General features: G+C 32.1%; 105 protein-coding genes, 10 pseudogenes, 2 riboswitches and 1 other annotated feature (1 of these 118 running past the window's edge). Of the genes and pseudogenes, 54 read left to right on the top strand and 61 right to left on the bottom strand.

What is annotated here, in order from left to right:
- The 5 genes and pseudogenes from COL05_RS07775 to COL05_RS07755 all read left to right on the top strand — a co-directional run.
- Positions 1 to 22, top strand: the 3' end of a protein-coding gene (locus COL05_RS07775) for a GNAT family N-acetyltransferase (RefSeq protein ID WP_048525822.1). It extends 476 nt beyond the left edge of the window; 22 of the gene's 498 nt are visible here — the last part of the coding sequence; its start codon lies beyond the left edge, outside the window; its stop codon occupies positions 20 to 22.
- Positions 23 to 220: 198 nt separating this feature from the next.
- Positions 221 to 666 (top strand): annotated as a pseudogene (locus COL05_RS07770) (GNAT family N-acetyltransferase).
- 107 nt (positions 667 to 773) lie between these two features.
- Positions 774 to 1310 carry a DUF1697 domain-containing protein gene (locus COL05_RS07765; protein ID WP_098668168.1) on the top strand — a complete coding sequence of 179 codons (537 nt, stop codon included), beginning with the start codon at positions 774 to 776 and terminating at the stop codon, positions 1308 to 1310.
- Between the two features lie 89 nt (positions 1311 to 1399).
- Positions 1400 to 1828, top strand: coding sequence for a hypothetical protein (locus COL05_RS07760; protein ID WP_001978116.1), 429 nt, complete (start codon positions 1400 to 1402; stop codon positions 1826 to 1828).
- A 90-nt stretch (positions 1829 to 1918) separates the two neighbouring features.
- Positions 1919 to 2500, top strand: a complete 582-nt coding sequence (locus COL05_RS07755; protein ID WP_098668167.1) for an SMI1/KNR4 family protein — start codon at positions 1919 to 1921, stop codon at positions 2498 to 2500.
- Between the two features lie 210 nt (positions 2501 to 2710).
- Here the strand turns inward: COL05_RS07755 and COL05_RS07750 are convergent, their stop codons facing one another.
- A complete protein-coding gene (locus COL05_RS07750) occupies positions 2711 to 3112 on the bottom strand; it encodes a hypothetical protein (protein ID WP_098668166.1) in 402 nt (133 codons plus the stop codon).
- A gap of 209 nt (positions 3113 to 3321) precedes the next feature.
- On the opposite strand from COL05_RS07750, the gene COL05_RS07745 reads away from it, so the two are divergent.
- Positions 3322 to 4491, top strand: coding sequence for a ParM/StbA family protein (locus tag COL05_RS07745; RefSeq protein ID WP_071759329.1), 1170 nt, complete (start codon positions 3322 to 3324; stop codon positions 4489 to 4491).
- Positions 4492 to 4502: 11 nt separating this feature from the next.
- The gene (locus COL05_RS07740) at positions 4503 to 4838 is read left to right on the top strand and encodes a hypothetical protein (RefSeq protein ID WP_001257753.1); all 336 of its coding nucleotides are present in this window, start codon (positions 4503 to 4505) and stop codon (positions 4836 to 4838) included.
- Between the two features lie 116 nt (positions 4839 to 4954).
- Here COL05_RS07740 and mleBCA read toward each other — a convergent pair whose 3' ends face one another.
- The gene (gene mleBCA, locus COL05_RS07735; RefSeq protein WP_098668165.1) at positions 4955 to 5809 is read right to left on the bottom strand and encodes a BCA family alpha/beta fold macrolide esterase; all 855 of its coding nucleotides are present in this window, start codon (positions 5807 to 5809) and stop codon (positions 4955 to 4957) included.
- Positions 5810 to 6091: 282 nt separating this feature from the next.
- On the opposite strand from mleBCA, the pseudogene COL05_RS07730 reads away from it, so the two are divergent.
- Positions 6092 to 6187: pseudogene (locus COL05_RS07730) on the top strand (NADP-dependent oxidoreductase); the annotation flags it as partial.
- Between the two features lie 97 nt (positions 6188 to 6284).
- Here the strand turns inward: COL05_RS07730 and pdxR are convergent.
- Entirely contained in the window at positions 6285 to 7718 is a 1434-nt protein-coding gene (gene pdxR / locus COL05_RS07725; RefSeq protein WP_098668164.1) for a MocR-like pyridoxine biosynthesis transcription factor PdxR, read from the bottom strand.
- 146 nt (positions 7719 to 7864) lie between these two features.
- Here pdxR and COL05_RS07720 point away from each other — a divergent pair, with 146 nt between their 5' ends.
- A complete protein-coding gene (locus COL05_RS07720) occupies positions 7865 to 8782 on the top strand; it encodes a DMT family transporter (RefSeq protein ID WP_098668163.1) in 918 nt (305 codons plus the stop codon).
- Between the two features lie 46 nt (positions 8783 to 8828).
- Here the strand turns inward: COL05_RS07720 and secY are convergent, their stop codons facing one another.
- A complete protein-coding gene (secY, locus tag COL05_RS07715; protein ID WP_098668162.1) occupies positions 8829 to 10133 on the bottom strand; it encodes a preprotein translocase subunit SecY in 1305 nt (434 codons plus the stop codon).
- Positions 10134 to 10581: 448 nt separating this feature from the next.
- Between secY and COL05_RS07710 the strand changes: the two genes are divergently transcribed.
- The 8 genes from COL05_RS07710 (at position 10582) to COL05_RS07675 (ending at position 28414) form a co-directional block, all read left to right on the top strand.
- Positions 10582 to 11061, top strand: a complete 480-nt coding sequence (locus COL05_RS07710; RefSeq protein WP_098668161.1) for an AraC family transcriptional regulator — start codon at positions 10582 to 10584, stop codon at positions 11059 to 11061.
- 251 nt (positions 11062 to 11312) lie between these two features.
- On the top strand, positions 11313 to 11843 hold the full coding sequence (locus COL05_RS07705) for an RNA polymerase sigma factor SigX (RefSeq protein ID WP_098668160.1): 531 nt from the start codon (positions 11313 to 11315) through the stop codon (positions 11841 to 11843).
- Positions 11844 to 12809: a DUF4179 domain-containing protein gene (locus tag COL05_RS07700; RefSeq protein ID WP_098668159.1), complete on the top strand. Its 966-nt coding sequence runs from the start codon at positions 11844 to 11846 to the stop codon at positions 12807 to 12809.
- Positions 12810 to 13266: 457 nt separating this feature from the next.
- Positions 13267 to 14970: a M4 family metallopeptidase gene (locus COL05_RS07695; protein WP_098668158.1), complete on the top strand. Its 1704-nt coding sequence runs from the start codon at positions 13267 to 13269 to the stop codon at positions 14968 to 14970.
- Positions 14971 to 15455: 485 nt separating this feature from the next.
- Positions 15456 to 18014 (top strand): type I pullulanase, encoded by a 2559-nt coding sequence (gene pulA, locus COL05_RS07690; protein WP_098668157.1) that lies wholly within the window; start codon positions 15456 to 15458, stop codon positions 18012 to 18014.
- 870 nt (positions 18015 to 18884) lie between these two features.
- Entirely contained in the window at positions 18885 to 19862 is a 978-nt protein-coding gene (locus COL05_RS07685) for a SagB/ThcOx family dehydrogenase (protein WP_142337391.1), read from the top strand.
- 31 nt (positions 19863 to 19893) lie between these two features.
- Positions 19894 to 26904: a non-ribosomal peptide synthetase gene (locus COL05_RS07680; protein WP_098668155.1), complete on the top strand. Its 7011-nt coding sequence runs from the start codon at positions 19894 to 19896 to the stop codon at positions 26902 to 26904.
- A 55-nt stretch (positions 26905 to 26959) separates the two neighbouring features.
- Complete coding sequence (locus tag COL05_RS07675; RefSeq protein ID WP_098668154.1) at positions 26960 to 28414, top strand: pyridoxal phosphate-dependent decarboxylase family protein; 1455 nt, start codon at positions 26960 to 26962, stop codon at positions 28412 to 28414.
- 116 nt (positions 28415 to 28530) lie between these two features.
- Here the strand turns inward: COL05_RS07675 and COL05_RS07670 are convergent, their stop codons facing one another.
- Positions 28531 to 29487: an alpha/beta hydrolase gene (locus COL05_RS07670; RefSeq protein ID WP_098668153.1), complete on the bottom strand. Its 957-nt coding sequence runs from the start codon at positions 29485 to 29487 to the stop codon at positions 28531 to 28533.
- A 263-nt stretch (positions 29488 to 29750) separates the two neighbouring features.
- On the opposite strand from COL05_RS07670, the pseudogene COL05_RS07665 reads away from it, so the two are divergent.
- The 8 genes and pseudogenes from COL05_RS07665 to COL05_RS07625 form a co-directional block, all read left to right on the top strand.
- Positions 29751 to 29897: pseudogene (locus tag COL05_RS07665) on the top strand (ABC transporter permease); the annotation flags it as partial.
- Between the two features lie 592 nt (positions 29898 to 30489).
- Entirely contained in the window at positions 30490 to 31089 is a 600-nt protein-coding gene (locus COL05_RS07655) for an undecaprenyl-diphosphatase (protein WP_098668152.1), read from the top strand.
- Between the two features lie 397 nt (positions 31090 to 31486).
- Positions 31487 to 32179 (top strand): HAD family hydrolase, encoded by a 693-nt coding sequence (locus tag COL05_RS07650; RefSeq protein ID WP_142337394.1) that lies wholly within the window; start codon positions 31487 to 31489, stop codon positions 32177 to 32179.
- A gap of 200 nt (positions 32180 to 32379) precedes the next feature.
- Positions 32380 to 32748 (top strand): DUF4180 domain-containing protein, encoded by a 369-nt coding sequence (locus COL05_RS07645; RefSeq protein WP_098668150.1) that lies wholly within the window; start codon positions 32380 to 32382, stop codon positions 32746 to 32748.
- 108 nt (positions 32749 to 32856) lie between these two features.
- Positions 32857 to 33360 carry a MepB family protein gene (locus tag COL05_RS07640; RefSeq protein ID WP_142337390.1) on the top strand — a complete coding sequence of 168 codons (504 nt, stop codon included), beginning with the start codon at positions 32857 to 32859 and terminating at the stop codon, positions 33358 to 33360.
- 138 nt (positions 33361 to 33498) lie between these two features.
- On the top strand, positions 33499 to 34266 hold the full coding sequence (locus COL05_RS07635) for an arylamine N-acetyltransferase family protein (RefSeq protein ID WP_098668148.1): 768 nt from the start codon (positions 33499 to 33501) through the stop codon (positions 34264 to 34266).
- Between the two features lie 147 nt (positions 34267 to 34413).
- Positions 34414 to 35067, top strand: a complete 654-nt coding sequence (locus tag COL05_RS07630; protein ID WP_098668147.1) for a YdeI/OmpD-associated family protein — start codon at positions 34414 to 34416, stop codon at positions 35065 to 35067.
- Positions 35068 to 35193: 126 nt separating this feature from the next.
- Positions 35194 to 36309 (top strand): NAD(P)/FAD-dependent oxidoreductase, encoded by a 1116-nt coding sequence (locus COL05_RS07625; protein ID WP_098668146.1) that lies wholly within the window; start codon positions 35194 to 35196, stop codon positions 36307 to 36309.
- Between the two features lie 66 nt (positions 36310 to 36375).
- On the opposite strand, the gene COL05_RS07620 is transcribed toward COL05_RS07625, so the two are convergent.
- The 3 genes from COL05_RS07620 to COL05_RS07610 form a co-directional block, all read right to left on the bottom strand.
- The gene (locus tag COL05_RS07620) at positions 36376 to 36555 is read right to left on the bottom strand and encodes a hypothetical protein (RefSeq protein WP_098668145.1); all 180 of its coding nucleotides are present in this window, start codon (positions 36553 to 36555) and stop codon (positions 36376 to 36378) included.
- A 76-nt stretch (positions 36556 to 36631) separates the two neighbouring features.
- Entirely contained in the window at positions 36632 to 37081 is a 450-nt protein-coding gene (locus COL05_RS07615; protein WP_098668144.1) for an NUDIX hydrolase, read from the bottom strand.
- 38 nt (positions 37082 to 37119) lie between these two features.
- A complete protein-coding gene (locus COL05_RS07610) occupies positions 37120 to 37377 on the bottom strand; it encodes a hypothetical protein (RefSeq protein ID WP_098668143.1) in 258 nt (85 codons plus the stop codon).
- 201 nt (positions 37378 to 37578) lie between these two features.
- Here COL05_RS07610 and COL05_RS07605 point away from each other — a divergent pair, with 201 nt between their 5' ends.
- The 4 genes from COL05_RS07605 (at position 37579) to COL05_RS07590 (ending at position 40717) form a co-directional block, all read left to right on the top strand.
- A complete protein-coding gene (locus COL05_RS07605) occupies positions 37579 to 39009 on the top strand; it encodes a PQQ-dependent sugar dehydrogenase (protein WP_098668142.1) in 1431 nt (476 codons plus the stop codon).
- A 74-nt stretch (positions 39010 to 39083) separates the two neighbouring features.
- Positions 39084 to 39656 (top strand): YybS family protein, encoded by a 573-nt coding sequence (locus tag COL05_RS07600; RefSeq protein ID WP_098668141.1) that lies wholly within the window; start codon positions 39084 to 39086, stop codon positions 39654 to 39656.
- 39 nt (positions 39657 to 39695) lie between these two features.
- On the top strand, positions 39696 to 40259 hold the full coding sequence (locus COL05_RS07595) for a GNAT family N-acetyltransferase (RefSeq protein WP_098668140.1): 564 nt from the start codon (positions 39696 to 39698) through the stop codon (positions 40257 to 40259).
- A 77-nt stretch (positions 40260 to 40336) separates the two neighbouring features.
- On the top strand, positions 40337 to 40717 hold the full coding sequence (locus COL05_RS07590; RefSeq protein WP_001048949.1) for a nucleotide excision repair endonuclease: 381 nt from the start codon (positions 40337 to 40339) through the stop codon (positions 40715 to 40717).
- 51 nt (positions 40718 to 40768) lie between these two features.
- Here COL05_RS07590 and COL05_RS07585 read toward each other — a convergent pair whose 3' ends face one another.
- On the bottom strand, positions 40769 to 40975 hold the full coding sequence (locus COL05_RS07585; RefSeq protein ID WP_098668139.1) for a hypothetical protein: 207 nt from the start codon (positions 40973 to 40975) through the stop codon (positions 40769 to 40771).
- A gap of 132 nt (positions 40976 to 41107) precedes the next feature.
- Between COL05_RS07585 and COL05_RS07580 the strand changes: the two genes are divergently transcribed.
- The 5 genes and pseudogenes from COL05_RS07580 to COL05_RS07560 form a co-directional block, all read left to right on the top strand.
- Complete coding sequence (locus tag COL05_RS07580) at positions 41108 to 41887, top strand: undecaprenyl-diphosphate phosphatase (RefSeq protein ID WP_098668138.1); 780 nt, start codon at positions 41108 to 41110, stop codon at positions 41885 to 41887.
- Between the two features lie 82 nt (positions 41888 to 41969).
- Complete coding sequence (locus COL05_RS07575) at positions 41970 to 43292, top strand: FAD-dependent oxidoreductase (protein ID WP_098668137.1); 1323 nt, start codon at positions 41970 to 41972, stop codon at positions 43290 to 43292.
- Between the two features lie 63 nt (positions 43293 to 43355).
- Positions 43356 to 43883 carry a GNAT family N-acetyltransferase gene (locus tag COL05_RS07570; RefSeq protein ID WP_098259335.1) on the top strand — a complete coding sequence of 176 codons (528 nt, stop codon included), beginning with the start codon at positions 43356 to 43358 and terminating at the stop codon, positions 43881 to 43883.
- 16 nt (positions 43884 to 43899) lie between these two features.
- On the top strand, positions 43900 to 44421 hold the full coding sequence (locus tag COL05_RS07565) for a YfiT family bacillithiol transferase (protein ID WP_098668136.1): 522 nt from the start codon (positions 43900 to 43902) through the stop codon (positions 44419 to 44421).
- A gap of 1 nt (position 44422) precedes the next feature.
- Positions 44423 to 44896, top strand: a pseudogene (locus COL05_RS07560) (GNAT family N-acetyltransferase); the annotation flags it as partial.
- Between the two features lie 121 nt (positions 44897 to 45017).
- Here the strand turns inward: COL05_RS07560 and COL05_RS07555 are convergent.
- A complete protein-coding gene (locus tag COL05_RS07555) occupies positions 45018 to 45395 on the bottom strand; it encodes a PH domain-containing protein (protein ID WP_048525747.1) in 378 nt (125 codons plus the stop codon).
- Between the two features lie 179 nt (positions 45396 to 45574).
- Here COL05_RS07555 and COL05_RS07550 point away from each other — a divergent pair, with 179 nt between their 5' ends.
- From COL05_RS07550 to COL05_RS07520, 6 genes and pseudogenes are all read left to right on the top strand, one after another.
- The gene (locus tag COL05_RS07550; protein ID WP_098259337.1) at positions 45575 to 46426 is read left to right on the top strand and encodes a patatin-like phospholipase family protein; all 852 of its coding nucleotides are present in this window, start codon (positions 45575 to 45577) and stop codon (positions 46424 to 46426) included.
- A gap of 12 nt (positions 46427 to 46438) precedes the next feature.
- A complete protein-coding gene (locus COL05_RS07545) occupies positions 46439 to 46810 on the top strand; it encodes a YxiJ-like family protein (protein ID WP_098668134.1) in 372 nt (123 codons plus the stop codon).
- Between the two features lie 224 nt (positions 46811 to 47034).
- Positions 47035 to 47400 carry a hypothetical protein gene (locus COL05_RS07535; RefSeq protein WP_098668133.1) on the top strand — a complete coding sequence of 122 codons (366 nt, stop codon included), beginning with the start codon at positions 47035 to 47037 and terminating at the stop codon, positions 47398 to 47400.
- Between the two features lie 79 nt (positions 47401 to 47479).
- A pseudogene (locus COL05_RS07530) lies at positions 47480 to 48677 on the top strand (alpha/beta hydrolase-fold protein).
- 21 nt (positions 48678 to 48698) lie between these two features.
- Positions 48699 to 49106 (top strand): DnaJ family domain-containing protein, encoded by a 408-nt coding sequence (locus tag COL05_RS07525; RefSeq protein ID WP_098668131.1) that lies wholly within the window; start codon positions 48699 to 48701, stop codon positions 49104 to 49106.
- Between the two features lie 78 nt (positions 49107 to 49184).
- The gene (locus tag COL05_RS07520) at positions 49185 to 50000 is read left to right on the top strand and encodes a YwqG family protein (protein WP_098668130.1); all 816 of its coding nucleotides are present in this window, start codon (positions 49185 to 49187) and stop codon (positions 49998 to 50000) included.
- 729 nt (positions 50001 to 50729) lie between these two features.
- On the opposite strand, the gene COL05_RS07515 is transcribed toward COL05_RS07520, so the two are convergent.
- Together COL05_RS07515 and COL05_RS07510 are read right to left on the bottom strand one after the other, a co-directional pair.
- Positions 50730 to 51125 (bottom strand): RidA family protein, encoded by a 396-nt coding sequence (locus COL05_RS07515; protein WP_098668129.1) that lies wholly within the window; start codon positions 51123 to 51125, stop codon positions 50730 to 50732.
- A gap of 224 nt (positions 51126 to 51349) precedes the next feature.
- A pseudogene (locus COL05_RS07510) lies at positions 51350 to 51917 on the bottom strand (LAGLIDADG family homing endonuclease); the annotation flags it as partial.
- Between the two features lie 282 nt (positions 51918 to 52199).
- Between COL05_RS07510 and COL05_RS07505 the strand changes: the two are divergent.
- Positions 52200 to 52977, top strand: a pseudogene (locus COL05_RS07505) (MBL fold metallo-hydrolase).
- 67 nt (positions 52978 to 53044) lie between these two features.
- Here COL05_RS07505 and COL05_RS07500 read toward each other — a convergent pair.
- The 16 genes from COL05_RS07500 to COL05_RS07425 form a co-directional block, all read right to left on the bottom strand.
- The gene (locus COL05_RS07500) at positions 53045 to 53878 is read right to left on the bottom strand and encodes an alpha/beta fold hydrolase (protein ID WP_098668128.1); all 834 of its coding nucleotides are present in this window, start codon (positions 53876 to 53878) and stop codon (positions 53045 to 53047) included.
- 61 nt (positions 53879 to 53939) lie between these two features.
- Complete coding sequence (locus COL05_RS07495) at positions 53940 to 54878, bottom strand: hypothetical protein (protein ID WP_098668127.1); 939 nt, start codon at positions 54876 to 54878, stop codon at positions 53940 to 53942.
- Between the two features lie 82 nt (positions 54879 to 54960).
- Entirely contained in the window at positions 54961 to 55473 is a 513-nt protein-coding gene (locus COL05_RS07490) for an NUDIX hydrolase (RefSeq protein WP_098668126.1), read from the bottom strand.
- A gap of 18 nt (positions 55474 to 55491) precedes the next feature.
- On the bottom strand, positions 55492 to 56625 hold the full coding sequence (dnaN, locus tag COL05_RS07485) for a DNA polymerase III subunit beta (protein WP_098668125.1): 1134 nt from the start codon (positions 56623 to 56625) through the stop codon (positions 55492 to 55494).
- Between the two features lie 30 nt (positions 56626 to 56655).
- Positions 56656 to 57099, bottom strand: a complete 444-nt coding sequence (locus COL05_RS07480) for an NUDIX hydrolase (RefSeq protein WP_098668124.1) — start codon at positions 57097 to 57099, stop codon at positions 56656 to 56658.
- Between the two features lie 215 nt (positions 57100 to 57314).
- Positions 57315 to 57740: a GNAT family N-acetyltransferase gene (locus COL05_RS07475; protein WP_098668123.1), complete on the bottom strand. Its 426-nt coding sequence runs from the start codon at positions 57738 to 57740 to the stop codon at positions 57315 to 57317.
- 151 nt (positions 57741 to 57891) lie between these two features.
- A complete protein-coding gene (locus COL05_RS07470) occupies positions 57892 to 58518 on the bottom strand; it encodes a cadmium resistance transporter (protein WP_098668122.1) in 627 nt (208 codons plus the stop codon).
- A gap of 238 nt (positions 58519 to 58756) precedes the next feature.
- A complete protein-coding gene (locus COL05_RS07465; protein WP_098668121.1) occupies positions 58757 to 59965 on the bottom strand; it encodes an L-lactate MFS transporter in 1209 nt (402 codons plus the stop codon).
- A gap of 285 nt (positions 59966 to 60250) precedes the next feature.
- A complete protein-coding gene (locus COL05_RS31200; protein WP_098668120.1) occupies positions 60251 to 60394 on the bottom strand; it encodes a hypothetical protein in 144 nt (47 codons plus the stop codon).
- 31 nt (positions 60395 to 60425) lie between these two features.
- Positions 60426 to 61442, bottom strand: a complete 1017-nt coding sequence (locus COL05_RS07455) for a serine hydrolase domain-containing protein (RefSeq protein WP_098668119.1) — start codon at positions 61440 to 61442, stop codon at positions 60426 to 60428.
- Positions 61443 to 61543: 101 nt separating this feature from the next.
- Positions 61544 to 61813, bottom strand: coding sequence for a heterocycloanthracin/sonorensin family bacteriocin (locus COL05_RS07450; protein WP_098668118.1), 270 nt, complete (start codon positions 61811 to 61813; stop codon positions 61544 to 61546).
- 199 nt (positions 61814 to 62012) lie between these two features.
- Positions 62013 to 62459, bottom strand: a complete 447-nt coding sequence (locus tag COL05_RS07445; RefSeq protein ID WP_048525719.1) for an NUDIX domain-containing protein — start codon at positions 62457 to 62459, stop codon at positions 62013 to 62015.
- Positions 62460 to 62484: 25 nt separating this feature from the next.
- Positions 62485 to 62823, bottom strand: a complete 339-nt coding sequence (gene cutA / locus COL05_RS07440) for a divalent cation tolerance protein CutA (protein WP_098668117.1) — start codon at positions 62821 to 62823, stop codon at positions 62485 to 62487.
- Between the two features lie 30 nt (positions 62824 to 62853).
- On the bottom strand, positions 62854 to 63312 hold the full coding sequence (locus COL05_RS07435; protein WP_098668116.1) for a GNAT family N-acetyltransferase: 459 nt from the start codon (positions 63310 to 63312) through the stop codon (positions 62854 to 62856).
- A gap of 193 nt (positions 63313 to 63505) precedes the next feature.
- Positions 63506 to 64867, bottom strand: a complete 1362-nt coding sequence (locus COL05_RS07430; RefSeq protein ID WP_098668115.1) for a family 8 glycosyl hydrolase — start codon at positions 64865 to 64867, stop codon at positions 63506 to 63508.
- A gap of 138 nt (positions 64868 to 65005) precedes the next feature.
- A complete protein-coding gene (locus COL05_RS07425; RefSeq protein WP_098668114.1) occupies positions 65006 to 65920 on the bottom strand; it encodes a DMT family transporter in 915 nt (304 codons plus the stop codon).
- 146 nt (positions 65921 to 66066) lie between these two features.
- On the opposite strand from COL05_RS07425, the gene norG reads away from it, so the two are divergent.
- Positions 66067 to 67500, top strand: coding sequence for an efflux pump transcription regulator NorG (norG, locus tag COL05_RS07420; RefSeq protein WP_098668113.1), 1434 nt, complete (start codon positions 66067 to 66069; stop codon positions 67498 to 67500).
- Between the two features lie 45 nt (positions 67501 to 67545).
- On the opposite strand, the gene COL05_RS07415 is transcribed toward norG, so the two are convergent.
- The gene (locus COL05_RS07415) at positions 67546 to 68076 is read right to left on the bottom strand and encodes a DUF4269 domain-containing protein (protein ID WP_098668112.1); all 531 of its coding nucleotides are present in this window, start codon (positions 68074 to 68076) and stop codon (positions 67546 to 67548) included.
- 174 nt (positions 68077 to 68250) lie between these two features.
- Between COL05_RS07415 and COL05_RS07410 the strand changes: the two genes are divergently transcribed.
- Positions 68251 to 68712, top strand: coding sequence for a DUF2306 domain-containing protein (locus COL05_RS07410; protein ID WP_098668111.1), 462 nt, complete (start codon positions 68251 to 68253; stop codon positions 68710 to 68712).
- 261 nt (positions 68713 to 68973) lie between these two features.
- On the opposite strand, the gene COL05_RS07405 is transcribed toward COL05_RS07410, so the two are convergent.
- Both COL05_RS07405 and COL05_RS07400 read right to left on the bottom strand, forming a co-directional pair.
- A complete protein-coding gene (locus tag COL05_RS07405; RefSeq protein WP_098668110.1) occupies positions 68974 to 69837 on the bottom strand; it encodes a glycerophosphodiester phosphodiesterase in 864 nt (287 codons plus the stop codon).
- A gap of 45 nt (positions 69838 to 69882) precedes the next feature.
- Entirely contained in the window at positions 69883 to 70683 is an 801-nt protein-coding gene (locus COL05_RS07400) for a GNAT family N-acetyltransferase (RefSeq protein WP_098668109.1), read from the bottom strand.
- A gap of 508 nt (positions 70684 to 71191) precedes the next feature.
- Here COL05_RS07400 and COL05_RS07390 point away from each other — a divergent pair.
- Positions 71192 to 71890 carry a hypothetical protein gene (locus tag COL05_RS07390; protein WP_097853067.1) on the top strand — a complete coding sequence of 233 codons (699 nt, stop codon included), beginning with the start codon at positions 71192 to 71194 and terminating at the stop codon, positions 71888 to 71890.
- A gap of 198 nt (positions 71891 to 72088) precedes the next feature.
- Here the strand turns inward: COL05_RS07390 and COL05_RS07385 are convergent, their stop codons facing one another.
- Together COL05_RS07385 and COL05_RS07380 are read right to left on the bottom strand one after the other, a co-directional pair.
- Positions 72089 to 72598 carry a DUF7018 domain-containing (lipo)protein gene (locus tag COL05_RS07385; RefSeq protein ID WP_098668108.1) on the bottom strand — a complete coding sequence of 170 codons (510 nt, stop codon included), beginning with the start codon at positions 72596 to 72598 and terminating at the stop codon, positions 72089 to 72091.
- A gap of 379 nt (positions 72599 to 72977) precedes the next feature.
- Complete coding sequence (locus COL05_RS07380) at positions 72978 to 74282, bottom strand: MFS transporter (protein ID WP_098668107.1); 1305 nt, start codon at positions 74280 to 74282, stop codon at positions 72978 to 72980.
- Between the two features lie 260 nt (positions 74283 to 74542).
- Positions 74543 to 74642, top strand: a riboswitch (purine riboswitch).
- Positions 74643 to 74700: 58 nt separating this feature from the next.
- Between COL05_RS07380 and COL05_RS07370 the strand changes: the two genes are divergently transcribed.
- Positions 74701 to 75891, top strand: a complete 1191-nt coding sequence (locus tag COL05_RS07370) for an MFS transporter (protein ID WP_098668197.1) — start codon at positions 74701 to 74703, stop codon at positions 75889 to 75891.
- Between the two features lie 87 nt (positions 75892 to 75978).
- On the opposite strand, the gene COL05_RS07365 is transcribed toward COL05_RS07370, so the two are convergent.
- On the bottom strand, positions 75979 to 77196 hold the full coding sequence (locus tag COL05_RS07365) for a methyltransferase domain-containing protein (RefSeq protein WP_098668196.1): 1218 nt from the start codon (positions 77194 to 77196) through the stop codon (positions 75979 to 75981).
- 260 nt (positions 77197 to 77456) lie between these two features.
- Here COL05_RS07365 and COL05_RS07360 point away from each other — a divergent pair, with 260 nt between their 5' ends.
- Positions 77457 to 78029 carry a DJ-1/PfpI family protein gene (locus tag COL05_RS07360; protein WP_098668105.1) on the top strand — a complete coding sequence of 191 codons (573 nt, stop codon included), beginning with the start codon at positions 77457 to 77459 and terminating at the stop codon, positions 78027 to 78029.
- A 123-nt stretch (positions 78030 to 78152) separates the two neighbouring features.
- On the opposite strand, the gene COL05_RS07355 is transcribed toward COL05_RS07360, so the two are convergent.
- The 9 genes and pseudogenes from COL05_RS07355 to COL05_RS07315 form a co-directional block, all read right to left on the bottom strand.
- On the bottom strand, positions 78153 to 78959 hold the full coding sequence (locus tag COL05_RS07355; protein WP_098668104.1) for a DegV family protein: 807 nt from the start codon (positions 78957 to 78959) through the stop codon (positions 78153 to 78155).
- Positions 78960 to 79157: 198 nt separating this feature from the next.
- Positions 79158 to 79664 (bottom strand): DUF3189 family protein, encoded by a 507-nt coding sequence (locus tag COL05_RS07350; RefSeq protein ID WP_098668103.1) that lies wholly within the window; start codon positions 79662 to 79664, stop codon positions 79158 to 79160.
- Positions 79665 to 79743: 79 nt separating this feature from the next.
- Positions 79744 to 80211: pseudogene (locus COL05_RS07345) on the bottom strand (CcdC protein domain-containing protein).
- Positions 80212 to 80416: 205 nt separating this feature from the next.
- The gene (locus COL05_RS07340) at positions 80417 to 81442 is read right to left on the bottom strand and encodes a serine hydrolase domain-containing protein (protein WP_098668195.1); all 1026 of its coding nucleotides are present in this window, start codon (positions 81440 to 81442) and stop codon (positions 80417 to 80419) included.
- Positions 81443 to 81603: 161 nt separating this feature from the next.
- Positions 81604 to 82772: pseudogene (locus COL05_RS07335) on the bottom strand (MFS transporter).
- Positions 82773 to 82837: 65 nt separating this feature from the next.
- Positions 82838 to 83091, bottom strand: a binding site (T-box leader).
- A gap of 176 nt (positions 83092 to 83267) precedes the next feature.
- Positions 83268 to 85406 carry a penicillin-binding protein gene (locus COL05_RS07330; protein WP_098668102.1) on the bottom strand — a complete coding sequence of 713 codons (2139 nt, stop codon included), beginning with the start codon at positions 85404 to 85406 and terminating at the stop codon, positions 83268 to 83270.
- A gap of 325 nt (positions 85407 to 85731) precedes the next feature.
- Positions 85732 to 86331, bottom strand: a complete 600-nt coding sequence (locus tag COL05_RS07325) for an undecaprenyl-diphosphatase (RefSeq protein ID WP_098668101.1) — start codon at positions 86329 to 86331, stop codon at positions 85732 to 85734.
- Between the two features lie 238 nt (positions 86332 to 86569).
- Positions 86570 to 87559: a zinc-binding dehydrogenase gene (locus COL05_RS07320; protein WP_098668100.1), complete on the bottom strand. Its 990-nt coding sequence runs from the start codon at positions 87557 to 87559 to the stop codon at positions 86570 to 86572.
- A 161-nt stretch (positions 87560 to 87720) separates the two neighbouring features.
- Positions 87721 to 88233, bottom strand: coding sequence for a GrpB family protein (locus tag COL05_RS07315; RefSeq protein ID WP_098668099.1), 513 nt, complete (start codon positions 88231 to 88233; stop codon positions 87721 to 87723).
- A gap of 127 nt (positions 88234 to 88360) precedes the next feature.
- Between COL05_RS07315 and COL05_RS07310 the strand changes: the two genes are divergently transcribed.
- Complete coding sequence (locus tag COL05_RS07310) at positions 88361 to 89242, top strand: protein kinase family protein (protein WP_098668098.1); 882 nt, start codon at positions 88361 to 88363, stop codon at positions 89240 to 89242.
- Positions 89243 to 89328: 86 nt separating this feature from the next.
- Positions 89329 to 90597 (top strand): sensor histidine kinase, encoded by a 1269-nt coding sequence (locus COL05_RS07305; protein ID WP_098668097.1) that lies wholly within the window; start codon positions 89329 to 89331, stop codon positions 90595 to 90597.
- 92 nt (positions 90598 to 90689) lie between these two features.
- On the opposite strand, the gene COL05_RS07300 is transcribed toward COL05_RS07305, so the two are convergent.
- The 4 genes from COL05_RS07300 to COL05_RS07285 form a co-directional block, all read right to left on the bottom strand.
- Positions 90690 to 90797 carry a YjcZ family sporulation protein gene (locus tag COL05_RS07300; protein ID WP_000120182.1) on the bottom strand — a complete coding sequence of 36 codons (108 nt, stop codon included), beginning with the start codon at positions 90795 to 90797 and terminating at the stop codon, positions 90690 to 90692.
- Positions 90798 to 90932: 135 nt separating this feature from the next.
- Complete coding sequence (locus COL05_RS07295; protein ID WP_098668096.1) at positions 90933 to 91733, bottom strand: energy-coupling factor transporter transmembrane component T family protein; 801 nt, start codon at positions 91731 to 91733, stop codon at positions 90933 to 90935.
- Complete coding sequence (locus COL05_RS07290) at positions 91726 to 93426, bottom strand: ABC transporter ATP-binding protein (RefSeq protein WP_098668095.1); 1701 nt, start codon at positions 93424 to 93426, stop codon at positions 91726 to 91728. Before COL05_RS07290 ends, COL05_RS07295 begins: the two co-directional genes overlap by 8 nt.
- Positions 93427 to 93436: 10 nt before the next feature.
- Entirely contained in the window at positions 93437 to 93985 is a 549-nt protein-coding gene (locus COL05_RS07285) for an ECF-type riboflavin transporter substrate-binding protein (protein ID WP_001038201.1), read from the bottom strand.
- Between the two features lie 140 nt (positions 93986 to 94125).
- Positions 94126 to 94242: riboswitch (SAM riboswitch) on the bottom strand.
- Positions 94243 to 94394: 152 nt separating this feature from the next.
- On the opposite strand from COL05_RS07285, the gene COL05_RS07280 reads away from it, so the two are divergent.
- Positions 94395 to 95075 carry an aspartate/glutamate racemase family protein gene (locus tag COL05_RS07280; protein ID WP_098668094.1) on the top strand — a complete coding sequence of 227 codons (681 nt, stop codon included), beginning with the start codon at positions 94395 to 94397 and terminating at the stop codon, positions 95073 to 95075.
- Between the two features lie 49 nt (positions 95076 to 95124).
- On the opposite strand, the gene COL05_RS07275 is transcribed toward COL05_RS07280, so the two are convergent.
- The 4 genes and pseudogenes from COL05_RS07275 to COL05_RS07255 all read right to left on the bottom strand — a co-directional run.
- Complete coding sequence (locus COL05_RS07275; protein ID WP_098668093.1) at positions 95125 to 96303, bottom strand: macrolide family glycosyltransferase; 1179 nt, start codon at positions 96301 to 96303, stop codon at positions 95125 to 95127.
- A gap of 336 nt (positions 96304 to 96639) precedes the next feature.
- Positions 96640 to 98766, bottom strand: a complete 2127-nt coding sequence (locus tag COL05_RS07270; RefSeq protein WP_098668092.1) for a peptidoglycan D,D-transpeptidase FtsI family protein — start codon at positions 98764 to 98766, stop codon at positions 96640 to 96642.
- Positions 98767 to 98987: 221 nt separating this feature from the next.
- The gene (locus tag COL05_RS07265) at positions 98988 to 100775 is read right to left on the bottom strand and encodes a PAS domain-containing sensor histidine kinase (protein ID WP_142337389.1); all 1788 of its coding nucleotides are present in this window, start codon (positions 100773 to 100775) and stop codon (positions 98988 to 98990) included.
- 454 nt (positions 100776 to 101229) lie between these two features.
- Positions 101230 to 101964: pseudogene (locus COL05_RS07255) on the bottom strand (cytochrome P450); the annotation flags it as partial.
- A gap of 141 nt (positions 101965 to 102105) precedes the next feature.
- On the opposite strand from COL05_RS07255, the gene COL05_RS07250 reads away from it, so the two are divergent.
- Complete coding sequence (locus tag COL05_RS07250; protein ID WP_098668091.1) at positions 102106 to 102603, top strand: PadR family transcriptional regulator; 498 nt, start codon at positions 102106 to 102108, stop codon at positions 102601 to 102603.
- Positions 102604 to 102705: 102 nt separating this feature from the next.
- Here the strand turns inward: COL05_RS07250 and COL05_RS07245 are convergent, their stop codons facing one another.
- From COL05_RS07245 to COL05_RS07215, 6 genes are all read right to left on the bottom strand, one after another.
- A complete protein-coding gene (locus tag COL05_RS07245; protein ID WP_000046091.1) occupies positions 102706 to 102861 on the bottom strand; it encodes a DUF1540 domain-containing protein in 156 nt (51 codons plus the stop codon).
- A gap of 70 nt (positions 102862 to 102931) precedes the next feature.
- Positions 102932 to 103564 carry a Vat family streptogramin A O-acetyltransferase gene (locus COL05_RS07240; RefSeq protein ID WP_098668090.1) on the bottom strand — a complete coding sequence of 211 codons (633 nt, stop codon included), beginning with the start codon at positions 103562 to 103564 and terminating at the stop codon, positions 102932 to 102934.
- On the bottom strand, positions 103554 to 104837 hold the full coding sequence (locus COL05_RS07235) for an MFS transporter (RefSeq protein WP_098668089.1): 1284 nt from the start codon (positions 104835 to 104837) through the stop codon (positions 103554 to 103556). Before COL05_RS07235 ends, COL05_RS07240 begins: the two co-directional genes overlap by 11 nt.
- 267 nt (positions 104838 to 105104) lie before the next feature.
- The gene (cypA, locus tag COL05_RS07225; protein ID WP_098668088.1) at positions 105105 to 106340 is read right to left on the bottom strand and encodes a cytochrome P450; all 1236 of its coding nucleotides are present in this window, start codon (positions 106338 to 106340) and stop codon (positions 105105 to 105107) included.
- 159 nt (positions 106341 to 106499) lie between these two features.
- Positions 106500 to 106904, bottom strand: coding sequence for a hypothetical protein (locus tag COL05_RS07220; protein WP_044792297.1), 405 nt, complete (start codon positions 106902 to 106904; stop codon positions 106500 to 106502).
- Between the two features lie 146 nt (positions 106905 to 107050).
- The gene (locus COL05_RS07215; RefSeq protein ID WP_098668087.1) at positions 107051 to 108055 is read right to left on the bottom strand and encodes a DUF1835 domain-containing protein; all 1005 of its coding nucleotides are present in this window, start codon (positions 108053 to 108055) and stop codon (positions 107051 to 107053) included.
- A gap of 177 nt (positions 108056 to 108232) precedes the next feature.
- On the opposite strand from COL05_RS07215, the gene COL05_RS07210 reads away from it, so the two are divergent.
- Positions 108233 to 108445, top strand: coding sequence for a hypothetical protein (locus COL05_RS07210; RefSeq protein WP_098668086.1), 213 nt, complete (start codon positions 108233 to 108235; stop codon positions 108443 to 108445).
- 288 nt (positions 108446 to 108733) lie between these two features.
- Here COL05_RS07210 and COL05_RS07205 read toward each other — a convergent pair whose 3' ends face one another.
- The 4 genes from COL05_RS07205 to COL05_RS07190 all read right to left on the bottom strand — a co-directional run bounded on the left by COL05_RS07205 (position 108734) and on the right by COL05_RS07190 (position 112999).
- On the bottom strand, positions 108734 to 108937 hold the full coding sequence (locus COL05_RS07205) for a hypothetical protein (RefSeq protein ID WP_098668085.1): 204 nt from the start codon (positions 108935 to 108937) through the stop codon (positions 108734 to 108736).
- Between the two features lie 138 nt (positions 108938 to 109075).
- A complete protein-coding gene (locus COL05_RS07200; protein ID WP_098668084.1) occupies positions 109076 to 109492 on the bottom strand; it encodes a DUF3995 domain-containing protein in 417 nt (138 codons plus the stop codon).
- A gap of 142 nt (positions 109493 to 109634) precedes the next feature.
- Complete coding sequence (locus COL05_RS07195) at positions 109635 to 110405, bottom strand: DUF3959 family protein (protein ID WP_098668083.1); 771 nt, start codon at positions 110403 to 110405, stop codon at positions 109635 to 109637.
- 206 nt (positions 110406 to 110611) lie between these two features.
- Positions 110612 to 112999, bottom strand: a complete 2388-nt coding sequence (locus tag COL05_RS07190; RefSeq protein ID WP_142337388.1) for an RNaseH domain-containing protein — start codon at positions 112997 to 112999, stop codon at positions 110612 to 110614.
- 272 nt (positions 113000 to 113271) lie between these two features.
- On the opposite strand from COL05_RS07190, the gene COL05_RS32160 reads away from it, so the two are divergent.
- The 3 genes from COL05_RS32160 to COL05_RS07170 all read left to right on the top strand — a co-directional run bounded on the left by COL05_RS32160 (position 113272) and on the right by COL05_RS07170 (position 114870).
- The gene (locus COL05_RS32160; protein WP_306475307.1) at positions 113272 to 113460 is read left to right on the top strand and encodes an HNH/endonuclease VII fold putative polymorphic toxin; all 189 of its coding nucleotides are present in this window, start codon (positions 113272 to 113274) and stop codon (positions 113458 to 113460) included.
- Positions 113461 to 113999: 539 nt separating this feature from the next.
- Positions 114000 to 114398, top strand: a complete 399-nt coding sequence (locus COL05_RS31755; protein WP_257152539.1) for a transposase — start codon at positions 114000 to 114002, stop codon at positions 114396 to 114398.
- Between the two features lie 271 nt (positions 114399 to 114669).
- Positions 114670 to 114870 carry a cold-shock protein gene (locus tag COL05_RS07170; RefSeq protein WP_000434816.1) on the top strand — a complete coding sequence of 67 codons (201 nt, stop codon included), beginning with the start codon at positions 114670 to 114672 and terminating at the stop codon, positions 114868 to 114870.
- Positions 114871 to 115343 lie beyond the last annotated feature (473 nt).

Here is a 115343-nt window from a genome sequence, read left to right as displayed (position 1 = left end):
GCATTTACCTATCATAAAATAATGAGAAGAAAAACTTACTCCTCGCGTAACAAAGTAGTAAGTTTTTTTATTTAGAACGATAAGAGAATAAATATTAAAAGGCTATATTTTACAGTGAAGAAATTATAGCTAGATACATAAAAAATTAAAGATACTTGAAAAGCATTAATTTTAGTTATTTGTACAATCATTAAAAAAATTTTTTAGGAGGCTTAGCTTTATGGAAATAATTCAATTACTAAAAAGGATGACTTATTTAATAAGGCAATAGATGTTTTTTGGAAAGAATGGGGCGAGGAAGGTGGGCGTGCTTTTTATGAAGATTGTATGACTAATGCTTTAACTAATTCAAATGGCATACCGAGTTTTTACATAGCAAAAGTAGACGATAAGATTATCGGAACGTATGCATTAATTCGCAATGATTTAAATAGTCGTCAGGATTTGAGTCCATGGCTAGCATGTTTGTTTGTAGATGAAAAATTTAGGGGCAAATCTATAGGCAAAAAATTATTGAATCATGGACTGCTAGAAGCAGCAAAAAGAGGGTACAAATTTTCAGATCTTAAGGGCTATTATGAAAAATATGAATGGGAAAAAATTGGAGTTGCTTATGGGCCTAGTGGAGGGCATATACCTTTGTTTAAAAGGTCAACGGATCTATAACGAAATTAAAAAACGATAAGAAACTTACTTCAATACAATGTAGCAAGATTCTTATCTTTTATATTATTACATCAATTGTGAAACACATTTGAATAAGGAGAAATGATATGACCATTTATATTGCGCTTCTAAGAGGAATTAATGTAGGCGGGCATAAGATAATCAAAATGGCTGATTTAAAACAAATGTTTGAATCAATAGAGTTAAAACAAGTAAAAACATATATTCAAAGCGGTAATATCGTGTTCGAATCTGAAAAAGATATTGATTTTTTAAATAAACAAATACAATCAGAAATTAAAAACGTTTTTGGGTTTGATGTTCCGGTCATGTTAAGAACACATGTTGAATTTATAAATATGATAAAAAGGTGTCCTTATGAAGTCGATTCATTGCTTGAAGGAGAAAGTATACATGTTGCCTTTTTAGCAAATGAACTTTCTGAAAAAGAAAAGGATCAGCTACTTATGCAAAAAAATGAGACTGAAGATTGTTATATAGATGAAAATGTAGTGTACGTGTTTTTCAAAAATAGCATTCGAAACTCTAAATTAATGAATCAATTTCAGAGGTTACATACACCAGCTACAGTTAGGAATTGGCGGACTGTGAGTAAATTAAAAAAGATAGTTGAAGGAATGTAAATATAAAAAGATGAGATTCACTTAGATCAGATAAATGTTTAAGAGACTATTGTTATAGTATAAATTAAACGAATTAAGGGGTAGGTAAGATGGGGAAATATGTGAAAGATCAAAAGGTAGTTGCCTATACACTATTAGGATTAGAACCTTGTACAGTTGTAAGAGTTGGTTGGATTTTTATTACGGTAAGAGAAGAAGAAACTGGTCATCTATATTCTGTTAGAAAAAGTAAAATGACACCTATAGAGGAAGAGGAATACTATCTTGTAGAAGAAAGTATTGATGATGAAGGGTTATTCGGTATAGGTAGATTGTTTGCTAAAATAGAAGCAGAAGACATGGACCTTGCAAAAAAATCATTTGAAGAAAATGAAGACTTCAAGAAATACGAAGATTTTCACAATCCATCAGAAGGAAAACTGTATGGTGGAGAGTACTATACTACAATCAAAACAGGTAAAGAGTTACTAGAACAATACTTTAATCGAGAAGAGCTAGAGCGTAATGGTACTAATTAAATTAGATGTGAAAACAGTTAAAGGCCAAATCTTATATATGTTATGTATATAGACAAAAAATTTATATTAGATTATTGGGAGGGTAAAATAATGGATTTGGTAAACAAATTTTTAAACGGTTTGAAAGCAGCATTATCAACAGATGATCTCGAAGCACTAAATAAAGCATACGGTGCTACAAAAGAGAATATTGATATATTAAGGTTGAAATATCCGAATTGTCCAGAATCATTAATCTGTTTACTTGAAAATATCGATGGTACATATTGGCGGAAATATGGAGAAACCGAAGTCACGGTATGTATTTTAGGTTCAGATGTTGAAGAGTATCCATACTATTTGCTTTCTACACAGGAGATGATCGAAAGTTCAAAAGAAGGGGAAGACGTCTCCTATCTTTTAGAATATCAAGATGAAGAGGATGTTGTTGACTCTAAAATAAATCCAGAAGGACTTCTCCCTGGCACGTATATTCACTTTTCAGATTGTATGAACAACGGTGGAACATCAAAGCTGTATATTGATTTTAATCCTTCTGACAAAGGGGTTTGTGGTCAAATCATTCGTTTTTTACACGACCCTGATGAATATGAAGTGATTGCAAACAGCTTTGATGAGTATTTACAGGATCTTATTGATGATGATTTTAATTTTCTAGAAGAATCTCAATAATTTTTGAAGAATTAAACTTCAACTAATGGGAGCTTTAGTTGAACAAGATTTAAACAAATTTATTATTTATATTTGTCTACAATCTCATTTGAAAGGTTAGAAATTAAACAACTTTAAAGAGCCTTACTACAATATAATTTGTAGCAAGGCTCTTATATTTTCAAATCAAAATTAAATAACATTATTATCACTTTACAAAATCTCATCTTTTTATTTATATTGTTTTGCGACTATTAGTTCGACAATAGGATAAATAAAGAATGAAGAGCAAAGAGCGATAAAAAGAGGAAGATTCTTTATTTCATCGAGTAATAGGAATGCAAATCCTTCTGATAATACTAAAATAAAAAACATAAGGCATATTAGTACAAAATAAGCAATTTTAAAACTTTTATATTGGATTTGCTGTCCCATTTCATCTTTGCTTTCTTCCGATACTCCGTTTGGATCTCCCCAAGTAATTTGATTAATTAAATTGCCAAGTATTAACGAAAAAGCGAATATTGTTCCGCCTAAAATTGAACCTTCCGTTATATATTTATATGCGCCATGTAAGAGGATTCCGATTAATGATATGACGATAATTATGAAAATGATTTTTTTATGATTCAATTTAGAAATGACACCTCCATATTTGTAAAAAACTCTTTACATACATAGTATAAAATTGGAAAAGTTTTATGTCAAATACTTTTTACATGATAAAGGAATAATATAATATTTTGTTTTTGTCTTTTATAAAAAATTACATTACATTTGAATGTAAAAGAATGGGCTCGCATATATTTGGAAGGGATGTCAGATTAATTTAGGGGGTAGTTATGTCTATTCTATTAAAAGCTGGTGCTGATGCAGGAAATAACGGTTTGAAGTTAATGGTGAAAGGGCAAGATCCTATTTTTATTCCGAGTATTTATGCTTTATATATAGGAGAGCCTACTGGATTGTTAGATGAGGGAGATGTTTCCTTATCTGAATTAGAAAATCACATTGACGTGACCATCAGTTCTCCATCGTTAATGTTAAATAACGTGCGGTATATCGTTGGAGAAAAAGTCATTCAAGATCAATTAAAAGGTACTGAGGTTGAGAAGAAATCAAATAAGTCAACTGATGAGTTAATGGTTATTACAATTTTATCTGGTTTAGCGGTAAGTGCTATGCGTCAAAGTCCAACTTCTAGTCATATTAATATTCGATATGATTTATCTGTTGCTCTTCCTATGCAGCTTATTACACAAGAAATAGCTGCGGAAAATGCGAAACGTTATATGGGCAATCATAAGGTTGTATTCCATTATCCTAACGGACGTGATGTGACAATTAATATTTCTATCGAATATTGTAAATGCCTACCTGAGGGCGCTTCTGGGACGTGGGGCATTGTATATGATGAAGAAGGAAATGTTGTAAAACATAAAATAGAATGTGAACAAAATCAAGTTTCAGAAATTGATTTTGTTGATAAAACATTATTATCTTTTGATATTGGCGCAGGGACGACAGAAGAAGTAGTTTCACTAGGTGTTAACTTTAGACCACAATTAAGTAAGGGCTTATCATATGGTGTGAAAGAAACGTTACTACAAATTATTACGAGATGGAACCGGAAGTATCCAACAAAGACGATTGATAGTATTACAGAGTTTAACCAAATTTATTTAAATGAAAAGCACCCAAGAAATGCGTTACTAGTTGAGGAGTCACAACCGGCATTATTAGGGTTAGCAGCGCGTGTCGCAACGGATATCATAAATAAAATTGATGATATGAAGGACGATCCATACGTATTTATTTATGGTGGGGGCGCAGTAATTATTAAAAATAGTTTAAAAATGATTTTAAAACAAAAAGGACGATTAACAAATGTAATCTTTGTGGATAATCCATTATTTACAAATGCACGTGGATTATTAGTCTACACTTGTTCACCAAAATATAGAGAACATAAACAAAAAGAGTTAGGGTTTACAAATTTAACGATAAGTTAGTTGGTGGAAGCATGCGATCTAGGCGATATAAACGTGGTGATCGAGTGAAAATCAATATTCATAAGTCAGTATCACCTGAAATGCTTGCATGGCTAAATAAACAATCAAACCCAACTAATTTCTTTTTCTTTGCAGCGCAGCAACTCTTTAAACAAGTAGGAGATATTGATGTATCAAAAGCAATTCCTAGTAGCCATGTTTTCTCATTATACGTGGAACCATCATCCTTATTAAAAGTTGAAGTAAATCCCTTTAAAAACGTGCCATTAGAAGCAAATAAATCTACCGATAATATAAAAAAAAAATCATGGGAAGCTGTTGATCAATTAGATTGTCCGTTTTTTTAAACATAGAAAAATATAAGTATTGCCCATCACTATACATATGGATACAGTGATGGGCTTTTTATATAACAAATAGAAGAGGCACACGACAATCTGCACTCCTTCTATTCGTAATTTATCTATATTTTAGCTGTATGTTCAGTAACAGCATGAATTATGTCTTCCCAGTCATCAGGGTGAATCTCATGCCCGGCACCTTCAAGAGTTAATAGAGCTGAGTTAGGAATCTCATCGATAAGTGCGAGACCATGTTCGAAAGGGAGAGCAGTATCGTCCGTCCCGTGAATGACTAATGTAGGTGCTTGTATGGAGTGTAGCACACCTTCATATGCATCATCTCCTTGAAGTAAAGCGTGATTAAACATACTTAATAAATTGTTAGCTCGTTCTATTTCTTGTTTTACTTGTTTATAGACTCTTTTTTCATCAAAAGTTCGTTTTGATCCACATAATAGGCGAGATCCGGAAACTAAATATTCAGCTACAACTTTATCATTTGTCCAATCTAAATGCGTGCCATTTGCGTGATGTGTTAAAATTCTTTCATCCATCGGAGGTAAATCGCGCGTGTTATCATCAGATCCTATTATACTTGTAGCTAATAATGTTAACGATAAAATTCTTTCAGGATGTTTTACAGCAGCAATTTGAGCGATCATACCACCTAAAGACATACCAAATAGATGTGCTTGATTAATATGATAAGCATCAAGTACCCCAATCGCATCTTCTGCCATATGTGTAACTGTATAATTGGAAGTACCAGGTTCGTATGCAACAGAGCGTCCCACATCACGGTTATCAAAACGAATAACAAATTTTCCCGTGTTAGCCAACTGTTCACAAAACTCTTCATCCCAATAAACCATTGAACACGTAGCACCCATAATTAATAAAACAGCTGGGTTTTTAGGGTTCCCAAAGCTTTCTGTACATATATCGATTCCGTTTATTTTAAATATCTTTTCAGCCATAGCGTTCTCCCCATTTCTTTTGAATTAAATTTAAAATATAGTTTTGAAAGATTCTAAGGTGTTTGTAAGTTTCGTTTTGGAACTTGCAACGCTTCTTACGCAATTTACCCCCAAAAATAAGTTTATGATAATTCAAGGGGAAAAATTTTGAGAAATATTTGTATGTTATTAAAATAAACAGCAAGGAGGAGAGAAAATGAAAGCAATTGTTATAGAACAATATGGTAGTATTGAAGAATTAAAAGAAAGACAAGTTTTAAAACAAATTGTTAAAAGTAGCGTAAAGTTGTACTGTTTAATGAAGCAAGGGTAAGAGAAGCTCATATTTTGAGTGAAGGCCAACATGTTAGAGGTAAGATTGTAATAAAAGTGGAATGAAAATGATTAAGTATCTTTCAAAATTTTTCATTATACCCCAAAACTAAAATATTTTGGGGTATTTACTTTTTAGCTTAAAGATATTGTGCATATGCTTTTATAGCTTATAGTTTCGTACTGTATCATGTAATTTCTCTAAACCAATCAACATATCTTTTTCATTTAACATAGAATAGCTAAGCCTTAATTGATTATTATTTGTATCGTTATTTAATAGACAAGCTGTCCCTGGTAAAAAAGAGACATCTACTTCATTTGCTTTTTGTAATAAGGTAAAGGGATCAATCGAATCAGGAAGTGTAATCCACAAATTAAATCCACCATTTGGTATTTCAAAGTGTATTTCTTTAAGTGTTGATAACATATTAATCATTATATCACGCCTAATTTGTAAAGCCGTACGTAATTTTTCTAAATGGTTTTTCATACGTTCTGCACGTAAAAAAGGTAGAAGTGCTTTTTGTGTTAATAAAGGACTACCGATATCCATTGAACCTTTTACAGCATATAACCATTCGAAAATAGGTCCATCAGCAATAAGAGATGCGATACGTAGCCCTGGTGCTAACGTTTTACTAAATCCTTTTATATATATTACATGGCCATTCGTATCAAAATTTTTGATCGGAGAGGGGACAGTAGCGCCCTCAAAATATATTTCTCCGAAAGAATCATCTTCAATTATAAAAAACTTATATAGCTCTGCTAGTTCTATAAGTTCCATTCTCCGTTCTTTACTCATTACTGTACCTGTTGGGTTCTGGAACGTTGGATTCGTATACAATAAAACGGGATTTTTACTTTGACAAATATCATCGATTAAGTCGGAGCGAACGCCATGATGATCAAGAGAAATAGGTATAATTTGAGCACCTTTATTGATGAAAATATCAAGTGCAGCACTATAACACGGACTTTCCACTAATACAATATCACCAGGTTTTAATAATGTTTGAGCAATTAAATCAATTCCTTGTTGAGCGCCGCTTGTAATTAATAATTGGGATGGATCTGTCACTAATTGCTGGTGTTCGTGTAAGTAATTTGCTATTTCAACTCGCAGTTCATAATCTCCTTGAATTGGCCCGTAAGTTGCTAGAATCATCTGGTCTTTATGAAGTATTTTATGCATTTCGTCTGCCAAGAATGGGTTTGGCAATAAACGAGGATATAAAATCGCTTGAGAGAAATCATAATATTTCCGGTGCTGATTCATTGCGTATTGAGAACGTATAACATTAATTGTTTTCGTTTGTTGCCACTGATACAGAATTGGTTTGAAATCTTTCTTTACATGTTTATGTATATAAGCACCTTTTCCTTGCTGGATACGTATATATTCTTTCTTTTCTAACTGCTTATATGCTTTACGAACAGTTAATAGGCTAATCTGTAAATCTTCAGCCATAGAGCGTAAAGATGGAAGTGAGTCACCATGTGAAAGCATGCCACTTTGCACTCTTTCAACGATTTGCATATATATTTGCCTGTAATACGGTATGTTGGATTCTTTACGAAGGACAATCTTCATGGTTTCACCTTTTTCGTTTTTATTTAATTAAAGCGAAAAATATAAATAGAATCAACTATGATTTTAGGTAACTGTTATATATATAGTTACACTGTTATACAGCATACCTTCTATACTCATGTTAAGAGTAAAAAGGAGGAAGAAAAATGATCATTTTCAATTATATTTTAGTATGTATTATTTTCGGAACAACATTTTTAACGATAAAAATTGGAATTGAAGCAGGAACGCCCCCGTTATTTTCAGCGGGAATTCGTTTCTTTTTAGCAGGAGTAATCTTGATGATTATATTTAAGTTAAAACGAAAAGAAATAATGCCACATGTATTTTCAAAACGTATTATATATGCTGGTTTTTGCTTAACGTTTATGACATTCGCAACTTTGTACTGGGCAGAACAATATATTTCTTCAGGGCTAGCTGCTGTGCTATCTGCTACGGGACCGATGATGATATTGTTATTGCAGGCAAAGAGAAATAAGGCAAAATTACAAAAGGAGCAACTGCTAGCTTTAATTATTGCACTAATAGGTGTTGTTTTTGTTTCTTTGCCAGGAATGCACCAAGAAATAAGTATCATATGGAGTATCGCTTGCTTTGTTTTAATAATAGGAGAGTTATTTTACGGAATAGGCTCTATTTACTCAAAAGAAATACTTTCGGATTTACAAAATGTATCACCATTTCTCATAAATGGTATTCAAATGTTTTATGGAGGAGTATTACTACTAATCGTCTCAGCCATAGTAGAACAACCGAATGTAACTACACTAGCTTCATGGAGTGTACAGTGGCCTATTTTATATCTTATCTTTATCGGATCAATCGGTGGGCACGGATTATATTATTGGCTCTTATCAAAAACAAATCCTGTATTCCCGTCAACGTGGTTATACGTATCACCGTTAATTGCTATTATAGTAGGATATATTATATTAGGAGAACCTTTAAACCCTACAATGGGAATAGGTGCATGTTTCATTTTGGTTGGTGTATTTTTAGCTAATCGATCCACACTCCGGTCTTATTTCAAACAAGGGAAATTATTTGAGAAAGAAATGTAGTAGAATTAAAAACACAGTTGGAAAAATAACCAACTGTGTTTTTTACTTAATTTACTTTCTTTATAAACCCTTTATAATGACGTTTCACAAGCTGACTTTCTAACGTCTTCATTGTTTCAAGTGCTACACCGACAATGATAAGTAAGCTTGTACCACCAATTTGTGCAGAAGGTGGTAATGTAGCAATTTTTGTGAATACGAGCGGTAAAATTGAAATGGCACCTAAGAAAATTGCACCGATAAATGTTAAACGGTATAAAATTTTCGTTACATATTGCTCTGTTGATTTACCAGGGCGAATACCAGGCACATATCCATTTTGCTTTTTCAAATTCTCAGCCATTTGTTCAGGGTTTACTTGAATAAATGCGTAGAAGTATGTAAAAGCAACGATAAGACCGACATAAAGTGTCATTCCAATTGGATGTGCGAAATCCAGATTAGCAACTAACCATTTTGATACGCTTGAATCAGGGAAAAGCTGCGCAATTGTACGCGGCGTCATTAAAAATGCAGAAGCAAAGATTACTGGAATTACACCAGCACTATTTACTTTAAGAGGTAAATGAGTGTTTTTTGCTCCTTGATATGGATTGTTGCCTGAAACAGCTTTCGCATATTGAATCGGTATTTTACGCACGGCTTGTTGTATGTAAATAACACCGACAACTATCGCTAAAATTACGAGACCAATTAAAACCATCTTTATGATGTGCATGAATAATTGATCACCTGCATTTTGAAATTGTTGTAAATAAATTTGGTTCGCAACATTTGGAATCGCTGCTACAAGTCCTGCGAAGATAATCATCGAAATACCATTACCTACGCCATTAGCAGTAATTTGTTCACCTAACCAAAGTAAAAATGCAGTACCTGCAGTTAAAACTGTCGCAATAAATAAGTATGTAGTCCAGCTTTGATCTGTTATTAATTGTCCACCTGCTATATTATTAAAGCCATAAGACATTCCAATGGCTTGTATGAATGCGAGAATGATTGTAAAGTATCGAGTGAATTGAGCTGATTTTTTACGGCCCATTTCTCCTTGCTTTGCCCATTCCGAAAATTTAGGTATAACGTCCATTTGTAGTAATTGTACTATGATGGAAGCTGTAATATAAGGTGTAATACCTACAGCAAAGATTGAGAAGTGTTGCAATGCTCCTCCGCCAAATACGTTTAGCATACCTAAAACATTAGCTTGATCTTGTACTTTTAATACCTCTGCGTTAGTATGAGGAACTGGAATAAACGTGCCAATTCGAAAAACGATTAACATCGCTAATGTAAAAAGGATTTTCCTTCTTATCTCAGCTACTCTCATGAAATTTGAAATTGTACGAAACATTATGTCGCCTCCTATATTTTTATCAGTTAAAAAACTGATTATTATATCCCGATGAAGTAACCACAAACCTCCTTCCGCATTAAATTCATTTGACAAATGGATTTACATACATTTTGTAGTTTTCACGGATATAAAAATATAAGGTGCTGTATAAGCGACCAATAAGCTTTTCGTAATCATTCAATACACATAATATATCGAATAAATTAACAAATGTACATACATACGCATGAAAAATGAATGAATAGGAGCATTTTTTTACATTTATTTAATGATAAATTGATAGGACATTATTAGTCGGGATTTTTATATATGTTATAAAATAAAGGTGATCCATTATATTTCAATTGAAATTTATGTGATTAGAGAATTCTTTTTATTTAAGAAGGAATAAATATTAAAGAAAGCTAAATAAACAGTGTACATATTTATAGGGGAGAAGATGTAAATGAAAGTTGTTATAAAAAAATTACCACCATTAGAAGTAGCATATATAAGACGAACTGGTAGTTACTTTGAACCACAAGATCATTGGGAAAAGTTACTACAATGGGCAAATGAAAATAATCTACATCCACCAGAGCAATCATTTATCGGAATTTCATTAGATAATCCTGAATTTGTTGCAAGTCATAAGTGCCGACATGATGCGTGCGTTACCGTACCTGAAAACTTTGAAAAAGAACCGAATCAGGATGTGCAATTTAAATGTGTAGATGGAGGTCAATACGCTCTATATCAGTTCTATGATGAACCTCATAAATTAAGTGAAGTGTATCAATATTTGTATGCAATGTGGTTGCCAAATAGTGAGTATAGTGCAGATTATGATAGGGATAATTTAGAGTTTTGTATGAACAATGTTGCAGAAGACCTAGAAGGAAAATTAAAGGTTGATTTATTTATGCCGATAAAAAAGAACAAATAATAAGTAGTATAAATTATAAGCGGTATTAAAATAATTGTTTTTTAATAGTATAAAACCCACTCTTAAAAATAGTTGAGAGTGGGTTTTATGTTGTTATTGAGAAAAAAGTTTCCTTTAATTAATATGAATATTTGTTTATATGATGAATGTACGTAATAGTACATAATAAAAATATTATTTTTTTGTCACAAAAACGAGCATTCTGGTTTCTCTATAATGCAGGCATCAAAAGAGAGAGAGGTTTTATTCACATGCAAACAATAAAAAGTGAAGAGAGGAATGTTTCACATATAACATTTGAAGCGTTGTTTAAACAAAACTATGCGTATGTTGTTAAACAAATAATATGGATCATTAAAGAACAGACTGTTGCTGAGGAATTAGCGCAAGAGGTGTTTTTGCAACTGTATCATTCAGATTGGAAAGCAATAGAAAATTTACGTGCTTGGCTTATAAAGTCTTCTACTTATGTCGCCTATAACTACATTCGTTCTGAAAAGAGACATCAGGCAAGAATCGATAAAGAAACCCAGTATCAAGAAGTTCAAATTGATTCGTCACTAGATGATGAATGGATTAGAAAAGAAGAAATTACAAAAGTACAAATGGTGTTGCGAAAAATGAAAGAACAAGATCGAACGATATTATTAATGAAATTTTCAGGGTTTCGATATAAAGAAATCGCGCAAGTACTTCAGGTTGATGATTCGTCTATTGGAACATTGTTGGCACGAGCTAAACTAAAGTTCCGGAAAATTTTTGAACAAATGGAGGGGAAATAAATGACTTGTTATGAAATGGGATCCATTCAATCATTTATTGATGGCGAGCTTTCCCGTGAGGAAAGAAAACAATTTATAAAGCATTTAGACAAATGTAAGGAGTGTCAAAATTTATTAATTGAGCTAACGGAATTAAGTCAGTGGGAAAATTCAACACTTGCTCATGAGACTCCAGAAATAAATATTGATGTTGAAAAAGCATGGCAAACATTTAAAAATTATAACGAGTCTAATAATGTACTTAGCGTAAATAAAACGACAGAAAGAAAGCATGGGGTATTTTCAAATGTGAATAAAAAATCAAAACGCTTAATGTATACAGTGGTTGCTGCGGTAGGTATTTTTACTATAGCTATGATTCCACAAGTTCAAGTTGCAGCAACTAATATTGCTTCTTACTTTGCTAATGAAGTTTCTAAAGATGAGGTAGTCAACGAAGGGATAAGAGATGAAAATAATAACGAGGTAGAAGGAATGTCAAATGGCAAGTTCATGCCTCTGGATGAGAAGATAACAGATCAGGGGATTACTGTACATTTTAAAGAATTATATGTGGCAGATGCACGTATATCTGTTCATTATAGAGTTGAAAAAGCCGATGGAACTCTAATACCATTTGAATTTGATACAAATGGATTAGATATAAAAAGCGATGGAAAAGTAAACGGACAACAAGAAGAAAATCCTGCATTTAACACAGGAAATGGTATGTTTTCACAATTATCATTTATTCAAGGTGAAGACAATTTACCATTCGAATTATTGTCAGAAGGAAAAAAGTTAGAGCATGTAGGCATTCGCGATAAAGACAGACCAGAAGGTGTCATTACATTTGTTGAAGGTCCTGAAGGAAAAGGTTCCTTTAAACAACCTTTAACATTAGATGTAGACATAAATAAAATAGGAAAAATAGTTGGATCTTGGAAAGGGCAATTTCAAATTAATCCCAAAAAAGTAAATAAGTAAAACAAATTTATATAAAAAAAAGAATTACACAATACATGTCGAGTGCTATCTTTATCTATTGGTTTGCTTTTATCATGTTTTTTTCTTACATTATTTTAACTCTCTCTTTCATTTACTAATCAAATAGTAACGAAGAATTTTAATGTATTAGATAACGGATTTTTAATGGTTAATGTGCAAAGAAATCACCAAGTAAACAATTAATGAGACGAGCATATACTAATAAATGACACAATGCATTTATGATTTATAATCGTATGTAAAGAGCGCCTTAGGGAGCTCTTTTTTTATTGAAATTAACCACTTATATGTGTTGTTCTTTATTTATATCATCGTCCTTAAATTATGTAATTTTGCATAATGTTACATAAATTGTGTATTTTCCCTTTTTTTCGACATAAACAGCAAGTATACTTTGTACAAGCTTTCTATTTTAAAAATTATACGAGGTGAAAAAATGAAAAACAAAAACACATTAACTAAGGTAGCATTAACAACAGGTTTAGCTTTAACAGCAGTAGCACCATACGGAGTAGGTCATGCGGAGGAAACAGATCAACTACAAGTTCAAATTCAGGAAGAATCGTTCCGTTCGGGTGAACTTACACAACCGTCACAAAAAGCACCAGAGAATGTAGTAAAAGATGCTCTGAAGGAGAAAACAGAACAAGCTCTTTCTCCAAAGCAAGTCAATGGAGAAACAGGAGTAGATTATAAAGTTCTTCAAAAACGTGGTTCATATGATGGGACTACACTTGTACGTATTCAGCAAACATACGAAGGGAAAGAAGTATATGGCCATCAATTAACTGCACACGTAGATAATAACGGTGTTATTAAAAGTGTTTCAGGCGATAGTGCGCAAAATTTAAAACAAGAAGAATTGAAAAAACCTATCAATCTATCAAAAGATGAAGCAACACAATATATTTATACGAAGTACGGGAACGATATCAATTTTATTTCTGAGCCAGAAGTTAAAGAAGTTATTTTTGTTGATGAAAATAATGGACAAGCTAGTAATGCATACCAGGTTACATTTGAAGCTGCAACACCAAACTATGTTTCCGGAACCTATTTAATAAATGCACAAAATGGTGATATGTTAAAAAATATGGTACAAGAATCTAACTTAAAAGCAAGTGAAAAACTAGTTGGAGCATTAAAGAAAAGTAAAAAAAGCAATCTTACATCATTAACTGGAACAGGAAAAGATGATTTAGGTATATCACGTACATTTGGTATCTCTAAACAAAGTAATGGCAAATATGCTCTTGCTGATTATACAAGAGGGCAAGGAATCGAAACATATGATGTGAATTATAGAGATATTACGAAAGAAGAAAGCTATTATCCTGGTACATTAGCAACTAGTACTTCGACAACATTTAACGATCCAAAAGCAGTAAGTGCTCATTACTTAGCAACAAAAGTATTTGATTTTTATAAAGATAAATATAAGCGTAATAGCTTTGATAATAAGGGACAAAAGGTAGTTTCAGTTGTACATGCTTGGGATTCCGGAGATACGAATGATCCGAAAAATTGGCAGAATGCTTTAAGTGCGAATAATGGAAGTATGCTTGTATATGGAGATCCTATCGTAAAGGCATATGACGTAGCTGGCCATGAATTTACACATGCTGTTACTTCTAGCGAATCTAATCTTGAATATTACGGCGAATCTGGTGCGATTAATGAGGCACTATCTGATATTATGGGAACATCTATTGAGAAATACGTAAATAATGGAAGTTTTAACTGGACGATGGGAGAACAAACTGGATCTGTTTTCCGTGATATGGAAGACCCGGCTTCTGTTCCATCTTCACTTGGTGTACCTTATCCAGATGATTACAGTGAATTTAATGATTTTAATGGATGGGATCAAGGTGGGGTTCATTTTAATTCAAGCATTATTAATAAAGTTGCGTATCTTATTGCAAAAGGTGGAACTCATAACGGAGTAACTGTTAAAGGGATTGGTGAAGATAAAATGTTTGATATCTTCTATTATGCAAATACAGATGAGTTAAATATGACTTCTAATTTTAAAGAATTAAGATCAGCATGTATTCGAGTGGCAACGAATAAATATGGAGCAAATACAGCTGAAGTTCAAGCAGTTCAAAAGGCATTTGATGCAGCAAAAATTAAGTAAGTTAGAAATATAGTTATCATTCATTTATTATTACATTATAAAAAACAGCTACTGTCGTTTTAAAGATAGTAGCTGTTTTTTATGTAGCAATGTATGAATGAAAATAGACTTACTAAGCAATAATTAGGTTGTCTATCTTTATGAAGTTACGACACATATATAAGGTTTAAAGCACATAAAAACAGAAGATTAATAATATATTGACCTTTTAATAGAAAGTGCTATAGAATGAAAGCGATAACAAACGATTGCTTTATAATGATTTCCCTGATCTTTTAGTATTTACAAATATATGAAGACATAAACAAACCTATTTTTTTAAACATTAATGCAAACGTTTTCGTATTAAAAGATCATTGAAATACATATGTGAAATCAGCCAATATGGGGGTGAAATAAAAGAGATTTTTAGATTCATTTAAGTAGCTGTAATGTAGTACGAGCAGAATATAACGTTCATACCATTTAAAGAAAGGGTGTATGTGGTGCAAATGATAAAAAGATTAATTAACAAATCAGTTTTATTACTTACTATAATCGTTATGTTATCATCTGTTTTCTCTTTTCAAAGTGTAAAGGCAGTTTCAAATTCGAAAACAACTGAAGTTATCATTCATTACAAAGAACAGTCTGGAAATACAAAAGACTGGAACCTTTGGATATGGGGAGAAAATGCGAATGGTACATCATATGAATTTACTGGTGAAGATGAATTTGGAAAGTACGCTAAAATGAATATAGATGGTGACTATAATCGTGTAGGATTTATCATTCGTACAAATGATTGGGAAAAAGATGGTGGCGATCGTTGGATTGAAAATATAAAGGACGGTCGTGCTGAAGTGTGGATTCTTTCTGGTGATGATAAAGTATATAATTCTAAGCCTTCTTCGGATCTATCCATTCAAAAAGCATCTATTGATAGTTTCAATGAAATTACTGTAACAACTAATGTCCCGTTTCATATTAAGGAACGGAAAATTGAAATTGAAAGCATTAAAATTAAGAATATTAGTCCTTATGATACAAGCAGTGGAAATATTACTAATAAGGTGAAAATAATTACGGAGCAGAAAATTGATTTAAAACAGACATACAAAGTTAAAATCGAAAACGTAGCTGATGCGAATACTGAAATCGGTAAAGTCATTCGTAGTGAGGGGTTTGATCATTCATTTTACTATGGTGGTAACGATTTAGGTAATATATATACACCACAACATACGAAGTTCCGTGTATGGGCTCCTACTGCGAGTGAAGCGAAGTTAGTTACATATAAAAAATGGAACGATAAAATAGGTACTGAAATAAACATGCAACAAGATGAAAAAGGAACTTGGAAAGCAGAACTTAGAGGGAACCAAAAAGGCCTCCTTTATACGTATAAGGTGAAAATTGGGGATAAGTGGACAGAAGCAGTTGATCCATATGCACGTGCTGCTTCTGTAAATGGAGATAAAGGGGCAGTTGTTGATTTAGAAGAAACAAATCCGGAAAAATGGAAAGTAAACAAAAAGCCAAAATTTAAAAATCCGGAAGATGCTATTATTTATGAATTACATGTACGTGATCTTTCTATTCAGCCCGAAAGTGGTATTATACAAAAAGGAAAGTATTTAGGGGTAACAGAAAAAGGAACAAGAGGGCCTGAAGGTGTGAAAACAGGACTTGATCATATGAAAGATCTTGGTATTACGCATGTTCAGTTGTTACCGATATTCGATTATGCATCAGTAAATGAAGAGAATTTAAACGAACCACAATATAACTGGGGATACGATCCGAAAAATTTCAACGTTCCAGAGGGATCCTATTCTACAAATCCATATGAGCCAGCTGTTCGAATAACTGAATTAAAGCAAATGATTCAAACGCTGCATGATAATAATCTTCGTGTTGTAATGGATGTAGTATATAACCATATGTATAATGCTGCTGAATCTAATTTTCATAAGTTAGTTCCAGGTTATTATTACCGTTACAATGAAGATGGAACATTTGCAAATGGAACTGGAGTAGGAAATGATACAGCTTCAGAACGAAAAATGATGAGAAAATTTATGGTGGATTCGGTCACATATTGGGCAAAAGAATATAACTTAGACGGATTCCGTTTTGATTTAATGGGCATTCATGATTATGAAACGATGAATGAAATACGTAAAGCTGTTAATCAAATTGATCCTTCTATTATATTGCATGGAGAAGGCTGGGATTTAAATACACCTCTTGCAGCGGAATTGAAAGCAAATCAAAAAAATGCTGAGAAAATGAAAGGGATTGCTCATTTTAACGATAATATACGTGATGGATTAAAAGGAAGTGTGTTTGAGGAGAAAGAAAATGGCTTTGTAAACGGAAAGGGAAACATGGAAGACCGTATTAAAAAAGGCATTATGGCAGGCATTAACTACGATAAAAATTCGTCTACTTATCAAGATCCGGAGCAGGTGCTAACTTATGTGGAAGCACATGATAATCATACATTATGGGACAAACTTGAGTTGACGAATCCAGATGACAGTGAAGAAGTGCGAAAACAAATGCATAAATTGTCTTCTTCGATTTTATTAACATCACAAGGTATTCCATTCTTACATGCAGGACAAGAGTTTATGCGCACGAAATATGGTGATCATAATAGTTACAAATCTCCTGATTCAATTAACCAAATGGACTGGTTGCGCCGTGCAGCATTTAATAATGAAGTAGATTATATGAAGGGCTTAATAGAATTACGCAAAAAGTACTCAGCTTTTCGAATGACATCTGCAGAGCAAATAAAAACACATGTATCATTTATTGATGCTCCAAAAAATACTGTTGCTTATACAATAGAGGGAAATAAACATGAATACTTTACAGTGGCTCACAATGCAAATAGAGAAGCTGTTGAAATAATACTTCCATCGAAAGGGCCTTGGAAAGTACTAGTAGATGGCAAGCAGGCGGGAAGTAAACCACTTTATGTTGTCTATGACAATAAAATTAAAGTTCCTGCATTAAGTTCCATTGTTTTAAAATCAGAAAAACCGATTAAATAAAAGCGAAGAGTGTGGAAATAAATACTGAATTGAGCAAAGTTAATAAGGATTGCAAATGAAAAAAGCGAAGTAAAGGTTATTCTCACTTCGTTTTTAAAGTTAATGTAATATAATTTCACATACTGTAATTATATTACAATTTAATAAAAAAAATAAGCAATAGATTATTGCTATTGTGACAGTAGGGGGAGAAGATATCTTTGAGTTTATTTGTAAAATTATATGAAATACATTCGTAATTCATATAATGTTTATTATATATTCGAACATATAACGAGCTAAATGTTCGAGTTGTATTAATTCCTACAAATCGTTTAAAAATAACAAAGGAGTAAAAAGTATATGGAATTAAAATAGAGAAAAGACACCTTTAATGGTGTCTTTTCTCTATTTTGAATTTGAAATGTAAGTAACTCAATTGTATGTAATAGTATGTGATATCTTCACACTAACTGATTAAGAAAAATTTAAAACTCTTTTCTTAATCTATTTGTAATAAATTACATCATAAAATTTTATCGATATAATAAATAAAACTTTCTCAACATTATTTGATTTAATAACTATATTCAACCGCTCTCCAATCCATTACAATAATTTCACATTGGAAATACATGAATATTCTCAATGTTATAAATGGTTTATACCTTATAGGATTACTATGGGAAAGGATGTGAAATATCCAAAGAAAAATCATTTTTTATGATGAAATAAAAAAATTTAATGAAGAAAAAGTTATTTCATTATTTTCAAGTTTCGTTAAAGTGCATGTATTTATAATCACTATGAGACAAGGAGCAGAATCTAAAAAAATTTTTGTAGATTAGAAAATTGCATTTCAAAATAAGTTAAACGTTTATGGAGGATTATATGAGCGAGAAAATTTACTACTGGTCTCCGATTAAGCATTGGGAGAAGTTGCATAATGAAGTTTTGATAGGGGAAATGAGATTTACAGGTATTCTGTCTGAGTGGTTTCCTGATTTTTATTTTATGGCTCAAAAAGGTGTGAAAATCAGTGAACTAGTAGAGCGCTTTTCGTTAGGAAATGTAGAAGAGACACAAAAAACCATAGAGCTCATGATAAAAAATCGTGTGTTAGTAAGTAACATATTACACCCAAGAGAAGTATTTTCTTCACAAGAAAAGATTTTTCCAAATCCATATAGCAACCAGATTCGCTTTTCTAAAGAAGAGTTAGATAAGTATATGAGTGAACAATTAAATCGCACGCACGTTGCTGCACGGTCAACCGAAATTCAACTTGAAACAACAGATGAGCTACCCACTATAATCAAGGAACGTAGGTCTTGTCGTCAATTTGATATGGAAAAACAAATTAGTTTTTCAGAATTTTCCCGATTCTTATCAACTCTAAAACAGGTTAGGGAAGAAAAAATATACTATCATTACGCAAGTGCAGGCGGGCTCTATCCCATTGATATCTTTGTTTATGTAAAACCAAAACGTATAGAGAGTATGAAAGCTGGATTTTATTATTATAACCCATCAAAAAATAGTCTTGTGATTGTAAACAACATTGATCAAGTAATCAAAAGTGATCATGAGTTAGTTAATCAGGATTTATTTACTCAATCGGCCTTCTCAGTTTATTTGGTTTATAATGCGAACGCTTCCATCCCGAAATACGGTTCAGATGGATATTTATATGCTTGTATTGAGTCAGGCATTATCACTGCTACCTTAAATATGGTTGCTGAGACATTAAATTTAGGGGTTTGTTCAGTTGGTCATATGAAATTTGAAGAGATTCAGCAATTTTTATGTTTGGATAACCACCAAGTGTTTCTCCATGGGCTTGAAGTTGGCTTGAAAATTAACGAGTAGAAGAAATGAATATTAGGGGGATAAAGATAAAATGCACATTAAAGATCGAAGTTCGATTCATGAAAATAAAGAAGTAGAAGCGTTTTGGAAGGAGCAATTATCTTCTGAGGTTCTCGATTTTTCTGTATTTAATAGCAATTACCAACTAAATAAAGAAACACCTTGTGAGTACGTTCGAGTCATAGTGAATGTAGAGTTTAGTAAAAATATACAAAAAATAAGTAGGTCTCAAGATTTATTATTATTTAGCTGGTTTCAAGCCGCTTTAAGGGTTTGTTTGGCACATTATACAGATCAAGAAAGAATTACTATTGGTATTCCTATCATTGAAAAGAATCTTGAACAAAGTGAGAATCTTAATAAGTTGATTCCTTTAGGAAGTGAAATCCATCCGCATCACACCTTTAAACAATTAGTAAATGAGATTGAACAAACGACTTTATTCGGGTATGAAAATCAGGAGTATCCGCTCTCTGAATTATTAGTTAAACACAATTTAACTCCTTTTCAAATTGTAATCGGGATGGAAGGATTACATAATGAAAATTCGCTAGAAGAATACGCAGAGAATAATTTAGCCCTATGGATACGAAGAAAATGGAATGAAATACATAATGAATTTGAATTTCAAATTGCTTGCAAGTCCCATTCATTCTCTTCTTTGCAACAGTTTGCCAATTCGTATTGTTATGTTTTAAAACAAGTTTCACAAAACCCGAATTTGGCATTGAAAGATATTTGTATTATTGCAGAAGAAGAAAAAGAGTTGCTAGAAGGATTGAATACTTTTCAAACGGGCATAGACTTGTTTCAATCATTTCAAGATTTGTTTGAAGCGCAAGTATTAAAAACTCCAGATCAAATTGCTGTTGTTTGTAATGATCAATCTTTGACATATAGAGAATTGAATAAGAAAGCGAATCAATTGGCTTCTATTCTTCAAAGTAAAGGTGTTTCAAAAGAAAGTATTATTGGCGTTATGGTAGATCGGTCATTAGAAATGATTATTGGTATGATGGGAATTTTAAAAGCAGGTGCAGCATATTTACCAATTGATCCTAACTATCCAAATGAACGAATTGAATATATGTTACAAGATAGTCAAGCAAAATATTTACTTAGTAAGCGAACAGAGGAAGTATTGCCACAATTTGCGGGTGAAGTACTGTATCTTGATAAAGAATATCTTTTCCAAGGTGAAGAAAGTAATTTAGTACGAGAACATAATCCTAATGATTTGGCTTATGTTATTTACACATCAGGATCGACAGGAAATCCAAAAGGGGTAATGATAGAACAAAAATCTCTAGTTCATTTTTTAAATGTAATGAGAGAAAAAGTAAAGGATAATCAATCATTCTTGTTTCTTGCTAGTGTATCTTTTGATATTTCCTTGTTAGAAATATGTCTTCCTTTAACGCAAGGTTCAAAAGTAGTAATTGCTACAGAGGAGCAGTTTGCAACAAAAGAATTGGCTCATTTAGTCAAAAAACATAAGGTGGATTTATGGGAATCAACGCCATCGCGAATGGAAGTGATTTTGAGTGATCCAGAAGGGGCAAATTTTCTAAAAGATTTAAAATCTATTTTATTAGCAGGAGAAGCATTTTCCATTGATTTGGTTGAAAAAATTCGTTGTATCAGTGAAGCAACAATTTTAAATATTTATGGTCCCACAGAAACAACCATTTGCGCAACAGTGAAAGACTTAAGCACTTCCAAAGAAGTTACGATTGGCAAACCTAATCCGAATTATCATTCCTATATATTGAATAAGTATGGCCAATTAAAACCATTTGGAATTCCCGGTGAACTCTGCATTGCTGGCGTAGCGGTAGCACGAGGGTATCTTGGTAAAAATAAACTAACAGATGAAAAATTTGTACCGAGTCCTTTTAAGGCAGGAGAAATGATGTATCATACAGGTGATCTCGTTCGTTGGTTGCCTAATGGAGAACTTGAATATTTAGGTCGAATGGACCATCAAGTGAAAATTCGGGGGTATCGGATTGAATTAAGAGAAATCGAAACTCAATTAAGGGAATATCCAGAAGTAAACCAAGTTATCGTTGTTGATCAAGTGTATGGAAATAGGAAATTATTAGCTGCTTACTATGTATCCGATAGCAAAGTGTCTTTTGATGAAATCAGAAAATATTTAAGTGATAAATTACCTGAGTTTATGATTCCTGAAAAAATGATTCAGGTAGAAGAGATTCCATTGAATCCAAATGGAAAAGTGGATAGAAAAAGGTTATTGGATATAACACAAACGGATTATGTATCAATTCCATACGTTGCCCCGCGCAATGAAATTGAACAAAAATTAGTGCGTGCGTGGGAAAAAGTTATGGAGATTGAGGGAATCGGTATTCATGATAATTTTTTTGCATTAAAAGGAGAATCCATTAAAGCACTTCAGGTAATTAATTTACTAAGAAAAGACTGCTTAAAAATAAGTACAACAGATTTTTTTAAGCACCCTACAATCGCTCAACTGAGTTCTTGTGTAAAGTTAGAGCATAAAGAGGAAAACTTTGAAAGTAGACCAACTCATGTTAAAGAATTGTCTAAGCCATTTTCCTTAACAGAAGTTCAGACAGCGTATATGTTAGGACGGAATTCACAGTTTGAATTAAGTGGTATTTCACCTCAAACATATTTTGAATATGAAACAGCATTGGATATCAATCGTCTTTCAAAAAGTTTTCGAAAGGTAATTCATCGTCATCCAATGTTGCGAGCTGTAATTTTACCAGAGGGAAAACAGCAAATATTACAAAGCGTTCCTGATTACGAGATTGAAATAGTGAGTCTCATAGATTTAGATGATAGGAATCAAAATGCTCGCTTACAAGAAGAGCGTTCTCGAATGACTAACCATGTATTCCCTTTGGGGCAATGGCCTTTGTTTGAATTAAAAGCCTTTCTTTTAAAAGAAGACACGTATTTATTATGTTTTCGATACGATGCTTTATTAATGGACGGAGCAAGCATGAACATTGTTGGACAGGATTTGTTGCATTATTATTATAAACCAAATCAAAAATTAGAATCTCTATCTTTTGATTTTCAAGATTATATGTTTATCTATGATGAAATGGAACAAAGTGAAGAATATAAAACAGCAAAAGATTATTGGACAAGTAAGCTTCCTGACTTTCCGTTTGCACCTTCTTTGCTGTTAAAAAAGGATCCAGCAGAGATTGCTACTCCTAAATTCCAATCACTTACAAAAATCATGGACAATGAAAAATGGACAAAGCTACGAAAGTTAGCACAAGAGAAAGAGGTAACACCTTCCGCTCTACTTTGTACAATATATGGTGATGTGTTGGCATATTGGAGTAATCAACGTCGATTAGCAATTAATTTGACTGTATTTAACCGTTATCCAGTTCATGATGAAGTAGAACAGATTGTTGGAGATTTCACATCGCTTATTTTATTGGATGTTGATGTAAAACCAGAGCAAACTTTCTTTACTAGAGTAAAAGAAACGCAATCTACTTTATTAGATGGCCTTGAACATCGTCATTACGATGGAGTTAACTTTATTCGAGATTTTACTCGTTATCATCAAATGACGCCAAAAGCAGTTATGCCAATCGTTTTCACCTCGATGTTAGCAGGTGCAGGTGCTTTCTCTTGGGAACAACTTGGTTCTCTTCGCTATATTCATGCTCGGACTCCACAAGTGTATTTGGATAATGTAGTAATTGAAAAAAATGGAGAGTTATTAATTAGCTGGAACTATGTTGAAGAGTTGTTTGATGTTGATGTAATAGAAGCAATGTTTTCCCAATTTGTTGACTTATTGGAACAATTGGTGAAACAAAGCGATATAACATCTTTGCAGATGAAAGAATCGGATCAAACTTTAATTAAGCAATACAATGAAACAACAGAAAAAATACCTTCAACTACTCTGTATCAATTATTTACAGACCAAGTAAAACGTACACCGGATGAAGTAGCAGTGGTATTTGAACAAGAATGGTTAACATACTCGGAACTTCATAAACGCTCCAATCAAATTGCCCACTTCTTAAAAGAGCAAGGCATTGGTCTAGGTGACAAAGTGGGTCTTTTAGCAAAAAGGCGAGTTGACACAATTGTTAATATGTTAGGTATTTTAAAAGCAGGTGCCGCTTATGTTCCGATTGATCCCGATCATCCTTTAGATCGCCAAACATTTATTTTTAAAAATAGCTCATGCAAACTTTTATTAGAACCTAGTCTTTATGAAGAAAATCATTTGTCATTTTATACAACAGAAGATATGCCCGCTATTGCTGGTCCAGAAGATATTGCCTATATTATATACACTTCAGGAAGTACAGGGAAACCAAAAGGAGTAATTATTACTCACCAAGCGGTTACAAATACTATTCAAGACATAAATCAAAAATATGAGGTAAATGAAGATGATCGTATTATTGGTATCTCTTCCATGTGTTTTGACCTATCTGTATACGATATTTTTGGAGCTTTAAGCACAGGTGCAATGTTGGTAATGATTCGTGATCCAAGAGACATGCAAGAATTAATCCGCACTGTCGAACGTAGAGGGATTACAATTTGGAATACAGTGCCTGCAATCATGGATTTGGCATTGGATCAAGTAGGTTCTCATTTTGAACATTCTTCTTTACGTTTAGTTTTACATAGTGGAGATTGGATTCCGCTTTCTTTACCAGAAAAAATAAAACGACATTTTCCGATTGCAGAAGTAGTTTCACTAGGAGGGGCAACAGAAGCATCGATTTGGTCAATTTATTATCCGGTCAAACAGGTGGAATCACATTGGAATAGTATTCCATACGGGATGCCCTTGGCAAACCAAACGTATTATGTGTTGAACTATGAAAAGAAAATGTGCCCTGTTGGTGTAATTGGAGATTTATATATCGGGGGAGTTGGCCTTGCTAAAGGATATTTAAATGATGAAAAGAAAACAAATGAAGCGTTTGTGTCACATCCTGATTTTGGTCTTATATACAAAACAGGAGATTGTGGAAAAATGCATTCTGAGGGATATATTGAATTTTTAGGCCGCCAAGATTACCAAGTGAAAATTCAAGGATTTCGAGTAGAGTTAGAAGAAATCTCTCATTATCTTCTAACTTATAAACAAGTCGAACATGCTGTCGTAATTGATCAAACAGATGAGAACGGAATAAAATTTTTAGTTGCATATGTGGTAACTGAGCAAAATATTAGTACAACAGAACTACGAAAGCATTTGCGAGATCACTTGCCAGATTACATGATTCCTTCTTATTTTGTTTATTTGGGACAATTACCCTTGACTCCAAACGGGAAGTTAGATAGAAAAGCGCTCCCTACTCCAGAGAAACAAAAAAATGAAGTATTTATTGCTCCAAAAACTGAAATGGAAAAAATATTAACTAGTATTTGGCAAGAAGTACTCAAAATAGATCAAGTTGGAGTAAATGATCATTTCTTCGCCTTAGGTGGAGATTCGATAAAAGCGATTCAAGTGTCCGTCAGACTGTATCGACAAGGATTTGAGCTTGAACCAAAAAATCTATTTTCATTTCCTATATTAAGCGACATGGTTCAATTTGTTAAAAAGCTAGACCAGTTTTCAAGTTCACAAACAAATGATGTAAACATAATGAACGATAATAAAGCTACATTACTAAATGTTAAAGATAAACAACTTAATCAACATACACTTAACAAAATACAAGAAAAAATGCCGGATATAGAAATAGAACGTATTTACCCGTTAGCACCTTTCCAGGAAGTTATTTATGAGCATGCTACGAATGAACCTGATACAAATGCATATTTTGAACAAATAATTTGGGCACTTGAGGGGGAGTTGGATATTAAACTCTTTATTCAGTGTTTCCAACAATTAGTTGATCGTCATGATTCTTTAAGAACAATAATTGTGCAAGATGAACAAGCAAAACCTTGGCAAGCTGTTCTATATGATGTTCAAATAAATTCAGAAATAAAAAACTTGATTGAGATGACGAAACAAGAACAGCAAGAATTCCTAGACCAGTGGATGAGTGAAAATTTAAGTCAAGGATTCAAAAATGATGAACTCATGAACCGTCTCTGTATATTCCAACTAGGTAATAACGAGCATAAGGTGGTTTGGAGTTCGCATCATCTATTATGTGATGGTTGGAGCGTCAGCATTTTAATAGACGAATTATTCCAGCTCTATGAAACAAAAAATGCCGGAACTACGGCGGAGTTACCTATGGTAAAACCTTTTGAAACATTCATAGACTGGACTTTAGCACAAGACCATCAGAAAGCACGTCATTTTTGGCGGGATTATTTATCAGGATACAATCGAAAGACTAGTATTCCTAAAAAGAAAGTGCCAACTAAAAGTGAAGGGTTAAACTTCACTTTTATGGATTTAACCTTAGATAAGGATTTAACTAGTCAGTTACAGACATTTGTAACTAAAAACAATATAACTATGAATACAGCATTACTAGCTGTATGGGGATTATTGCTTGGCAAATACAATGGAACGAGAGAAGTAGTATTACCTAATCTCGTATCAGTTAGACCTCCTGAAGTAGAAGAAATTGAAAATATGTTCGGTCTATTCACAAATGTTTTACCTATCCGACTAGCATGGACAGAAACACAAACTTTTGTAGATTTCCTGCAAAAAGTACAACTAGAAACATTGAAATGTAATGAGTATGCATACTATTCATTTGTTGATATACAAAAGCAAAGTGAATTAAAAAATCAGTTGACTGACCATCTTTGGGTTTTTGAAAACTATCCAACTAACCAAGCTATCTTCTCTTCAAATGAAAACAGAAATTTTGCTATCACAGATTACGAAGTTGTTGATGAGCCGCATGTAAAGTATGGAATTATGTGCTTCCCTGAAGAGAAACTTACAATAAAGTTTGGATATGATCAAACCGTATATGAAGAAGCGAAAATACAAGAAATATTGAATCACATGCATCAGTTAATCAACATGATTCTTCAAAATCCAATACAAGCAATCGGTGATTACAAATTATAAAAAATGAAAAGGCGAGCAAGAACTCGCCTTTTTAAATAGAATAGGAGTAAACTATATGACAAAAAACTTGCAGTTATCAGCCGAAGAGATGCGTCAGTTAGGATATCAAGCGGTTGACCTGATTGTTGATCATATGAATCATTTAAAAAGTAAACCAGTTTCGGAAACAATTGATAGTAATATTTTTAGAGACAAGCTAATTGAAACGATTCCGGAAAAAGGATCTAACCCAAATGAGTTACTTCATTTTCTTAATAACAATGTGTTTAATCAAATTACTCATGTGGATCATCCTCATTTTATGGCTTTTGTGCCAGGTCCTAATAATTATGTTGGTGTAGTAGCAGATTTTTTAGCAAGTGGGTTTAATGTATTTCCTACAGCTTGGATAGTAGGTGCAGGTGCTGAACAAATTGAATTAACGACAATTAACTGGTTAAAATTAATGCTAGGATTCCCTGATTCAGCTGAAGGACTATTTGTCAGTGGCGGTTCTATGGCTAATTTGACTGCACTTACTGTAGCGAGACAGGTCAAGCTGAACAATGACATAGAAAATGCGGTTGTGTATTTCTCTAACCAAACTCATTTTTCTGTAGATCGAGCACTTAAAGTATTAGGTTTTAAACAGCATCAAATTTGCCGAATTGAGACAGATGAAGATTTAAAAATTTCAGTTAGTACTTTAAGAAAGCAATTAAAAGAAGATCGATTAAAAGGGAAAAAACCATTCTGTGTTATTGCGAATGCAGGGACAACGAATTGCGGAGCGGTGGACTCCCTCGATGAATTGGCTGATGTATGTGGTGATGAAGATATATGGCTACACGTGGATGGTGCTTATGGGGCTGCAGCAATTCTTAGTGAAAAAGGAAGGGAGTTGTTAAGCGGAATTCATCGTGCTGATTCTTTGACGTTAGACCCGCATAAATGGCTTTTTCAGCCTTATGATGTTGGTTGTGTACTCATTCAAAATAGCCAATATTTAAGTGAAACGTTCCGTATGATCCCGGAGTATATTAAGGATACGGAAACCAATATAGAAGAAAAAGTGAATTTTGGGGAGCGTGGAATTGAACTTTCTCGTAGATTTAGAGCATTAAAAGTATGGCTTTCTTTTAAAGCATTCGGAGTTACAGCTTTTCGTGAGGCAATTGATCATGGCATTATGCTAGCTGAACAAGTTGAAGAGTTTTTAAGGAAAGAAAAGGATTGGGAAGTAGTAACACCTGCCCAATTAGGAATTGTTACTTTTCGTTATATTCCATGTGAGCTAACATCTACAGATACAATTCATGAAATAAACAAAAAATTGGTGGAAGAAATTAATCAAAGAGGATTTGCTATGCTAAGTACGACTAGATTGAAAGAAAAAGTAGTAATTCGACTTTGCTCTATCAATCCAAGGACAACAATAGAAGAAATGCTTCAAATCATGATGAACATAAAAGCAGTAGCAGAGGAAATAAACACTTCGTCTAAACATCTTATATCTGTTTCTCAGCCTTGATATATTAGGTGGATTTTACATAGCAATAGCCGATTCTTATTTAGAATCGGCTATTGCTAATCGATAATAACACTCACAAATGTATGCTATTTATGAGTGTTTCTCTTGTAAAGATATTAAGCCTTAACCTTAGATACTCTTTTGAAACCAGTCTTTACTGCTTGTATCATTTCGTTCACAGCGTAAATAGATACATCAGCATTTGGATTTAATCCTTCAAACCAGTGATAGGCATTTGGATATAAATGAAATTCGACATCAACACCAGCTTGCGCTAGTTTGCTTACATAGGTTAATGTTTCACTGCGGAATGGATCTAATTGACCAACAAATGTGTAGGTATATGGCAAGTCGCTATAATCTTCAGCTCGAGAAGGCGCTGCATAGGCAGGGATTTGATCCATTCCATACATTTCTCCTAAATACATTTTCCAGCCAGCTTCATTTGCCTTTTGATTCCAAACAAACCCCTCTTTAATTTCATTGGCCGAAGGTGTATTATTTCGCTCATCAATCATTGGATAGAGTGGCATTTGTAAACAAATCGAAGGATATTTTCGATCTCGGGCTAATAATGATAATGCTGCTGTTAGCCCACCTCCAGCGCTTACTCCTGCAACCCCAATTCGATTCGAATCAATGTTTAATGACTCTGCATTATCAGCAATCCATTTTAAAGCTGCATAACAATCCTCGATTGGTGCTGGATAAGGATGTTCAGGAGCTAATCGATAGTCTACAGATACGACCACACAGCCAGCTTCTTTTGCAAACCTCATACAAGTATCATCGTTATCATCTATAGAACCTAAGATATAACCCCCACCATGTATCCATAATAAGACAGGTAAAGATTCATGATTTGATTTTGGACGGTAAATTCTTAATGGTAACGGATTAGCATCTGGTCCAACAATAACTTTATCTGTTAACGAAAGGGAGTCATCAACAACGGTGGGTGGTCTCATTTGGGCTATTCCTTCTCTGATTGATTGCAAGTTTTCCGGGCGTAAATCGAGATCCGGAAACATCTCTAATCCTTGTAATAATTCTGGATTTACTCTATTTTTCATTTTAGCACCTCTATTTGTAATTGTTTTCAAATAAATGAAGTGTATTCTAAGTAGTTTAATTGTGAAAGAACACCACAATTAAATTGTAAATTGAATATGTTATCACGGTCAACAGAATATTCAGAAATTAAAACCTTTCTCAAGAAGGAGTTTCACGCAACTAATAATATAAGTAGTGGATTTAGGAACAAAGCGTTTTCATGTCGTTGTACTTATGTACATTTAGTTTTCTAACTAAACCAAGTGATGATCTTTTTTATTTTAATGACATTTTAATGGAAAAAAGATTAGCGGAATTAAACAATTTGAAAGTAGGAGACAAAGTTAAAGTGCAATCAGAGGATAAGAAGGAAACCCTTGAAGTTGAAATTATCGGTATTTACGAAACGAATGAGCAAGCAATAGCTCAACATACCCTAAATTAGTGATTTGTTTATATCCTTTCTGAACACCGCTATCTGTGCATGTTCCTGTAAACCACCATACACCGCTGTATAAGGGCTCTTGCCAGTATAATAAGTATCAGGATTAAGCGCCGCTTTAGATTCTTCAGTAAACATGAAAAATGACAAAACTGTAAGAATGCCCGAATGTTTGTAAGAAAATTCGATGTTTTCCTTTTTATTTTTTTATTATAGTGAAAAAGAAGAAAGAAGAAGGAGATGTCATGCTCATGGTGATACTTATTTTTATGAAATTTTAAAAAAAGTGGGAGGGGCAGGAAGATGACGTCTTCTCAACTCGTGTTTATAAACGTTAGTCGAAATTTACGAAGGTATGCCGCTTATTTTTTAAGTGAAAACGTCATGTTAGAGGAAGAAAACAGTACACTCACATAGTTAAGAAGGAGTTAAGTCCCATTTAAACCTTTTTTCCCATAATAAAATTATAAGCGTACAAGAAGGTTGGTATTTTTAGATTAGTACAATAATCAAAACTATTCATGTAATGAAGGTATATGGCAATCAGTAAAACAACTTACTAAAACGGAGGGGTTTGAAAATGATTTATTCTCAATTTAATATTGATAGTTTTCGAGCAATTAATGATTTAGGTAAACACTATTCATTCCTAAACTCAACCATGATATTTTTGGCAGAGTATATGGTATATATTTTAGCTTTAATTATTTTAGCTTATTGGTTTACTGGACCCAGAAAAAGTAGGATGATGGTTATTCAAGCGATGGTTGCTTTTGTAATTGCTGAGGTAATTGGAAAAATAGCGGGAAAATTTCATCTGAATTATCAACCGTTTGCAGTATTGCCTGATGTGAATAAACTTGTCGACCATGCTGTAGATAATTCATTTCCTAGTGACCATACAATTCTCTTTTTTTCAATTTGCTTTTCGTTTTGGCTTGTTCGTAAAAAAACTGGATGGTTATGGTTTATACTTGCATTTTGTGTAGCGATCTCTCGTATTTGGGTAGGGGTTCATTATCCTTTTGATGTTGCAATAGGGGCTTTAATAGGATGTGTTTCAGCGGTGTTTTCTTATTGGTTAGTACCGAAATTTTCTTTTATCAAACAATTACTTACTCAATATGAAAGAGTAGAGGAACGTGTTTTACAATTAAAAAATAAATCAAAGGGATTTTGAGTATGGCCCTTTCTCATCCTCATTACTATTTTCCACAAGTTGAATGGATTCAGACATTCAATGCACATATCCATCCCCATAAAGACGAAAAGGAATGGATATGTCTAGGTAATAAAATAATTTATTACCTAGACATATGATCTAAATACTTTCCCGTAAACATTTTATAAGTATTGTTATTGCAGAATTAAACCTACAATCATAAGGCAAAAATATTGTATTTTTTTAAGATGTTTATAAGCTTATATAACAAGTCGAAATAGTGTGCTTTCACATTAAAGAACAAACAGAAAAGGACTTTCGATTTATCTCTTAGAATATTGTTCTTTACAAGTCCTTTGATATTAATTACTTTTTTGATCTCTACGGAAATATAGAAAGGGTGTGAAATTATATGATTGGTTACAAAGCAATGTTGTTTGATTTAGATGATACGTTACTTGATAGGGATAAGGCACTAGATAACTTATTTTTATTAGTTTTAGAAAAGTGTTATGAGGATGTTAGTGACACAGTTAAAAACACTATGTTACAGAAATTCAAAGAATACGATAAAAGGGAATACGGTATTAGCGATAAAACGATAGTTTTAGAATCATTATTTGATGAATTCGCGCCGAAATATAGATTGCCACACAATTACATCCAAGATTTTTGGAATAATAGTTTCCCTAGATGTTTTTCAATAGACCAAAATACTATTCATTTCTTAAATCAAATAAAGAAGCAATTTAAAGTTGGAATTATAACAAATGGCTCAACTCAGAGGCAAAAAGCTAAAATATTTAACACGAATTTAAATAGGTATTTTGAAACAATCATTATTTCTGAAGAAGTGGGATTTAGTAAACCTGATAAACGTATATTCGAACTAGCATTAAATAAGCTAAATTTACAGCCGGAAAATACTTTATTTGTTGGGGATGACTTAGAAAAGGATATTGCTGGTCCTCAAAATGCAAATATAAAAGGTGTGTGGTTTAACCCTCAGAAAATCAAGAATACTACCCAAATACAACCATATGCCGAGATTAACACTTTGGATAGTTTGTTAAGTTATGTTACTCCACAACATTTTTATAACAAGTAAAAGCAATTTCATATATATATTCAAAAATATAAAAAAGAGAAACTATCATTAATTTCATTGACCGTATTAATAATAAAAAATATATATTTACAAAAAAATAGAAGCGATTTTAATAGCTGCGGCTAATTTAATCTATGATTAATACGAAGTTTTGTAAAACAATTTTACTTATACTGTGTAAATTATAAAGGGGTGGGACTATGGAGGTAAAGAAAGTAGTAATCGATGGAATCAATATTGCGGTCATTAGAAACGATAAGGTATTAATATCGGATGTTCAGTCTGCATTAGATACTATGGCAACAGTTCAATATGAGGTAGATGCGAAACATATTATTATCCCAAAATCTTTAATAAGCGAAGACTTCTTTGATTTAAAGACACGTCTTGCGGGCGATATTCTTCAAAAGTTTATAAACTACAAGGTAAAGTTTGCTATTGTTGGAGATTTCTCTATGTATACTAGTAAAAGCTTAAAGGATTTTATTTATGAATGTAATAAAGGTAGAGATATTTTTTACTTATCAACTGAACAACAAGCAATTGAAAAACTAAGTACATTAAAGTAATAATTATATCCTGCTAAATTCCCTCATTTCACTTAGTTCATGATTATATACGATATAGAAGAACTGACGTTTGTGATAAACTAAGAAATGAATAAAGGGGGAGTTTTCTTGAACAAATTTAATGATATAATCCGAAATTTAAACAATATAATTTACAAACCTAACAAATTAATAATCACGAATCTAAAAGAAGAACAGCAAAACGCTGAATATGCGGGATGTTTATTTCATTTAAATCATAAAAGTATTCGTTTTAGAATATCAAAAATTACCCCGAATAAAATTGGGCAATTCGTTTCTTTTTGGGAGAAAGATGACAATATGCATAATCAAGCATTTTTTTATGACACTGCTCCTGACCTTTTAGTTATCACTTGTATAGATAAAAATAAACTAGGACAATTTATTTTCCCTAAAGAAATTCTTCTTAAAGAAAAAATATTAAAAACACAAAGTCAAAAAGGGAAGATGGCTATGAGAGTGTATCCAATTTGGGATACCCCTGAGAACAACCAAGCGAAAAAGAGCCAAATGTGGCAACTTCAATATTTTGTTGATTTAAGCAATCATAATAATTTACCTACAGATAAACTATTACATTTGTATTCGTAGCTTCTTGTTTTAAGTAACCTTGTGAGTTAGACTTTTTGTACCGGTACAGTTAAACGAAATGTACATTGTTTCAGTACCCCATCAAATTTACAATCAGCATATACTATTTTAACTTATACATGTTAAGGGGTGCTGATTATGACAAGTCTAAAAGAAAAGATGTTTACAAGGTTGAAACTTGCAAACCGTACTGAAGTGAGATTTGAAGAATTAAATTCAATTCTCTTTGCATTTGCACACACTATACCATTTGAGAATTTAGATGTTATAGCACGTAATGCGAATACAATTACTATGGAAAATTTACAGAATAAAATTTTAACTACATCCCGCGGCGGACTTTGTTATGAATTAAATACTCTTTTTTACTACTTTTTAAAAGAGTGTGGTTATGATGTACAACTTGTCCTTGGAACCGTATATAAAAATGATATAAACACATGGGCACTTGAAGATGGACATATAACGATTATTTTAAATTACGCTAACGAACGATACTTAATTGATGTAGGTATTGCTTCATTAGTACCTTTAATCCCCGTACCTTTTACTGGAGAGTCTGTTTCCTCTAAAAATGGTTCGTATCGAGTGAAAAAACGAGACACAAGTAAAGGAAATTACGTTTTAGAAAGAAAAGATACGAATGGAGATTGGAAAGTTTGTCATGCTTTTTATAATCGTATCATCGATGAAGTAGTAGTGAACGATGTTCAAAAAAGAGTAATAGAAGATGAGAAATCTGTTTTTAATAAGGGACCAATTGCGGTGAAATTGACGGACTATGGCCATATCTCTTTAACGAATACTAGTTTAACTGAAATGATTCGTGAGGAAAAAGCGAAACGTGTAATTACAGAAGATCAATATAGGGAGTTTTTATATACTTTATTTGCTATTGAGTTATGATGAAACGAATAGCTAGCCGATTCTTATACAGAATCGGCTATTTTACTAATTTTGATTTAAAGCAACTATTAAAGTTTAATTTTCTTAATAGATATAATACACTAGAACAGTATGAACAATGAATTTTGAATGTAAAGGAAGATTTTTATGTCAATTATTGATAAATTGAAACTTAATAAGTATTCAAATATGGTCGTGATTAATGAACCTAGTGATTATGACATTTTTACAGGAAAAGAAACTGCATTTTCCAAAGATCATGATGCCATTTTTATTTTTGTAGAAACACTTGATGAAATGGTGAAACAAATGAATTTTATTATTAGTAATGAAGAATTACTAATTGAAAAAGGCTACATATTCTTCGCGTATCCGAAAAAAGGTAATTCTCGTTATAGTACGTTTATTCACCGTGATGAGATGTTTCCTGCATTAAGCGTTGGCGAAGATGGGTATGTAGGACAGAGTGATATTAAATTTGCACGAATGGTAAGTATGGATGATATCTTTACTGTTGTAGGCTTAAAGCGTGAAAAGAAAAAAGAGAAGAAAACGCCTGCTATGAGTCAATGTGTTGCTGATTATGCAGATCGTATTAAAGATGTGGAAGCATTATTGGTTAATCATCCGAATGAACTTACGTTTTATCAAAGTTTAACACCTGGATATCAAAAAGATTGGGCACGTAATTTATTTTCTGTAAAACAAGAAAAAACACGTGAAAAACGTCTTGAGAAAATGATTGAAATTCTTTCACAAGGATATAAAACAATTGAATTATTCCGTAAGAAGAAAAAATAATGACTAGGAAAGTCACAATGATGCAACAATTAATTATGCTTAGCACATTGAAAAAAGGATTCCTTTCAGTATACTAAAGTATGTTCTTATATTTAAATAATTAGCAAAAGAGAAAAGGTGTTTAAAATGAAATCGTATATTGTAGTTGGAGCCGGTATTTTAGGAGCGTCTACTGCTTATCATCTTGCTAAAGCAGGTGTGAATGTTACTATCGTGGATCGTCAACAACTAGGTCAAGCAACTGATGCAGCGGCTGGTATTGTATGTCCATGGCTTTCACAGCGTCGTAATAAAGCGTGGTATAAAATTGCTAAAGGCGGTGCACGTTACTATTCTTCTTTAATTCAGCAATTAGAAGAAGACGGTGAAACGGATACAGGATACAAGCGTGTAGGTGCAATTAGTTTACATATTGATGAGAAAAAGTTAGATAAAATGGAAGAACGAGCTTATAAACGACGTGAAGATGCACCAGAGATTGGAGAAATTACACGTTTATCAGCTGAAGAAACGAAAAAATTATTCCCAGCATTATCAGAAGAATATAGTTCTGTTCATATTAGTGGCGCTGCACGAGTAAACGGAAGATCATTGCGTAACGCATTAATAAGTGCTGCGAAAAAACATGGTGCAACTTTTATAAAAGGAGATGCAGTATTAGTCCGTGAAGGTAATCATATTACTGGAGTTAAAGTAAATGACGAAACAATGGTAGCGGAAAAGGTAATTGTAACTGCAGGGGCATGGGCGAATGAAATCTTGAATCCATTAGGAATCAATTTCTTAGTTACGTTCCAAAAAGGACAAATTGTTCATTTGCAAACGGAAAATACAGCAACCGAAAATATGCCAGTTGTTATGCCGCCAAACGATCAATACATTTTAACGTTTGACAATGGTCATGTCGTAATTGGTGCTACTCATGAAAACGAAACTGGCTTCGATCATCGTATAACAGCAGGTGGTTTACATGAAGTATTCCATAAAGCATTAACGGTTGCACCTGGTTTAGAAGATGGTACTATGCTTGAAACGAGAGTTGGATTTAGACCGTTTACTCCAGGGTTCTTACCTGTTATCGGACCACTTCCTAACTTCGACGGTATTCTTGTAGCAAACGGATTAGGAGCTTCAGGTTTAACAGCTGGTCCATATTTAGGTTCAGAACTTGCTAAATTAGCACTCGGACAACCAATTGAATTAGATTTAAACGATTATGACGTTGCTGGTGCAATTGAATAATAAAAAAGATTAGGATTTGCTCCTAATCTTTTTTATTTATAGATAATTTTGTTAGTTAAATCATAATTAGTTCCAAAACGGGATGTTTTGAATGAATGAAATCGTTAAAATAAGAGTTGATAGAGAACCAGCAGATAATAAAGTTACTATTTTTCGCCCATTTTGTTCTTTTGAAGGTTTTATTAGTTCTGTAATTAACACAATCCAAATTATTATAGATACTATCGATATAATATTTAAGGACATATATAACACCTACCTTTTTAAAATACAAATACCAAGGGGAAAATAATAGTTTGAAGTTGTTTAATTCTTGTTTTATTTAATACTTTAATTGCTTTAATAATCTTTTGTTTAATTCCCATAATGCTGTTTTGTTACTATCCCACTTTAAAAGCGTTACTGCTTCCTCAAAACATAACCACTTGTAATTGAAGTGTTCTTTGGATAATGAAATGTTTTTTGTAGAAACTTGAACTCCAAAAGAAAATTCTTTTATTACATAAACATCATCTCCCCAAAGAAATTCTCCAACTACATCTTCTACTGGTAGTGAAGACACAGAATCTAATTGTATATAAGGAAATTCTCTTAAAATACCAGCCTCTTCAAACGCTTCCCGTTTTGCTGATTCAATAGGAGTCTCACCATCTTCTCCACCACCAGCAATTCCTTGCCAATAACCATAATCACTTCGGTTAAAAATAGCGTATTGAATAGAATCTTCATTTATTATATAAGGAAATATTAATACTTGATATGGCGCTCTCATTGTATAACCTCTTCCTAAAAATAAGCTTTAAATAAATGTTAATTATTATATAGAGTGGGTGTTCTTTTGAATATAAACACCACGGATAAAATAAAGATTATAGCCTTCAAACTTCCCCAATACGGATATACAGCATGATCCGTTAAACTAGCATATTGAAAGATATTCTCTAAACCGAAAATTCCTATCATGACTGCTAAGAGGAATGAAGCTGATCCGTATGTTCCATTGCGATAGAGGGTAAACAAGTATATTGCACATATAAGTGGTACGATGATTTGTAGTAGGATTGCCATGGATTGTCCCCCTAATTTATATTTTATAGTTATATCATATCAAGAAATGTAATAAAAAGGAATGTAAGTTAATTGATGCTAAGGAGAAGACAGGCTTGTACGAACAGAGATATTGCGACTTCATGGCTATAGTTTTGATACTAATTAATCTACTCTAATCATATTCTTCTATATAAAAGATATAAAAAGGGGGGAAGTTAATTGACAAACGTTAAGATTCGTTTACGGCCCATCGTTCATAACTTAAATTTACCGACTGTAATAAAAACAGCTATACTTCCAGGTGAAACGACCGAAAGGCTATTTATCGCAACTCAATTAGGAGAAGTTTTTTACATAGGAGACGGAGATATAAAGACATTTTTAAATATTCGTCACAGAATTATTAAATTAGGTACATTTGAAGAAGGTGTTGCTAGTAGCGGTTATGATGAACGCGGCTTACTAGGACTAGCGTTTCATCCGCAATTTAATCATAATGGCTTATTTTATCTTCATTATTCAGTAGCCGGGACTCAAGGACCAGGAGCGCTTTCAAAACAATTTAAACCGAATCCTTGTGACAAAAAAACTTTAAACTTAAAGTGGACAAATAGAGATACTCAATATGATCATATCGATACAATTGAAGAATGGATTTTACAATCAAACGGTAAACCTCAAAAAAGAAGAATTTTACTTAATATAAGAAGACCATTTTTTAATCATAACGGCGTAAACAGCTTAAACTTTTCACCTGAGACTGGAAAACTTGTTTTTACAAATGGAGATGGTGGTTCAGGCTATGATCCGTTTAATTTAAGTCAGGATGATTTAGAAATAGCGGGTAAAATAATTGAAATCGATGTAAGTAGAGATACATTCATAACCAATCCTCCAGTAGTTACACGCTTTAATGAACTTCCTTTATCTATACAAGAAACACTTACAGTCATTGCAAAAGGCGTACGTAATATAACAGGTATTTCATTTCAGAGGTTTTATAATCAACATATCAAATATACTGGTAATGTCGGACAGGATATTGTAGAGTCTATTTTTTCTTTTGTTCAATATAAACCAATACCAGTTACCGAACTTGTCCAAACTCATTTAATGAGAGTTACTCTCGATCAATATGGATTCATTAATTTTGGTTGGAGAGGATGGGAAGGAGAATTACCAACTTCTTTTATAAGGCACTGTTCTGAGAATCCAACTTTAGATGAGAGAATAATGGCTTATTATAATGAAACTATAGAAACATCAGTACAGCGTATACAGCCTCTAATTAGTTATTATCATAAAGATTCCAGACCAGATAAATTTGACGGAACTTCACTTACTGGTGTTCAGCCGTATATGGGAACTGCAATTCCTAGTTTGACTGGTAGTATTGTGTTTACTGATCTTGCTAAAAAAGAAAAATCGCAGTCTCTAGTAAAAGGTGCGTTAGCATATTCTAGAGCTGGTACGCATGGTAAACATAATGACTTTCATGTTATTGAAACCCATTATGATTTCGGTGAGCAGGCAGCTTATTTTATGAGTTTAGGAACAAATTTAGATCAAACTAGATTATATTTAGGGGTTTACGGTTCTATGAAAGTAACGGATTTGAACAAAGGTACTATTTTTGAAATCGTTCCTTAATATGATAGACACTCTCGGAATTATTCATTATATAATCGTCCACTGAATAATTAGATATCTTTAGGGGGATTTTGATGAATCACTTTAGAAACTATTGGTATCAACCGATGATCGCTCATGGTACGAATTTTGTTCATAAAAGAAAGATGACGCCAGCAAAGAGATTAGTCACTACAGCGTTACTCGGTTCACTTGCTGCTATTTTTCAATCTGCAGGCAACTTAATTCCTGGTATTGGGTTATTTATTAGTCCATTTGCGACGCTGCCGATCTTTCTAGCTATTTGTTATTCTATTCGCGAGGGAATATTCTCTTATATTTTAACTGTTTTCCTCTTATTTATTATTGAGCCAAGTGAACTGATTGTCTTTCCCTTTACTACTGGTTTATTGGGTATAGCGTTAGGAGTATCCTTTATACAATTCAAGAGGAGGATTTTGGTGGTTGCCTTTTCAGCGATTTGTCTACTTATAGGTATTATGATCGTTCTTGATATTTTTCGCTTTCCTGTATTAGGTCCTACCGTTCATACAATTTTGGATATAAAAATTATATTATCGATATTTATAATGAGCTTTCTATATTGTTGGGTCTATGCAGGCCTTTGTAGAATAATGTTGAATAGAGTATATAAAGTATGGTCTTAAAAATTCCTCTTATATTATAAAAGAATGGAGATTTAGGTCGTGTATAACATTGAAATTAGAAGACCCAATTCGGATGATATAGATGAAATGAATTTGTTTTTTCGTCTTGTTATTACTGATACCTTTAATAATGAAGGGTTATTACAATTATTAGATGACATAGAAAATGAAATACATACGAAAAAACAGTATTTGAAAAATGATTTGGAGAGCAATGGGGAAAATCGTTACTTTTTAGTAGCAATTGATACAAGTAACGATAAAATCATTGGAACAATTGAAATCGGTCCAGCAAGTACATTGATTCATAGCTGTACAAGTGGTGTATTTAAAGATTTATATGAAATAGGAACCGTATTCGTACTACCTGAATATCAACAAAAGGGTATAGGTAATTTATTACTACATGCAATGTATATTACGTTACTTAGCAGAGGGATAACAGAATACTGTTTAGATAGTGGATATAAAAAAGCGCAAAGTATATGGACGAAGAAGTTTGGAGAGCCTAGTTATGTACTGAAGGATTATTGGAGAGAATCAAGTGATCATATGATTTGGAAGAAGAGTTTACATGATACACCTATAATATTTAAATTATAAAATGAAAAATGCCTCTGAACGTAGCTTTTCTTACATATGTATGCTATTATTTACCTTTATAATAAAAGAGGACGTGAATGAACTTGATTAAAATTAGTATCCCTGAAGTTGATGTTACAATTACTGAACGTAAACAAGTTATTAGAGGAGACGAGCCAAGAATTACGCCAATCAATGGCTTTATCGATTTCCACTTGTTCCCACGAGATAAAGGCGGCATTTTTATGTTTTACAATATTAATGACGAACTTCTTTTCGTAGGTAAAGCTCGTAAAATTAGACAACGTATTAAGAAGCATTTCGAAGATAACGTTTCGCCAATTAAAAATCACCGTGATGAAGTATACCGCATTGATGCATGTATCGTAGAAGATCCAACAGAAAGAGAAATTTACGAAACATATATCATTAATGAATACAAAGCAAAATATAACGTTGATAAAGTATTCTATAAATAAGTAATAAAAAACAATCCTAGCACATAGACTGGGATTGTTTTTTATTTAAATTTAGTCCTCATATTTTTTTCCTTTTTTCAAATGATTCGCAACAATAAAGCAGCATACACCTATACATATAAGTACAATTCCAATCGTTTTATGTTTTCCCTCAAAGAAAGGAATATCAGAAATAACATTTGTCATACATAGTCCTAAAAATACAAGGATAGGGCCCACCCAAAGTAATACATTACCGAATTTTGTGTGCTTCCACATAATAACCCTCCTCAATTCTCTTTACATATATATCCATGAGTTAAAAGTAAATTCATAGAGAAATATAGTTTTTTTCATATCGAAAAATTAACCTTCATATATTGGTACAAGCAAACGAGAAAGGGGACCATCATGAATTGGTTAGAAGCTTTTATATTAGGGATTATACAAGGTTTAACAGAGTTTTTACCGATAAGTAGTACAGGTCATCTTTATTTAGGCAGGCATTTGTTTCAACTAGATGAAGCGGGATTATTTTTAGATACGATGCTTCATATTGGAACTTTACTTGCAGTGTTTATTTATTACAAAAAAGAATTTATATATTTAATTAAAAATCCATTTTCAAAACTAATGTTGCTACTTATTGTCGGAACGATACCCGCAGTTGTAATCGGATTGTTATTTAAAGACTTTTTTGAGGATATTTCAAAAACAGGTATTACAATTGGTTGGGAGTTTTTAGTGACAGGATTCTTTCTCTACATGGCGGATAAACAAAAGAATGGTCGTAAAAAAATGGACGACATTACATATAAAGATGCATTTATCATTGGTTCATTTCAAGCGGCTGCTATTTTTCCGGCAATTTCTCGTTCTGGAATGACAATCGTCGCTGCATTATGGAGAAAGTTAGACCGCGAAACTGCTGCTTACTTTTCTTTTTTATTATCAACACCAGCCATTGTCGGAGCTATTATTTTGCAATTTGCAGATGTTTTTCAAGGGAAAGCAGAATCTATTTCTAGTACATCTTTAATTGTCGGAACGTTATCAGCAGCATTTTTTGGTTACATAGCTGTTTCATGGATGATTCAATACTTAAAACGTCACTCTTTAAAAGTATTTGCGTATTACGTATGGGGATTAGGTATTTTAATTATAACGTTGCAATATACTCATGTGTTTTAATTATAATAGTAAAGAAATTAATTAGTTTAAGATCCTGTTTCATTCATAAAAGACAGGATTTCTTTTTATTAAGGGGGAAAATATGTTTAATAAAGCTATCGTTATTGGCGGAAGTATCGCAGGAAAGCTCGCAGCAAAAGCATTATCAACTGCTTTTAAAGAAGTAATCATTATAGAAGCCGGTGAAAGATGGGATGGAAAGTCTTCGAGAAAAAGAGTACCACAAAGTAATCATCCTCATGTGTTATTAAAAGGTGGAGAAAAAGCCATTGAGGAATTGTTTCCTAATATTACGAATGAATTAATAGAAGCAGGTAGTGTCGTACATAACTTTACTCGTGATTTAAAATGGCATCAATTTGGTTTATGGAAACAACCATTCACAGGAGAAGTACATATGATTCAACAAAGTAGATTTTTGCTTGAATGGCATATTCAAAAACGAATAGATCAGGTTTCTAATATTACTATTAAATATGAGACAGTGATTGAAGGGTTATTAATAGATGGAAAACGTAATAAAGTATGTGGAGTAAAAGCGAAATGTTTAGAGACTGGTACACAAGAAGAAATTCAAGCAGATATAGTTGTTGATGCAAGTGGATTCGGTTCAAAAAGTATAGCATGGTTACACGAATATAATATCGAAGTGCAGGAAGAGAAAGCGCGTATTGATTTATTTTACACAACTAGAATGTTTAAACTTAAAGAAAATGAGAAATTAGACTACTGTAATACGCTAATGTCTCCAAGTTTCCCTGACAATCCGTATGGCGTTCTTATTCAAACGATTGAGGATAATCGTTATTTTGTTACTTTCAGCGGATATGCAAATGAAAAAGCACCACAAACAGATGGAGAATTTTATAATTTTGCTGAAAACCTATCAATCTCTAATGTTACTGATTTTTTAAATAAAGCTGAAGCCATTTCACATACCAAAACGTACAAAATTCCATATCAAGTACGTAGGCGATTTGATTTAGTGGATAATCTACCCGAAAGATTGTTAGTAGTTGGGGATGCACATTGTCGTTTCGACCCTGTTTTCGGTCAAGGTGTTTCAGTTGCTGCTATGGAAGCTTACCAATTACAGGTACTTTTGCAAAGAAAACAAAAGCTTGATAAAGCATTTACACAGCAGTTTTATAAAGAAACTGCTCATATCATACAAACTCCATGGGAGATGACTACAACGGAGATATCGCGTCATCCTCAGTTAAAAAGAGAATTAACGATAAAGCAAAAATTTCAGCTATGGTATACGAAACAAATATATCAACTATCTGCAATTGACTCTGACGTTTATATTCGATTAGTAAGAGTGATGAATTTAATTCGTAGTCCATTGCACCTATTTCATCCGAAAGTGTTATTTGCTGTATTACTGAAGCGAAAGAAATAGAAGGAAAATAGTTGATTAAAAAAGAATATATAACAGTTAGTAGATATAGAAGGGGTAATCGAGATGAAAATATACATAGAACAATTAAAGAAACACGATGCTAAAGATTTATTTACATTTGAACTTACGAATAAATCTTTTTTTGAAACAATGGTACCAAATCGTGGCTCGCAATATTTCGATTTTGAATATTTCCAAAAACTACTAGACGATTTATTAATAGAACAGGCGGATGGAGATTCCTATTTTTATTTAATTCGTAATGAAAAAAAAGAAATTGTAGGACGAATAAATTTAGTGGATATTGATACAGAAACTCGAAGCAGTTCGCTAGGTTATCGAGTTGGAGAAAAGTTTACTAAAAAAGGAGTTGCAACAGCAGCTGTAAAATTAGTTTTAGAAGTAGCGAAAAATAATAAAATTAATGAGATTCATGCTAAAACAACTACTAATAATCTCGCATCACAAAGTGTATTAGAAAAAAGCGGGTTTTCTTCCTATCAAAACGAAGCAGATACAACATTTGTAGAATTAAATGGAGAACATGTGAAATTTGTACATTATATATGGAGAAATACTTCGCGCTTATAATAAGGGGGACTTATTCATGAATGATTTACGTTATCCAATTGGGCAATTTACATACAAACGCCCTATAACGGAAGAAATGATAGATACATGGATTCAAGAAATTGAAGATTTACCAAATGAACTAACAAAGGCTATTAAAGATTTAGATCAGAAGCAGTTAGATACGCCATATCGAGTTGGTGGATGGACGGTTCGTCAAGTAGTCCATCACGTTGTTGATAGCCATATGAACAGCTACATACGCTTTAAATTAGCACTAACAGAAAAGAACCCTACGATTAAACCGTATAAAGAAGAAAAGTGGGCAGAACTACCTGATTCTCAATTACCAGTAGATGTTTCACTAGTAATGTTAGATTCATTACATAAAAGATGGGTTAACCTTTTATATTCTCTAGAACTTGAAGATCTTGAAAAGACATTTAATCATCCAGAAACAGGCGAAACAAAACTTGCTGCTGCAATTGGACTATATGCATGGCACGGACGTCATCATACAGCTCATATTACTTCATTAAGAAAGCGACTAAATTGGTAACATGAAGATTACTTTAAAGAAGGCGACAGAAAATGATGCAGCAGCTTTATTTCAAATGCAAATAGAATCGTTTAACCCTTTATTAAATAAATATAAAGACTATGAAACAAATCCAGCGAATGAATCTATTGAAAAAACGATTTTAAGGATAAATAATCCAAGTAATAACTTTTATAAGATTATATTTGATTCGAACCTTGCTGGAGCGATATGCATTTCCAAAAAAGAAATACCATATAAATTTGGGATTAGTCCAATGTTCATTCATCCAATCTATCAAGGGAAAGGAATTGCTCAGCAGATACTTATTTTAATTGAAGAGATGTTTCCAGAAGCACGAAGCTTTGAACTTGCTATGATTTTAGAAGAAGAAAGAAATTGTTTTCTATACGAAAAGATGGGATATAAAAGAACAGAAGTAACAAAGAAATTAAATGATAAAACTACACTTGTTTATTACAAAAAAGAAAGGTAAAGCATTTGAAATATGCTTTACCTTTTTCTGTTACCTAAGATTAAATATACAAAATCTATGCATATTCTTCCAAAATAATCGGGTTAGTAATTTTAGAAATGAATAAACATACAAAAAGGCGTTATTTCGTCGTATATGTTACTAACGCTTTTTGAATGCTTAAAACACTATCGTCACCTTTAAATTCTTTCGTAATTGGCGTACTCAAACTAGATACCCAAATTTTAAGCTCAGCATCTAAATCAAAATGCCCAGCTGTTTCAATGCTAAATTGTGTAATGCTTTTATAAGGAATAGAATGATACTCTGTTTTTTTACCTGATATCCCTTGTTTATCTACTAAAATAAGACGACGATTTGTAAATACGATTAAATCACGAATTAATTTATAAGCATGCTCAACTTTCTCATCGTTTAACATAATCTTCTCTAAATCACGTTCAACACTTTCTGTACTCGCATTTGATGCATTCCCTAAAATACCGCTAAATAAACCCATAGGAAATTCCTCCTCCATTATTTGTGGATTGTGTTACTTATATTGTACCATGCAACTCGATGTGAAGTTATGATATTACATTAGTAGTTTCTGGCTATTGTTGTAACCCTTTTATATAACCTCATCTTAATATCTTATGCTAATATATAAGTAAGAAAATAGAAGCAGAGGGATATAGCATGAAAAATATCGGTTTAGTATTAGAGGGCGGAGGAATGAAAGGATTATATACTGCGGGCGTACTCGAATATTTTATGGAAAAGAACTTATACTTTCCTTATGTAGTCGGTGTATCGGCTGGAGCATGTATGGGAGCCACTTATTTATCACGCCAAAAAGGAAGAAATAAAAAAGTAAATACAGAGCTCGTATCAGATCACCGTTATATATCTTATCGAAATTTGATACGAAAACGTGAATTATTCGGAATGGATTTTTTATTTGATGAAGTACCAAATAAAATTGTACCATTTGATTTTCATACTTTCTTAAACTCAAAGGAGCAGTTTGTTATAGGCACGACGGATTGTGATTCTGGAAAAGCAGTTTATTACAATAAAATAGAACATGGCAATGATATTTTAAAAATCATTCGTGCATCAAGCTCGGTCCCATTTATAGCACCTGTTGTAGAATATGATAATCGGAAATTGCTAGATGGAGGGATTATAGATCCTATACCGGTTTTAAAAGCGCAAACTGATGGTTATCAAAAGAACGTCGTAATTATGACAAAACCAGTAGGATATGAGAAGCAGCGAAATAAGTTTTCTGGACTAGCTAAAATTTTATATAGAAAATATCCGAATATCGCAGAGTCTTTAGTAGAACATTATCGTTTTTATAATGAGACGATATCTTATATGAATCGAATAGAACAAAAAGACAATTTTTATGTCATTCAGCCTAGCGTACAGCTTCCTATAAGCGGAATAGAAAGGAATAAAGAGAAACTTGTTAACCTATATAATCTTGGCTATACAGATGCTCAATATCATTATGAAAAATTATTAAGTTGGATAGAGAAATAAAGGGGTGGAAAGTTGCTAATAGGAAAAAAAGTTATTTTTAATGAATTGCAGAAAATGTATAGTTCACTGCATAAATCGTTTCCGTATCGTGCTACTGCAAAATTGCAGCGAGACTTAAAAAGTAAATTTACCGAAGATGACTGTATAAACGCTGTTTTTAATCATTATTGGATGTATACAGCAGGTACTTTAAATTCTGTACTAAATAAAAAAGAAAAGAATATTTCGTTTCAGCAAATACAGTGGCTAAGAAAATCGTTTTATGAATGGTTTCCGCAATATCGTTTTCTAGAAACGGAAATTGTGAAGTATCCCATTTTGTATAGAGATTTCATGAATTATGAGAAGACACGAAAATTATTACTATATTATCTTACTGAATAAAAATATAAACGTACGGGTGCATTTTTTGTTCATAAAAAATACAATTTTAATACCTTGTTTATATAGGGATTTTAAAGTGCAGAAAGAAGTACATATAAAATACAGTAAGGGAGGAGAAGCGTTTAGCAATTGTTTTCCTTTAATGCATTGTCCTACTCGAATATCGTTAGTTATTTATGTTAAAATATTTCGAGTGAAATTAAGACAGGAGGGACAACATTAACATGGAAAATGTATCAAATATAGATAAATTGGAATCAATAAAATCTTTACAATCAACAATTCGTAAACTTGAAAATGCACTATCACAAATGACTCAAAAAGGTGCAAATACTACATTAGTAAAAAAACGACTTAAAGCAGTTTGCGTAGGGTTAGCAGTACTAGAAAATATTTGGAATCAAGAAAATCACCAGTATGGCCAAGAAGAGCTAGCAGAAGCTCGTAATATCCTTACTGGTTTGCTTCCATCAATAGAGAGGGCCTATGATAAGTCTAAAGCTGGAAGTCCTCAAAGAACACTTTTAACAAGACGGATAAAAGCATTAGAACTGTCTATTCAGGCAATTGATAAACTTTCTAATAAATAACTCATCTACATACATAACATCCTAATCCTAAATTTCATAAAAGCAATCTAGTAAAAAGAAATACAAAGGAGGAAGATGGGTGACTTCAATAATTAGTCCTAAGTTAGAGGAGCTTACTAATCAATTAAAGAATGGAAACGAGCAAGCTTTTTATACTTTATTGCATGAAATAAAGTCGAATAGTACGCCACTAATAGAACAATGTCCTGTAGCAAGTCAGCATAAGCTTATAACATATATTTGGTTAGGGGACCGAAAAACTGAAAACGTTTATGTATTCGGTAGTTTTCCTGGTTGGGATCTGTCTGTAAATCAACTACAACGGTTGTTACAGACAGATATTTGGTATGCAACGTTTAGGACGGATAAGAGTTTTATTTCAACGTACTATTTTTCAGTAAACGATGTTTTCGAAAATGATTGGATAAAGCGTAGTGAACAGTATCGATTAGACCAATTTAATGAAAGTACATTTGGAGAGGGTACCAATAAAGCGTCTTTGTTAAACATAGGAATGGAGGTGCAATATAGCAGTCGTTTTCCTTCAAATCATTATCCATCCGGAAAAATTGAAACATATTCATTTCATAGTAAGATTTTAAATAACACACGTAAAATTCATATTTATACGCCTCATGATTATTCTCACACTTCACATCTTCAAGAACTTCTCATTGTATTTGATGGAAATTCATTCATTAATGACCTTTCAATCGCAAAAACACTCAATTATTTAATTTACAAAAAAGAAATCCCATCTTGTATTGCTGTTGCTATAGATTCAGTTAATCGCCTAGAGGAGCTAACTTATAACGATAAAATGAATACATTTTTCAAGGAGGAATTACTTCCGTGGATTCAGGCGAAGTATCGTGTGCATCAAGAAGCAAAACATACAACAATTGCCGGTTTCAGTCTTGGTGGCTTAGCAGCTTGTTATGCAACGCTTCAAAATCCACACATTTTCGGGAACGTGCTGTCAATGTCTGGATCCGTTCATTGGAAAAAAGATGGGTATGAAAATAAAATTCCTTGGATTGAAAATCAAATTTCAACTATAAATTCAAATGCAACTAAACCTCATTTTTATATAGCAGCAGGAGAAATTGAAAACAAACCTCTTTTAACGGCTAATAGACGCCTGTATAAAGCTTTAAAAGAAAAGGAATACCAAATTTACTTATGAAGAGTTTCAAGGCGGTCATGACAGTGTTTGGTGGCGAGAAAAGTTATTCGATGGGTTAAAAGCATTAAAATCTACAAAAACACTTCTATAAAATATAAAGGGGAGAGATTCTATGAATCAAGAAGAACTAGATAAAAAACTAAAAAAGCAAGAGATTTTAGTAAAAGATGAGAAGGTTTGGACCTTTACGTATGAGGACCATATTAGTTCTATCGTGAAAGAAGCAGAAAAGAAAGGGTCTTTTGATAATTTACCTGGTAAAGGGAAGCCTCTAAATCTAGATAAAGATCTTTCGTACAATCCTGAAAAGCAACTGTATAGAACTTTGAAAAATAATCATGTATTACCTAGGTGGATTGAGCTTTCAAAGGAAATTGATGATTTAAAAGAAAAGCTAAAAGAAAATACAAATACTGCAGAAGCAGCGAATTTAATTCGAACTATTAATAAAAAGGTTTTAGAACATAATTTACTTTGTCCACCAAGTGCGCAAAAAACGAGGGTAAAAACGGATTTTTAACGGTTTTTAATGAAGCTATCTTTTGCTATATAATTAAGTAAGGCATTTTCAATTCATTATTAAAGGGAGGCAAATGCAATGAAGAATACGTATCAACTTCAAATTCCAAAAAAACTAGAGCAGTATCGTACTATTTTAGAAGAAAGTGTGAAACCGTATATTAACGTGTCTGGAACATTAGCAGAGACAACACTTTTTGAGAGTAAGTTTGGTGGTTATCCGTATTTACCTATAGATCATGAGCATCCTAAAGATTCAAATGGACAACCTATGATGTTACTTGCGCAGCTAAACTTTGAAGAAATGCCGCATGTTGAATACATGCCTCAAGAGGGAATGTTACAGTTTTTCGTAAGTGCTGATGATGAACTTTACGGAGCAGATTTTGATCATCCAACAGCCCAAAAAGACTTTCGAATTATTTATCATTCGACAATTATAAAAGATTTAAATAAGGTAATTACTGATTTTAGTTATTTAAACACTTTAGAATTAGAGGGCTTTATTATTCCCGAAGCAGCAAAATTAAAGTTTGAATTAGGTTATCAACCAGTAACATCAAGAGATTATCGATTTGAAAAGATGTTTAGTGAGGAAATTGATTGGGAAGAAATTGTTGATGAAGAAAATAATACAGAATTAGGCGAACTATATGATGATTTATGTGAAGATCAAGGACATAAAATTGGTGGGTACCCATTTTTTACACAGACAGATCCAAGGGAATGGGAAGAAAAATACCAGCAACATGAGGTATTATTACTACAAATCGACACAGACGATTCATTAAATATTATGTGGGGAGATTCTGGTGTTGCTAATTTCTTTATAAAGAAAGACGATTTGTTAAATCTAGATTTTTCCAATGTAATTTATAATTGGGATTGTTATTAAGAGTATATAACTGAAATACTAGCAAGCTAAAAAATCTTCCTGAAGGTGAGGGAGATTTTTTAAGTTAAAAATAAACGTTATGTCAACTAGAATGAAGAACGGTAAGTACAATAAAAGTCAAGCTCAAATAACAGAAATAACAACAAATAATGTAAAGTTAAATAACGTGTGTAAATAGCAATATAAATTCATTAAGTAAAACATAAAATGAATTTAATAATTTATATTTTGTATAGAAATAATTTTTCTGTATAAAAAATTTCTTATCGATCAAAAAAAATTTGATTCGTTAAAGCTTAATTAATAATCGTTTAAAATTTGCTGTGATAGATTTATAACAAAAAAATGATCAAAACTGTAGAAATTCGTTTAGATAAGATTTCGTATAAATCTCACTAAAAATCTCCGTTTCGTCTCATTAAGTATAGTTTACTTGGTTTTTGATACCTGATATCGCTTTGTTTCTATAACTGCCTATAATATATATTATGTTAACTAATTTAAAATAATAAACTTATTGAATGTTAGTTTTGGTGATTAGCCTCCCCTTGTTCTTTTTAAGCATTTTGCGTGATGGATTGTTTAGTTGTTTGTTTTTTGTTGTTTTATAAGTTGTTGATGAAAATGTCTCCAGATATAAATTATATTTAGACAATAAAAAATGCAATTCGTTTTAAATGAACGCATTAAACGAATTGCATTGATATGATGACGAATAAGTTTTTAAAATTAGTTTGCTACAGCGATTGCTTCGACTTCAATTAATAAGTTATCGTTAATTAACTTTTTAACTTCTACAGCCGAACTTGCTGGAGGATTTTTAGTGTCAATGTATTGGTCTCGTATATCTCTAACAATGGCCATTTGAGAAATATCTGTTAAGAAAAATGTTAATTTTACTACATCATTAAATTTTAATTCCGAAGTTTCTAATGCACTTTTGAGGTTTTCGAATACTTGTCGCGTTTGTGTAGCTAAATCGTCAACGCCAACTATTTGACCATCAGCATTAATCGCTACTTGTCCAGATATGTAAATTGTTCGTTTAGCGTTACTAACTTCGACTACATGCGAGTATCCAAAAGTTGGTGGCATCGTTTCTGGATTGATAAATTTCTTTTGCAAGGTGTCCCTCTCCTTTTTTAGCAAATTAATTATAAAATCTATGTATTTGTTATGTTCTATAAATAAAACTAAGAATCCTTTAATGATTTCAAATTAAAAACCTTAGTATTGCTATCTTCATATCTATACTAAGGTTTTCTAGAGTTTTATATTTAGTTATCGCTAGTGGAACTTGTCAAACTAATCTTTTCATACTCTATTTTAAATTGATTATCATTTTTTAAATTTGAAAATAGTTGTATTGATTTTCTTCCAGGTAAAATAAGGCGATAATGTTTGTTTTGATTTAGTAAATCAGCTCGTAAATTGTGAAAATGGAAATTCAATGTTAAAAGATTTACACGGCTTAATTCCATGAATGTTCATAAGGTCGTCTTTTATTGTTTTGCTATTAATGTTTAGCATATATACGCCTGTTTTTTTATTTTGATACAGTGGCTGTTTTGTGTTTAGTTCTTGTTTTATATCTTCTAAAATGTAACTTTCTTTTTGAGATATACTGACACATTGATTTTCTTTTTGTATGACACCGTCTGCTGCTATAAATCCTAAAATATAAGCCATGTTATTTGACCATGTTTTAAAATAATCTTCTGATATGTCATACTTCCTCTTCCAACTCCCTATAGCACGCCTTGGAACGTTATTGTCTGTTAAAACCATACGAATGTACCTAGCAGACACATTGGCAAGCATAGCGATTTCTGAGGTACTCTTTCCTTCTACATACAGATGAATAATTTCAGGTTTTGATAGTTTACATTTTGATTTCTTTTTTCTCTCTATTTGCACTTACATTCTCTCCTTCCTTTTAATAATTAGAGACGTATTTTCTTCTATAACATATAACAAAACGTATGTTCTTTGTTGTTTGCAAGAAATTATTTACCAAATTAAAACAATTTACATTTACTTTATATTCGTTTTAACTGCTGCATGATTTGTTTTTTGTATATAAGAATAATGAATTCGACAAATTTATGAAAGGTACAGCATTAAAGATGAAAGGTAAATTAATTTCGTTTAAACTACAAATAGCTACAATATACTGATGTAACTTTTAAACCGAAAGATATTATCGGTTTAATGACTGATTACTTTAAAATGAAATCAAAGCTGCGTCCTTTAAAGAAATTACCCATTGTTTTATCGGATAAAAACAATGAGTCTTTAGAGAGTGTGACATGGTTTGGGCACTCTCCTTCCCTTGTGAAAATAGAAGGTAAAACATTGTTATTAGACCCGATGTTTGGAGATGCCTCTTCCCCATTTCCTCTGTTTAATAGTAAACGTTATTGTGGTGCTTTTTCTTTAGAACGTGAAAACCTTCAAAAAATTGATGCGATGTAAAATTAGTGAACATAATTGGTGGGACGAAGTTATATTTGATAATATAAAATTAGTTTGTGCACCTGCAAGGCATTTCTCTGGACGGAGTATGACAGATAGAGATTGTTCGTTATGGTGTTCATGGCTTATTTTAGGGAAAGAGACAAAAGTTTTCTTTAGTGGTGATAGCGGTTATGCTCCTCACTTTAAGGAAATTGGTGATAAGTACGGTCCATTCGATCTTACGTTAATGGAATGCGGACAATATGATCCGAGATGGTCTGCTATTCATATGTTGCCAGAAGAGACAGTGCAAGCACATATTGATGTAAAAGGAGAATTACTTCTTCCGATTCATTGGGGTGCTTTTACATTAGCTTTACACGAATGGAGTGACCCTATAGAACGTGTTACGAAAGAAGCTAACCGTTTAGGAGTTAAAATTACAACGCCTCAAATTGGCGAATCTATTACGTTAAAATCTACAGACTATCCTAGGTATGCTTGGTGGCGAAAAATCTAATTATAATAAAAAGCGAATCTGTCTTATAATCTGTCTTATATAGAAGATTCGCTTTTTTTCTTATTAATTATAATGTATTTTTTACAAACTGATTAAATTTGTCTATTTCTTCAACGAATGGATTATGATTACTTTCTTCAAATTTAGTTAATACTGCGTTCGGGATTAAATTTGCTATTTCACGAGAAAATATGTAGGGACATTGTGCATCATGCTTACCACAGTATATAAAGCTTGGAATTTTTATAAATTTAAGTTTCTGACGAACATCATAATCTTTATATTCAACTTGTCTAAAATAATTTAACCGATTGCCAACTGTCTTCCCACTATTCGGCAATTTCAATGCCTCTTCAAGCTTTTCTTCAGAATAAAAAGACATAAGTGCCCACTCTTTACTTAATACTTTTCTTTCTTCTTGTAATGTACTATCATCATTTAATGCATTCATAATTGATATGATTCTATTAAAATTTTCATTTTTACTACAGTATATACTATCTTTGTGAGATGCATATTCCATACTCGCTGCTGCGCCACCAACAATTATTTTCGTTAAACTTTCTTGTCCTTCAGTCGCATATACAAGAGCTAACATCCCTCCTGTTGAATGACCAGCAAACCCCCACTTATTAATATATAAAGCTTCCCGAATCGCTTCTAAATCTTTAACCGTTTCCATCATACTATATTGGGAATCGGTATTTGCTAAATCTGAATTACCGCAACCCTTTAAATTAACTAAATATACGCTATAAAAATTAGTGAACGGGTTTGCAAAAGTATTTCCATTATCGTTATACTCGCTATACATATGTGTAACGCATAAAGGCGGACCTTCTCCCTTCACAAAATACTCAAAATTGCCTCTAGTAGTTTTGATAATATTTGTTTTCCACATATTGAATCTCCTGTCTAAAATTTTTATCTGCTTTTTAGAAGTGAATTCATAAATAAAAATATTACTTTACTATATTAGCTTTCCCGCTATCTAAAATTCTATTTGCTGGTACGCTGGGCATTTCAATCACTGTATTCATACTCTTCTCAGTTAGTTCAATAAGCTCCTTTTCATGATTGATTCTCTGCAAATCCCACACCATTCCCCTGAACTCGTTATGCTGTCCACTTACTCTTAATATATTTTTCGTTTTACTGGATGGCTGTATTTGTAGATTTGCAAATTGATTTCCGCTAATTTCATTTGGCGTAGTTACTTGACTATCTATATAAATCATATTTACACAGTCTTCTAAAGAAAAGTTCATAAAACGATTAGCATTTATCCAAGCTTGTCCGCTGCTCGGTTTTTTCGCTATTAATTTCAGTCCAGTTTCCATTCCCACAACTTTAACGTTTTCAAAGTTAACAAACGAAATTTCATTTTCTTTTTCAGCGGAGTATAAAGAAATTCCGGTACCTTTATTTGTTTCTGTCCAATTAATAATATTTATATCTTTTATTTGTGTCTTGTGCCACGAGTTATAATACTTATTTTTACCATCTAAATATATAACTTCAGAATTAAATGTAGGATCGTCTATAGCTATATAGGCTCCTTCGATAGAAGCATTTTTTTCTAATTCTAGAACTCTAAAATTACCTTCCACAACAAATTGTGTTCCATACCCAAATAATAACTTTACATCTTGTTTCACTGTAATTGGTGAGGTGATTTTGTACTTCTTATCATCCAGTAATACTGTTTTAATTTTACTAGATTCTGCTTTATTAATAGCAGATTGTATTTTGATTGAATCATTTTTACCTTTAAAGTCTTCTACATACACTTTATCATTTTTAGCTACACTATCTTTTTGGTTGTATTGATAAAAAGCAAAAGTAATTAAAACTACAGCTATGAGTAAAATAATTATTTTCTTCATTACACTCATCCCCATTTGAATTTTCTCCTTAGCTACTCTTCGAATCATTTGAGTTATAATTATTTTGCTGTGTATGATAGATTACAATTCCTTCTTTTTATAATTGAACTATATTATCGATAGAACTTTCCTGCTTAGCTAATTCTTCATTCCTATAATCTATTAATTTATGATTAGATAAAACAAAGTTGTGTTCTAATATTAATTCATTATGGAGTATTTCATATAAAAATTTTGGTATCATCTCTCCTACGCCGTAATTATAGTCGCTTAAAATCCAAGAAATCTCTTTCCAATCTAAAATTCCTTCTGCTACTTTTTTTGGAGTTTGATATGTAAATTCATTCATTAGCTCTATTAGATAAAGATACATACCCCCAGAATATGAAGAATCCTCCCACTTAATAATGCCTTTAAATTGAATTTGGTCATGCGAAACTTCTATATTAGTCTCTTCTTTTATTTCACGAATTGCATTTTCTAAAGGTATTTCTCCCTTTTCTATCTTTCCCCCTACCCCATTCCACAATCCTTTTACAGGGTCATATTCTCTATTTAACATAAGTATCTCTTCATTTCTTTTTATAAAACATAAAGTATGCTTGTACATAAGTGATTCCTTCCATTGTTATGAATAAGTTCTCACTGGAGATATAAGATGTACTGCTGCAGATTGTGTCCCTGCTTCAATTAATATTGGTCTCATAGAACCACTGAAGCTTAAAGTAACCGTTTCTTCTTTTATTGCCTTTAAAGCATCTAACATAAATCGTCCATCGAAAGATATATTTAATTGTTTTTCACCTTGAATTGCATCTACTTGTTGTGTCTCATATATTTTTCCAATCTGAGAAGCGTTAGAAGAAACTTTAATTGTAGATTCGTTTACAATTTCTAAGTTAACATTGTTATTTGCCCATTCACTTGCTAATAAGCTTGATCGATCTACGCCTTGTAAAATCTTTTTTCTATCTATGTTAATGACTGTTTGAAAGTCATTTGGAATTAAACTAGATATATTAGGATATTTCCCTTCAATTAGTCTTGAATATAATGTAGTTGTACCGAATGTAAAAATAATGTGACTTTCTGAAAGATAGATGTATACGAATTCTGAATTACTACTCATTAATTTTAGCAGTTCGCTAATAGTTGCACTTGGTACGATACAACTTGCTTTCGCATCTGTAGCAATTATCATTTCGCGTATAGCAAGTCTATGTGAATCAGTTGCTACGCAAGTTAATTTATTTTGATCTAACTCTAAATGAACACCGGTAAGAACAGGTCTAGATTCATTTTTCGCTACCGCAAAGACAGTTTGTTTAAACACTTCAATTAATTGCTCTATTTCTACTTGAACTTTTGCATGATCGTTTATAAGTGGTACATTCGGAAACTCGTATGTTGGAAGTCCATTTAAGTTTAATGTGATTTCTTCTGACTGTATCGTAATGATTTGCTCATCCTTACTTTTTATTGTTACATGGCTTGGCATTTTCTTTATAATTTCAATAAAATATTTAGCAGGTACTACTATAGTTCCTGCTTTTAATATAGTTGTTATTCGGTCGTCTTCAGTAGAACTAGGGATGAATTTTTCAATGAAAATGTTTGAATTACTTGCGATTAAAGTAATTCCGGATTGATCTGCAGTTATTTTTATACCGGATAGTATAGGGATTATAGCTTTCGTAGATATAGCCTTACTTACTTCTGAAAGTGCTTGAGTGAACTGTTTATGATTAACGATAAAATCCATTTTTCCCCCGCCTTACATAATATGATAATTTTATGAAGATTGATGAACGATTGTTCCGTTAAAAAAGTAAGGTACTGTTTCTTTCCTTTGTAATGTATTTAATAAGTGTTCTGGTATACGTAAATGTGGTGCTGCTCTATGTAATTCCATCCAAGTAATCTCTTCAATTTCTTTTGGTCTTGATATATTTGTTTCCCCGCCAATTATTTCCCCTAAAAAATTAAAGAAAATTGCATGGTGTCCTCTCTCTTCAAAAAAAGCTTCGCTAATGTAACAAATACCGTTTACAGTTATATGTAGCCCAGTTTCTTCCTTCACTTCTCGAATGACTGCCTCTTCTAACGTTTCCCCAAATTTAACTGCGCCACCTGGTAATGTGTAATAAGAACCATTCTTTCCTTTGTTTTTTACCATTAAGATCTTTTCATTTGTTGTATCGTATAAAAGTGCATATGTAACATTTACTTTTTTCATCTAAGTCCACCTTTAATAACAAGAATTTTCTGCCTTTGTTACATTCTACCATTTAATCATTTTAAAATATAAAAAAGTTAATTGAGTATTTCATTTATCTGCGCTTAGTAAAGGTAATAATCGATATCTCTTTATTACTAAATAAAAAAGAACGTATTTTGAAAGCAACTATTCAACGTACGCTCTTTATACTTTGATAAATTCATTTTTGGATTCTATATAATTTCTAACCTTTTTTCTAAATAGTATCGATTGTGCCCTTTAGGGTGATCTGCACTTACTCCAATTACTTTATATCCATGTTTTTTATAAAACGCAGGTGCCTGAAAGCTAAAAGTATCTAAATTGATTAGCCTACACTCTTGTTCAATTGCAAATTCTTCAATAAGTTTTAATAACTTGGTTCCGTAGCCTGCGTGTCTATATTCTTCAGAAACCCAAAGGAAATCGACATGTACGTGGTGCCAAAATGTAATTGCAGTTATTCCGCCTACAATTTCTTCCTTTTCATTTCGCACTATAAAACTAATTTTTTCTGAAGGCTTTTTCTCTTCATCCGAAATATGTTTTTGGTTATATTCAATTACTTTTTCTCTTATGTAATCACTATCTTCCTGGATCCATTGTTTTACTATTTTCATTTTAATTATCACGCTCCTTTTAAAGTATCTATTCAATTTAATAATCGTAATATCCTGTCTAACTTAATAGTCGTCATTTCACTAATATAAAGAAAAACCATACTACATTTTATCTGTAGTATGGTTTTTTACCGCGTTTGATTCTTTTTAATTAGTACAATAATTCAATTGTATTACTGCGAAAAAGAATGAACATGCCTAAACCAATTAGAACGATTGGAACGATAATATGACAATATTTCTCAAGTACTTTAGCTAATATAGGAGCTCTTAACAATTTGTAGCTAATAAAACACCATATTGCTATCATGCAATAAAAGATTACTAATGTAGCGATATTGGCATTAAGATTTTGACTAGCAAACATTGATATATAAATCGAAATATTATCAGCTCCATTAGCTAATGTAATTGAAGCTACTTTAAATATTGAACTAGAAGCGTTATCAGTGACTTGATTACTTTTATAAGAATGAAGTGACAATAGTCCTTTCACTCCCATATAAATTGGCACGAATCCTAATAATCCGATCCAGGAAACAGGCATGAAAAAAGCACTTAAAGAACCGATGATACTTAGGAAAATAATGAAACTAAACCCAAAATATTGTCCAATAACAATATAAAGTTCTTTCATTTTAGTTTTTCCTCGGACAGTTCTACCTTCTTTCTTAATTACTCCTGTTCTTGCTTGTGAAAATAAAACAAGAAGTATAAAAATGTCATCAATATTTGTTGAAGTGAATGCGATAAAAGAAGAAATTATAGCTGTAACCAATATAAGCCAACTACCTTTATAATAAAATAATGGTTTACAAATGAATTGCATATCTAATAACAAAGGTGGTTAATGTAGGTTTATAACATGACTTCAGTGCCTTTATAAAACAATATGAATATTTTACTAATCTGCTACTTAGTTGCTAAAGAAATAAATTACTTTATTACCTTGTCAAATCATTTTTACTTATTTTGTAATATAAAAAGAGCCCTATACACAAGGACTCTTTTTTAAATTAAGCTACTTTCCGATATAAATGTCGTGTTTCTTTTTTGTTTTCTGCTTTTGGCGGACGAATTAATATCGAAATAATGAAGGAAATAACGCTTAAAACACCGATTATAATAAAGGTCGGTTGAAATCCCCCCAGTAAAGCTCCAATGAACGCTCCTGCAAGTGCACCAAATCCGAAACCTTGATATACAATCCCATAATTTGTGCTATGGTTTTTTAATCCGAAGAAATCTCCAACAATTGCTGGGAAGATTGTGATATTACCACCAAAGCAAAATGCAACGCTTGCTACACAAGCGAAATAAATGCCATAATTTAGTGGGATGAAACTTAAAGTAAAGACTGACAATCCAATAATAATAAATGTTGCAGAAACAATTTTCATGCGGCCAATTTTATCTGATAACGTGCCAAGAACAATTCTACCTACTGTATTAAAAATTGCAATCATTGCGACGGCATTAGCTGCAGTTGCTGCGCTAAGTCCAACGAGCTGCACTCCGATATCTTTTACCATACCGATTAAATATAGACCGCCCATACACGATGTGAATAGCATAAAAAACAAAAGATATACTTGTTTCGTTCGCATCATTTCACGAGGTGTATAATCATTGTGTAAAGTCTCAGTTACAGTGTTACTTACTATTGCTTCACGTAAGAAGAACGATCCAGTCAATACTAAAAGTAAAACGATAATCCCCCAATATAAAAATGCTTGTGATACACCAAGACTATCGATAAGACTTCCGTTTATATATCTAAAAATTAAGCTGCCCATTCCATATGCAGAAACAGATATACCAGAAATAAGTCCTTTTCGATTTGGAAACCATTTAATTAAATTAGATAATGAAGTAATATAAGCAGTTCCATCGGCATAACCAACTACTACACCAGCTAATAAATATAGTAATGGTAAGGAAGAAACTTGTGAACTAAGTATTAAACCGAGTCCCAGCACAACCCCAGCAGTAGCGATGAGTTTTCGAAGCCCTAATTTTTGCTGCAACTTTCCTGCAAATAAGGTTGAAAATGATAAAGAAAAGCTTGTTATGGAGAAAGTTATTGCAACTGCATTGAGATTCCATCCAAACTTACTAACAAGGGGTTGATTAAATAAACTCCATGTATAAATTGTCCCAAGACCAATTTGAACAATGATTGTACCTAGAACAATTAGTAACGGATTTATAGAGGTTTGTTTCATACTAACTGTCCCCTTCTTTTATCATGACATGAATTTTCACAGTTAGTATAACCACCATAAGAAGTAAGATACTGCATGAAAAATGGAAATTGAATTCATGTACACAAAAAGACACTCCATAATGAAGTGTCTTTCTGCAGGTTATATTAGATTTACTTAAAGAAAGCTTTGTTAAGATAAGACATTTTCAAATGCTTATGTATATAGAGTACCAAAAGATTTCAATCATGTGATGGGACTTAAGATGTATTTTTTATTCATCATATAGTCGGATGAACGAAAAAATTAATATTCAATTTCATCAAAATCTTTCGGCTGCGGTACCGTTTGCATATTAGCCGCATCTTTCGGATCGCTATAAATTGCATTTTGTTCTGTATTTACACCTTTAATGTTTTGCTTTTTGTTTTTATTCATTTTATCTTTCACTTTCTCTCACTCCTTTTCATTATAGGAGTAATTATGCCCCATTACCGTTACGAAATGTATCAGCGACTAAATTGCTGAATTCACGTAAATAATATAAATAATTATCACCGCCGTAGTTATATCTTTTGTTATACATTTTTGCAACAACTACATTATATTCAGGTATTACTAAAATAGTCGGTCCAGTAATCCCTAATATTTGATACGACCCTTTTGAAACACGTTCACCAATTTCGCTTAATTGTGCAGGCTCATTTTGGATGAACCAAAACACCCCATTTTGTGGTAGCTCTTTGTTTATAAATGTTGGACTCTGCAAACTCGTAGCGATTTTTATAACTTCTTTTGGAACAATTTGTTTATCATCTATCATACCTTGATTTAAATGAAGATTGCCCCACTGCACAAATTCTTTAGCTGAGACAAATAGATTTTTTTCAGTACCGTCATCTACCGTACCAATTTCACTAATCGCGTCTTCATTTGGATTATTAACAACGTCAACTAAATTTTCATCTTGCTGAACTCTCCAACCTGTTTCTTGAAAATTAGCAGGTCTAAACACACGCTCTCTTAACAATTCAGGAAAACTTTTGTTATATAGCTGGTAAATAAGACGTGTCATCATTCTTACATTAATATCTCTATACGCCCATCCTTGCCCCGGTTCAAATTCACGAAAAATTGTCCCGTCATTCGTTTCTTCTAATCCGTGCGAATGTGTTACTAAATGTCTTATCGTTGTTTTACCAAGCAATGCAGGATCAAAGTCTTTAAAGTATTTTATCGCTTCATCATCAATAGAGTTTATTTTCCCCTCGTAAAGCGCATACGCTATCATTAATCCTAAATAACTTTTTCTCGCAGAAGCAACGTTAAATTGTGAAGATGCTGATACTTTTTTATTATTCGATGCATTTGAGTGATATCCACTATAATACTCTAGTACAATTTTGTTATCTTTTATAATACAAAGTGCCGTTGCAGAACTATGGTTTTTTTCTTTTATATTCTCTACCCAAGAAATTAACTTATCATATGTATACAAATAATTCCCCCTTAATACGCATAAAAATTACAGCTTGAAAGAAAAGTGCAAAATAGTATTCACACCTTTCTTTCAAGTAAACTAGCTTTGATGTTCTATACTTAAATGATCCACCAGTTCCAGCAATTAAAGCAACCGAAACATCCCGCACAACCTATGCATCCGCCGCAACGACCTGCACAACCACCGCATCTACCGCCACATCCGCCACAGCGTCCACCACAACCACCGCATCCGCCGCAACGACGTGCATCGTCTTGAATGTAATAGTATGGATATTGATTTTGTTGTAGTTGATCCCAATACACAACATTACCAGATTGATAATCATTAAGATTTAATGATTGTAGTTCTTGTTGAAACTGATTCATTACGAAACCCTCCATTTATAAAAATAAATTCCGTCCCAATGTTAAAGTTCGTATAATTTTGCAAACAAGGTAGAAACAAGACTATAGACTAAATGCGTACATCAACAAAATATGAACTTACACTAGGTGATGTACCTTGTTTTTTAGCCTATTTTCTTAATTCCTTTTCGGTAGACAAATTTATTATTAATAGAGGTATTTAAAAATTACTAATCCAACAGTTTAGTAGTTCATCGCTTAATTTTCTTTCTAGCAACTCTTTAACTGAAGGCGCTGGCATGATTTTATAAGTATTTAAAGCTTCTTGAGTAAAATCTATCCAGTGAAACGCTAAATGAGACTCTTTAGATTTTGGTATGAAATCATTATGTAACTCTTGTGAATCTATTTCAAAAATGTGATTAATTTCATGATGAAGAACTTCTCGGTCTTCCCATTTGTTTTCTATTACGCCTAAAAATTGTTTTATACTACAGTTAACTCCGAGTTCTTCTCGCAATTCTCTTATTAATGCATTCTCAGCCGATTCGCCAACTTCAACGTGACCACCTGGTAAAAAATAATGATGGCCAATATATTCAGCCACTAACAATTTTTTATCCTTTATCAATACAGCTCGCACAATATGATGAAATTTATTTTTCAATTTTTCTTCCTCCCAGTCATTTACTTTATATTTGATTAAAATAGTCATTTAATATCGGTATAATATAAATCATAGGGGTTTCATACGGATGAATTTCGTTAATCACTTTAAGTGCATCCTTTACAAGGTCCTCTTTACACTTTATTTCAATTTTACATTCGTTCCCTTCACATATTTGACCAATTTCTCCGTTAAAAGGTGCTGCATCGTCTAATGGTCTCCAGTATCCTTTCACGGAACTATAGGAAAGACAATGGTCATATTTTCCTGTTTTACAAGCACCAATTCTATTTAGCTCATCCCGCAATATCTCAATGTATTCTTCAGGAATAAACACTTCGATTTTCACTTCCGAAAATTGCATCTTTCCTTTCACACCTTTACTTTATAATACTTAAACAAATAAACGATACACTTGCTCCCCATCATAATCATGTCCCAATGGTTGAAAACCGTAATGTTCATATAATTTCTTTGCAGAGACATTATCTTTATGTACCGTTAACCTTATTTCTCTACACGCCTTATATGTATTTTTTATTAAATAAATGCTTTTCTGTAATGCTGCTTTTCCATACCCATTGCCTTGCTGCTTTTGATCGATAATAAAGCCGTTTATCCAATACATATCAGTTGTCTCTTTTATAACAGCGTGCATTACAAAACCAACCATTAGCTCGCCGTCGTATATCGCAAATGGTATGTATTCTACATTGTCACCATCTGGTTTTATATATACTTTAGCAAGTGAAACTGCTACAGTTGGTACAAATTTTCTTTGCTCTTCTTTAACTTGTAATTTTAATGCATCTTCCCAATTTGCTCTCGTAACAATCTTTAACTGGATATTCAATATTTTAGGCTCCTTTATAAATAAGTTGTATTTTTATATTCAACAGAGTGACATATTCTCCCTTTTCCAACAACAACCTACAACATGATCTTATTAAATTTTTCTTTATTTAATTGTAAACCTATATTGCTTCACGAAATATTAAAAAGGAACTAGCATAGTGCTAATTCCTTTTACTAAAAAGAATACCCTGTTATTTATCGTATCCTTTTTGAGCTTCATCATTTATTAGGTTTTCTATTTTCTTATCATCAGGTACTGGTTTCCACCAATTACCTGTAATAAATAGCATAGTTAATAAATTATAACTATCACTAAAGTAACTTTCTTTCTTATTCTTCATCCAATCCCATCCACTATTTACCCACTTTTGATTATCGCTTTTCGTTGTACTTGCAGCAATAAACGGTGACACAAATACAGCAGTTGGATAACTACCTATATTTGATCCATTTAATTGATAACCATCCACAATTTTAGAAGGATTTCCATTCGTCTTATTTTGAATCCATGAAGAGACTTTGTCAGAGATAACTTTACTTCTTTTCTCTCCATACATCGCATAGTCCATTACAATCCTTAATGGTACCCGACTAGCATTGTAATAATATGCATTTGTATACTGTGACTCATCTAAGAAATCTTTAGGTGCTGGTTGTGGTGGGTTTTTCACAACAAAATCTGAAATAAGCCCTGTATTTGGAGAGTACTTATTACTAAATTGCGTATAAACATCGTACAAATTATTAATAACAGTAAGCCAAGTTTTATCACCTGTAAATTCATAAAATGCTCTAAGGTGTGACATCATCCAATCAGATGGTCTCGTATCAAGTGAACTTTTAGAATCCCAATCTCCTAAATTTAGTCGGTTATTATTTGTAACATTACTAGCTTTAATACCTTTTGTAATCATGTCTTGTGCTTCTTTCAAATAATTAACCGTTCCATTTGATCCCCACTGCTTATGAGCAAGCAGAAGGGAATACGCAATATCTAAATCCCCATCAGTAGCAGAATCAAAATGACCTTGTGCTTTTTTACTATCTGCGACAACCCATCCCATTAAATTAGGATTTTGAGAGCTTTTAAAAGTTCTTGCTGTTTTAAATAAACCGTCATAGATTTTTTGAGCATTCGAATCATAACCAGCCATTAATACCGTAATTATCATCCCATATCCTTGACCTTCTGAAGTTCCAAGTGGCTTAAACCCATCCGCATCACCCGTAATCTCTCCTTTTACGTAATAACCACCAGGTAAAGAAGATAAATCATTTTTCAAATATTTCTTTTTCCAGTTATCGTAGTAACTTCTTACAGAAGCATTTAAACTTTCCTGTGTAACATGATTAGGTTTTATAACACCTGCATAATTAACTTGCTGGGGAAATGGTTTCATTTCTTTTGCAGCAGCTACTTGTTGATTAACTACGGGAATAGAATTTTGTGCTGAATTGTCCGTTACACTTGCCGCGAAACTAGAATTAGAAAAACTAGCTAGACCGATTGCTATAATAGAAATACATGTGAAAATATTTCTTTTTCCATTCATTATGTTGTCATCTCCTTTTAAAATGCTTACTACGTAAAATGTAACATACAATATTTAACTGAAATATAAAGTATTATATTTATCAACATAAGAAAGAAACTATATGAAAAAGTATCATAAAATTATTATTGAATTACATTATACGGATTGATTATTTGCTAAATTCCTATTCTTTTCTTTTCTTAATACTGGTATATGAGCAATCACAATTCCAAGTATAGTAATCCCTCCGCCAATTATCGAAACTAAAGTTGGCATTTCTCCTAACCATATCCAAGCAATAAAACATGCAGTTACTGGCGTTAAATATAGGGAACTTGTTGCCTCGGCAGCACCAGAATGAGATATGATATAAGCCAATGCGATATATGGGAGTACTGTTGGAAATAAACCTAAATATATAACACTCATATTCACTTCAAGAGGAGCTGCTAGTATTTCTGTATACATTCCAGGTAAGAAAATAAGCATACATACAGTACTAGATAAAATTGTATATATGGTAAATGGTAAAAAGCCGTACTTTTTTAAGTGAGAAGTTTGGAAAACAAAATATAGGCTTTCCGAAATAGCTGCTAATAATATAAATAATCCCCCACTATTCAATTGAATAGCATCTCCTTGACTAAATGATATGAGAGCAATTCCTATAAAACTAATTACCCCACCGATCCAACCATTTAATTTCATTTTTTCGTTCAAAAAAACAGAAGCAAGAATTGCCGTTACTATAGGTGTGACGGAAACAATTAAACTTGCAGACCCAGCATTTACTGTTTTTTCGCCATAGTTTAATGCTATGTGATAAAAAGTGAATCCTAACGCACCGAACATAAAAATTGCTGGGATATCCTTTAAATCTGGTAGCCGTAACTTGTAAATAAAAGAAAACAACAGGAGTATAAATGAAGCGATTAATAAACGTAGTAAAGTAAGATGCTCAGGTGTATAAGATTCAAGCCCCATACGAATTGCCGGAAAGGCAGTCCCCCATATTAAAATCGTAAAAGCATGAGCACAAATAATCGGAATATCTCGTTTTTTATAATTCATGTTTTCTCCCCCTTCAAACCAACCACTTTATAATTACCAATTATTTCTTTTCATCATATTTAATAGTTGATACAATGTCTTCAACCAGTTACTTATCGTAAAAACCAACCACTTAGCATTTTTAAAGTGAACGAGGGAGTTTTTTTATGACAATTAATAAAAAACTGCCTAAATATCGGCAGATAGTAGACTATATGAAAGAAAAAATTGAAAACGGAGAATGGCCTATTGGAAGTAAGATTCCTAGTCAACGGCAGTTAGCTAAATTATTTCATGTAAATCGAAGTACTGTAATAACTGCGCTAGATGAACTTATGGCAGATGGCTTAATTCAAGGACAAATCGGATCAGGAACAATTGTAACGAATAATACATGGTCATTATTAGCGACGAATCCCCCGCCTGATTGGAGTGAATATGTAAAGGCTGGTATTCATAAGCCTAGCAAGTTAATGGTGCGAGAAATAAATGAAGCAGAAGCAAATAAAACACTTATCCACCTTAGTAAAGGTGAACTTGCTCCTGAATTTTTCCCGCTAAAAACGATGCAGTCCATTATGAAAAGCGTAAGTGACGAATTAGATTATTTCGGATACGAAGAACAAAAAGGGTTTTATCCGTTACGTGAAGCAATAAGTAAATACGTAAAATCATTTGGAATCCATACGTCACCGAGTTCTATATTAATCGTCTCTGGTGCATTACAAGCATTGCAATTAATATCAATTGGTCTTTTACATCGAGAATCAACTGTTTTACTTGAACAACCTTCTTACTTATATTCACTTCATGTATTTCAATCAGCAAATATAAATTTATCTGGTATAGCTATGGATCATCACGGTGTTTTACCTAACGAATTATTAAAACGCATTAAATATAGTCAAAAGAAAAACATTTTATATTCTATCCCTAGTTTTCAAAACCCAACAGGGATGTTAATGTCTAAAGAGCGAAGAAAAGAAATAATAAAAATATGTGAAAAGGAACAGTTACCTATTATTGAAGATGATATTTACCGTGAGTTATGGATTGATGAACCACCTCCAGCTCCTTTAAAGTCGATAGATAAACATGGACATGTATTATATATTGGTAGCCTATCTAAAACACTTAGCCCAGGACTTAGAATTGGATGGATTATTGGACCCGAACCTGTTATTGATAGATTGTCAGATATAAAAATGCAAACAGACTATGGATCGAGCTCTTTATCTCAAAGAGTTGCTGCTGAATGGATAAAAAAAGGTTTTTATGAAGAACATGTAGCGAACGTAAGAATTCAACTAAAAGAACGAAGACAAATCATGATACGGGCTTTAAATAAGTATTGTGCATATGTTGCAACGTGGGATATTCCTAGCGGCGGATTCTTTATATGGCTAAAGATTATACCTAGCATTCCGATGAAGAAATTATTTTCAGAGGCACTATCAAAAGGAATTCTTTTAAACCCAGGGCGTATTTATGAAGAAGAATCAGATCAATACATTCGTTTATCATATGGATATGCTTCTCCAGAGCAAATAACTAACGGGATTAAATTACTGAGTGAATTAATTCGTAAGCTAATGGCATAACAAAAACTCCTCTTCTATCTATAAAGGAGTTTTTGTGTATCTTATTTACCACAATCTCATTTCCTGCCCTAACAAAATAAGTTCCTCATAAGGATCTCCGTCAATATTTAATATTTGAGCAAAAGCAGGTTCTGTTTTCATACCGTTTTCTTTCAAACGAATAATTTCTTCCCTTATATGGGGATGCTGCATTAATAGCATATGCTCTACTATCATATGTCTATATGCATTTTGATTACGCACTGGCTTAGGCTGAGCAAATAATTCAAATTCAAAACCTTCAAATTTAAAATTTACCTTTATCGATTCAGTATTTTTCATTTTTTTCTTTTTTATTTTGAACCCTTCATAAGAACCATATAAAGATTTCATTTCTTGTTCAAAAACATCAAAGTTATGTACTTCCATTACTATATCTAAGTCAGATTGAAGAGTATCAATTCTTATAGGGATTGTCCCACAAAGAACGGGACTATACAAAGCTAAATCCTCCATAATATTTAGTTTGTTCAAAACATCATATACTTTTTGTTGCTTGTCATTCCCTGATTGTAAATATGTAATAGATGTAAACATGGAAGTCTCTCCTTCATTTCACGTAATACGTGTCTCACTAGACTCAAGAAAAATTTGTCCGTGTAAATTTGTTCTTGAAGTACCTTTACTTCAATATATTAAAGTGAATAAACAATATGTTTCAACTTTTCTCCTATGCTGCAATACTATAAAAATAAAAAGGGAGGAATTATGATGAGCATTTTCAACATTCTTTTAACCATCCACATATTATTTGGAACGATATGTTTAATAACTGGGATAATAGCGATGGTTGCTCAAAAGAAGAAAGGTAAACATACGGAATGGGGTGAAATATATCACGCATCCTATGTTGTTATCACCGTTACTGCCATTATATTATCCATTATAAACTGGGATAAAATCGCATATTTATTTTATGTAGCAATTTTCTCTTATTCATTTGCGATTTATGGATACCTCGCACGAAAAAAACGTTGGAAAAATTGGCTTCACCATCATATTAGAGGTATGTTAGGCTCTTATATTGGTGCTGTTACTGCACTTTTAGTAAATGTCGGTATTCATATTCCCTTAATCAACTTACTGCCACCTATATGGTTTTGGTTTTTACCTACATTAATCGGTATTCCTCTCGTAGTCAGTGTATCAAAAAAATATAAAAAGCGTAGTTAAAATCCATTACATTTTCGTTACTTTCTGATGATTATTACGAAAAATCATACTCAATGTAATATTTTATTTATAAATTGAAAATCGTATTGCTTTAAGTTAGTCACATAGAGCTAAATAAAAAGAATCCAATACTTTTATTGGATTCTTTTTCCGATTTCATTTCAATATTGGCCTTAAGTATTCAATGATGTTACTATCTGGATCACGAACTATCTATATATACTTGTTTTATTGGTTCAGTGATAATTACACCATTACAGATTAAGATTGTAATAACGAATGTAAACGATTCGGGTAATTCGTAAACATCCCGTCAACGCCCCATAAAAGTAACTTTTTCATATCTTTTTCATTATCTACAGTAAATAGGTGAATTTCTAATCCATATTTCTTTATTCTCTTTACATAAGCTGAATCAATATATTTATAGTTCATCCCAAGACCGATGCAGTATGTTTTATACTTTTTCATCTCTAATTCGGTTAATTGAGCTGCCTTTTTGTAAGATAGTAATTGTACTAGCGGTAAAGTAACATCTAAACTATGAATTTTTTGGAGACTTTCTTCACTAAATGATTGAATCATAACTTTATCATTTATTTCGTATTGCTTTATAATTTCTAATAGTTTTTCTTCCATACCAGTATATTTATCTGGTGATTTTGTTTCAATATAATAGTTAGCGTTACGCCCGAACGTTTCAATAATTTCTTCTAATGTTGGAACTGTTGCATTTTCATATTCTTTCTTTGCTAAAGTTGGATGCTTTTTATTAAAAAAAGAACCTGCATTAAGTTGCTTTATTTCTTCTAACGTATGTTCCTTTACTAGCCCAGTACCATTTGTAGTGCGGTTTACTGTTTCATCATGCATAGCTACTAAATGTCCATCTTTTGTCATTTGAAGATCAATTTCTATATAATCTCCTTTTAGTTGTTGTCCTAATGTATAAGCTGCTATTGTATGTTCTGGTGCATACGCAGAAGCTCCTCTATGTGCAATGTTTTTTATATGAGTTGATTGATTAATAGCTTTCGTGTACTTAAGTTCATCTACTTTATAAAAAACAAAAGTACCTATTACTATAAAGGTGCAAAGTATTGTAATAATATATATCTTTTTCATAATGATGTATTAACTCCTACATAAAAGCAATTTGGATCGAATAATTTATTCGATTAAATGTCGATTTTCAAATACAGTCATTTGTCCAACAGATTGAAAACCGGCCTTTTTATAAATATTAATCCCATCAGGTGAAGCTTGTAATACGCATTGAGCAACATTTAATTTCTTTGCTTCCTGCAGCAAGTAATGAAACATAGTAGAGCCAAATCCTTTTCCTCTCATTTCTTCTTTCGTTGCTATATCATAAATACCAACACTATCTTTTGTACATACTAATGAACCGACTGATACGACTTCATCTTTATAAATTCCTAAGTATAGTTTCATATTTCCACTATTCCATAAGTCGAAATAAGCGGTCTGATTGTAGAATGTTTGAACATGTATACCTTCCTCTGATGTACCAAATAGACTAGCTAACGCTTCTCCAAAATTTTTAATTTGTCCTGGTGAAAAGGCTTTTTGTATCTTAAAATCTTTTGGTATATTTATTGTTGGATGTATTGTTTTTAAGTTTGCTACCATCGCAATATTTTGTTCTGCTTCTTGTAAGCCAAGTTTTATTAATTCGCTTTTTATAGTCTGTTTTTGCCTATCGTCCCAAAACCAAACACTCATTGGAAATTTCTTTTGATTATAGTTGTTTACCTCTTTATATAATGGCTCAATGCCTTCCGTTAAATTATTGTTTAGCAAAGTAATGATATTGAATGTATCTGCCGGTAAACCACAGTCAACAACAATATAGTCCTTCGTTTCTTTTACATTCATTCCATGTAACTGCCACGCAATATATGACGTTTTATATGTAAAATTATCTATTAATAACTGTTTATAATTCATTCATTTTTCTCCTTTCATAAAAATTAACATTCGAATCCTTCAGTATTAAATATAACATATAAGAAATGTACCTATTTCTATAAAAATAGCTCTATATATCACTCTTTTTGTCCTAAAAGAATTAAAAACGATATAACGTTGTCGGAATGAAAAAAGTGGTATATAATAAATATTAACATTACTAGTAATTATTTTAGGTATTCCTAGAATAAAGGAGCGATACATATGAAAATTACTATTTATTTCGGAAGTCATGAAGATCAAGATGTTCGTACAATGGACTGTCATTTAGATGTAGAAGATACAGAAGAGATCGTTTCTGTATCATAATATAAATTGTAGGAGCGAACCCTCTTCCCTACAGCGTTTAAGACACCTTTTACAGGTGTCTTTTTTGTTGTTTTTTTCGTCAAAAACCCTTTACTTTAGAGCGTTTTAATAGTAAAATATAAATATACGAACAAACGTTCTTTTTATTTTAATTGTACATGAAGGGATGATTTTTACAATGGCTCAAGCAAAGCGCAGAGGAAGAAAAAAGCAAACACCTATTATTTCAAATACAGGCTTTATCGGCTCTGTCTTTATTGATACATTGGAGTTACAAAAGAAATCCTATTATTTCGCTCGTAAAAAACTTCAAATTGTTCATCACGTACTAGATGGTCTCTCTGGGGCAACAAGTTCTCTATTTAAAGAACATAACATTTCAGCATACATGTCATGTGTGTATTTACATAAACAAAAGAAAATAGGCTTTGTTCTTTCAACGAAACCATTTGAACAAAGTGACGGTGTTGCGTATTTTGTAAATTATTTAATCGAAAAGAATTTTTACGGTAACGAAGAAGTGGAATATCAAGAAGTATTTAATACGGGTTTTATCGGTGTTGTATTCGCTGATTTATGTAGCATAGATCGTTTTAATTTCGAGTTTGAAATGGGTATGTTAACGAAATTAATGAAAGATATGATTATTCCAGTTAAAGAACTCTTTTTACGCCACAATGTACCGGCCTACATCTCCACTTCTCATTTAGAGGAACAAAATAAATTAGGTTTCGTTCTATCTGTAAAACCATATGATGAACGTGCAGAAGCAGATTTATATTTTGAGGCGTACTTAAAGGAACGCGGGTTATTTATTGGTGATGAAGAAGATGATATTGATAAGATTGTTATTAGAAAAACAGCTGAATTGCGATAAAAAAGCGCAGGATATGGATCCTGCGCTTTTTATAATTTACGTTTTACTTTAAATCAATATCGTGTCCTGTCTTATTTTTTGTAGGGAATCATTAAATTAGCTTAGAATATCCCGGGAATTTTGATCACTATGCAAAAGAATCCCTTGTAGATATAGTTAAAATTTTGTATCTCATAGAAATCTATATCCTAATTACTACTATTTATCTTTTAGTTCTTTTATTGTCTGTATTGTTTTCTTTATCTTCTTTAAAGCATCATCCATATGTTTAGAAGACTGTGTGACTGTTTCAGGGTTACCTTTATCTAAACCTTCTACCATTTCTGTTAAGGAGTCTTCGTACATTAACATTGCATCAGACAACTCTTTTTGTAAATCATCATATTTCTTAGGTGGTTTTATCTCTTTCATTTTCTGTGTTACAACCTTAAAATTACCTATTTCTGCTTTAAACTCATTTTCTGTAGTAGCAAATGAAGGGTCTTTTGCTATTACATCTGATATAACTTGATACTGGTTTACCCACTCTTTTGCTACATCATTAACCTTTTCTTTGTAATCATGTGCGTTTTTTAATCTACCATCATCTTGCTTTTCTTCTGCTACTTTTATACTATCAGTTTTCTTTGTTTCGGAGACATCCTTACTGCAACCTACTCCTAATGCTAATGTAATTGGTAAGACTACTGTTAATATTTTATGTTTCATTAATATTTACCCCTTTGTTTAAACTATATCTACGTTTCTTCCAACTCTTTCTTTAGTCTTCCTTTCCTCTAATGGGAAATTTAGGTTTTTAACAATATGAACATATGATAACATGTATTATAGTTGTAGATAATCCCCCCCACCGTATGCTTTTTCAATACTCTCTCTAATATATTTTTCAACATTTAAGCCCCTTTTTGTCTAAGTATTCAGTGAAGAGACATGCTACAATTAACAGTATTTCTACAATCTCGATTTAAAAGAATGAGGATTATTTATTGGTATTAAAAAAGATAATATTGATAAGTGTATGAGTTGAATAAAACGGAATTACGATAGACAAGCGCAGGATGATGATCCTGCGCTTTTTCGATATTATTTAATTACGTTCAACACTATACCCTTTTGAATGAATTTCTAAATTCAACTTATTTGAATAAACTTTATTCAAAATAAGAAATACAATGCCTCCTCCAATTGGAATCGTGTAGGCTGGAATATGATTTAATAATAGACCTGATAATACCAATGCTATCGGCTGCATCATTTTACCTATACTTAATCCAATACTAAGCACTCTACCCCTATATTCATCCGGGATCTCTTTTTGCATAAAATAAATTAAAGGGATATCAATGAATGCTATCGTTAGCCCTACAAAGAACATAATAGCGCAATACATAGTAACAAATATAATATTATTTACTTCAATACTTTTGAATAAAACAGGAATACCTGAAACTATCATAAAAATCGCCAACATAAAACTTATTTTTTTCAATAGATAGGAATAAGAATAACGATCAGTTATCTTTTTTACTAATACTGCACCAACTATCATACCTATCGGAAAAGTCCCTTGAATCATACCAAATTGTTTAGAACTAAGATTGAGAACTGTATTAATAATGTATGGCAATGGAACAGTTACAGAAAAACCTAAGAAGAAATTAAGGGAAATTAATATATTAAACGTATTCTTTAAACTTTCCCTCTCCATTAAGTAAGAGTATCCCTCTTTTATATCTTTAATAAAATGAATTTCTCTAATAGAATATTCCTCATTTATGTTTTGCTCGAACAATTTAAAGTTAATAAATAATATGGATATACCCGAAAGAATAAATGAAATACCGTTTATAATGATAAATGTTTTCATATCAAAGACTACAAAAACAATCCCCCCTAGCATAGGGCCTAGAATTAAAGATATGGAATCGATAATTTTACTTATAGAATTAATACTCATAAGCCTCTCTTTAGAGACGATATTAGGTTTTGCAGCTTCTAATCCTATTCCAAAAAAGGTTGTAAATACTGTCATAAGAAAGGTTGTAGTATAAATGAAGAATAAGTTTAATCCATAATAGCTGCTTAATATATAAATAGCTATTAATAAACATCCACTGAGTAAATCCATACAAACAACTAGTTTCTTTTTATCAACCTTATCAGCAATGACACCAGCAAACGGATTCATAACAATCATTGGAATCGTTCCTAATATGAGCGTAATCGCGAAATTTAATGCGGACCCAGTTATTTGTAAAACATATAATCCTAATGCGAAACTATAAATAGAGCTACCGAATATTGATACTGTTTTTGCAATTGAATATAAAAAAATGTTTCTAAGTTCTTGATTGCTTTTTTTATTTTCTATATGTAATCGTAAACTTCCCATAACATTTCCCTCGCTTTTCTTTGTATTACGTATAGTGTAAGGTCTCGGGTTAACCCGATATCAATATGTACAATTTGAAAAGTTTTAAGGAGAAATAAATAAAAGATGGGGCCAACCCCATCTTTTATCAACTGTGGGTTTTTACGTCTCTCTGTACTGATAGAAATAAAATGATTGCTATAAAAGACTTAGGATTATATATACGAATGCTAATTTTTTATTGAAATATAAAAAGTAATATGGTATCTTCTATTACATTGATTAATTACATATGAGAATCATGTATAACTCCAAGAATATGGCTTGGGGGTCTCTACCAGGAACCAATAACTCCTGACTACAAAATGCGTATTATAGCGTTTGTAGTCAGGAGTTTTTTTGTTCTAAGGTAAATAATGACGAGAAGGGATTACAAAAAATGAATTTCAAAGTATTTATATTAGCTTTAGCAACAATAGCAGTAGGTCTTGTAGAGCTTATTGTTGGAGGAATATTGCCAGACATCGCTAAAGATTTTAATGTTTCATTAAGTTCCGCTGGTCAATTAATTACAATTTTCGCCTTTACTTATGCAATAGCAGGGCCTGTATTATTAATTTTCACGAGTAAAGTGGAAAGAAAAAAATTGTATATTATTTCACTTTACATTTTTCTAATCGGTAATATACTTACGTATTTCAGTCCGAACTTTACTTTTATGATGATAGCAAGAATTTTAACCGCTATGAGTACAGCTTTAGTTGTAGTACTTTCCCTTACAATTGCAGCAAAGATTGTTAATCCCTCTTACCGAGCAAAAGCATTAGGATTAATTTATATGGGTATTAGCTCTTCACTTGTTCTAGGAGTACCACTAGGCATATTAATTTCGAACACATTTGGGTGGAGAGTTATTTTTTTATGTATTGCTATTTTATCATTGGGATCTATCATCTTAATTTCAGTATTTTTAGAGAAAATACCTGGAGAGGAAAAGGAAAATCGAATTCCTTTATCTATTCAATTAAAGGCCGTGTGTAGTCCAAAACTAGGCGCTGCTCATCTAGCTACCATGTTTATGTTAGCGGGACACTATACTCTATATGCTTATTTTACTCCTTTTTTAGAAGATAAGTTCCACCTAAACCCTTATTGGATTAGCATATTTTATTTAGTGTTTGGTATAGCTGCAGTAAGTGGCGGAGCGTTCGGCGGTGTTTTATCAGATAAAATAGGCGCTCCAAAAAGTATTGTGATAGTTATTACTTTATTTGCTCTAATCTTATTTATATTACCGTTTATGGCAGTTTCTATTATCCTATTTATTCCTGTTATGATAGTTTGGGCTGCATTGAGTTGGGGGCTTGCACCACCTCAACAAAGTTATTTAATCCAAACTACCCCGGATACGTCAGATATACAGCAAAGTTTTAATAATTCAGCCCTACAAATAGGAATTTCACTTGGCTCTGCAGTTGGAGGTATAGCTTTAAAACAAGTACATGATGTCGCCAATATGGCCTGGGTTGGTGGATCTCTAGTTTTATTATCTTTAGGTTTGGCTATCTTTTCTCTTACTAGACATATACCGACAAGAGACTGTCATGTAAGTGCTAAATATGTAGATTAACATTCTCTTTTTCTTTTAATCGCAAAAAGTATAAATCAACATAAAAAGTCCGGTTTTATAGCCGGACTTTTTATGTTGAGGTTAATCTTATCTTTTTCCGAAAAATGAATATGTATAAATCTCTTCTCCTTGAACAAAGAAATCCTCGTACTTTCCACCTCGCTTCAAATGGTTTGAAGTACTTTCATCTATGGATTGAAACTGTAGATTTTGGACTTCTTTTGTTACTTTTGAAAGTGTAAAATTTGCTCGAAAGTTGTTTGTAATTTGGCTATTTGGGCTGAAATTTTTAAATAAAATAAATAGGCTTAATAAATAACAATCCGTTTTAAAAAGTGGATTTAATTCGTGAAGTAAAAAATTCTCATGCTCAAAACTATAATTGCTCGTACCAGAATGATCAATTACAATATCAACAGACTGATTCTGAATAGGGATGTTCAAAAAATCAGCACAGATAAAGAGAATATTTCTTTTCGGATTTCTACTTGCTAATACATCCTTTAAAAATAAAAGTTTATTAAAATCTCGATCCACTGCAATGTATAAGCAATCCTCTGGCAGTTCTTCATAAATGTTTCTCAAAAAGAACCCAAGCCCCGATCCTATATCCAGTATTAATTTACTATTTAAATTTAAATGTAATAGTTTCTTTTTCGCCCATTGCCCTTCTCTATGCATATTTTCCAAATACGCATTATCAGTTTCATGAATATAATCCGAAATAGTATTTTCATGTGACGGTTGCTCATTTGCATGAAATGATTTATCAGCAGTTATTATTCCTGAAGTAATTATATATTCTTCACCACAATTACAAATTAACTTTCCCTCTGTAATTTGATTGTTATTAATAATTCCATCTTGAAGAATTAGTTTTTGTCTACACTTAGAACATGTAAGTAAATGTAGTACACTTAAATCTACCCCAATAATTGAATTAGAAGTTTCATTTGTTAATAATAAATCATGTAGCACTTCTTTTAATTTATTCCGTTTCTTCTCCAAAAGTTTTATTTCCTGTTCCACCTTGTCATATTTCAGTTTAAATAAAGATTGGTAAAAAGTATCTTTTTCGTAATTCATAGATTTCGCTAAATTTTTATAAAAAAATAGTTCTTTAATTTCATTCAAGCTAAATCCTAGCTCTTTGTATTGTAATATAAACTCTAAATCGGTTTGACAATACTCGTCAAAAAAATAGTGACCTCCCTTTTTTTCAGGAATAATGAGACCGAGATCCATGTAATGTCTTATTGTATCAATACTTATGTTATTTAATTCACCAAATTTACCTATTTTCATAGCATCACTACCATTTATATATTTTTTTATATAAATTTCTATTTTTACATTTAAAAACCCTTTAAACTTTCTAAACAACATTATTTACGATATGTATAGGATATTTGAATGTCACTTATTTTATAGGTGTATAATTCTTTTATTTAATTAAATTTCCATCGCATAGAATATACAGGAATTTATAACTTAATATAGAACATAAAAAGAAGAAGTTTATATTCTAAATAAGGGGACATACATACGGGATGAGGGATTAGAAAATGAAAATTGCAATAGTCTGTTTCGATAATTTTACTGATATAGATGTTTTTTTACCATGGGATTTATTAAATCGTGTACGTTTAGTTGGTGGTATTTCTGATTGGAACGTTCAACTATTAGGAACGGAAAAAACTCATATATCCATGTCTGGCTTACGTATTCCTATGACAGGAAGCATATCTCATATTCCTACTGCTGACGCAGTAATATTTGCAAGCGGTAAAGGTGTACAAGATTTATATAAAAACGAAGAATATATTAATAGCATTCATGTAGATCCCCAAAGACAATTAATAGGATCTATGTGTTCTGGTTCATTACTACTAGGAGCAAAAAAATTGCTAACAGGTAAAAAAGCCACTACATATCCATCCGCAGTAGAACAGCTTAAAAAATTTGATGTGAATGTTATTGAACAAAGTTTTGTGAACGAAGGAAATATCTCGACTGCTGCAGGTTGTTTTGCTGCTCAAGATCTTTCAGCTTGGATTATAAGAACCTTAATCAATGAAAAAATGGTCGATACTGTGCTAGAAACTGTTCAGCCAGTAGGCAAAGGTTTATATTTTTAATTTCAAATCAAGTAGAGCTCCCAAAACGATAAAATGAGCTTTTGTGATTGATGGCGACGTAATATGCCTCCAATTTCATTTTAATTAAATAAAAAACCCGCGAATCATTCACGGGTTTTCCTCTTAATAACTAATTGCTATTGTACCTTCACCTGCATGAACCGCAAATGAAATTGGTAATGGATATAGTTTGAAATCCATTTCAGGGAATGCTTGTCTAATGTCTGCAATCCATTCTTCAGCTCCATCTTTATCGTTTGCATGGAACATATGAAGTACTTTTGGTAATTCTTTTTCAAGTTCATTTTTAATGTATTCTCGACATTTTTGGATTTTACGAACTCTCTTTTCAAGTAATAACTCTCCACCTTTTACTTCTAATATTAAGTTAACACTTAATAAACTTCCAAGTAAAAATTGAACGCCTTTTACACGTCCACTTGCGTAAAGGCCTTTTAAACTTTTCGGGAATACGTGGAAAGGTCTTCTTTTTTCATTTACTAATGTATTGTGTATATCTTGTAAAGTCATACCATCATTGTATAACGTTTTCGCTTTTCTAATTAGTTCATCCATTGGATAGCTTGTTGTTTCGCTATCTAATACCGTTAATGGGAAACCAGCCATTTCTGCAGCTAACTTCATGTTTTGATAGGTTCCACTTACTTTTCCGCTAATAGCAACTGCAAATCCCTCTTCATATTCTTCTTTGCATTTCGAAAATAAATCTACCATTTCCCCTATGTTAGGTTGTGATGTAGTGACAGTTTTACCTTCGTTCAAAGCATTATAAACGCGTTCACGCACACCTTCTTCACAATCTTTGTACGACACACCATCAATAATAACTTCAATTGGGATAACAAAGTTATCTCCTTCTGTTTTAAAACTCGCAGTTGTACTATCAGTAATCCAAGCAACACGCTTCATGTTGTTCCTCCCTTAATTCAATTCCTCTTTTCTGACTTTTCTATATATTTATGTTACGAAAAGAGAATATCCCTGTAATAGTAACAGGACTTTATTGTTTTGGCTATAGTAGATGAATAGTAAATGTGGATATTTTTTGTCATTTTCGACAAAAAAAGAAGAAAACTGGAGTTTTTCCCAATTTTCTCTTATCATACATTATTTAAAAGTTTCATTATCTAAAATTACTACATAATCATTTGTCAATCGGCCAGCTTCCTTCGTATAACTAACAAGTCTTTGTATGTTATCACAGCTTAGTTTCGCTCCCCATACAAGTAATGGTACGCCGATAAAATCAATGTGGAACCTTCTAGAAAACAGACCACCGAAAGTCATCGGTAAAGGTACTGTTGGTGATGTATTAGAAAAAATAATCTTTTCATGACTTTGATAATGTTTTTGCAGAATCTCTCCTAAATGCTTCATCGCAGGTACAACGACTTTTGATGCGCCGCATCCAATTGTATAAACCGGATTACTATTTTCATCTACTCCATGAAAAATGATTTTCCCCATATCTTCTGTTTTCAATTTATTAAAGTACTCTACATTCAAAATTTCCTCTTTCGTTAACTTACGATCCGTTGGCAATTTATTTAAATGATAAGCTGCAGCAAGTGCAGTTGAATGTGTTCCGCCGAAATCTGTGTAAATGAATATCATATTATCATCCCTTGTTGTAAAAGTTCAATGTTATTTAGTATTACCGTTCACGGCGCTGTTAAACAATGGATGAATACTTTCATGTTTTTTGTATTAATTCATTATACTTTTTCCAAATATAATATCGTCTACTAATTACAGTACCTAATGTGATACATAAAAAGGTATTTGTTACAACCATTAATGTATAGTGGGTACTGCCAGAAAACATACTTTGTTTAATCAAAACCTTCGTACCTAGAAGAGCAAGTAGAATAATTGTACTTAACCAATTTCCTTTTCTTAATACATGACCCGTTTCACTATCTAATCAAAATGTTAAAACTTTTCCCCTAATCACTCCAAGACCAAATCCAATCCCCAGCATTACAGCGAATAGTAATACTTTCAATATAGTTAATTGTCCCATATGAATAATAGACTGGATTGTCACAAAGCACAGCAAAGCCGGAATGAGCCAAATACGATTAATATTCACTTTATATTCTTTACCTTGCATTAGTATGATAATAAAAACAACAAGTAGAATAACAAATAGAATTTCCATTTAGAGTCCTCCTATTTACTTGTTTACATTTGAAGATTATATTCGCTTCTTTTTATTCCATATTTTAAATAAACTAGCTACTAAAAATCATAAAATATAGAATGTGATTCCCATCAGTTTTAAGCATTATTTATACAAAAAAAACGCACAAATAAATAGTACGTCTTTTTTGCATTTATTAGTGCATTCATAAACTCTTTTAACCTTATGAAAAAGAGTTTTCTAATTCTTTCATTATTTTTTCGGGTCCTGTTCCTTTATTTGATGGAATAACTAGAGTAATTCCTAAGCCTGGATATACAGCCGAGCGAAAACTAACGCCTGGATCATACCCCATTACATGAAATTTGAATATCTTGTTTTTTCTTGTTTCAATCCATATTCCATATCCGTAAGACTGATTTTTATTTACTTGAATTTGAGGAGTTAAAAGTATGTTTGTATATTCTCGGCTTATGATTTCATAGTTACATAATGCTTCCCAGAACTTCAACATGTCTGGCGCAGTAATAAAAGCACCACCATCAGACCCTCCTATTATTGGTATAGAGTAGATGTTTGTTCTCCAATTTTGGTTAGTTTCATCTTTTATATATCCAAGAGCTGTTTGTCTTGGTAATGTATCTAAAGAAAAATAGCCAGAATCATTCATACCAATTGGTTTAAATATGTTTTTTTCTATATACTCCGTAAATTTAAGTCCTGTCTGTTCTTCGATTATTAACCCCAGTATAATAAAACCTGCATTGTTGTAGTGAAACTTACCTCCAGGTACAAACATTATATTTCTGTTTTGGAATAATGGTAAGAAGTCTTTTAAATTTTTTAATAGATACATAGGAGTTTGTCTCCAAAGATCTTCGAAGTTATCCATAATATTTTCATCAAAATAATCTGGAATACCCGAACTATGCGTCAAAAGGTGATGTATTGTAATATCTTCATTGAAGTTTGGAAAGTTAATACGTAAACATTCTTTTAACTTTGTGTGAAAGGTAATTACCCCATTTTCAACAAGTTGACAGATACCGATAGCAGTGAATATTTTACAACCGGAGGCAATTCCGAACCTTGTTTGTAGCGTATTGTTTATACATTCATTGCGATTTGCGTAACCAAACGCCTCTTCATAGACTAAGCCTTTTTCTTCTTTTACTAAAATTACCCCAGAGAAATCTATATGTCGATGCATTTCTTTTACAATGCTGTCTATTTGATCTTTTATTTTCATTCCGAAATCACCCTTGTTTATCAATATTGTTCTCCTTTCTTATATTTCCATAAATAGGAGGGAGAACCCTCCTATTTAATATCGTAAGATTTACATCAAAACTAAGAGAACTATTTCAAATTTATTGGCTTAGAGGAATGCTCTTTAGACTGTGATGGCAATTAAGTAACTACACACATGATAGTTATAAGCAGCATTACTACTGCCCCTACAATAACAACAAGTTGTATAGAAATAAATTGAGTTGCAACTCCGAATAAAATCGTAATTAAAATAGTGACGCCTGCAATCACAAGCCCATATATACTCCCAATCCGTCCCATCATATGGACAGGAACATTATTTTGATAAAAGGTGTTAAATCCTGTATTTGCATATGCCATAGAGAAAGATAAAATAAAGAATCCGATAGTAGCAATTAAAAACTCATTTGAAAAAGCATAAATTAAATAACCGATTGCGATGAATAATGATCCTATTCCAATTAAAAATGAAGGTGTTAATTTTTTTGATAATATTGTATTTGTTATGGCTCCTAAAATAAACCCAGCTCCAGCGATACTAACTAAAAAGCCATATTCACTATCTGTTAACAATAAAACTTCTTTCGCAAATGACAATTCAAGTGAATCAGTTGCGGCAACTAAAACCATCATTCCTTGAAATAAGAAATACACAAAAACGATATATAAAGATTTTTTACTGGAATTTAAAACGATGTTCCAATCTTTTTTTAGTACAGCTAAAGATAACTTATCATTTGACGTAGTAATATGGGATTTTTATCAAGATTAGGTAACAGTAATGTAATTACTCCTGATAAGAGAAATGCTATAGCATTTATATATATATAGCAAACTCCGATGTACCCGCTATTAACAATAAGCCTGCTACCGCTGGAACAATTAAAGATGCACCAGATCCTATTAAACTACGTAATGAATTAAAACGTTGTCTTTTCTCTACTGGTATTAATTTCGTCATATACGTCATAGCAGTTGGCTCATAAATTGCACTGGCCATACTGATAAAGAATACGAATACATAAACAATCCAAAGTGATGGAAGTAAAGGTAAAATAGCGATAAATACCGCACGATATATATTGAGGTGAATCATTAACTTCCGTTTATTTAAACGATCAATCATACTTCCTGACCATGCGTTTGTAAATAAAGCGGCTAATGGTTTAATTACATATAAAGTAGCAACAGCTATGATAGACCAGTACATTCAGTGCTATTAAATAAATCCATGCCCCTAAATTCGCAATACCAACTCCGGACAGTAGTAATAAAGGATATTTCCAATCTTTAAGTAAGTTTTTCATTTTAGGCCCCCGCTTTTCAAATTGTATTTAAACAATAAAAAAATCCCACCCCCAAGACTTTTTGTCTTAGGGACGAGATTTATCATCACGGTGCCACCCTAGTTTGTTAATATGTCGCCTTATTAACCTTATCAGGTACTGCATTGTAAATCATGCTTATACCATAGCTCTATAACGGGAGCTCACGTCCTCCCCTAATAAAAGGTTCGGATGTGCTGCTCAGAGGCTTGGTTCAATAAAAAATTTTTACTCCTTTTCAGCTAAATGGAGCTCTCTGTGAAAAATTCATTTTATTTACTCTTCTCTTCACTGCATTTAATTTTCCCATATTATCACAAAAATATTTGACTGTAAATAACAAATAATCAGACATTTAATGACTTGTTTTTGTTAATTCTTTTATTTATTATTTTTTCTAAAAATTACGGTGCGTGAAATTACTTAAATTTATAAAATAAAGAGCCTATTGTATATAGACCCTTCACTTTGTCCGAATTAATTTGTATTCGCCTCTACTAACGGTTGTAAAGGTGGTTCTAAGTTTAGTTCTAATGTATCGCCTTCTTGTATATCTTGCCCCTTTTCAATGCTTTGACTCGTTACATAGCCCGTACCTGTAGTCTTTAATTCTAATTTTAATAGTTTAGAGAAATACATAACATCACGCATGGACCAACCTTGTAAATTAGGCATTTTTGCGTCGGCACCTAATAAAAAGATACGATCTCCTTCACTCATTATTTCACCAGATTGCGGATATTGTTTTTTTATTTTTCCTTCTCCTAAAACTATCGGTTCAAGTTTCTCTTTTTTTACACTATTCTCTACTGTATCCATTGATTGATTTACATAATTTTGTACTTTTAATTCAGAACGTTTCGTTGCATCTGCCATTTGTTTTTCTGTATATGGTTTCACTTTTAAATATTCAAGGCTATTTTTCATAACTGGTTTAAATATTTCAGCGAGCGGCTGAGCTCCATACTCATCTCCCTTTAACTTTGGCTGCTTAATAGCTAAGTATACAATTAACTCAGGGTCATCAATCGGAGCCATTCCTAAAAATGAAAAAATATAGTTTTCTTTTCCTTCCATATATCGCCCATTTTCAGGATTCGGAATTTGCGCTGTTCCTGTCTTACCTCCTATTGGATAACCATCCACTTTATACATTGTACCAGTACCTTTTGAAGATGTAATAACACGCTCCATTAAATCTCTTACCTTGTCCGCTGTCTCTTTTTTTATCGGATTCCCAATTTCTTTCGGTTGATTTTCCATAATAACTTGTTTATTTATTGGATTTACAACTTTGTCAACGATATATGGTTGCATCATTTTCCCATCATTTGCTATAGCAGTAGCAGCTTGGATTAATTGAATAGGCGTTACTGTAGAGCCTTGTCCGAAAGAAGTTGTGACTTGTTGAATTTGTGTATTTAATAATAAAGTGTTTTTACTTTCACCAGGTAAATCTATTCCGGTTTTTTGATTAAATCCAAATTTATTCATATATTGTTTAAATTTATTCGGTTTCAATAGCTGATCTTCTAAAATAGAAAAAGCCACGTTAGATGATCTTTCAAAACCTTCATCAAATGTAATGGATCCCCATCCAAATCCACCGTTATGATCTTTAATATCAGATGAACCAACGGAATATTTTCCGGATTGGAAATATTCTTTCCCGTTATATACACCTTCATTAATCGCGGCAGCTAACGTAAATATTTTCATTGTTGAACCTGGTTCGTATGCATTTGCGATTGGATCATTTAAAAAATATTCGATATCGCCTTTATTAGGATTAAAACTAGGTTTACTAGACATTGCTAAAATTTTCCCTGTCTTTGGATCCGCTATGATTCCTACTAACATAGAAGGATCATAGTGCTCTTGCGCCTTATTCATTGCTTCTTCTAAAAAACTATTAATTTGTTTATCGAGCGTAAGGTATACGTTATTCCCATTTTTAGCTGGTTCTATTTTCCCTATATCATTTGTAAGCGGGATCCCTCTTGGTGCTCCAACATATTCTATATTTCCGTTTGTCGAGCGCAAATATTTATCCAGGCTCTTTTCAAGTCCAAATTTCCCTTCTGTATTTCCTTTATCGTCAGGTCTCGCAAAACCAAGTATATAGGATGCAAAATCTTCATTTGGATATACTCTTGCTTTTTCTGACATAAAAGATACCCCTGGAATTTTTAATTTTCCAATTCTTTCTTTTACTTCTCTAGATAAATTCCGGCCAACTTTTCCAATTTCAACTTGCGTGCGTCCCTCATGAAAATTTTTTAATACGTCCTCTTTATCAATTTCAAGCGCATCAGCTAATCGCTCTGCGGTTTCATCTTTATTTTTCACTTTATTTGTTCCTTTTAAATTCACAACAACACGATACGTTGTGGAATCTTGGACTAACACTTTTCCAGCTTGATCATATATTGTGCCACGATTCGCTTCCAAAACACCATTTTTATTATGTTGTTCATTTGCTAGATCCTTTACATTGACATTATGCAACACTCCTACTGCCTGAATATAGAAAAAACGCAAAAGCATAATGAGAAACAAAATAATAAAAGCAACCATAAAATACCGCGCGCCTTTATTCGTTTGAAATTTATGCATATTTATCTCCTTTCTTTCACAATTAATTACTGCGATATGGTGTGCTATAAATTATGTAGTTTTTTGCTTTCAATACTATATGTTTCGAAGTTTTCCTTTTAATTCCTTTAAAACAATGTGAAACTAATTATTGTTATTGCTAGTTTATTTATATACTTAAAATACAGTACGTGAAATTTTAGAATATTCATTCTTTTCATTCTACTCCATAACATTCAAATTCTTATTGGAAATAATCCATTCAATTATATACAATAAAAAACCCTCCTCTGGATTTCCAAAGGAGGATTTTTTCACCTAATCTATGAAAGGCTAGTTATGAAATTTAAGCTACATGATTATATTTTTCTAAAAAGGGAATTCGTTTCGCTACGAGTGCATACATTTTGAAAATAAGTTTTGCGATTGGTTCAAATATACGTTTTTTCTGCAACAATAAACTGCTTGTTACAATTGTTATTACAGCCGCACCTATTATATCTAAAGGAAAATGAACACCTACATACAAACGTGATATACAAACTAAACCCGCCCATAAAAGTGCAATATATCTTAACTTTTCTCCTCTAAGAACAAAAATGAATGCAATCGATAATACAAGTACAGAATGATCACTAACAAATGATGAATTTTCTGCATGAGGTACTAATTGATTCACATCATATGATACAAAAGGACGTGGATGATAATATACCGCATGAATAAAAACATTTACTAGTAATGCAATTATTACTGAAAGTGTCGTATACAACACTGTATATTGTTTCCTTATCGCATTCTCTTTCTTTCCGTTATGAAACCATAAGATAAACATGAATAGAATAGCCACATATGCAGCGCTATTTGTAATAGCAATCATTATCTTATCTAAGAGCGCAGATGTACCCGCTAAATTGTTTATCCATTGAAATACTGTGTAATTCACGTTACTCTCTCCTTATAATTTCTTATATTACTTGATTTACACAGTATACAACATTTACACATATTTAGATTTTCACTTTATTCATTTTACTATTTTTCATTTGACAATTATGTAACTATTTACATGAATTAAAGATATATAATATTAAAAAACCTTTTAAATTAAATGATTCACAAACAATAAGTGTATATATTACATAACATAGCCATATAAAAAGATTGGTTATTAAATCATATTTTTATTCCATCCGTAGAGCGATATTACCAAACTGTTCTCCCTGTTCCATACGTTTTAATGCTTGAGTAGCCTCTTCTAACGAATAAACTTTATCCATAATTGGTTTAATCTTATATTTCTCTATAAACGTAATCATTTCATCAAATTCCTCACGGCTACCCATAGATGTCCCCATAATATCGATTTGATTATAAAATAATGCTCGTAATGGTAATTCAATTTTATCTCCTGAGCTTGCACCAAAATTAACAATTCTCCCATTAGGTTTTAATACATCAAAGTATTTTAAGAATGTTGCTGGTCCTATACTATCGATGATTAAATCTACTTTCTCTCCGTGTAAACTCTCTTCCCAATTTCCAGTACTATTAAAAGAAAAGTCTGCACCGTATGTTTCGGCAAAGTTCCTTTTGTTCTCAACTCTTGAAGTAACACTGACTTTTGCGCCAATTGCTTTCGCAAATAACATGGCAAACGTCGCTACACCGCCGCCTATTCCTGGAATTAAAACATGTTCTCCACACTTTAATCTACCCTTTGTAAAAAGCGCTCTATATGCAGTTAATGCCGATAAAGATAATACGCCAGACTCTTCCCAAGTAAGATATGACGGTTTTGCCACTACATTTTCAGCTGGCACAATGACATATTCAGCAAACGTTCCATCTTTCGGTCCACCTAACACCTCTGGTAACTCTGGTACTTCGGCAATAGTATCCCATCCAATGCTAGGATTAATAATAACCTCTTTATTTAATAAATGATTTGAAACGCCTTCTCCGATTTCTGTAACAATTCCTGAACCATCTGAGCCTATTACTAATGGCAGATCCAATTCTTTTCTATTGTTTATAATAAATAAATCCCTATGATTTAATCCTGCAGCTTTTAACTTTACTTTTACTTCACCAGCATTAGGATTGATTTCAGATGACAATCTATATTCTAATCCTTCTACCCCTCTTTTATATTGATGTACAATAGCTTTCATTGCTTCATTCCCCCTTAATATTTTCAATGTACTAGATATATCGAAATAAATAAAAGAATTTGCCTCCAATAATTAGAAATAATGTATATCGTTGTGACAAAAGCCCCCCTCCTTATAAATATCTTTGGAAGGGATTTTTAAATTTCTTCAAATAACAATCTTTAATTTTTTTGGGTTTTGGCCAATTCTAATATATTTTGAATAAACGGTGCTTTTGCATTTGTATATGAAGCACGATCAAAAGGATATGTAGCAGCAAGTTTCTCTTTTAATTCTCTATATTCTTTTTGTGCCCATTTATGTTCTATAAGAAAATCACGAAATAAAATGTTATTCTGCCACTCCTCACTATTATAAATATAAACATGTAAATGGTGGGTGCCTGCTGTCCATTTTCCCTTTCTAAAAAAACGCCAATTAGGGGTTTCTTTTGGAACATACTCATATCCAATTTTTAATAACGCTTCAATCCAATTTTCGGTAACTTTCAAATCAGTTACACCAATCATCATATCAATTAAAGGTTTCGCACCTAATCCCTCTACGGATGTACTTCCTATATGTTCAATAGCAATACAATCTTCTCCGAATAAAGAAATAAATTTCTCTTTTTCTATTACATACTCTTCATGCCATTCTTTTTGATACGGTTTAATAACGATTTGTTGTTCCATTTTAGCCACCTTCTTATAATTATTTATTATTATATTTATAAAATTTCATGTGATTAACATAGGATTTTCAAAAAATATGTCGAATACTGAAATATACAACTTTATTATAATAAATGCGAGGTATATTATGAAAGATAATCCAGTTGAAATTCAGTTGAATCAAGTTACATTCCAGTTAAAAGAACATCATAATTTTGATTGGCTATTGAAATTAGGAAACGTATTTGCTGTTTTTGACCAGCAAGATTCAGGCAATTTATCTTTTGGTGTAGAAAAAGATGGGCGTAAGAAATTTATTAAATATGCAGGGGCACAAACACTTGCATATAAAGGGACAATAAAAGACGCTATTGAAAGATTAAAAAATTCAGCTTCCCTATACGAGGAATTAAAGCATGACTCACTTATAAAACTAATTGAACATTATCCAGTTCACTCTGGATATGTACTAATTTTCGATTGGTTTGATGGTGAATGTCTTCATTCACATTGGAGTTTCCCACCTCCTGAAAAATATACTAACCCAAGCTCTCCATTTTATAAATTTAAGCATTTATCAGTTATGGAACGAATTCAATCATTACATTCCATTTTTTCTTTCCATACATTTGTTGAAAAGAAAAACTATGTAGCAATAGATTTTTATGACGGTAGTATTTTATATAATTTTCATACAAACGAGACGAAGATTTGTGATATTGATTTATATTCTAAAAAACCATACGTGAATAAAATGGGACGATTATGGGGTTCCTCTCGTTTTATGTCTCCTGAAGAATTCGAGCTACATGCAATGATTGACGCAAGAACAAACGTTTTTAATATGGGGGCAATGGCTTTTGCTCTCTTGGGCGGTGGAAAAGATCGCTCCTTTACGAAATGGGAAGCAAGTAAAGATTTATATGAAATAGCGTATCGTGCTGTAAACGAAAACCGAATTGAACGATATGTATCGGTTGAAGCATTTTATGAAGAGTGGCTAAACGTGGCTAATGCTGAAAAGATATAAACTTATATTATTAAAAGCAAAAAGTTTCTACTATAATCATGTATAATATATTTGAAATGGAAATTCAAAATAACGAGGCAAATATTATGAACTTTGTTTATATTAATCAAAACGTATTAAATAATCTTCTTTACATTTTAAGTAGTATATTTATTTTTTATTTTTTATATGATAGCGGGCGCAATTTGAAGAAATATAAAAAACTACTTATTATACTTTGTACGAGTATCCCTCTTATTTTATGTATGCGCTATCCTATCTATATGGATGAAAATTGTATTCATGATTTAAGACAAATACCAGTTATTATAGGTACGCTTTATGGTGGCTTCCCTGTTGGTATAATATTGTTTGCCATCTTATTAATTACAAGGTTTTCATTTTATGGATTTAGTATGTTAACAATATTAGTTTATGGCACAATGTTTATCATTACAGCGTTCGCATCCGCAAAATTTAATAAGTATAATAGAAAAGTTAAAGTAGCTTACGGAATGTTTTTAACATTTTTTCTAGCAATATTTACAACTGTAATTGTATTAACCTTATCAGATTTTGAAGTGAATAATTTATATATTATTTATTTCATAATATTACCAAATATTTTAATGTTATTTGTAATTTATTTTAATGAAGTTTTAAAAGATGCAGTATGTATGCGGTCGAAGTTAATCAAAATGGAGAAAATGGAGATTGTTAGCCAACTCGCTGCTAGTATATCGCACGAGGTAAGAAATCCTTTAACTGTCGTAAAAGGATTTACTCAGCTTTTAAAAACACCAAATTTAACTCCAGAATCAAGGGACGAGTATATTGAACATATACTTGAAGAGTTACATCGTGCCCAAGGAATTATTGATGATTATTTAACTTTCGCCAAACCTGCTTCAGAAAAGTTAGATCATATTTCAGTAGAACAAGAGTTAAATCGAGTTATTAATATGATCTTACCTTTATGTAACATGAACACAATACATATTACAAAAGATTTCTCTACGGCAACAATTGTTGGTAATAAGCAGCACTTTCAACAATGCTTTTTAAACTTAATAAAAAATGGTATTGAAGCAATGCCTAATGGTGGTACTTTAAATATTTCCTCATCTATTAGTAATAATAAGGTTATCATACGAATTGAGGATAGCGGAATTGGTATGTCACAAGAGCAAATAAATCGATTTGGTGAACCGTATTTTAGTACAAAAACGAAGGGTACAGGTTTAGGCACAATGGTTGCTGTTAAAATTATTGAAACGATGCAAGGTAATTTAAAAATCCGAAGCGTTATTAATAAAGGCACAATTTTGACAATTACATTACCGAAATGTAATATGAACTCATCTAAAAACAAATAAAAAAGGAGCATAGTTGCTCCTTTTTTATTTGTTTCGATACATAAGTATCTTATATGTTTTGTAAGTTTACATTTGTGGAGACTAATTAGAAATTAGTACCCTCCGCCCCAACAGCTGCATCCAACGATAATTAACAAAATGAATAACACAACTAATAAAGCGAAACCTCCACCAAAACCACAAGAACCACCGTAACTCATATTTTCTCCTCCTTTTGGTTTGAAAACTAATAGGTAGTTGATCATTTTAACTGGTTCGTATTATACATTATGTAAATATCCCCTTTTTGAGCATGTCTATATAAAAATAAGTAAAAGCACTCATTTGAGAGTGCTTTAAAATGGATACCAAAAGTTTTGAAATACATGTAACTTTAAATACACAGCAACAATTAAAATACAAACACCTACAAATAAAGCAATAAAATCCCCTCTTTTCGCTTTATTTGTATAAAACCACGTACGTGTATCCTTCTTACCAAATCCTCTTAAATCCATTGCATTTGAAACTGTATCGATTCTATCTAGAGAATGAATAATTAAAGGCCAGAAAATTAAGACTCGGTTTTTCATACGAATCCATAAACTTGCTTCTCCTTTTTCAAACGCTACTCCTCTTGCCTCTTGCGCATGTTTAATAATTTTATATTCAGACTGAATATCAGGTATGTAACGTAATGCAATATTTATCGCATAAGTAATCTTATAATGAATTCGAAATTTACTTAGGCTACTCACAAATCCACTTGGATCAGTCGTATAAATAAAAATAAGTGTAAATGGTAATAACGTAAAATACTTTAACGAAAGTGTAGCTGCATAAAATAAAGTTTCATAAGTAATCGTTGCATATCCAATATGCAGAAATGAAGTATATGATTCCGTTAATTCAGATCCATGGGTGGGTGTAATAAATAAGATCATGACAGAATTTAATAAACTAAATGTAAATATAACAGTAAAAACAATAAAAATTTTACGAAATGGAATTTTAGCAACTAGGAGTCCAATACATCCAATTATAAATACAAATAGCAATACGCGAAAATCAAAAAATAAAAAAGTAAGCGTCATACAAAAAATAAATAACAATAATTTCACTGCTCCATCCATACGATGAAAATATGTACTATACACCTTCCTCCCCCCTCATAACATTAAAATAAAGTTCTATAAACCTTTCAGGATTTGCAATACCACTTAATTTAACGAGTTTGAATAAAGAACTCTCCCTTAAGTTCGCTCTATGTAACGTTTTTGGATGTCCTAATACAGTAGACGCGGTATCATTCGCAATAATTTCCCCTTCATGTAAAACTATCGCTCTGTCTGTATATTCTAATGCAAGATTCATATCGTGTGTAATAAAAATAAAAGATATTCCCTTTGCAGCTAGTTTTCTTATAAACGTTATAAACTGTTTATAATGATAATAATCTTGTCCCGCTGTCGGCTCATCTAATATGATAAGTTTCGGATTTGTCGTTAGTACAGATGCAATCGTTACTCTCTTTTTTTGTCCGTAACTTAATGCCTGGATTGGCCAATTTCGAAATGGATACAAGCCACAAATTTTTAACGTTTCTTCCGCTCTAAACTTAATTTCTTCCTTTGATACCTTTTTTAATTTTAATGTGAATGAAACCTCTTCTATAACAGTAGGCTGTGTAATCATATGATTTGGATTTTGCATGACATATGATATAATCTCTCCACGTTTACGAATAGACCAAGTATTAATATTTATTCCATTAAATAAAATCCTATCATTATTTGTTTTGTTAATACCTATAAGACTATGAGCTAATGTTGATTTTCCAGCACCATTATGCCCCAAAAGTGCAACAATTTCCCCTTCTTTTATAGAGAAATTTACATTATCTAATACTTTTTGTTTATTAGAATAGGAGAACGACAAATTTTCTACTGTCAATATTTCTTTGTTATTAGGAGTATTTTTATAAAAAACTTGCTTCTCCATCCACTCATTTATTGCGCTACGAACACTTTCTCTTTGAAGATTTTCAAGTGGGTATATTCCCTCATTATTACTATCAAACTGTAACCTCTGTAATCCTTCCATGTACATAGGTTCCCTTAAGCCAATAGATGGTAATATATTTGAGGCCAAAATCTCTTCTGGTGTTCCTATCTCAACGATTTCCCCTTCATCCATTAAAATAATTTTATCTAAATCCAGATTTAACATTTCTTCTATTCGATGTTCAATAATTACAATTGTTTTATTATATTGTTTATGTATATCTTTAATAAGTTCTATTGTATGTAAACTACTTACTGGATCTAAATTCGCTAAAGGTTCATCAAACAATAATATATTAGCATTTGTCGTTAACAGACCCGCTAAAGAAACAGTTTGTTTTTGCCCTCCTGATAATTCATGAGGACTTTGTTTATGAAAAGTATGCATCTTTACTTTTTTTAATGATTCTGAAACAATCTTTTTCATATCATCTTGATTTACACATTCATTTTCTAAATAAAAAGCCACATCTTCTTCTACTGTAAGACCAATAAATTGGGCATCTTGATCTTGCAAAATTGTTCCTACCTGTTTACTCTGCTCAAAAATACTCCCTTTCCTCGGGTCTTTTCCGGCAATAGAAATAGTTCCAGTACTACTCCCTTCATAAGAAAATGGGATTAGCCCATTGATACAATGAGCTAACGTTGATTTCCCTGAACCACTACGCCCAGCAATTAATACTTTTTCCCCAGGATATATATGAAACGTAATGTCTTTTACAGTAGGCTGTGCCGCATGCTTATATTGAAAACTAAATTTTTCTAAAGAAATAATTGGTTGCATGTTAACATCCCTACTTTTCAATTTTTAAATGTGTATGTTTCTTATTTGACTTAGCTAAACCTATTGTAATTGGCAACCCAAGAACTAAAAATACAATAACATCCGCAATTGTTGCTCCTAATACTTGTATTACAATTTTGTCAAACGGTTCTCCCATGACAATAATATCGAATGCCCCAGCAAATATAATAGCAATGACGATACCAATTAATCCCGTAATGGCTAAATAAGAAATATCACCTTTATTATACGTCCCGTTTTTCACACTAAAGCCAACTCTTTTTTGAATGAGCCCCATTGCAAAACCAATAATGCCTGAACTAATAACCCATCCCCACCAAATACCCCAGCCAGCAATTGTATCCGTTACGGTATGACCGATAAGTCCTATTAACAGCCCTGCCACTGGACCAAATAAAGCCCCAAAAACAGTTAAGATAGCTAATGCAGGTTTAATAAACGTATTTGGTGCAATAGAAAATCCCCAAAGTCCTAATATCCCGTATAATGCTGCTCCAATTCCGATTGCTACTACTAACTTTGTTGATAATTTATTCATTACAATTCCCCTCTCATATAAGTCAACTTTTATTACTCTATATTTATTTTGAAAATGAATTATGCATTGACACTCCCTTTCTATACAACAAAAAAATGACCTCTTACATAAGAGGTCATTTTCTTTCACATTCAAGAATCCTCTTATCTTCCAAAACACACACACGTGTCCTCTGCGGAATTAGCACCTTCCTATACATGTACATAGGGGTTGCTGAGGTTTCATAGGGCCGTTCCCTCCACCTCTCTGGATAAGTATTAATTTGTAATTCGTATTATGGCACTTAGAAGAATAAATTTCAACACTTTTCTAATTATTTTTATTTTTCGTTTAACAGTGCATTTAAATCATTGTATTCTTATCGGAATTATGAAATGATAAATTTAAATAGTTACGGGAGGAATGTGCGATGAAAGTAATCGGTTTAATTGGTGGCCTAAGTTGGGAATCCACATCATTATACTATAAACATATTAATACACTTACACTCTCTCAATATGATCAGAATGCAAAGCTTGTTTTATATAGTATGGACTTTGGTGAGGTAACTACTTTATTACAAAATCATCAATATGAAGAAGTGAAAAATGAATTAGTTACAGTTGCAAAAAAGGTTGAAAAATCCGGAGCTGAATGTTTATTAATATGTTCCAATACAGTCCATTTATTTGCTGAAGAAGTAGAACAAGCAATATCTATTCCACTTCTTCACATTGGTGATGTAAGTGCTAAAGAAATGGTAGAGCAGAATATAAAGCGGATCGGACTATTAGGTACGAAACAAACGATGGAACAAGACTTCTATAAATCACGTCTAGCGAACTATAACATTGAGACAATTATTCCAAATAAAGAGGAAAGAAATTTTATTCATCATGTTATTTTAAATGAATTAAGTAAAGGAATTATTTCAGAAACATCAAAAGAAAAGCTATTACAAATTACAAAATCATTAATTCAAAATGGCGCAGAAGGTATACTACTAGGTTGCACTGAAATACCATTGCTCATTTCCCAAAACGACCTTACTGTTCCTGTTTTTGATACTGCTTTTTTACATGCAAGTACTGCTGTACAGTTTGCAGAATAATAGTATAAAAGCATAAAGGTAGAGCCTCTATGCTTTTATATTGTCTACACTATTTATTTAAAAGAGATGCAATCACTGCAATTGCTTCTTTTGAACCACCACATTCTAAAAAACTTTCTTTCAGTTTTCGTATTCCATGCTTATACTTTTCATTTGAAAAAACATCTGTTACCGCTTCTTTTAACGTTTGCATATTAACATTCTCTTTCAATAACCGATGTGCTGCTTCAAGCTCAGTTAATCTTTGTGCTATCATTGGCTGGTCTTTATCATGTGGAATGATGACAAATGGAACATTAAAATAAATAGCGTCTTGTACGCTGTTCATGCCGCCATGTGTAATAAAAACATCTGCTTCACTTAATATTTCTGACTGGGGTACGTATGAAGAAATTATAAAATTGTCTGGCGCTTTCTTAATTTTAGAACGATCATTCCTATCACCAATTGCCATTACAACTATTCCATCAAAATCCGAGAAAGTATCAATGCACATATTAAAGAATGGTTCAAGCCCTTCAAGCAGTGTTCCCATTGAAATATATATAACCTTCTTACCTTTAAGCAATTTAAGTGGAAACTCTACATTTGTTTTACGCCTTAAAATACTCGGACCAATAAAAATATTATTTCTCCCAAACAAATCGCTATTAGGTTGAAAATAACGACTTGTATATACAAGAGTAATATCTCCCTTGTTATGCATAAATTGAAGATTATTTTTAGGCTTTACTCCAAATTCATGTCCCATTTCATATAGTAACTGTTCAGAAATTTCATCAGGTTCGAATGGTATTTCTGCATTTGGATGAAAAGGTAATGTCTCCAAAAATTTTGGAGGAATTAAAAATATAGGAGAAGAAACTATGCCTGGAATTTGTAAATATTCCTTTACCAACTCTCCAGCGCCAAATATATCATAAATTACGAAATCAAAATGTATGTTTTCACATAATTGTTTCGTAATTTCTAATATATATAAAGAAGTTTGAACATGTACACGAAAGAAAGAATTCAGCCCATCTGGAGTTTCAGAATCAATAGAAATCTCCTTTAATAAATCTGGATGTGTATATACAGTAGCTCCCAAATCTTCAATTCTGTCTTTAAATTGTTCTGTCGTAATATAATGTACGTGATCACCCCGTTCAGTATAGGATTTGACTAAACTTAATGTAGGATTTACATGTCCCTCTGCTGGAAAATTAACCACTAAAATATTTAGCACTTATTTCTCACTCCTTACATTTCAATTCGCTTATTAAGCATACTGTAATTATTACCGTCAATCTTCACCTAATAGTCCTAATATGCTTGCTACTTTAGGTTGATAAATAATTGTTAGTGATTAAATTAAAAAAGGCATCTACATAAGTAGATGCCAAACCGTGATAAGGAGTGTTCTGTGAGTTTAGAATAAGCTTTTCAGCTTGTCCTATGCTATCAATATATGATTTATTTTATAAAGCGTGAATAATTGATAGCATAATTTTACCTTTCTATCACCCATTTTGGATTTATTCCTAAATAAAACGACTCTAGTTTCTATACTATTTCATATGTATTAACCTTCCTGAGAGCTATCTATTTTTATAGGTTCTCCAGTCAATCGCTTATTTTTCAATTCAAAATAAGCATCTAAAACTTCTTTTCCAATATCAGAGTTAATACCAGATTTATCATTAATAACCCACGGCACAACCACAGAGAATGCTACTTCAGGATTATCATATGGCGCATATCCTGCTAACGTTAAATTATAACATTCTCTTCTATCACCCTTTTCATTTCTTCCGATATCACTTTCTCCACCGTAAACTGTCTGTGCTGTCCCTGTTTTACCTGCTGGTTTATAAGATGCTTTTTGGAACGCCCTTACTCCTGTTCCATCCCCTTCCTGGAATACCCTTCTAAATCCTTCTTTTACTTGATTTATATATTCCTCTTTCATATCTATTTTATTTAAAACGATTGGTTCTACTGCATGCACCACTTTACCAATCTCATCTTTTTGCGATGTTTGCTCTCTTACCTCTTGAACAATTTGTGGCTTCATTCGATATCCACCGTTTGCAATTGTTGAAATATACTGTACAAGCTGAAGTGGTGTATACGTGTCATACTGGCCAATTGAGTAATCTAATAAAAAACCAGGTTGATTATCTTTTTTACCAATTTGTCCAGCTGTTTCATTCGGTAAATCGATACCCGTTGGAACACCTAATCCAAATTGCCTGAAATAATACCTCATTTTATCAAAGTACTCCTGTTTAATGTTTAATGAACTATTTTTCACATAATCCACACCAGCAATTTTTAATGCTGTATGGAACATATAAACGTTTGAAGAGACTTGTAACGCTCTTAAATCATCAATATTCCCAAACTCTTTCCAAGACTTTTTTTCCTTAGTTCCTTTAAACTTCATTGGTACATCATAAAAATATGTACCTGGAGTTATAGCTTTCGTTTCAAATCCAGTTAGAACTGTCGCACCTTTCACTGTTGATCCAAGCTCATATGAACTAGTCATTGTACCTAATGCATAGTCTTCAACTTCTGTTTTTCCGTCTTTTTCTACAAGTCTTTTCCCAGCCATGGATAATACTTGTCCGTTTTTCGGATTCATCATCACAACGAAAGCACGGTCCAACATGGATTCTGACCCTTTATATGCCTTTAATATTTTTTCAATACTTTCTTCTACTTTTTTCTGTAATTCCATATCTATTGTTAAAGTTAAATTTTTACCGCTCTTTCCCTCAGAAACGGTTTCTGTTCTCATTGTATTACCTTGTTTATCAGCAACGCTTCTTACTTCTTTTTTTGTCCCATGAAGTACATCTTCATATTGCTGCTCGATATAACTTTTTCCAACTCTATCATTTCGGCTATAATCACGTACCAAATAGTAATCTAATCGTTCACTTGGTAATCCTTCATCGGCATTAGAAACATTTCCAAGAACGGATCGAAATAATCCATCATTTACATACACTCTCTCCCAATCAACCGATACGTCTACACCTGGGAGATTTGCTAAGCCTTCACTAATTATAGTAAATTCCTTTTCACTAACATCTTTTTTAATAATTTGAGGAGCCATTTGATAACCAGAAGTCATCTTACTTTTAATAGCTAACACTTTTATATCTTTATCTGTTAATTCCTGAAGATTTTTATCTGTCACACGCTTCCTTTTTAACTCTTCTATTTTTTTATCTAAATTTTTCCCGGTAATATCTTTATCTCTGAACTGATTTATTTCTTTTTTAGATACTAACTTTTCGGTAAGTTTCGGATTTAATTGCATCCAAAAATCTTTCTTATCCGTCTCAGTTAGCTTATCTATATCTTCTTGCGGTATTTCAATTATGTCTGCAAGTTGTCTTGCCGTATTTAATATTTCTTCAGATTTTACACCTTTCATCTTTGTGTATGTAATTGTACGTAAAGATTTATTATCAACTACTGGATTCCCTTCTCGATCAAATATTTTCCCACGCGGGACAGAAAGACTTACGGTTGCATTTTCTCTCTTCTCTACTTCATTTTTATACGTTTCTCCATCGATAATTTGTACTTTACCTAATTGTATGATCATGGCAGAAAATAATAAAAATACACAAAAGAATAAAATGTTTAACCGCATCGATAGTGCTCTACCTTTTGTTTTCTCTTGTTTTTTCACTTCGTCTTAATCTCCTCCTTATAACATTCCGAATAATATTTTATTTATATATTAAAAGTAATGTATAACTTCCGTACATTACCTTTTACAAATATTAATATAATGTTTAAAACTTAATAGAAATTAAAACAAATCTAAAGAAAAGGTAAAGTTTACTAAATTAAATGTAAAAATACCCAATAACCAAAAACTAAGCTTTTGGTTATTGGGTATTTAGTCATTTAAGAATTAATAATGGGACGCATTGATTCGAATCTATCATCATAATTTGATAGAGATTTTTTGATTTGAGCTTTCGGCAAATATATCGTTACTGTTGTCCCGACACCAACCTCACTCATAATACTTATTTTCCCTTGGTGGCTTTCAATAATTTTATAACTCAACATTAATCCAATACCGGTACCTTTTTCTTTCGTACTATAAAACGGTTCACCTAATCTCTTAATTCTTTCTTCAGGTATCCCAATTCCTTCATCAATTACATGAATAATAACACCTTCATCGTTTATCTCTTTTATATGAATTGTGATTTTCCCACCATCTGGCATAGCCTCGATTGAATTTTGCAAAATATTAATAAACACTTGTTTCAATTGATTTTCTGCGCACTCAATACTTATATCTTTGGTGTCTGCATATAATTCCACTTGAATATTCGTCATAATTGCTTTTGTATTCATTAACGAAACGACATTTTTATAAATTTGATAAATATTTTTTTGTTCTGTATTTATTTCATCTGTTTTAGCAATTGATAAAAACTCTTGAAGAATCGCTTCTATTCTATCAATTTCAGAAAGCATTAAATCAAAATATTTTTCCTGATCTTCTTTATTAATTTGAAATAACTGTATAAACCCTTTAATAACTGTCAATGGGTTCCTCACTTCATGAGCAACACCAGCAGCTAATTGACCGATTGCTGCAAGTGTATCTGACTTATTTAGCAATTCTTCTGTCTTTTTTCGCTCTGTAATATCACGTACAATGATCATAATTTTATCATGTAATAATGGTAAGCATCTAGCCTCAAAGAAATCGATACTACCATTGATTGTAAGTGGATATTCGACAATTACATTCGTTCCTTTTTCTTTCACTTGACGAATAGCTTCCTGAAACTGCTGCGCCACTGGCGATGGTAATACTTCGAAAAACTTTTTCCCCATAAAAGCTTCTGCCGGTACGTAAAATTTTGTAGGGGATCCTGCTTTATAGTCTATAATTGTACCATCATCTTTTGTTAAGAAACATAAATCCGGTAAAGCCTTAAAAATTAATTCCAATTCAGACGTTTGTTGTTTTAACTGCTCTTCTATCGCTTTTAAATGTGTAATATCTACACCAACAGCCCAGTAGCTATATCCTGTTACAGGAAACTGTTCTGAAATATTGGACCACATAATTGTTTTGGTTTCACCGTTTTTACATGTTAAGTGCATTTCCCAATCTCTGAAATTTTTTCCGCAAGTTAAAAATTTCGTTTGTATTTGGTGACGATAATCATGGTCAGGGTACAATAATTGAAGTGCATGTGGATTCCCTATTATTTCTTCAGCGGTATAACCTGTTACAATTTCACACTCACGATTCCACAGAACAAAATCTCCATTATAATCAAGCGCATCAACCATAACGGGCATATTTTGTAAAATTGTATGTAATTCCTCTTCTTTTCGAGAGAGCAATGTTGTATTTTTACTTTGAAATACTTTTGTTGCCCCATCTATAATTAGATTTGAAAGCATTTCGAAATATTTTTGACAATTGAAAATTGCACTTTGGTTTGACCATACTACAAATGATCCTAAATGTTGATTGTATAAAAAAATGGGGATTTCAATTTTGGGAAGTTTACATATTTTCGTCTCATTTATTCCGAAAGAAAATATACATTCTTTTTCAGCATCAAGAAGTTGATGTGATATGTTGGTTAATTGATAAAATTGTTCTGCCATGGTTTCTATTGTACTCACATCAATAAGTTCCATTAGCCGCGCATTCATTCTTTTTTCACCTCAATATGTAAAATTAATACAAATTCAAATTTTATACTTCTCCATTATACGAAGAATGTGCCTTTAGGTATATAGCTGTAGAATAATTATTCGAACAAATTTTATTTTTCAATTAAAAAAGAAAAAAATAAATATGTAAAAAGAACCTTTAATCAGTATGTGTTTTGTTCATCATCTAATTTGATAAGCAACCTAACGCGTTCCCTCATGTATACACTTAATTATTAAAGTACTGTTATACACATCATTTGGAGCAGTATAAAAATACATAAAATATAAAGTTCATAAAATATTCACAATTATTATGAAAAATATAAACATTTATTCCAATATATTCTATATAATGAAATGTAATAAGGCTTCTATGAATCTCATAGAATACCTTACCCCTAATAAAAAGAAAAACAGAATCNNGATTCTGTTTTTCTTTTTATCCCACTTTAGTTGTTTCATTGCCTGCCGCTAATAAACCTAAAGAAAAAGTTACAATTTCTTCATCTGTTAATCTTTCGCCTTCATATTCAGCTCGTATTAAATCTGAAATAATATCATCGGTTAAATTGTATCTCTTTTCTTGAACGATTGGTAGAAGATATGCTTTAAATTCATTTAGTGCTATCCCCTTTTCCACATCCAGATCATTAAACTTATCTTTACTATACGGCATAAATAAAATATCAGACCATGCTTTAATTTTTTTACGGTCCGTTGTTGGCACTCCCAATAAATCAGATATGACGGTAACAGGTAAAGGTGCAGCAAACTCTTCAACGATATTAACCTCACTATATTTTTCGATATGTTCTATAAGTTCATTTGCAATCGCCTGTATTCGGGGTTTCCATTGTTCTAAACTTCTTGGAGTAAATGCTTTAGAAACGATAGAACGTACATTGCGATGTTCTGGTGGATCAGTAGAGTTTATATTTATCCTAGTTTCTAAAGGAGGGATTGCGAATTGCCTTCGCTCCCTTCTACTTGAAAATAAGCGATAATCCGATAAAACTCGATTTACATCATCGTATAAAAAAACATTCCATACATCTTGCTCTTCATCGTAATGTACTGGGTGATTATACCTCATAAATTCATACCACTCATACGGATTCCACAATTCTTCTTTTGTTTTCAGCTTTGAAATTTCATGAACTAAAATCACATTTTCAGGCGAAGCCATAGTTCTTTCCTCCCTTTTCTTTTACAATAATAGTGATAGGTCGGTAGTTCAAAGTTGTATAATCTAACATATGTTATTTTAACATATACTAAAAGAGATTTTTCATTGGAGAACTTGAGAAATATATAAGGGGGATTTTTTATGTATGTTGATATTTTATTGCTCGCAGAATTAACATCCGGTCCAAAATACGGTTATGAAATAAAGAAAAATATTCAAAATCGGTTAGGAGAGAATTTTGAATTAAATCATAATATGCTTTATCCTTCTCTCCGACGTTTTGAAAATATGGGGGCTATAACGAAAAAAGTACATACACAAGTGGGAAAGCCAAACCGAAATATGTACGACATAACTGAAACAGGTGAAGAAATTTTTTCGGAAATGTTAAGAGAGTTTCCCGAAAAGCTCGCGACAAACAATGCAGAATTTCTTGTTCGTATCGCACTATTTGAAAAACTTGATTACGAAGCCAGAAAAGAAATTTTAACAATACGCCAAGACGTACTATATAAACAACTTACTGCTATTCAATCTTTAGATGTTAGCTCATTTTTCATTACAGAAGTCATTGAATTTAGTAAATCACGTATTGAACATGAATTGCTTTGGATTACATCACTTATGAAGAAAATATGAAAAAATTTAAAGAAAAGTTAAAAACAATGAATGAAAATGAGATTTATTATCAATACTATAATTAATAAAAGGGCAACCACGATTTGGCTACCCTTCAAAAATTTATACTTCTGGATCGAATGTTTTGCAATCCGTTTCTTCCGTAGTAGATGCTTGTTTCCCTTTATGACTTACTACATAAATTGCGTCTGCACTACATTTATTGCCGTTTGCCCAAAATTTACAGTTGTTTACTTCACATAAAACGTCTTGTGCCATAGTATCACACCTCCTCGTTCTATTATCATTAACAAAATTCGGGGGTATGATACTCTTTGTTATGCATTTTTTATTCCCTTTTTAGCTTTCTTAAAGGTTCAATATCTCCCCGTACAATAGCATCTATATTTTCGGTTATTTTTTCAATGTCAAAATGCCACCATTGAATTTGCAATAATTCTTCTATTATTGTATTTGTAAATCGTTCCTTTATTTTATTTGCAGGGTTTCCACCAACAATTGTATATGGTGCAACATCTCTAGTCACAACAGATTTAGCTGCAATGATTGCACCATCTCCTATTTTTATTCCGGGCATAATCGTTGTATCCATACCAATCCAAACATCATTTCCTATTACTGTATCACCTTTGTAAGGTAAATCAGACAAATTAGGTGTATACTTCTCCCACCCATTTCCAAATATATTAAATGGATATGCCGAAAATCCATCCATCCGATGATTCGCTCCGTTCATAATAAAGGTAACTCCATTTGCAATACAACAAAACTTTCCAATGATAAGGCGATCTCCAAGAAATTCATAATGATGTAATACACGATCTTCAAATGTTTCTCCATCTTTCGCATCATAATATGAATAGTGTCCAACGAGTATATTAGCTTTTGTTATTGTATTTTTTATAAAATGGACATTTTCATTTCCTACAATAGGGTACTTAACATTTGGATTAGGATTCATTTTGTACAACACTTCCTTTATCACTTATTTCATTTTCTATTGCTATTACTGGCTTTAAATTGTATATCGGTAAAATAAACAGTAATCCAATAATAAATAATAGAGCTGTGCCCTCATACATCGTACTTAATGAAAACATTTCTTTTAACGAACCAGCAATACTCATTGTTACTACCATTGAACCAGTGAATAGTGGACTTAAAATGCCATTTACACGGCCGATAAAATCAGTATCACTATTTTGAATTATGAGCGTATTAATACCTATTTGGATACAAGGAAGAGCTAACCCACTAAAAAGTTGTGCTGTCAGTGTTACCCATAAATTTGTGGAATAACCTATAATACCAATACCAATTGCCTGACCCAGCATACCGATAATTAACATCTTTTGCGGAGCAACGTTTTTTGCAAATACCATGGCTAAAGCGCCGCCAACAATCATTCCTGCACCATTTACTGTTAGTAACCATTGTAAACTCTCTTTTGATAATCCTACCTGCTCAGTTACAATAAAAATACCTAACGGCTGAATTAAACCAATTCCTAGTCCTGCTGCCATAAAACAAAGCCCCAGTAAAGTTAATGCTTTTTTCTTTTTCACATATTTAATACCATCAAGCATCTCCTGTAATAGCGTGATTTCTTTCTTCTCAATATTATTCTCAAGATCTTTCGGAAGAAATAACAGCACAACAGCTGCCAGTAAAAAAGCGATACCTGTAATAATAATTGAAATATAAATTCCAAAGCTATGAAAAATAAATGTTCCAAGAATCGGTCCTAATACCATAAAAATCGCAAATATTGTTTGATATATAGACATTGCTAATTGGATTTGTTCCGCCGATAAATGCTGTTTAAACAATTTCATACCAGATGGCTGAGAAAACTGCGAAAGGATTGCAGAAATAAGCGTGACAAAAAACACAATTTTCCATGTTCCAAATATAAGGGTAATTAATACTGCAAATACTGAAATAGAACTTAACGTTTCACACCATATCATTGTCCTCTTCGGCTTCCACCTATCAGCAAACGTTCCGCCAATAAAAGAAAAGATGAAAATTGGAGCAAACTCCGCAACTGAAATCATCGAAATAGCAAAAGCATCACCTTTTGTCATTTCCATAACGTATAGTAATACAGCAAAGTTTCGAACCCATATCCCTACTTGTAAAAATAATGCTGACGCTAAAATTCCTTGCACAAACCGATTTTTCAATACTTGTGATACCCCAGTATTTTGTTTCGTTTCTACATTTGTCGACATAAAAAAGCCCCCTATTTCATGTTCTGAACAGGAGGCAGCACAAATCATATAAAAAGGCTATATATTCGTAGAGCGAAATACATCCCTTTTCTATAAATGTACAGACTAATCCTATTCAGAAGAATATTTCGTTTTTTAACGAAGATCTCTTACAAATAGAATTAGTTGATCATTGGGATGTTTTCACCCTTCCGTTTCGAATTTAAATAACACATACATACTCTATGTAAAGCATTTTTGATGTATGCATGTCTTACAATAAATATTCTAGAATGTTAATGGTAATTCCTCTAAAGAACGCATTAAATAATTACCTTGCCATTTAATTTCTTCGCGATTTCCTTTTATTTGTAAATCAGGCATTCGATTAAACAAAGTAGTGATAGCAATCTTTGCTTCCAACCTAGCAAGTGGGGCGCCTAAGCAGAAATGACTCCCATGGCCAAATGCAATATGACGATTATTCTCTCGAGTAATATCAAATACTTCTGGATTCTCAAATACTGTTTCATCACGGTTCGCCGAAGCTAATGCAATGACAACCATATCCCCTTTTTGGATTGTTTGGTCATGGATTTGAAAAGGTTCATCTGCCCATCTTGAAGTTGTAACCTCAACTGGAGAATAATAGCGTAATCCTTCCTCAATAGCTGCATCAATTAATTTTGGATTATCCTTTAATAACTGTAATTGATTCGGATTTTCAAGAAGCGCTAATACCGTATTTGTAATTAAATTTACCGTTGTTTCGTGTCCCGCTACAATTAGTAACATTATCATTGAATATAGTTCCCGAGCGCTTAGTTTATGTCCTTCACTCTCTGCAAGTATTAAAGCACTCACCAAGTCCTCTTTTGGTTCTTGTCTTTTAACATCAACTAAATATTGGAGATATGTAATAAACTCTGATAGTTGCTTTTCGGTTTCCTTTATTTCTTCTGGCGTTTCTGGATAAGCAATGACAGCATGAGACCAAATTCTAAATTTCGCTTGATCTTCTTTCGGAATGCCGAGCATTTCACTTATTACAATAATTGGTAAAGGGAACGAATAATCATCCACAAGATTTAATGAACCTTTGCGCTCGACTTCATTTAACAAATCATCTGCAATATCCCTTATTCTTCCTTCCAATTGCGTGATCATCTTCGGTGTAAAAGCTTTTTGGACGAGTGATCGTAAACGATTATGGTTAGGTGGATCTGAATTTAGCATGTGTGTCGTTAAATAATCACTATTGTCAACAGTAAGAAACACATTCAATGTATCTTGAGAAAATACATTGGCCGGGTCTTTTTTTAAGCGATTATCTTTTAATAGTGGCAAAGCATCTTCATATCTTGTAATCAGCCACTCTGCACCTAATTCTGTTTTATTCACAAATAAGATCGGTTGCATTTTTCGAGATTCTTTATAAATTTCATATGCATCTTCTTTAAACTGAGCTGAAGCTAAATTAATGCCATCCTCTATTCTTAGCCCAACTTTATTTTTCATTGACATCGTATTCCCTCACTCTCATTTGTTTTTGAAAACGAACCAACATATGCATTATACTCTAATAAAAACGTGAAAATTGTAAATTTTTAATCTAAATCTCACTTCATATATTGAAAAATAAAAAAGTGAGGGAGTAAACTCTTTCTACTCTCTCACTTTTCTTTATGCGAAGCACATGAAATTACTAATTTGTTGATAACGGTAGCTTACTTTACGACGACGACCACCTTGCCAAGTGTAACCTGATACTCCGTTTCTTCTCACTTCAGTCGGAAAGAACCATAAATCTCTCCCGAAAGGCCCTGGGCGATGTAAACGTAAAAAGCCCCATCTTCCTAGACAGTTACACATCCATGATTTCATATTGCCTGGTTGTGCTGGAGAAGCAAACGTGGATGGTAACGATGGAGCTTGAGATGGTGGTGGTGACGTTGGAGCATCTTCCGCATCATCTGGTCTATAATCTTCTTGTTCCATATCTCTCACTTCATTTACAGGTTCATACCCGTAGTTTTGTGGATTATAATACATCCCTTGATCATATGAATAATTTTGCTGGTTATACATATTAACAAATCACCTACTTTTCATTCAGTACCTTTAACATTCATATGTGATATGCGCACTATAGGAAGCTTATGTATAGCCTAAATTCAACAAAAATAAATCTCGTATTTAAAAATACGAGATTCTTCATAAACGGAATAGATGTATTATTTTCTTAATTTCACACTATAAAAACGCATTTCATCTAATGAACCTTCAAATTCAAATACTTCTTGTTTAATTAATTCTTTTAAGCGATATTCTAAAAACGTATCGCCAACTAACTGCTCTACATGACCTAGCGCTTCACCAATTACTCTAGGGGCTTTTAGGAATTCTCGATCAACACCTACACTTTTCGCGCATTCAATAATAAATTGATCAAAATAATCTTCTTGTACAGAACGCACTTCATTGTCTGTCCAAACTCTTAAAAATTCCGTACTTTTCGATAGACTATCCCACTCATGTTCAAACTGCGTACGATTCTCTACAGTTAAATACGGAGATTCTACAAAACTTTTTTGAATTAGGGCTAAACTTTCAGGTGCTAACTCTCCAGTTCCACGAATCGCATACTCTAGTTTTAATATTTCTTTACTTGCATCAGATGTATTCATAACGCGAATGTTTTTCTTATCTTTTAATTGCGCCATTACAAAACATAGTCCTACATGTTCATGTGCGTTATCGGCTTTCCAAATTGTAATAGGCGTTTCAATAGGGATAGTGTGTAGTTCTTCTATAGTTTCTAAAAACCTTGGTAAATACTCTTCTTCAAAATAATTTTCATAAGCAGTTAAGTTGTTTACTAACCATTCCTGTCTTGCTAGTTGCCCTTCATTCATATGTAACTTGTTTATCGGACCAATTGAAAAGAATTCAGAAAAAGCAACAACCATCTCGTTCAACCGTTCTTCTTGACTCAGCATATGCTTTAAACATCCAGCTGTTGAATCATCAAAAGCTATATGTACGTGTGAGCTTTCTTTTACATTTCTTTTATAAGATGTACTACTCGTTAGTTGCTTAGGAATATTCATTAAATTTTTAATAGTATCTTCACTATAGTTTTCTTCTAATAAATTTAACTGGATTAAAATACTTTGAAGTAAATGCTTTGCTTCATCTTCGTACATATCCTCTACAACATTTTTAATTTTATCTATCATGTAAACCCCTCTATTCATTTCAAAAATAACATAGATTATAGTGTATCATTTAAGTATCACTCTTTAAAAGTTTTTTAGTCAAATCATGTATTAGAAAGATTGCTAAATAACCTTTTGTAAATCTCTTTATTTAAATGTATAATTATATGGAAAATAAAAAATATAGGAGCTATGTTTATGGAGAAAGTATTTCCTAATTATAAACAGTATCTAAAAAATTGGAGATTTATATTTATTTGTATATTACCTACTATCGCCTTTTTATATGCTTTCGATGTCATCTTTGAATTACTACTTCATCAAGATTTCTATTTATCTAACTTAATTTTTGCTATTATTTTATTTTTAATATTTATGAGCATCAAAGATATGTTTAAAATTAAAAGTTAAAAGTTAAAGATCCGGATAAAGTGAAACTTTCATCAGTGGGGGTTTTACTGCCCATTAAAGCGGGATAAAAAAAGAGCACCCTGCAATTAGATGCTCTCATGTGATAGAGGTTTTTCTGAGTATTAAGTAGGACACGAAGGTCTTGTCCCACTATCTAATATATGCTTGTACTTATTTTTTGTGCATGTACGAAGTATCACTATAAATTCTCCTCATAAATCTATTGTACAATTAACATATTTATACATAAAAAAACATCCCCCGTGGATGTTTTTTATGTACCGATTTTTAAGCTTCCATAAACTTTGCCGGTACACCATTTTTTTCAACTACAGAGGATATATTAGTAGGATTAATCATTACATTTTCAATACTAACTAATTTATTTTCTAATAGTCCATTCTCTGTCGTAATAAGTTCTTCAAACCGTTCTAAAGTCATCGGAAATTTATGTTCACTTCCGCCATTCATACTGACTTTTACATACTTCATCGTGCACCCGCCTTTCATAATAATCTATAATTCGATAAAAAGGCGCTTACATCCTTTTATTTACTACTAGATTTTTCACTTTTACACTTTCCAATTTACATTTATATTTAATATAAGAAAGCTGCTACTATTTTTTGTTCACGTTATAATTGCGAGTAAAAATGATAAAGATAGAAATGCACAAAGTGGTATAAATAAAACAGTATCCATCCTAGCAAAATTCGTATCTTTTTCGCGTTTGAAAATACCAAAATAATGAAACTCACCAATTACTCTTATGAAAAACACAATCATACAAACCCAAGATCCCATTTGAACAATAATATTAGGAAGTGTGAAATGAACAATATTCGTTTGTTGTAATAAAATTATCGCTGCCATACTTAGTAATAGCGCGATGAAAAATGTCATCCCTGTACCTGGTGTAAACGCCTTTTCTCCAGCTTTTGTTGGAATGACACTACTTGTCGCCCACTTACCTCCGAAAGCCCAATAAACATGTAAAAAGCTAACTAAAAATAATATACAGACAGAAATATATGTAATAATAAGCATTTTGTCCTCCCATTATTTTATTTAAGTTTTCAACTTTAGATTATGCTATAAATTCCACTTTAGCAATCTATATTTAATGACATAAAAACCCCTTAATGATTTCTCGTAAAATTGATTAATCATTAAGGGGCTTTTAAATTTATTACGCATTATACCTATTTCTACGGCGTTCCATCCTCGTTTGTCCTTGAGCAGTTTCTTCTTTATATTGATGTATTTGCTCTGCCATTTCATATGTTGCAGCTGGAGTTGTTTCTTCGTAATTATGCTCACGTATTTTTTCAGGCGTTTTTTGTTTTGATACTTTTCCACCAAACTTAAATAATTTCAACTTAAATTTCGGTAATCTTGGGAGTGGAATCTTAAATGATCGTTTTTTACGTTTCTTTTTTTGTTGAAATAAAGTTATATTTTCTTTATTATCCTCTTCTTTACGGTGTAATAACATAGCAATTAACCCACCTAATATAAGCCCGCCAACTAAAAGCATTAGGTATTTGAAATTGCTTATCATTAAACTCGACATACGTTCAAGTATGACTAACGACTGTACTTCTTTAATATCCCATAATAAAGCGGCCCATAATGAGAATAAACCGAAAGTAAGTCCATATGTACGAAAACGGAATAAACATGGAATTAAAGCGACACAAGCGGCAATTTTCGCATTCGCTATAATTGAACTTGTTGAAATATCTTGATGCCAAATTACTAACAGTAATGTAATAAATGGCGCATAAGCTATCCAGCTACATATACGTGAATATATTTTTTTCGCAAAATAGCTACCGAAACTAGTAAAAAATAAAAGGCCTCCAATATATAAAGATTGTTCTAGTGGGATTTGCTTCATGATTCCTGCAACTGGAAAGAGGCCGCTCAATAGCATTAATAGCACATCTAACTTCTTCACAATTCCTCATTCCTTTCAAATTTCTTTTGAATCAATTCATATTAATTTTCCAAATAAGATGTTTTTATTTCTAAAAAACATCTTAATCCTGTATGCAATTAAAGTAAATACGTAAAAGAGAAGATACATGACAAATGATATCCTTATTTACACGAAAAAATGACAAATCCTGATCGATATAAGGAGCAGGATTTGTCTGTTATTATTTACAGTAGAATAATTGAATCCTTCTTTTCTATCTTTATTATATCTACATCCAGTTCATCATCAAACTCTTTAAACTCTCTTGCATCTATATCAGTCATATAGCCTTTTATTACTTTCGCCATATGCATGGAATATGGCATGTGTACATCCTTTTCAAAAAGCATACTTGTATTACAGCACATGTAATGTATCATTTTAGCAATATCATTCCTTTCTACTGCTTTTACACCTATTGGTAAAATTTCAAGTATGTATCGCTTCAATGTTTCACTACCATTAAGCGTATATTCACCAGTGCTATAATACATTCCTTTTTCATCTACATATAAACTTGTACCATCCAGTATATCTTCACATTCTATTGCACCGTATTTTGGTACATCAAAAGATGTATTTATCCTAATAATATTTAAGTTTGGGACTTTTAACACATCTGGAAAAAAGTCAGGGAAAGTATCTATATCGATTTTTTGATTTTGTAACTCTTTTATCCAATGTTTTCTTACATTCGCATCTATAATGAAATATACTTGTTCATTTTTTTCTTTTGCATGTTGTAAAATTCCTGTTAATGTTTCAGAAACAAATTGTTTAAATTGAATTCCCATATCATTTCTTTTTGAAGGCTGTGGTAAAAAGGTGTTATGTTTATTTGCATGTAATAACAAACGATCAATCGTTTGCCAATCTGTATTCCCATATAATTTATATGAAATTTCTTTTCCTTTTATTTGTGAAATAATAGGTAAGAAATCAAATTTCGAGATTCGTTCAATTGATAAATTAACATACATACAAGGTAAATTTATCTTATTCCAACTACGTTTCATAAACCCTCTTTGTTCTAATAAGTTAAAAATACACTGTATAATAGTTTTACGAGATACACTTTGACCTATAAATAAATTAATAAATGCTGAAATACGATTTGTACGCGCAAACCCTTCTCTAACAATTTGCTTTGGATCAATTTTTTCACGCCCGTCACAATCTTCCATTGCAATTAACGCCAATGCCGCATTCTTGCGCTCACCTGCAGTAGCATTGACCGCTTTCCTAACATCCTCTACTAAATTTGATTTGTATTTCTGGCAATATTGCATTCTATATGGATTTTGCAATACTTTTTCAATATTACATCTTACTATTTTTAACAATACTGGAGAATCTGCATTTAATACATACGATGACTCACCGATTTGAGCTAACACAATTTTACTTTCAAATAACGCTTGTTCAACTTCCAACGATATTTTTTCAGACCATATTTCTAACGTTATCGTTTCTAATCCTTTTGGTGCAAATAATGGAAATAATTCATTTTCATTATTTGTTGCTACCTTTTTACATTCTGGGAGTAATGTGAAATCAGTAAATTTTTGCTGAAATTCTTTAAATAAATCCTCTCTTTCTTTTACTTTTATACCAGGTTTTATTTTCGTACCTTGAACTTTATATATTCTCTCATTGTATGGAAGTAACACCCTAAGATTTTCTCCTAGCATATAATCTTTCGGATATTGAAGAATATGCTCTAATTCAACTTCTCCCCCTATATGAAAATCATCTTTTAAATTTCTAAATATCTTTATCCACTTTATACCGTTTGTAGCTTGTTGTACTTTTAGTTTTACAAACCGAACTTTTTTATTATTCGATGCAAGTTCTGGAGTAGAAATTAAAATCATGCCTCGTTTTCGCCTCAAAAGCAAAGGAATATCGGGATGGTTATATTCTTGATAAAATCTCCGGATTCCTATTGAGACATTTAATAATGGAATATTCTCGCCTCCGCGCGTTATACATTCGAACCGATATACATAGGCAAAATAATCTTGTGTTTTTTCATCTTTAACGGGCTCTGACATAGCCTCACAAATATTTTGTAATCTAAGAGGAGAAAAATATATATCTTCTTCGTGTATGTTTTCTAACTGTAAAGGCCGTTCACAAAAAATATGTGAAATTAAAGCTGGCACCCACTTTGAATATGTTTCATTATCAAGTAATACTGTTAAATTAGAAATTAAATCGTAATGCCATTCATATTTTGGTGAATCTATTAATTTATTCGGTTTCCAATCATGAATAATCTCATACCAACTTTGAAAAATATAATCAAGTTGTTCTTTTCTAATAGGTTCTTTACATACAATCCATGGTGTATTTTCATTTAATACATATGGATTATGCTGAATAAATAATATATCAGAAAACATATCATATAATCTTTCATTCAACCGTTTCAACTTGCTCGTTAATAAAAATGTCTTATAATGTATCTCTACAATATCAAGCCATTCAATAGGAAAATATATAAATGATACGCTTTCGTTTAAAAGAGGTTCTACTATATTTTCAAATGTTAACAACTTTAATTTTTCCATAAAATGATTACTTCCTTTCTTCATTTTTCTTGATCTCAAAAAACTAAAGTATCATCACATAATTTAATTATTTAAAAGAAAAGCAAATACCGCTTATCCGACTCACATATTTATGGCATGACTCTGATAAAAGTTAAAAGAAATTATCATACATAGCCCTCCTCGTACATCATAAATATATTACATTCAGATTATACAATATATGTTACGTATTGTATTTGGTATTTACAATAATTTTACAAAAAATTATAAAAGAGGTATTGACCATACATATGTATATCAATACCTCTTTTCACTATCCTATTACCTTTTTCGCTTCTGTATTCACTGGCGACTACTGTAATATTAAAAATGAAAAAGTGTATATAATTGAGCATAGAGAAGATAAAATGGGAAGAGGTTCCCATTTCCATACTGCAGATAATGAAAAAGGAGACCCACTGGAAAAAAAGAAGATATAATCAACACCCTGGACATTATCCGGAAGATTTTGAAGGATACAAGAAAAAAGGAAGAAATGAAGAAACTAATAGAAACTATTACATTAAGAAATCTAATAGATATTTGGTTAAATGAACATACAAAATTGAAAAACGAAAAAAATAACAAGTAAATAATGTTACATCCAGCACGAAAAAGGCCGCCTGTGGTAGGTCATAGCCATCAACTTAAGGAAATGAATAAAATTCAACTAAATGGGTCATCCTTCCATGCATACCGCAAGGAAGGATGACCCATTTTATGTCTAAAATTAATGATGTTACACAATAAGAGTTACGTTTACTAGGTGAAGAATTTAAAAGTAAATTTTCGATTCACCACTTACAACTACTAGCAGTTAAAACTGGAATGATTCGACGAAAACAAAAGTGTAGAGCACAAGACCTCGTTTCATTATGCGTGTTTCTCAACCAAGGTCTGAACGAACGATTTAATGCACAGCCTGTACAATTCTTAAAGGAATTGTTTTTTACAAGTATTTCGAAAGAAGTTTTCTCCAATGACTCCTTTATCTAACCGTTTTACACGTATCCGTATACTAGATTCAATAGCCTTTCAGCTTCCAGCTCAATATGCATCTTCTTACAAAGGGATAGGAGGTGGTGGTTCAGAAGCTGGTCTGAAAATCCAATTAGAGTATGAACTGATTTCTGGAGAATTTTTAGAAACAGCTGTAAGAGATGGAACAAGTAGCGATTGCCGTTATGGACAGGAACGTACGCAAACATTAGAGCCAGGGGAACTTTCTCTTCGTGATCTTGGTTATTTTTCTATTTATGATTTAGAAAAAATTGCGGATCGAAAAGCATTTTATGTGTCACGTATTCGCTGGAATACACAAGTCTATCAAAAAGAGAAAGGTGGAAAATGGACTCTTTATCAGTGGTTGAATGTCTGAAAAAAATCAAACCAAGGATATTGTTGAGATCATTTAGAAATTTCTTGCTGTGATGACTATCATAGTGACTTTTTCTTCAGCAACAACTATTAGTAGCTAATTACCACAAGGACTTATTTTTGAAATTTGCTATTTTTTAGAAAGTGTGTTAATTTAAGAAAGACCTATTTTTGTTTGACTTGAGATTAAGAATAAATTTTGTTTTTCGTCTAAGGTATTTGAGCAAGGGTAGTAACATATGTGTGGGTATCCACACTAGGAGGCAACAATTATGGAACAAGGTAAAGTAAAATGGTTTAATGCAGACAAAGGTTTTGGATTCATCGAGCGTGAAGGTGGAGAAGACGTATTCGTACATTTCTCAGCTATCCAAATCGACGGTTTCAAATCTTTAGACGAAGGACAAAGTGTAACGTTTGAAGTAGAAAAAGGACAACGTGGCCTACAAGCTACTAATGTTCAAAAAGCTTAATATTAGTTGATGAAAGACCCTCTTGTAGGGTCTTCTTTTTATTTTGTTACAATATTCCGAATACAACTTTTTAAGGGGATTTAGGGTGCTTAACTTTTAATGAAAAAGAAGATGTTAGAAATCATAGTTTTAGCATTATAGGCTTTTTCTTTTAGCTATCTTGCAATTATATTAGGAATACAAAAAAACAGATTATATATAGTCGTAGGATTTTCAATCTTATTTGTTGGTGGAATTTTGATTGTGCATCTATTTTAAAATAAGAATAAAAATGGAAAATAATTTTGTTTGATTGTATATCTCATACACGTCTCATTATTGGTAGTTAATACATCTAGAAGTCTACAAAAATATCCTCCAGTTAAGTACTCTAGAGGACATTCATATTTACATAATCATTCTTAAAAGAAGCCACACAAAATGAAACCTCTTTAGCACCCAAAAAAGGCTTACTCTTATCTATTAATAACTGT

The sequence above is a fragment of the Bacillus sp. AFS059628 genome, assembly GCF_002571225.1.
GTDB lineage: Bacteria > Bacillota > Bacilli > Bacillales > Bacillaceae_G > Bacillus_A.
The sequence above is the reverse complement of the archived record's forward strand: the minus strand, read 5'-3'. Positions and strand labels throughout refer to the sequence as shown.

Bases quoted from the DNA above. Each gene is read 5' to 3' on its own strand.
- COL05_RS07765 (WP_098668168.1), top strand. From the start codon at position 774: ATGACCATTTATATTGCGCTTCTAAGAGGAATTAATGTAGGCGGGCAT.
- COL05_RS07760 (WP_001978116.1), top strand. From the start codon at position 1,400: ATGGGGAAATATGTGAAAGATCAAAAGGTAGTTGCCTATACACTATTA.
- COL05_RS07755 (WP_098668167.1), top strand. From the start codon at position 1,919: ATGGATTTGGTAAACAAATTTTTAAACGGTTTGAAAGCAGCATTATCA.
- COL05_RS07745 (WP_071759329.1), top strand. From the start codon at position 3,322: ATGTCTATTCTATTAAAAGCTGGTGCTGATGCAGGAAATAACGGTTTG.
- COL05_RS07740 (WP_001257753.1), top strand. From the start codon at position 4,503: ATGCGATCTAGGCGATATAAACGTGGTGATCGAGTGAAAATCAATATT.
- mleBCA (WP_098668165.1), bottom strand. From the start codon at position 5,809: ATGGCTGAAAAGATATTTAAAATAAACGGAATCGATATATGTACAGAA.
- pdxR (WP_098668164.1), bottom strand. From the start codon at position 7,718: ATGAAGATTGTCCTTCGTAAAGAATCCAACATACCGTATTACAGGCAA.
- COL05_RS07720 (WP_098668163.1), top strand. From the start codon at position 7,865: ATGATCATTTTCAATTATATTTTAGTATGTATTATTTTCGGAACAACA.
- secY (WP_098668162.1), bottom strand. From the start codon at position 10,133: ATGTTTCGTACAATTTCAAATTTCATGAGAGTAGCTGAGATAAGAAGG.
- COL05_RS07710 (WP_098668161.1), top strand. From the start codon at position 10,582: ATGAAAGTTGTTATAAAAAAATTACCACCATTAGAAGTAGCATATATA.
- COL05_RS07705 (WP_098668160.1), top strand. From the start codon at position 11,313: ATGCAAACAATAAAAAGTGAAGAGAGGAATGTTTCACATATAACATTT.
- COL05_RS07700 (WP_098668159.1), top strand. From the start codon at position 11,844: ATGACTTGTTATGAAATGGGATCCATTCAATCATTTATTGATGGCGAG.
- COL05_RS07695 (WP_098668158.1), top strand. From the start codon at position 13,267: ATGAAAAACAAAAACACATTAACTAAGGTAGCATTAACAACAGGTTTA.
- COL05_RS07685 (WP_142337391.1), top strand. From the start codon at position 18,885: ATGAGCGAGAAAATTTACTACTGGTCTCCGATTAAGCATTGGGAGAAG.
- COL05_RS07680 (WP_098668155.1), top strand. From the start codon at position 19,894: ATGCACATTAAAGATCGAAGTTCGATTCATGAAAATAAAGAAGTAGAA.
- COL05_RS07675 (WP_098668154.1), top strand. From the start codon at position 26,960: ATGACAAAAAACTTGCAGTTATCAGCCGAAGAGATGCGTCAGTTAGGA.
- COL05_RS07670 (WP_098668153.1), bottom strand. From the start codon at position 29,487: ATGAAAAATAGAGTAAATCCAGAATTATTACAAGGATTAGAGATGTTT.
- COL05_RS07655 (WP_098668152.1), top strand. From the start codon at position 30,490: ATGATTTATTCTCAATTTAATATTGATAGTTTTCGAGCAATTAATGAT.
- COL05_RS07645 (WP_098668150.1), top strand. From the start codon at position 32,380: ATGGAGGTAAAGAAAGTAGTAATCGATGGAATCAATATTGCGGTCATT.
- COL05_RS07635 (WP_098668148.1), top strand. From the start codon at position 33,499: ATGACAAGTCTAAAAGAAAAGATGTTTACAAGGTTGAAACTTGCAAAC.
- COL05_RS07630 (WP_098668147.1), top strand. From the start codon at position 34,414: ATGTCAATTATTGATAAATTGAAACTTAATAAGTATTCAAATATGGTC.
- COL05_RS07625 (WP_098668146.1), top strand. From the start codon at position 35,194: ATGAAATCGTATATTGTAGTTGGAGCCGGTATTTTAGGAGCGTCTACT.
- COL05_RS07620 (WP_098668145.1), bottom strand. From the start codon at position 36,555: ATGTCCTTAAATATTATATCGATAGTATCTATAATAATTTGGATTGTG.
- COL05_RS07615 (WP_098668144.1), bottom strand. From the start codon at position 37,081: ATGAGAGCGCCATATCAAGTATTAATATTTCCTTATATAATAAATGAA.
- COL05_RS07610 (WP_098668143.1), bottom strand. From the start codon at position 37,377: ATGGCAATCCTACTACAAATCATCGTACCACTTATATGTGCAATATAC.
- COL05_RS07600 (WP_098668141.1), top strand. From the start codon at position 39,084: ATGAATCACTTTAGAAACTATTGGTATCAACCGATGATCGCTCATGGT.
- COL05_RS07590 (WP_001048949.1), top strand. From the start codon at position 40,337: ATGAACTTGATTAAAATTAGTATCCCTGAAGTTGATGTTACAATTACT.
- COL05_RS07585 (WP_098668139.1), bottom strand. From the start codon at position 40,975: ATGTGGAAGCACACAAAATTCGGTAATGTATTACTTTGGGTGGGCCCT.
- COL05_RS07580 (WP_098668138.1), top strand. From the start codon at position 41,108: ATGAATTGGTTAGAAGCTTTTATATTAGGGATTATACAAGGTTTAACA.
- COL05_RS07575 (WP_098668137.1), top strand. From the start codon at position 41,970: ATGTTTAATAAAGCTATCGTTATTGGCGGAAGTATCGCAGGAAAGCTC.
- COL05_RS07570 (WP_098259335.1), top strand. From the start codon at position 43,356: ATGAAAATATACATAGAACAATTAAAGAAACACGATGCTAAAGATTTA.
- COL05_RS07565 (WP_098668136.1), top strand. From the start codon at position 43,900: ATGAATGATTTACGTTATCCAATTGGGCAATTTACATACAAACGCCCT.
- COL05_RS07555 (WP_048525747.1), bottom strand. From the start codon at position 45,395: ATGGGTTTATTTAGCGGTATTTTAGGGAATGCATCAAATGCGAGTACA.
- COL05_RS07550 (WP_098259337.1), top strand. From the start codon at position 45,575: ATGAAAAATATCGGTTTAGTATTAGAGGGCGGAGGAATGAAAGGATTA.
- COL05_RS07535 (WP_098668133.1), top strand. From the start codon at position 47,035: ATGGAAAATGTATCAAATATAGATAAATTGGAATCAATAAAATCTTTA.
- COL05_RS07525 (WP_098668131.1), top strand. From the start codon at position 48,699: ATGAATCAAGAAGAACTAGATAAAAAACTAAAAAAGCAAGAGATTTTA.
- COL05_RS07520 (WP_098668130.1), top strand. From the start codon at position 49,185: ATGAAGAATACGTATCAACTTCAAATTCCAAAAAAACTAGAGCAGTAT.
- COL05_RS07500 (WP_098668128.1), bottom strand. From the start codon at position 53,878: ATGTGGAAAACAAATATTATCAAAACTACTAGAGGCAATTTTGAGTAT.
- COL05_RS07495 (WP_098668127.1), bottom strand. From the start codon at position 54,878: ATGGGGATGAGTGTAATGAAGAAAATAATTATTTTACTCATAGCTGTA.
- COL05_RS07490 (WP_098668126.1), bottom strand. From the start codon at position 55,473: ATGTACAAGCATACTTTATGTTTTATAAAAAGAAATGAAGAGATACTT.
- dnaN (WP_098668125.1), bottom strand. From the start codon at position 56,625: ATGGATTTTATCGTTAATCATAAACAGTTCACTCAAGCACTTTCAGAA.
- COL05_RS07480 (WP_098668124.1), bottom strand. From the start codon at position 57,099: ATGAAAAAAGTAAATGTTACATATGCACTTTTATACGATACAACAAAT.
- COL05_RS07475 (WP_098668123.1), bottom strand. From the start codon at position 57,740: ATGAAAATAGTAAAACAATGGATCCAGGAAGATAGTGATTACATAAGA.
- COL05_RS07465 (WP_098668121.1), bottom strand. From the start codon at position 59,965: ATGAAACAAACCTCTATAAATCCGTTACTAATTGTTCTAGGTACAATC.
- COL05_RS07450 (WP_098668118.1), bottom strand. From the start codon at position 61,813: ATGAATCAGTTTCAACAAGAACTACAATCATTAAATCTTAATGATTAT.
- cutA (WP_098668117.1), bottom strand. From the start codon at position 62,823: ATGCAATTTTCGGAAGTGAAAATCGAAGTGTTTATTCCTGAAGAATAC.
- COL05_RS07430 (WP_098668115.1), bottom strand. From the start codon at position 64,867: ATGAATGGAAAAAGAAATATTTTCACATGTATTTCTATTATAGCAATC.
- COL05_RS07425 (WP_098668114.1), bottom strand. From the start codon at position 65,920: ATGAATTATAAAAAACGAGATATTCCGATTATTTGTGCTCATGCTTTT.
- norG (WP_098668113.1), top strand. From the start codon at position 66,067: ATGACAATTAATAAAAAACTGCCTAAATATCGGCAGATAGTAGACTAT.
- COL05_RS07415 (WP_098668112.1), bottom strand. From the start codon at position 68,076: ATGTTTACATCTATTACATATTTACAATCAGGGAATGACAAGCAACAA.
- COL05_RS07410 (WP_098668111.1), top strand. From the start codon at position 68,251: ATGAGCATTTTCAACATTCTTTTAACCATCCACATATTATTTGGAACG.
- COL05_RS07405 (WP_098668110.1), bottom strand. From the start codon at position 69,837: ATGAAAAAGATATATATTATTACAATACTTTGCACCTTTATAGTAATA.
- COL05_RS07400 (WP_098668109.1), bottom strand. From the start codon at position 70,683: ATGAATTATAAACAGTTATTAATAGATAATTTTACATATAAAACGTCA.
- COL05_RS07390 (WP_097853067.1), top strand. From the start codon at position 71,192: ATGGCTCAAGCAAAGCGCAGAGGAAGAAAAAAGCAAACACCTATTATT.
- COL05_RS07385 (WP_098668108.1), bottom strand. From the start codon at position 72,598: ATGAAACATAAAATATTAACAGTAGTCTTACCAATTACATTAGCATTA.
- COL05_RS07380 (WP_098668107.1), bottom strand. From the start codon at position 74,282: ATGGGAAGTTTACGATTACATATAGAAAATAAAAAAAGCAATCAAGAA.
- COL05_RS07370 (WP_098668197.1), top strand. From the start codon at position 74,701: ATGAATTTCAAAGTATTTATATTAGCTTTAGCAACAATAGCAGTAGGT.
- COL05_RS07365 (WP_098668196.1), bottom strand. From the start codon at position 77,196: ATGAAAATAGGTAAATTTGGTGAATTAAATAACATAAGTATTGATACA.
- COL05_RS07360 (WP_098668105.1), top strand. From the start codon at position 77,457: ATGAAAATTGCAATAGTCTGTTTCGATAATTTTACTGATATAGATGTT.
- COL05_RS07355 (WP_098668104.1), bottom strand. From the start codon at position 78,959: ATGAAGCGTGTTGCTTGGATTACTGATAGTACAACTGCGAGTTTTAAA.
- COL05_RS07350 (WP_098668103.1), bottom strand. From the start codon at position 79,664: ATGATATTCATTTACACAGATTTCGGCGGAACACATTCAACTGCACTT.
- COL05_RS07340 (WP_098668195.1), bottom strand. From the start codon at position 81,442: ATGAAAATAAAAGATCAAATAGACAGCATTGTAAAAGAAATGCATCGA.
- COL05_RS07330 (WP_098668102.1), bottom strand. From the start codon at position 85,406: ATGCATAAATTTCAAACGAATAAAGGCGCGCGGTATTTTATGGTTGCT.
- COL05_RS07320 (WP_098668100.1), bottom strand. From the start codon at position 87,559: ATGAAAGCTATTGTACATCAATATAAAAGAGGGGTAGAAGGATTAGAA.
- COL05_RS07315 (WP_098668099.1), bottom strand. From the start codon at position 88,233: ATGGAACAACAAATCGTTATTAAACCGTATCAAAAAGAATGGCATGAA.
- COL05_RS07310 (WP_098668098.1), top strand. From the start codon at position 88,361: ATGAAAGATAATCCAGTTGAAATTCAGTTGAATCAAGTTACATTCCAG.
- COL05_RS07305 (WP_098668097.1), top strand. From the start codon at position 89,329: ATGAACTTTGTTTATATTAATCAAAACGTATTAAATAATCTTCTTTAC.
- COL05_RS07300 (WP_000120182.1), bottom strand. From the start codon at position 90,797: ATGAGTTACGGTGGTTCTTGTGGTTTTGGTGGAGGTTTCGCTTTATTA.
- COL05_RS07290 (WP_098668095.1), bottom strand. From the start codon at position 93,426: ATGCAACCAATTATTTCTTTAGAAAAATTTAGTTTTCAATATAAGCAT.
- COL05_RS07285 (WP_001038201.1), bottom strand. From the start codon at position 93,985: ATGAATAAATTATCAACAAAGTTAGTAGTAGCAATCGGAATTGGAGCA.
- COL05_RS07280 (WP_098668094.1), top strand. From the start codon at position 94,395: ATGAAAGTAATCGGTTTAATTGGTGGCCTAAGTTGGGAATCCACATCA.
- COL05_RS07265 (WP_142337389.1), bottom strand. From the start codon at position 100,775: ATGAATGCGCGGCTAATGGAACTTATTGATGTGAGTACAATAGAAACC.
- COL05_RS07250 (WP_098668091.1), top strand. From the start codon at position 102,106: ATGTATGTTGATATTTTATTGCTCGCAGAATTAACATCCGGTCCAAAA.
- COL05_RS07245 (WP_000046091.1), bottom strand. From the start codon at position 102,861: ATGGCACAAGACGTTTTATGTGAAGTAAACAACTGTAAATTTTGGGCA.
- COL05_RS07240 (WP_098668090.1), bottom strand. From the start codon at position 103,564: ATGAATCCTAATCCAAATGTTAAGTACCCTATTGTAGGAAATGAAAAT.
- COL05_RS07235 (WP_098668089.1), bottom strand. From the start codon at position 104,837: ATGTCGACAAATGTAGAAACGAAACAAAATACTGGGGTATCACAAGTA.
- cypA (WP_098668088.1), bottom strand. From the start codon at position 106,340: ATGTCAATGAAAAATAAAGTTGGGCTAAGAATAGAGGATGGCATTAAT.
- COL05_RS07220 (WP_044792297.1), bottom strand. From the start codon at position 106,904: ATGTATAACCAGCAAAATTATTCATATGATCAAGGGATGTATTATAAT.
- COL05_RS07215 (WP_098668087.1), bottom strand. From the start codon at position 108,055: ATGATAGATAAAATTAAAAATGTTGTAGAGGATATGTACGAAGATGAA.
- COL05_RS07210 (WP_098668086.1), top strand. From the start codon at position 108,233: ATGGAGAAAGTATTTCCTAATTATAAACAGTATCTAAAAAATTGGAGA.
- COL05_RS07205 (WP_098668085.1), bottom strand. From the start codon at position 108,937: ATGAAGTATGTAAAAGTCAGTATGAATGGCGGAAGTGAACATAAATTT.
- COL05_RS07200 (WP_098668084.1), bottom strand. From the start codon at position 109,492: ATGCTTATTATTACATATATTTCTGTCTGTATATTATTTTTAGTTAGC.
- COL05_RS07190 (WP_142337388.1), bottom strand. From the start codon at position 112,999: ATGGAAAAATTAAAGTTGTTAACATTTGAAAATATAGTAGAACCTCTT.
- COL05_RS32160 (WP_306475307.1), top strand. From the start codon at position 113,272: ATGTATATCAATACCTCTTTTCACTATCCTATTACCTTTTTCGCTTCT.
- COL05_RS31755 (WP_257152539.1), top strand. From the start codon at position 114,000: ATGACTCCTTTATCTAACCGTTTTACACGTATCCGTATACTAGATTCA.
- COL05_RS07170 (WP_000434816.1), top strand. From the start codon at position 114,670: ATGGAACAAGGTAAAGTAAAATGGTTTAATGCAGACAAAGGTTTTGGA.